General features: G+C 60.1%; 103 protein-coding genes and 3 pseudogenes. 66 read left to right on the forward strand and 40 right to left on the reverse strand.

Annotated features, from left to right (window positions below):
- On the reverse strand, positions 1-1,519 hold a 1,519-nt coding region (locus QRN11_RS12075; RefSeq protein ID WP_285251152.1), incomplete at its 3' end, for an FAD-dependent oxidoreductase.
- Between the two features lie 630 nt (positions 1,520-2,149).
- Here QRN11_RS12075 and QRN11_RS22520 point away from each other — a divergent pair.
- From QRN11_RS22520 to QRN11_RS12105, 7 genes and pseudogenes are all read left to right on the forward strand, one after another.
- Positions 2,150-2,305, forward strand: a pseudogene (locus tag QRN11_RS22520) (helix-turn-helix domain-containing protein); the annotation flags it as partial.
- 771 nt (positions 2,306-3,076) lie between these two features.
- Complete coding sequence (locus QRN11_RS12080; RefSeq protein ID WP_285251153.1) at positions 3,077-4,000, forward strand: LysR family transcriptional regulator; 924 nt, start codon at positions 3,077-3,079, stop codon at positions 3,998-4,000.
- Between the two features lie 180 nt (positions 4,001-4,180).
- Complete coding sequence (locus tag QRN11_RS12085) at positions 4,181-5,431, forward strand: MFS transporter (protein ID WP_285251154.1); 1,251 nt, start codon at positions 4,181-4,183, stop codon at positions 5,429-5,431.
- Between the two features lie 49 nt (positions 5,432-5,480).
- Complete coding sequence (locus QRN11_RS12090; RefSeq protein WP_285251155.1) at positions 5,481-7,634, forward strand: hydantoinase/oxoprolinase family protein; 2,154 nt, start codon at positions 5,481-5,483, stop codon at positions 7,632-7,634.
- Complete coding sequence (locus tag QRN11_RS12095; protein WP_285251156.1) at positions 7,635-9,902, forward strand: hydantoinase B/oxoprolinase family protein; 2,268 nt, start codon at positions 7,635-7,637, stop codon at positions 9,900-9,902.
- Between the two features lie 12 nt (positions 9,903-9,914).
- Positions 9,915-10,868: a beta-keto acid cleavage family enzyme gene (locus QRN11_RS12100; protein ID WP_285251157.1), complete on the forward strand. Its 954-nt coding sequence runs from the start codon at positions 9,915-9,917 to the stop codon at positions 10,866-10,868.
- Between the two features lie 641 nt (positions 10,869-11,509).
- Positions 11,510-12,271 carry an SDR family oxidoreductase gene (locus QRN11_RS12105; protein WP_285251158.1) on the forward strand — a complete coding sequence of 254 codons (762 nt, stop codon included), beginning with the start codon at positions 11,510-11,512 and terminating at the stop codon, positions 12,269-12,271.
- Between the two features lie 21 nt (positions 12,272-12,292).
- On the opposite strand, the gene QRN11_RS12110 is transcribed toward QRN11_RS12105, so the two are convergent.
- The 3 genes from QRN11_RS12110 to QRN11_RS12120 all read right to left on the reverse strand — a co-directional run bounded on the left by QRN11_RS12110 (position 12,293) and on the right by QRN11_RS12120 (position 16,223).
- Positions 12,293-12,913 carry an acyltransferase gene (locus tag QRN11_RS12110; protein ID WP_285251159.1) on the reverse strand — a complete coding sequence of 207 codons (621 nt, stop codon included), beginning with the start codon at positions 12,911-12,913 and terminating at the stop codon, positions 12,293-12,295.
- Between the two features lie 297 nt (positions 12,914-13,210).
- A complete protein-coding gene (locus tag QRN11_RS12115) occupies positions 13,211-14,854 on the reverse strand; it encodes a thiamine pyrophosphate-binding protein (protein WP_285251297.1) in 1,644 nt (547 codons plus the stop codon).
- A gap of 124 nt (positions 14,855-14,978) precedes the next feature.
- Complete coding sequence (locus QRN11_RS12120) at positions 14,979-16,223, reverse strand: MFS transporter (RefSeq protein ID WP_285251160.1); 1,245 nt, start codon at positions 16,221-16,223, stop codon at positions 14,979-14,981.
- A 463-nt stretch (positions 16,224-16,686) separates the two neighbouring features.
- On the opposite strand from QRN11_RS12120, the gene QRN11_RS12125 reads away from it, so the two are divergent.
- The 8 genes from QRN11_RS12125 (at position 16,687) to QRN11_RS12160 (ending at position 26,187) form a co-directional block, all read left to right on the forward strand.
- Complete coding sequence (locus tag QRN11_RS12125; protein ID WP_285251161.1) at positions 16,687-17,499, forward strand: PaaX family transcriptional regulator; 813 nt, start codon at positions 16,687-16,689, stop codon at positions 17,497-17,499.
- Between the two features lie 134 nt (positions 17,500-17,633).
- Positions 17,634-19,208: an FAD-dependent monooxygenase gene (locus QRN11_RS12130; RefSeq protein WP_285251162.1), complete on the forward strand. Its 1,575-nt coding sequence runs from the start codon at positions 17,634-17,636 to the stop codon at positions 19,206-19,208.
- Positions 19,201-21,237: an acetate--CoA ligase family protein gene (locus QRN11_RS12135; protein ID WP_285251163.1), complete on the forward strand. Its 2,037-nt coding sequence runs from the start codon at positions 19,201-19,203 to the stop codon at positions 21,235-21,237. The genes QRN11_RS12130 and QRN11_RS12135 overlap by 8 nt, the downstream gene beginning before the upstream one ends.
- On the forward strand, positions 21,234-22,904 hold the full coding sequence (locus tag QRN11_RS12140; RefSeq protein ID WP_285251164.1) for a (2,3-dihydroxybenzoyl)adenylate synthase: 1,671 nt from the start codon (positions 21,234-21,236) through the stop codon (positions 22,902-22,904). Before QRN11_RS12135 ends, QRN11_RS12140 begins: the two co-directional genes overlap by 4 nt.
- An 11-nt stretch (positions 22,905-22,915) precedes the next feature.
- On the forward strand, positions 22,916-24,040 hold the full coding sequence (locus tag QRN11_RS12145) for a cupin domain-containing protein (protein WP_285251165.1): 1,125 nt from the start codon (positions 22,916-22,918) through the stop codon (positions 24,038-24,040).
- Positions 24,037-24,873 (forward strand): fumarylacetoacetate hydrolase family protein, encoded by an 837-nt coding sequence (locus tag QRN11_RS12150; RefSeq protein WP_285251166.1) that lies wholly within the window; start codon positions 24,037-24,039, stop codon positions 24,871-24,873. The genes QRN11_RS12145 and QRN11_RS12150 overlap by 4 nt, the downstream gene beginning before the upstream one ends.
- Positions 24,873-25,628: a maleylpyruvate isomerase family mycothiol-dependent enzyme gene (locus QRN11_RS12155; protein WP_285251167.1), complete on the forward strand. Its 756-nt coding sequence runs from the start codon at positions 24,873-24,875 to the stop codon at positions 25,626-25,628. The genes QRN11_RS12150 and QRN11_RS12155 overlap by 1 nt, the downstream gene beginning before the upstream one ends.
- A 271-nt stretch (positions 25,629-25,899) precedes the next feature.
- Entirely contained in the window at positions 25,900-26,187 is a 288-nt protein-coding gene (locus QRN11_RS12160) for a hypothetical protein (protein ID WP_285251168.1), read from the forward strand.
- A gap of 671 nt (positions 26,188-26,858) precedes the next feature.
- Here QRN11_RS12160 and QRN11_RS12165 read toward each other — a convergent pair.
- Entirely contained in the window at positions 26,859-27,377 is a 519-nt protein-coding gene (locus tag QRN11_RS12165; protein ID WP_285251169.1) for a plasmid pRiA4b ORF-3 family protein, read from the reverse strand.
- Between the two features lie 223 nt (positions 27,378-27,600).
- On the opposite strand from QRN11_RS12165, the gene QRN11_RS12170 reads away from it, so the two are divergent.
- The 3 genes from QRN11_RS12170 (at position 27,601) to QRN11_RS12180 (ending at position 28,761) form a co-directional block, all read left to right on the forward strand.
- Complete coding sequence (locus tag QRN11_RS12170) at positions 27,601-27,828, forward strand: hypothetical protein (RefSeq protein WP_285251170.1); 228 nt, start codon at positions 27,601-27,603, stop codon at positions 27,826-27,828.
- Positions 27,829-27,875: 47 nt separating this feature from the next.
- Complete coding sequence (locus QRN11_RS12175) at positions 27,876-28,100, forward strand: hypothetical protein (protein ID WP_285251171.1); 225 nt, start codon at positions 27,876-27,878, stop codon at positions 28,098-28,100.
- A gap of 484 nt (positions 28,101-28,584) precedes the next feature.
- A complete protein-coding gene (locus tag QRN11_RS12180; protein ID WP_285251172.1) occupies positions 28,585-28,761 on the forward strand; it encodes a hypothetical protein in 177 nt (58 codons plus the stop codon).
- Between the two features lie 248 nt (positions 28,762-29,009).
- Here QRN11_RS12180 and QRN11_RS22630 read toward each other — a convergent pair.
- Positions 29,010-30,237: pseudogene (locus QRN11_RS22630) on the reverse strand (GAF domain-containing sensor histidine kinase).
- 1,514 nt (positions 30,238-31,751) lie between these two features.
- On the opposite strand from QRN11_RS22630, the gene QRN11_RS12190 reads away from it, so the two are divergent.
- Complete coding sequence (locus tag QRN11_RS12190) at positions 31,752-32,501, forward strand: HpcH/HpaI aldolase family protein (protein ID WP_285251173.1); 750 nt, start codon at positions 31,752-31,754, stop codon at positions 32,499-32,501.
- 145 nt (positions 32,502-32,646) lie between these two features.
- Here the strand turns inward: QRN11_RS12190 and QRN11_RS12195 are convergent, their stop codons facing one another.
- From QRN11_RS12195 to QRN11_RS12210, 4 genes are all read right to left on the reverse strand, one after another.
- Positions 32,647-33,186, reverse strand: a complete 540-nt coding sequence (locus tag QRN11_RS12195; protein WP_285251174.1) for an Lrp/AsnC family transcriptional regulator — start codon at positions 33,184-33,186, stop codon at positions 32,647-32,649.
- 674 nt (positions 33,187-33,860) lie between these two features.
- Positions 33,861-35,291, reverse strand: coding sequence for an NAD-dependent succinate-semialdehyde dehydrogenase (locus QRN11_RS12200; RefSeq protein ID WP_285251175.1), 1,431 nt, complete (start codon positions 35,289-35,291; stop codon positions 33,861-33,863).
- A gap of 27 nt (positions 35,292-35,318) precedes the next feature.
- On the reverse strand, positions 35,319-36,518 hold the full coding sequence (locus QRN11_RS12205) for an iron-containing alcohol dehydrogenase (protein ID WP_285251176.1): 1,200 nt from the start codon (positions 36,516-36,518) through the stop codon (positions 35,319-35,321).
- Positions 36,519-36,578: 60 nt separating this feature from the next.
- Positions 36,579-37,610: an Ldh family oxidoreductase gene (locus tag QRN11_RS12210; RefSeq protein WP_285251177.1), complete on the reverse strand. Its 1,032-nt coding sequence runs from the start codon at positions 37,608-37,610 to the stop codon at positions 36,579-36,581.
- Positions 37,611-37,662: 52 nt separating this feature from the next.
- Here QRN11_RS12210 and QRN11_RS12215 point away from each other — a divergent pair, with 52 nt between their 5' ends.
- Positions 37,663-38,412 (forward strand): IclR family transcriptional regulator, encoded by a 750-nt coding sequence (locus tag QRN11_RS12215; protein ID WP_285251178.1) that lies wholly within the window; start codon positions 37,663-37,665, stop codon positions 38,410-38,412.
- Between the two features lie 537 nt (positions 38,413-38,949).
- Here the strand turns inward: QRN11_RS12215 and QRN11_RS12220 are convergent.
- Positions 38,950-39,534 (reverse strand): Lrp/AsnC family transcriptional regulator, encoded by a 585-nt coding sequence (locus QRN11_RS12220; protein ID WP_285251179.1) that lies wholly within the window; start codon positions 39,532-39,534, stop codon positions 38,950-38,952.
- A 364-nt stretch (positions 39,535-39,898) separates the two neighbouring features.
- Between QRN11_RS12220 and QRN11_RS12225 the strand changes: the two genes are divergently transcribed.
- The 17 genes and pseudogenes from QRN11_RS12225 to QRN11_RS22535 form a co-directional block, all read left to right on the forward strand.
- A complete protein-coding gene (locus QRN11_RS12225; RefSeq protein ID WP_285251180.1) occupies positions 39,899-41,119 on the forward strand; it encodes an aminotransferase-like domain-containing protein in 1,221 nt (406 codons plus the stop codon).
- Positions 41,116-42,066: an acetaldehyde dehydrogenase (acetylating) gene (locus QRN11_RS12230; protein ID WP_285251181.1), complete on the forward strand. Its 951-nt coding sequence runs from the start codon at positions 41,116-41,118 to the stop codon at positions 42,064-42,066. Before QRN11_RS12225 ends, QRN11_RS12230 begins: the two co-directional genes overlap by 4 nt.
- Positions 42,063-43,079 (forward strand): 4-hydroxy-2-oxovalerate aldolase, encoded by a 1,017-nt coding sequence (gene dmpG, locus QRN11_RS12235; protein WP_285251182.1) that lies wholly within the window; start codon positions 42,063-42,065, stop codon positions 43,077-43,079. The genes QRN11_RS12230 and dmpG overlap by 4 nt, the downstream gene beginning before the upstream one ends.
- Before the next feature lie 286 nt (positions 43,080-43,365).
- Positions 43,366-44,205 (forward strand): substrate-binding periplasmic protein, encoded by an 840-nt coding sequence (locus QRN11_RS12240; protein WP_285251183.1) that lies wholly within the window; start codon positions 43,366-43,368, stop codon positions 44,203-44,205.
- Between the two features lie 17 nt (positions 44,206-44,222).
- Positions 44,223-44,987: an amino acid ABC transporter permease gene (locus QRN11_RS12245; RefSeq protein ID WP_285251184.1), complete on the forward strand. Its 765-nt coding sequence runs from the start codon at positions 44,223-44,225 to the stop codon at positions 44,985-44,987.
- 7 nt (positions 44,988-44,994) lie between these two features.
- Complete coding sequence (locus QRN11_RS12250) at positions 44,995-45,753, forward strand: amino acid ABC transporter ATP-binding protein (RefSeq protein WP_502935028.1); 759 nt, start codon at positions 44,995-44,997, stop codon at positions 45,751-45,753.
- A gap of 274 nt (positions 45,754-46,027) precedes the next feature.
- A complete protein-coding gene (locus QRN11_RS12255) occupies positions 46,028-46,234 on the forward strand; it encodes a hypothetical protein (RefSeq protein WP_285251186.1) in 207 nt (68 codons plus the stop codon).
- Positions 46,235-47,378: 1,144 nt separating this feature from the next.
- The gene (locus QRN11_RS12260; RefSeq protein WP_285251187.1) at positions 47,379-48,302 is read left to right on the forward strand and encodes an EamA family transporter; all 924 of its coding nucleotides are present in this window, start codon (positions 47,379-47,381) and stop codon (positions 48,300-48,302) included.
- A gap of 343 nt (positions 48,303-48,645) precedes the next feature.
- On the forward strand, positions 48,646-48,921 hold the full coding sequence (locus tag QRN11_RS12265; RefSeq protein WP_285251188.1) for a hypothetical protein: 276 nt from the start codon (positions 48,646-48,648) through the stop codon (positions 48,919-48,921).
- Between the two features lie 1,385 nt (positions 48,922-50,306).
- Complete coding sequence (locus tag QRN11_RS12270) at positions 50,307-51,047, forward strand: Lrp/AsnC family transcriptional regulator (protein ID WP_285251189.1); 741 nt, start codon at positions 50,307-50,309, stop codon at positions 51,045-51,047.
- A 217-nt stretch (positions 51,048-51,264) separates the two neighbouring features.
- Positions 51,265-52,254, forward strand: a complete 990-nt coding sequence (locus tag QRN11_RS12275) for an ABC transporter substrate-binding protein (RefSeq protein ID WP_285251190.1) — start codon at positions 51,265-51,267, stop codon at positions 52,252-52,254.
- Positions 52,254-53,051: an ABC transporter ATP-binding protein gene (locus QRN11_RS12280; RefSeq protein WP_285251191.1), complete on the forward strand. Its 798-nt coding sequence runs from the start codon at positions 52,254-52,256 to the stop codon at positions 53,049-53,051. Before QRN11_RS12275 ends, QRN11_RS12280 begins: the two co-directional genes overlap by 1 nt.
- Positions 53,051-53,896 carry an ABC transporter permease gene (locus QRN11_RS12285; protein WP_285251192.1) on the forward strand — a complete coding sequence of 282 codons (846 nt, stop codon included), beginning with the start codon at positions 53,051-53,053 and terminating at the stop codon, positions 53,894-53,896. The genes QRN11_RS12280 and QRN11_RS12285 overlap by 1 nt, the downstream gene beginning before the upstream one ends.
- Positions 53,897-53,922: 26 nt before the next feature.
- Positions 53,923-55,212, forward strand: coding sequence for an amidohydrolase family protein (locus QRN11_RS12290; protein WP_285251193.1), 1,290 nt, complete (start codon positions 53,923-53,925; stop codon positions 55,210-55,212).
- 432 nt (positions 55,213-55,644) lie between these two features.
- Entirely contained in the window at positions 55,645-55,860 is a 216-nt protein-coding gene (locus tag QRN11_RS12295; RefSeq protein WP_285251194.1) for a hypothetical protein, read from the forward strand.
- A 786-nt stretch (positions 55,861-56,646) separates the two neighbouring features.
- A complete protein-coding gene (locus QRN11_RS12300; protein WP_350223985.1) occupies positions 56,647-57,447 on the forward strand; it encodes an MFS transporter in 801 nt (266 codons plus the stop codon).
- A gap of 836 nt (positions 57,448-58,283) precedes the next feature.
- Positions 58,284-58,373: pseudogene (locus tag QRN11_RS22535) on the forward strand (hypothetical protein); the annotation flags it as partial.
- Positions 58,374-58,724: 351 nt separating this feature from the next.
- Here the strand turns inward: QRN11_RS22535 and QRN11_RS12305 are convergent.
- The 12 genes from QRN11_RS12305 to QRN11_RS12360 all read right to left on the reverse strand — a co-directional run bounded on the left by QRN11_RS12305 (position 58,725) and on the right by QRN11_RS12360 (position 71,101).
- Positions 58,725-59,498 (reverse strand): hypothetical protein, encoded by a 774-nt coding sequence (locus QRN11_RS12305; protein ID WP_285251196.1) that lies wholly within the window; start codon positions 59,496-59,498, stop codon positions 58,725-58,727.
- A gap of 105 nt (positions 59,499-59,603) precedes the next feature.
- Positions 59,604-60,887, reverse strand: a complete 1,284-nt coding sequence (tcmP, locus tag QRN11_RS12310; protein ID WP_350223986.1) for a three-Cys-motif partner protein TcmP — start codon at positions 60,885-60,887, stop codon at positions 59,604-59,606.
- On the reverse strand, positions 60,859-61,605 hold the full coding sequence (locus tag QRN11_RS12315) for a DUF5131 family protein (protein ID WP_285251197.1): 747 nt from the start codon (positions 61,603-61,605) through the stop codon (positions 60,859-60,861). Before QRN11_RS12315 ends, tcmP begins: the two co-directional genes overlap by 29 nt.
- 214 nt (positions 61,606-61,819) lie before the next feature.
- Positions 61,820-62,242, reverse strand: coding sequence for a DUF4913 domain-containing protein (locus QRN11_RS12320; protein WP_285251198.1), 423 nt, complete (start codon positions 62,240-62,242; stop codon positions 61,820-61,822).
- A complete protein-coding gene (locus QRN11_RS12325) occupies positions 62,235-64,007 on the reverse strand; it encodes a type IV secretory system conjugative DNA transfer family protein (RefSeq protein WP_285251199.1) in 1,773 nt (590 codons plus the stop codon). Before QRN11_RS12325 ends, QRN11_RS12320 begins: the two co-directional genes overlap by 8 nt.
- An 11-nt stretch (positions 64,008-64,018) precedes the next feature.
- A complete protein-coding gene (locus QRN11_RS12330) occupies positions 64,019-64,897 on the reverse strand; it encodes a hypothetical protein (RefSeq protein WP_285251200.1) in 879 nt (292 codons plus the stop codon).
- A gap of 140 nt (positions 64,898-65,037) precedes the next feature.
- A complete protein-coding gene (locus tag QRN11_RS12335) occupies positions 65,038-66,645 on the reverse strand; it encodes a putative type IV secretion/conjugal transfer ATPase (RefSeq protein WP_285251201.1) in 1,608 nt (535 codons plus the stop codon).
- Positions 66,645-68,156, reverse strand: a complete 1,512-nt coding sequence (locus tag QRN11_RS12340) for an SCO6880 family protein (RefSeq protein WP_285251299.1) — start codon at positions 68,154-68,156, stop codon at positions 66,645-66,647. The genes QRN11_RS12335 and QRN11_RS12340 overlap by 1 nt, the downstream gene beginning before the upstream one ends.
- 1 nt (position 68,157) lies before the next feature.
- The gene (locus tag QRN11_RS12345) at positions 68,158-69,468 is read right to left on the reverse strand and encodes a TrbL/VirB6 family protein (protein WP_502935027.1); all 1,311 of its coding nucleotides are present in this window, start codon (positions 69,466-69,468) and stop codon (positions 68,158-68,160) included.
- Positions 69,468-70,193: a DUF8175 domain-containg protein gene (locus tag QRN11_RS12350; protein WP_285251203.1), complete on the reverse strand. Its 726-nt coding sequence runs from the start codon at positions 70,191-70,193 to the stop codon at positions 69,468-69,470. Before QRN11_RS12350 ends, QRN11_RS12345 begins: the two co-directional genes overlap by 1 nt.
- 12 nt (positions 70,194-70,205) lie before the next feature.
- A complete protein-coding gene (locus QRN11_RS12355; RefSeq protein WP_009358107.1) occupies positions 70,206-70,493 on the reverse strand; it encodes a hypothetical protein in 288 nt (95 codons plus the stop codon).
- A gap of 14 nt (positions 70,494-70,507) precedes the next feature.
- On the reverse strand, positions 70,508-71,101 hold the full coding sequence (locus QRN11_RS12360; protein ID WP_285251204.1) for a DUF6668 family protein: 594 nt from the start codon (positions 71,099-71,101) through the stop codon (positions 70,508-70,510).
- Between the two features lie 167 nt (positions 71,102-71,268).
- Between QRN11_RS12360 and QRN11_RS12365 the strand changes: the two genes are divergently transcribed.
- The 7 genes from QRN11_RS12365 to QRN11_RS12395 all read left to right on the forward strand — a co-directional run bounded on the left by QRN11_RS12365 (position 71,269) and on the right by QRN11_RS12395 (position 78,666).
- Positions 71,269-71,541, forward strand: a complete 273-nt coding sequence (locus tag QRN11_RS12365) for a helix-turn-helix domain-containing protein (protein ID WP_011689726.1) — start codon at positions 71,269-71,271, stop codon at positions 71,539-71,541.
- Between the two features lie 36 nt (positions 71,542-71,577).
- Entirely contained in the window at positions 71,578-72,660 is a 1,083-nt protein-coding gene (locus QRN11_RS12370; protein ID WP_285251205.1) for a CHAP domain-containing protein, read from the forward strand.
- Entirely contained in the window at positions 72,657-73,172 is a 516-nt protein-coding gene (locus QRN11_RS12375; protein ID WP_285251206.1) for a hypothetical protein, read from the forward strand. The genes QRN11_RS12370 and QRN11_RS12375 overlap by 4 nt, the downstream gene beginning before the upstream one ends.
- Before the next feature lie 6 nt (positions 73,173-73,178).
- Complete coding sequence (locus QRN11_RS12380; RefSeq protein WP_285251207.1) at positions 73,179-74,642, forward strand: MinD/ParA family ATP-binding protein; 1,464 nt, start codon at positions 73,179-73,181, stop codon at positions 74,640-74,642.
- Between the two features lie 67 nt (positions 74,643-74,709).
- On the forward strand, positions 74,710-74,922 hold the full coding sequence (locus tag QRN11_RS12385) for a hypothetical protein (protein WP_142059631.1): 213 nt from the start codon (positions 74,710-74,712) through the stop codon (positions 74,920-74,922).
- A gap of 400 nt (positions 74,923-75,322) precedes the next feature.
- On the forward strand, positions 75,323-76,918 hold the full coding sequence (locus tag QRN11_RS12390) for a hypothetical protein (RefSeq protein WP_285251208.1): 1,596 nt from the start codon (positions 75,323-75,325) through the stop codon (positions 76,916-76,918).
- Between the two features lie 977 nt (positions 76,919-77,895).
- Positions 77,896-78,666 carry a ParA family protein gene (locus QRN11_RS12395; protein ID WP_142059561.1) on the forward strand — a complete coding sequence of 257 codons (771 nt, stop codon included), beginning with the start codon at positions 77,896-77,898 and terminating at the stop codon, positions 78,664-78,666.
- Between the two features lie 1,283 nt (positions 78,667-79,949).
- Here the strand turns inward: QRN11_RS12395 and QRN11_RS12400 are convergent.
- Both QRN11_RS12400 and QRN11_RS12405 read right to left on the reverse strand, forming a co-directional pair.
- Positions 79,950-80,096 carry a hypothetical protein gene (locus tag QRN11_RS12400; protein ID WP_285251209.1) on the reverse strand — a complete coding sequence of 49 codons (147 nt, stop codon included), beginning with the start codon at positions 80,094-80,096 and terminating at the stop codon, positions 79,950-79,952.
- 333 nt (positions 80,097-80,429) lie between these two features.
- Positions 80,430-81,851: a competence protein CoiA gene (locus QRN11_RS12405; protein WP_285251210.1), complete on the reverse strand. Its 1,422-nt coding sequence runs from the start codon at positions 81,849-81,851 to the stop codon at positions 80,430-80,432.
- A gap of 233 nt (positions 81,852-82,084) precedes the next feature.
- Between QRN11_RS12405 and QRN11_RS12410 the strand changes: the two genes are divergently transcribed.
- Positions 82,085-82,582: a hypothetical protein gene (locus QRN11_RS12410; protein ID WP_285251211.1), complete on the forward strand. Its 498-nt coding sequence runs from the start codon at positions 82,085-82,087 to the stop codon at positions 82,580-82,582.
- A 114-nt stretch (positions 82,583-82,696) separates the two neighbouring features.
- On the opposite strand, the gene QRN11_RS12415 is transcribed toward QRN11_RS12410, so the two are convergent.
- A complete protein-coding gene (locus QRN11_RS12415; protein ID WP_285251212.1) occupies positions 82,697-83,179 on the reverse strand; it encodes a DUF4145 domain-containing protein in 483 nt (160 codons plus the stop codon).
- Positions 83,180-83,438: 259 nt separating this feature from the next.
- Entirely contained in the window at positions 83,439-84,149 is a 711-nt protein-coding gene (locus QRN11_RS12420) for a hypothetical protein (protein WP_285251213.1), read from the reverse strand.
- 195 nt (positions 84,150-84,344) lie between these two features.
- On the opposite strand from QRN11_RS12420, the gene QRN11_RS12425 reads away from it, so the two are divergent.
- The 7 genes from QRN11_RS12425 to QRN11_RS12455 all read left to right on the forward strand — a co-directional run bounded on the left by QRN11_RS12425 (position 84,345) and on the right by QRN11_RS12455 (position 93,268).
- Positions 84,345-84,971 (forward strand): recombinase family protein, encoded by a 627-nt coding sequence (locus QRN11_RS12425; RefSeq protein WP_285251214.1) that lies wholly within the window; start codon positions 84,345-84,347, stop codon positions 84,969-84,971.
- Positions 84,968-85,699 (forward strand): endonuclease VII domain-containing protein, encoded by a 732-nt coding sequence (locus QRN11_RS12430; protein ID WP_285251215.1) that lies wholly within the window; start codon positions 84,968-84,970, stop codon positions 85,697-85,699. The genes QRN11_RS12425 and QRN11_RS12430 overlap by 4 nt, the downstream gene beginning before the upstream one ends.
- A 226-nt stretch (positions 85,700-85,925) precedes the next feature.
- A complete protein-coding gene (locus tag QRN11_RS12435) occupies positions 85,926-86,180 on the forward strand; it encodes an endonuclease VII domain-containing protein (RefSeq protein WP_285251216.1) in 255 nt (84 codons plus the stop codon).
- Positions 86,181-86,686: 506 nt separating this feature from the next.
- Entirely contained in the window at positions 86,687-87,697 is a 1,011-nt protein-coding gene (locus tag QRN11_RS12440; RefSeq protein ID WP_502935029.1) for a DUF8370 family protein, read from the forward strand.
- 487 nt (positions 87,698-88,184) lie between these two features.
- Positions 88,185-89,123, forward strand: a complete 939-nt coding sequence (locus QRN11_RS12445) for an AbiTii domain-containing protein (protein ID WP_285251218.1) — start codon at positions 88,185-88,187, stop codon at positions 89,121-89,123.
- Between the two features lie 78 nt (positions 89,124-89,201).
- Positions 89,202-92,075 carry a DNA methyltransferase gene (locus QRN11_RS12450; RefSeq protein WP_285251219.1) on the forward strand — a complete coding sequence of 958 codons (2,874 nt, stop codon included), beginning with the start codon at positions 89,202-89,204 and terminating at the stop codon, positions 92,073-92,075.
- Complete coding sequence (locus QRN11_RS12455) at positions 92,072-93,268, forward strand: DUF4238 domain-containing protein (RefSeq protein WP_285251220.1); 1,197 nt, start codon at positions 92,072-92,074, stop codon at positions 93,266-93,268. Before QRN11_RS12450 ends, QRN11_RS12455 begins: the two co-directional genes overlap by 4 nt.
- Before the next feature lie 71 nt (positions 93,269-93,339).
- Here the strand turns inward: QRN11_RS12455 and QRN11_RS12460 are convergent, their stop codons facing one another.
- The gene (locus tag QRN11_RS12460; protein ID WP_285251221.1) at positions 93,340-94,317 is read right to left on the reverse strand and encodes a hypothetical protein; all 978 of its coding nucleotides are present in this window, start codon (positions 94,315-94,317) and stop codon (positions 93,340-93,342) included.
- A 274-nt stretch (positions 94,318-94,591) separates the two neighbouring features.
- Here QRN11_RS12460 and QRN11_RS12465 point away from each other — a divergent pair, with 274 nt between their 5' ends.
- Positions 94,592-95,308 carry an SOS response-associated peptidase gene (locus QRN11_RS12465; RefSeq protein WP_285251222.1) on the forward strand — a complete coding sequence of 239 codons (717 nt, stop codon included), beginning with the start codon at positions 94,592-94,594 and terminating at the stop codon, positions 95,306-95,308.
- A 124-nt stretch (positions 95,309-95,432) separates the two neighbouring features.
- On the opposite strand, the gene QRN11_RS12470 is transcribed toward QRN11_RS12465, so the two are convergent.
- The 6 genes from QRN11_RS12470 to QRN11_RS12495 all read right to left on the reverse strand — a co-directional run bounded on the left by QRN11_RS12470 (position 95,433) and on the right by QRN11_RS12495 (position 98,997).
- The gene (locus tag QRN11_RS12470) at positions 95,433-95,882 is read right to left on the reverse strand and encodes a hypothetical protein (protein WP_285251223.1); all 450 of its coding nucleotides are present in this window, start codon (positions 95,880-95,882) and stop codon (positions 95,433-95,435) included.
- A gap of 519 nt (positions 95,883-96,401) precedes the next feature.
- Positions 96,402-96,800, reverse strand: a complete 399-nt coding sequence (locus QRN11_RS12475; RefSeq protein ID WP_285251224.1) for a hypothetical protein — start codon at positions 96,798-96,800, stop codon at positions 96,402-96,404.
- Positions 96,790-97,104 carry a hypothetical protein gene (locus QRN11_RS12480; RefSeq protein ID WP_285251225.1) on the reverse strand — a complete coding sequence of 105 codons (315 nt, stop codon included), beginning with the start codon at positions 97,102-97,104 and terminating at the stop codon, positions 96,790-96,792. Before QRN11_RS12480 ends, QRN11_RS12475 begins: the two co-directional genes overlap by 11 nt.
- Positions 97,085-97,417, reverse strand: a complete 333-nt coding sequence (locus QRN11_RS12485; protein WP_285251226.1) for a hypothetical protein — start codon at positions 97,415-97,417, stop codon at positions 97,085-97,087. Before QRN11_RS12485 ends, QRN11_RS12480 begins: the two co-directional genes overlap by 20 nt.
- Positions 97,418-97,629: 212 nt before the next feature.
- The gene (locus QRN11_RS12490) at positions 97,630-98,646 is read right to left on the reverse strand and encodes an ATP-dependent DNA ligase (protein ID WP_285251227.1); all 1,017 of its coding nucleotides are present in this window, start codon (positions 98,644-98,646) and stop codon (positions 97,630-97,632) included.
- Positions 98,647-98,691: 45 nt separating this feature from the next.
- Positions 98,692-98,997 (reverse strand): hypothetical protein, encoded by a 306-nt coding sequence (locus QRN11_RS12495; RefSeq protein ID WP_285251228.1) that lies wholly within the window; start codon positions 98,995-98,997, stop codon positions 98,692-98,694.
- Positions 98,998-99,536: 539 nt separating this feature from the next.
- Here QRN11_RS12495 and QRN11_RS12500 point away from each other — a divergent pair.
- The 7 genes from QRN11_RS12500 to QRN11_RS12530 all read left to right on the forward strand — a co-directional run bounded on the left by QRN11_RS12500 (position 99,537) and on the right by QRN11_RS12530 (position 106,096).
- A complete protein-coding gene (locus QRN11_RS12500) occupies positions 99,537-99,968 on the forward strand; it encodes a hypothetical protein (RefSeq protein WP_285251229.1) in 432 nt (143 codons plus the stop codon).
- 77 nt (positions 99,969-100,045) lie between these two features.
- Positions 100,046-100,396: a DUF8317 domain-containing protein gene (locus tag QRN11_RS12505; protein ID WP_285251230.1), complete on the forward strand. Its 351-nt coding sequence runs from the start codon at positions 100,046-100,048 to the stop codon at positions 100,394-100,396.
- 593 nt (positions 100,397-100,989) lie between these two features.
- Positions 100,990-102,003 carry a DUF4192 domain-containing protein gene (locus tag QRN11_RS12510; RefSeq protein ID WP_285251231.1) on the forward strand — a complete coding sequence of 338 codons (1,014 nt, stop codon included), beginning with the start codon at positions 100,990-100,992 and terminating at the stop codon, positions 102,001-102,003.
- A 200-nt stretch (positions 102,004-102,203) separates the two neighbouring features.
- On the forward strand, positions 102,204-102,356 hold the full coding sequence (locus QRN11_RS12515) for a hypothetical protein (RefSeq protein ID WP_015061970.1): 153 nt from the start codon (positions 102,204-102,206) through the stop codon (positions 102,354-102,356).
- A 515-nt stretch (positions 102,357-102,871) separates the two neighbouring features.
- The gene (locus tag QRN11_RS12520; protein WP_285251232.1) at positions 102,872-103,780 is read left to right on the forward strand and encodes a DNA-processing protein DprA; all 909 of its coding nucleotides are present in this window, start codon (positions 102,872-102,874) and stop codon (positions 103,778-103,780) included.
- Between the two features lie 187 nt (positions 103,781-103,967).
- Entirely contained in the window at positions 103,968-104,273 is a 306-nt protein-coding gene (locus tag QRN11_RS12525) for a hypothetical protein (protein WP_285251233.1), read from the forward strand.
- A 476-nt stretch (positions 104,274-104,749) separates the two neighbouring features.
- Positions 104,750-106,096, forward strand: a complete 1,347-nt coding sequence (locus QRN11_RS12530; RefSeq protein ID WP_285251234.1) for a ParB/RepB/Spo0J family partition protein — start codon at positions 104,750-104,752, stop codon at positions 106,094-106,096.
- Positions 106,097-106,430: 334 nt separating this feature from the next.
- Here the strand turns inward: QRN11_RS12530 and QRN11_RS12535 are convergent, their stop codons facing one another.
- Positions 106,431-106,658: a DUF2188 domain-containing protein gene (locus tag QRN11_RS12535; protein WP_285251235.1), complete on the reverse strand. Its 228-nt coding sequence runs from the start codon at positions 106,656-106,658 to the stop codon at positions 106,431-106,433.
- A 581-nt stretch (positions 106,659-107,239) separates the two neighbouring features.
- On the opposite strand from QRN11_RS12535, the gene QRN11_RS12540 reads away from it, so the two are divergent.
- The 3 genes from QRN11_RS12540 to QRN11_RS12550 are packed head-to-tail and all read left to right on the forward strand — an operon-like array spanning position 107,240 to position 108,391.
- The gene (locus tag QRN11_RS12540; protein ID WP_285251236.1) at positions 107,240-107,521 is read left to right on the forward strand and encodes a glutaredoxin family protein; all 282 of its coding nucleotides are present in this window, start codon (positions 107,240-107,242) and stop codon (positions 107,519-107,521) included.
- Positions 107,518-107,823, forward strand: coding sequence for a hypothetical protein (locus tag QRN11_RS12545; RefSeq protein WP_285251237.1), 306 nt, complete (start codon positions 107,518-107,520; stop codon positions 107,821-107,823). Before QRN11_RS12540 ends, QRN11_RS12545 begins: the two co-directional genes overlap by 4 nt.
- Before the next feature lie 52 nt (positions 107,824-107,875).
- Positions 107,876-108,391, forward strand: a complete 516-nt coding sequence (locus tag QRN11_RS12550; RefSeq protein WP_285251238.1) for a single-stranded DNA-binding protein — start codon at positions 107,876-107,878, stop codon at positions 108,389-108,391.
- A 110-nt stretch (positions 108,392-108,501) separates the two neighbouring features.
- Here the strand turns inward: QRN11_RS12550 and QRN11_RS12555 are convergent, their stop codons facing one another.
- The 4 genes from QRN11_RS12555 to QRN11_RS12570 all read right to left on the reverse strand — a co-directional run bounded on the left by QRN11_RS12555 (position 108,502) and on the right by QRN11_RS12570 (position 113,362).
- The gene (locus QRN11_RS12555) at positions 108,502-108,885 is read right to left on the reverse strand and encodes a hypothetical protein (RefSeq protein WP_285251239.1); all 384 of its coding nucleotides are present in this window, start codon (positions 108,883-108,885) and stop codon (positions 108,502-108,504) included.
- Positions 108,886-110,260: 1,375 nt separating this feature from the next.
- Positions 110,261-111,328, reverse strand: a complete 1,068-nt coding sequence (locus QRN11_RS12560) for a site-specific integrase (RefSeq protein WP_285251240.1) — start codon at positions 111,326-111,328, stop codon at positions 110,261-110,263.
- A gap of 629 nt (positions 111,329-111,957) precedes the next feature.
- Positions 111,958-112,260 carry a helix-turn-helix domain-containing protein gene (locus QRN11_RS12565; protein WP_285251241.1) on the reverse strand — a complete coding sequence of 101 codons (303 nt, stop codon included), beginning with the start codon at positions 112,258-112,260 and terminating at the stop codon, positions 111,958-111,960.
- A gap of 22 nt (positions 112,261-112,282) precedes the next feature.
- Positions 112,283-113,362 carry a tyrosine-type recombinase/integrase gene (locus QRN11_RS12570; RefSeq protein WP_285251300.1) on the reverse strand — a complete coding sequence of 360 codons (1,080 nt, stop codon included), beginning with the start codon at positions 113,360-113,362 and terminating at the stop codon, positions 112,283-112,285.
- A gap of 242 nt (positions 113,363-113,604) precedes the next feature.
- Between QRN11_RS12570 and QRN11_RS12575 the strand changes: the two genes are divergently transcribed.
- From QRN11_RS12575 to QRN11_RS12585, 3 genes are all read left to right on the forward strand, one after another.
- On the forward strand, positions 113,605-113,796 hold the full coding sequence (locus QRN11_RS12575) for a hypothetical protein (RefSeq protein ID WP_285251242.1): 192 nt from the start codon (positions 113,605-113,607) through the stop codon (positions 113,794-113,796).
- A gap of 297 nt (positions 113,797-114,093) precedes the next feature.
- The gene (locus QRN11_RS12580) at positions 114,094-114,546 is read left to right on the forward strand and encodes a P-loop NTPase family protein (RefSeq protein ID WP_285251243.1); all 453 of its coding nucleotides are present in this window, start codon (positions 114,094-114,096) and stop codon (positions 114,544-114,546) included.
- Between the two features lie 15 nt (positions 114,547-114,561).
- Positions 114,562-114,831 carry a ParB family protein gene (locus QRN11_RS12585; protein ID WP_285251244.1) on the forward strand — a complete coding sequence of 90 codons (270 nt, stop codon included), beginning with the start codon at positions 114,562-114,564 and terminating at the stop codon, positions 114,829-114,831.
- Between the two features lie 185 nt (positions 114,832-115,016).
- Here QRN11_RS12585 and QRN11_RS12590 read toward each other — a convergent pair whose 3' ends face one another.
- Entirely contained in the window at positions 115,017-115,325 is a 309-nt protein-coding gene (locus QRN11_RS12590) for a hypothetical protein (RefSeq protein WP_285251245.1), read from the reverse strand.
- Positions 115,326-115,343: the final 18 nt, after the last annotated feature.

Here is a 115,343-nt window from a genome sequence, read left to right on the forward strand (position 1 = left end):
CCCAGGCGCGTCCGGCAAGGCCGGTGACAAGGCTGAACTTTCCGTGGCCGGTGACGTCAAGGGTCGATGTCCGGTGGCCTTCACGGTCAACCAGCCATGCGTGCGGAATTTTCGCGCCGGGCCGGGTTGTGGGCTGGACGTAAAGCTGGGGATCCCTTTCCCATTGCTCTTCGCCTGCCTCAGGGTCAGGGATGACGGCGTCGGATTCGTAGCGCTGGTTCAGTTCAACGCCGTGGGCGTTGAACTCGTAGTTCTTCCCTTCCAGCGCTTCCTGAAGCTTCTGGCGCAGCTCAACGCCTTCGGGTGTCGGGGCGTGCAGGCGTGCCAGCCCGGCTTCAATGCTGTGTTCCTGGCCGGGGACGCGGAAGGTGTCGTTGAGGGGGCCGTAGTCCTTGCGGGACTGGTTGGCCCGGGCGACGATCTGTTTGCCGACGGGTGCGCGCTCCAGAGAATAGGAGTCGAGCAGGCTCTCCCCGGCGTAGCCCTTGATGACGTAGGCGAGTTTCCATGCCAGGTTGAACGCGTCCTGCATGCAGGTATTTGAACCCAGGCCACTGCTCGGCGGATGCCGGTGGACTGCGTCTCCTCCGCAGAATACCCGTCCGACGGAGAAGTGCTCGGCGTGCTGCTGGTTCACGTACCACGTGGACTTCGTCTGGACGTCGACTTCGAGTTCGGGGTCCCCGACCAGGGTGCGGATTTTCTCGAGGATGACGTCTTCGCTGAAATCGGGTTCGCCGTCTGCCATGTTGAATCCCCATCCGGCGATCCATTCATCCCAGGGCCGGACGGCGCGCAGCAGGCCCATTCCGATCTCACCAAAGCCGGCGACCGGGTTCATGATCCAATGCAGAATGCTGGGACGGTGCGCGACGTACTTGCTCAAGTCAGCCTTGAACAGCACATATGCGGTACCGGCACGTGCAACCTGACCATGGAACGGCAGTCCGATGTCTTCAGCAATCTGGGAACGGGCACCATCGGCGCCGATCAGGTACCGGGCCCGCAGCGTGTAGTCCTGGCCGGTGACATGGTTCCTGAAGGTGACATTGACACCGTCGGCGTCCTGAACGTGGGAGAGGTACTCCGTGTTAAAGGTGACCTGTGCACCCCGCTCCCCCGCGTTCTTGAGCAAGATCGGTTCCATCAGCGGCTGCGGAACGTCGAGCATGGTGCAAGGACTGGCCTTCAAATAGTCCCCGTACCGTTCGTCCCCGGTACCCCAGGTGCGGAGCCGGGCAATCTCCTGCCCGGCGAGGCTGGTCGTGAACAGGGTGTCCCCCATGTCCTCCCACGGCACCGCGTATTTTGCGGCTTCCTCTTCCACCCCGAGATTCCGCAGGACTTCAACAGCCCGCTGGTTGGTAATGTGCGCACGTGGCGTATTCGCGAGCCAGTTCCACCGCGAAATCATGTGTACACGAATGCCCTCGGTAGCTAGCGCCAGCGCCGCTGTGGCCCCGGTCGGTCCCGTGCCAACAATGAGCACGTCGGTATCGAATTCCAACTGAGTTTCCATCACACCTTCTAATCCAAATCTGGGAGAGCGCGGTCGTCGTGCCGCAGAAGACGATTTCCAGCGTCATCGCTGCTTCGTCCTCTTACTCGGGGTGAACATGCCTACTGGCAGCAAGCGTACTAGCATGCAAGCTCGCCTTATAGCCCTTTGCTGATTGCAAATACGAAGAGTTGAGAGGCAATTCTTATTGGCCAGAGTTTGTTTTTGGTGCTTATGCGGCAGTAGGCATTTGCAGCGCTTGGCTCACGCCCGGGGTGTATGTCACGCTTCTCGCCGGAGAGCGAAGCCTTGTGTGTTGGCGTCAGAATAGTGCGAAGTTCCGTTTTATTGGTGGTGGCTCATGATGTTCTCAGATCCCACCCTGCAGTCGCAGCTTGGCCCCCGCACAGCGACGTCAACCGAACTTACCGGCACTTACTGCGCTGTGACGGACTCCCGGTCCATGGCACTCCTCTTTCTGCACTTCATTGGAGTGGCTCTCAGCCCGGACCCGTAGACTTGGACGCCGTAGCCCTAAGAGATTCCCAGCCGCACCGGTTGACCCAGACGATCGCCGGTTGGACCTACGAGAAAAACAGACCTCGACGGAGTCACCCAGGTTTGGACCTCCGCTAGGGTTCTGAGGCCGCCTCCAAACTCCACATCCACCCCAACACGGTCAAGCAGCGGGTGGCGCGGATCTCCGACATTCTCGGTGTAGAGATCAGGGAGTTCTCCAAAGTCAGTCAGCTCACGATCGCCCTCGAATGGCGAACCGTCCTGCAGGGGCCGGTCATAGACGGCTGAAACAACCCCTGCCGACAAGCGACGGCTGCAGGGAGGGGCAAGAGCAGGTCAAGGAGCCCCAGCGTGTCTGAAGACGAGCCGAGTTAAAACCGGAGCAGGGGCGGCCGGATCGCTGGCCGCCTCTGCTGGTGCATGAGTCGGATCAGGCTTCGGCGGGCCTGTTTTGCGGCCTTCGCTACGTTTTCGCCGTTTTGGCGCTCTGTTTCTTGCGTCCCCAGCCCCGGGCAGGATTGCAACAGAGATGACAGAGATAGCTAAGACGATAAGCAGATACACGACAATGGTCGTTAGATTTGGGTCGCAGCAAACAGAGCGGCGGCAATCGTCGGAGCGAACGCGGACTCGCAGATCTGCGAGTTGACATAACCAACTGACGCTCCGGTGTAGCGGACTTCCCGTCTTTGCCGATCAGGGGCGTGCGTTCCTTTACGCAGCGTCGGCGGCCTCGACGGCGATGGGGGTTTCGGGCTGTGGGCTAACTTCAGTGCTTGAGCCAGTTCGGGGTTCCCCTCGCCCGGGTTTCTTCATCAAGTTGCGCGGATTGCCATTGAACTAGACATGATTGACGCATCTGGTTTCCATCCCATTCGATTCTCGAACCAACCTGTTCTCAAATTTTTCGTTTGCAAGAATCCTCCAGGCGCGAGCCGCCATCGCCGCCGGCGGGCGGGACGAGTGGCGCAAGGAGCTGCGTCACTAATGAGATTCTTGATATCAGAGGCAGAGCCATGCTCGGAAACTCACTACCCTCACGGACGGGGATGCTAAGGAATGAACCTGAACCGGGTGGATCTGAATCTATTGGTCGCACTGGATGCATTATTAACCGAGCAGAGCGTCACGAAGGCCGCCGAGCGCCTTCAGGTGGGCCAGTCCGCGATGAGCTCCACTCTTAATCGGTTACGCAAGATGTTCGGCGATCCGATTCTGGTCAAGAACGGCCGAAATCTCATGCCGACCCCGTTTGCCAGATCGCTGGCCGACCCCCTTAGGGAAGCACTCGGACGAGTCGAGTCACTCCTGACGACCAAGAGCGAGTTCAATCCTGCAACGGATCATCGGGACTTTTCGGTTACCTCCAACGACTATGTGGCCGCAGTCTTTCTTCGACCTCTCTTGGTGCGCTTCGCCGCAGAGGCACCCAATGTGAGGCTCCACTTCCAACCAGTTCAGGATGATTTCGCGAAACGTCTTAGGCAAGGTGAGACGGACATTCTGATCATGCCCAAGGAAGTCTTTCTGGGATATGTGGATTTTCCCAACGAGCTGTTGTTTAGTGACCGGTACGTATGCGCCGTGGATGCAGATAATCCCGAGGTCGGAACGTCGATCACGATGCAACAGTTCAGCGCGCAACCTTATCTTGCCGTCAATGTAGGACACCTGCCCACTTCAGCTGAAATGCAATTGGACGCACAGGGAGTCATTCGCAACACACAGATCACCACGCAAATGTTTATGCTGGCCCCGTTCCTGCTGCGCGAAACGCGGTTACTCACCCTGATCCAGGAGCGGCTGGGACTCGCTCTGCGGACTAACGCGAACCTCAGGCTTCTCGATCCGCCAATGCCTCTACAGCCCGTCAATATGGTCATGTTATGGGCGGAGCAACACACCGAGGATTCCGCCCACCAGTGGCTCCGTCAGCAATTGATGTCTTTGGCCCTGGAGCTATTCGCTGACACATCGATCTGATCAATACGAGGCTTCGTTAACCATTGTTTGTGGCGAATGGTCATGCGCCCTAGTCTCATTACTGAATCGTGTTGCAGGTCACGCTGCAGCGACACGGTGCTAGCACCGACGGCAGCTGGAAATGTTCTATTCGCTGCATCACGTGCGAAGGCGCAACCCATCGACTAGTTAGGACATGCAATGATGCGTGCCAATCGCTACTCAGAATTCAAAACCGGCTGGCCTGCGCTGCTGTCGGCAACGGTAGGCTCGGCCGTAGGCGTAACCGCCCTTCTGTTCTACAGCCTTGGGTCATTCACCGGTGCGCTGCAGAAAGAATTCGGCTGGAACCGCGCGGAAGTCTCATCCTCGTTCCTGTATACGACAATCGCGCTGGTGATCTTCGCCGCCCCCCTGGGCTGGCTGCTGGACCGCTTCGGTCCGCGCCGGGTCGCGATGATCTCAGTGCCCGGATTGACACTGTCCCTGATCCTGCTTGGCCAGTTCCGGGGAGAGCTCATACACTTCTACCTCCTGTTTGCCCTCGCTGGCCTTTTGGGTTTGGGAACTACGTCAATTGTTTACACCAAGGCGGTGAACTCGGCGTTTTTCACCTCACGGGGCCTGGCCCTTGGCATTACCTTGGGAGGCCTGGGCGTGGCTGCGCTGGCTCTGCCGCCTCTGGTGACTGGTGTCGTTCAGTCGTTGGGCTGGCGGGTCGGCTTCACGGCGTTGGCTGTGTTGTCGCTGCTGGTTATTCCGTTTGTCCTGTTTGGACTGAAAGGCAGTGGCCACCGCCCAGAAGCTAGTCGTGAACTGGCTGGAGTTGACCGTGCAGATGCGGTCAAGTCCCGCACTTTTTGGACGATTCTTGCCGGCTTCCTGCTTGTCGGCGGTTCCGTGCCAGCAATCATCCCTCATATGGTTCCTATGCTCACCGACTCCGGCCTTGCTCCGGCCAGCGCGGCGGGCATCGCGTCACTGATCGGTCTGGGTGTGATAGTCGGCCGCCTCGGCATCGGTTTCCTCGTTGACCGATTCTTCGCGCCGTATGTTGCGGCCCCGCTCTTTCTAACCACAGCGTTGGGATGCCTGCTCCTGATGTGGGGAGGCCCGGGGCTTGCTCCTGCAGCCGCAATCATGATCGGTGTCTCTTTTGGAGCCGAGGCCGACTTGATCGCCTTCCTCTGCGGGAATTACTTCGGACTCAAGCGCTACGGATTCATCTATGGCCTCATCTACGCGGCGTTCTCCATCGCCGTCGCTGTCGGCCCGATCTGGGCCGGTTCTTTCTTCGACCGTACTGGCAGCTACGACGGCGCCCTGATTACCGTCGCCGTGATGTTAGCAGTCGGTTCCGCAATTCTTTTGACACTTCCCAAAGTTCAGTCTTTCGCTTCCACAGCCCCTGCCGCGAGGCCCGTCACGGCAGCGGACGATCTTGCCGTCTGATTCAGACCACACCCCCACCACATGGCCGTCTGGCTAAGGAGTTCCAAAATTGAGCATCGAAACAGCGTCCCCAGTTGAGCTAGTAGGCGACGAAGACAACAACACCGACTCCCCCGATGACACGACAGGATGGGCAATTGGGACAGACGTCGGTGGGACTTTCACAGATCTGTGGCTTCGTGCCCCCAGCGGGAAGTCCTTCGTCTGTAAGTCGCCCACTACAGCCGACGTCGTAACTGGAGTCATCAACGCTGTCCGCCTGGCTGCGGGTATAGCGGGGCTCAGCACTGAGGACATGTGCCGGCGGGTCAGCCGCTTCGGACACGGAACAACGGTAGGGTTGAATGCCCTTTTGACCGGCCGTTCGGCGCGTGTCGGGCTCGTCACCACCCAAGGTTTCGGCGACGTCCTCGAAATCGGCCGACTGCGTAGGGGTACAGCGGGGCTCACAGGCTTGGGCCTCGGCGACTACTTCCTCCGCGGACGAACAGCCCCGCTCGTACCGCGAAACCTGGTCGTTGAAGTTACCGAGCGAGTGAATCCGCAAGGCGACGTCGTTACACCTCTGGATTCCAGCTCCGCCCGTCGGGCGTTGGAGACCCTTCGTGATGAAGGCGTTGAGGCCGTAGCGGTCTGCCTGCTGTGGGCCACCGAAAACGCCAGCCATGAGATAGCGGTCGCGGAATTGGTTAAGGAAATACTGCCTGACGCATTCGTCAGTGTCTCCCACGATATTGCCCCGAGCGTGGGTGAATATGCCAGGGCTTCCACTACCGCAGCCAACGCCGCCCTAGGTCCGGTAGCGGGTCACTACCTGGTCAAGCTCGAAACCGAGCTCCGCAAACTGGGCATGGAAGCCCCCATCATGATGACCACGAATGCCGGTGGCGTCGTTCCTGCAGCGACGCTGACCGCATCCCCGGTCAAGGGCCTCCTGAGCGGGCCCGCATCGTGTGTGGTCGCCGGCCAGTCACTGGGCAAGACGCTGAACCAGCCCAACGTCCTCACGCTCGATGTTGGCGGAACAAGCTTCGATGTCGGAGTCGTCGTCAACGGAGCACCATTGTTGCGTGATGAGGTCACCTTTGGCGGCGCAGACATGCGCGTCCCCAGCGTCGACATCGCCAGCATCGGCGCAGGCGGCGGCTCCATCGCAGCAGTTACCGACGGGATCCTTACCGTAGGTCCGCGAAGTGCAGGTGCCACCCCCGGCCCTGTCTGCTACGGCAAAGGTGGTACGGAACCAACGACCACTGACGCTGACCTTGTGCTGGGCGTTCTTGACGCCGCTAGTTTTGGAAGCGGTGGAATCATGCTGGACGTCGAGGCCGCCAGCCGTGCCCTGGAAGAGAAGATCGGCCGGCCCCTTGGGCTGGACGCCCAGGAATCCGCCCGCGCGGTCCGTGAACTGTTTGATTCCGCGATGGCAGACCTTCTCCGTTCCGTCACGATCGAACGCGGCCATGACCCCCGGGATTTTACACTCGTGGCCGGCGGGGGAAGCGGGCCCTCCCATGCGTGGGCCATGTGCCGGGAGCTGGGCCTCGATGGGTTCGTTGTCCCCGCAACGGCCACCGCCCAGTCAGCTTTCGGTGCCGGAACCAGCGATCTTCGAACGACCTCGTCGAGAACCAGCTACATCCGTCTCTCTCCAGGTCTGGAACCTGACGAGACCCATGCGCTGACCTTGTCAGAAGCTCTCGAGGACGCTCGTGATCGTGCCCTGGCCGCAATTCCAGACCCCCAGTCCGCAACGCTGCAATTCACTGCAGCAGTCCGTTATCGAGGTCAGGCACACCACCTGGATGTAGGCCTGGACGCAGCACCAGACGCGGCCATGGTGTCCGAATTTCTTGCGCGGTTCGAATCCGAGTATGAGCTGCTCTTCGGAAAGGGCGCCGGTTTCCGGGAAGCCGGATTCGAGATCCTCTCCGTAAGGGCCACGGCGGCCCTTGCTTCAGCGGCCCCTGGACCATCCGCCGCCGGGCAACCCTTCGAATTCCGTGGCGTCCGGAGCGTCATCTTTGATGACCCGGCTGTTCCGGACTCGACCACGGTGTACGGATGCTCCTGGCCCGCCGCGGACCAGACCGTAGCTGGTCCGTGCCTCATCCAACTTCCCGGCTGCGTAGTCGTCGTTCCACCGGGCGGCACCGCCACAACCGACGCACACGGCGCAATCCACGTAAAGGTAGGCAGCTAAATGAACACGACACTGGATGCCCAGGCCGTCACCACCGTCACTGATCCGGTCATCGCACAGGTGGTCCGCAGCCGTCTGGTCGCCATCACCGACCAGATGCGGCTCGCACTCCAGGCTGTGTCCGGAAGTCCGACGGTCACCGAGGCCAGCGACTTCTTCACCGGCCTCTACCTCCCGGACGGCTCCTTCGCCACGATGGGTCATCAGGTGACGTTTGAAGCACCGCCAGTTGGCGCCCTGATCCGGCACCTTCTCGGCTCAGGTAGGGCTTTGAGGGAAGGTGACCGCATCATCGGCAATGACCCGTTCGTCGGCGCGCTTCACCAGAACGATCTCCAGATGTGCGCACCCTTGTTCGTTGACGGCGAATTGGTCGCCTGGGCAGGCGTCATGGCACACGAAACCGACATCGGTGGCATGGACTTCGCGTCGTGGTCACCGAAAGCCAAAGAAATCTGGCAGGAAGGGCTCCGGATACCGGCCGTCAAGCTCGTGGACCGCGGTGAGCTCCGTGAAGACGTCCTCGACATGGTTCTGGAAGCAACCCGCCTGCCTGCGCAGGTTGGCCTGGATATTCGCGCTTTCATCGCCACATTGAACGTCGCCGGTGAGCGGCTGACCGAACTCTGCCGCCGGTATGGCAAGAATGTCGTGCAAACTGCCATGGCCACCATGGTCGACGACTCCGAGGCCACAATGCGCCGCCGCCTTCTGGAACTGCCCGATGGGGTCGTCCACACGCGTGACTTCCTCGAACACGACGGACACTCCAATGAGCTCTACGTTGTTGACCTGGTCCTCACCAAACAGGGCGATTCTCTGACCTTCGACTTCTCCGGGTCTTCCGGTCAAGCCGCCGGTTTTGTCAACTGCTCCCGGGCAGGGCTGGTCGGAGGCGTTGCAGGTGCCCTTATCCCCACCTTGGGTTTCGGAATCCCCTGGAACGACGGATTGCTGCGACCTACTGAGATCGTCGCGCCGGACGGACTCATCTGTACGGCACTTCCGCCGGCTCCGGTGGGCAGCGCAACTGTTGAGACTGTCTGGGTTGTCAGCAACGTGGTCTCCGCCGCCCTGAACCGTCTCCTGGCAGCCACGCCGAAGTACGCCCACCGCGCACAGGCCGTGAACAGCGGAACCATGGCTACCTTCAATCTCAGCGGACGCAACCAGTTTGGCGAGAAGTTTGGTCTTCACCTTATGGATCCCCTGGCCGGCGGTTTCGGGGCCTTCGTGGCCCACGACGGACAGGACGCCGCCGGACCGATCAACACGCCGTGCCCGTCGATTGCCGACGTGGAAGTCAACGAGCAGGGTACACCTCTGGTGTATCTCTACCGCAGGCTGGCCAGAGATACGGGCGGCGCAGGGCGCCGACGGGGCGGGCTCGGTGCTGAGGTTGCTTTGACGATTTCTGTCGACGAGGCTGAGGCGCTCGTCATGACCCATGGCGCTGAGGTGCCCAATTCTGCAGGGCTTTCGGGCGGGTTGCCCGGCGGCGTCATCCGGCAGTCCCTGGCGCAGGGCATCCTTCGTGGTTCAGGCCAGACGGCTGTTCTTGCCGGAGCACTGAACGGCATCACCGAAGATTCACCGGAGTTTACGAACCTTGGTCCCAAACCTGGAGCTTTTCCCCTCACAAAATCTGACGTGTTTGCTGTCACTTGGCAGGGCGGCGGGGGCATCGGCGATCCATTGGATCGGAGCCCCGAGGATCTCCTGGAGGACATCCGCCGTGATGTGGTTAGCCCGGGGGCGGCCCTAGATACCTACGGGGTGGTGCTGACTACTTCAGCCGCAGGGCTCGTCACGGGATGGGACGAGAAATGCACGTCGCATCGGCGCCGGGCACTTCGCGCTGCACGCCTCGGGCTGGCCCCGCAAGCAGTACCGGAGTCCTGCCGCGACCTGGATCCGACTATGCCCCCCGCCGGACTTAAGACAGGCGAGTCCTGGCTGCCCCTTTCCGACCGTCTTCGTGCCATTCACGCGACCAGCGGAAGATGGCGTGTTGAAACCGTAGATGGAGCAGTGCTTTCCGACGGTTCCACGCGTTGGCGGGAAGGCGCCCACGCCTTCGCCCTCGAACTGCCTTCCAGAGTAGGATCCACCCTTCACGAGAAACTGACAGTCACCGGCTGGGCCTGCCCGGCTACCGGTTCGCTCCTTGCAGTGGACATTCACGAGAAGGATGCAGCCCCGTTCCATGACTTGGAATTGAACGTTTCCGCAGGCAGCCGCGCCGCTGAGCTGTCCTTCCAGGCATAAGGAGAAATCATCATGGCAGACGTAACTTTTGCACAGACTAAACCGCGCAAAGTCATCCTTACCATCGCGCCGACGGGAGGAATGGCCACCAAGGACGAAAACCCCAATCTTCCCGTGGACCCGCAGGAAATCGCAGACGATATCGCTGCGTGCGTGGAGGCTGGAGCCAGCGTTGCCGCCATCCATGCCCGTCGCCCGGGTGACTTCGAAGCCACCTGCGATCCCGAGGTCTACGCCCGAATCAACGAACTGACCCGCAACAACTCAGACGTCGTCATCAATAACTCCACCGGTGGCGGTGTCACCGGGGACATGGTCAAGGTGTACGACACAGGCGAACTCCGCATCGACTTCACGGAGCGCATGAAGGGCCTCGAAGCTCCATTAGTGGAAATGGCAACGTTCGATGCCGAAACATTCGTCATCAACGGCCGCGGTCGTGAACTCCTCTGCAAAACATCCCCGGCTGAGTGCGACGAGATGGCCGCCCGTATGGCCGAACTCGGAATCAAACCTGAATGGGAGGTCATGAGCCCAGCCCACATCCTGCAGGACTGCAAACGGCTCATCGACTCAGGCTTTGACACACAGCCGTACTGGATCAACGTCGTTCTCGGCCTGGACCGTCCATTCCAAGGAGCAATGCCCTACACCCCGCGTGCGCTCCACCAGATGGTTGAAGAACTACCTGCCGGCACCGAACTCTGCGTCTCAGCCATCGGAGCGGCACAGCTGCCGGCCATCGCCCACGCCGTCCTGCTGGGCGGCCATGTCCGGGTCGGGCTGGAAGACAACCTCTACTACAAGCGAGGCGAACTGGCCTCCAATGTACAGTTGGTTGAGCGCGCAGTACGGATCATCCGCGAACTCGGCTGCGAACCCGCAACCCCGGCAGAAGCGCGGGACATTCTGGGACTTCGCCAGCTGAGCTCCGCCTCACGCCCAACCGTCAAAGTTGACGCCTGACCGACAAGCGCCTCTTAACCGGGAGCACTGACAGATGAGGTTGTCCCTTATTTAGGAAAACCTGACGCATAAGAGGCGGCCCCGACGATAGCGGCTACGGCCACAAATCAGCGTGATGGGTATCCAGTGAGGGCGCCCGAACGGGCGGCCTCGTCCATCGGCGGACCGCCAGAAAGTGTGCACCGCCCAGCATCGTTAATCTTCAACCACTACTCAAGACTGGCGCGTGCGGGTTAATCGGACACGGACAGGAGCTCGAATTCATCAACCAACTCCTGGTCGGCCGCTACAGCGCCGTCATAACCGAGGCAGGGGACGCCATGCAGGACTTCGGGCATCGATCACGACCTGGCGTTACGGGCGCTCTCATCCGGGTGGGGCAACAGCACCCCTTCTACAGCGGAACTTCGCGCTCGAGACTAGGGGTATCTTCAAGGGCACGGGAGACACAATCGGTGCCTTCATTTGCAAGGAATAAGGATCTGGCCACCTACGTTGAGTCCCATGGTCTCAACCACCCCGTAACCGTGTGTTAAGTCTTCGATGCGGCGGGGCGTACTGGCCATAACTTGTGGCGCTTTCCCAGACAACCCCTGGCTAGTTTAATCGTTCCACAGAAGCCATGAAAGGAATTGATGTCCATGACCCTCAAGGTACTCATCACTGCGGGTGCCGGAGGCATAGGCCGCGCGATCACCCGGGCGTACATCGAAAAAGGTGCCGCCGTCCATGTTGTCGATATCAGCGCGGCCGCCGTCGAATCTCTCAAGTTCGAGTTTCCCGAGGTCACTGCGTCTATCGCCAATATTAGCCAGGCCGAGGATGTGGCTCGCGTCTTCGACGACGTGCGCTCTGTTCTTGGGGGACTGGACGTGCTGATCAACAACGCCGGCATTGCAGGCAGCACCGAGCCAGCCGAACAATATGGGGTCGATGTCTGGGAAAGCGTGATGGCTGTTAATCTAACGGGGACGTTCCGCATCACAAGGGAGGCGATTCCGCTGCTCCGGGCGTCAGATTCGGCTTCGATCATAGTGATGAGCGCACTGGCGGGAAGGTTTGGTTACCCCAATCGCATAGCCTACTCCACGTCGAAGTGGGGGTTGATCGGATTTACCAAGACTTTGTCCATGGAGCTCGGGCCCCACGGAATCAACGTCAACGCCATCCTCCCCGGAGCGGTTGCCGGGCCGCGGTTCGATGCCGTTGTAGCTGGCCGGGCAGCGTTGTCCGGAAAGTCGGTTGAGGAGGAGCTGGACGCTGCGCTCGGACTCCAGTCCCTGAAACAGCTGGTCCATCCGGCGGATATCGCCGCTTTAGCGCTGTTCTTGACCGGCCCTCACGGCAAGGCGATCAGTGGCCAAATCCTACCTATGGACGGCGACTCCAAGTCCACCGTGTAGCGAGACGACCCGTCCGCTAGTTCAGGACTGAGCGGTTGCTCTCGTTTCATGCAGCGTCTTGGAAGTAGCTGGGGGCCTCAACAGGGTGGGACGGTTAGCCTCTTCCTGCGTTAGAGGCTCCGTTTCGGTGAGTTGTTCGGGTGAGACATGTGTAAGCCAGTGGTACGTCGCCGTTCCATCAGCCTTCCAGATCAGTTCGGCCCGGGTCAGTTCACGGACCACATTCGCCGGTGTGCCATAGGCGAGATGCCGGGCTGGTATCTCGGTGTTCGAGGTAACCAAGGATCGCGCCCCCACAAATGCCTGTTCGCCGATGACCGAGCCATCAAGGAGGACGGAGCCAATGCCGATGAGGGCGCCATCGCCCACGTGGCAGCCGTGCAGAACGGCGCCGTGCCCCACGTGCCCGTTAACGCCTAGTTCCGTTAGTTGCCCGGGAAAGGTATGTACGATACACCCGTCTTGTAGATTTGCTCCCTCTTTCATAACGAATCGCCCTAGGTCTCCCCGTAATGACGCTTGGGGGCCGACATAACACCTTGGGCCGATAATGATGTCTCCGATGAGAGTGGCGGTCGGGTGGACGAACGCCGTGGGGTGCACGACAGGTACGACATCGCCGAAGGCGTAAACGGGGTTCATGGGTGACTCCTTTAGGTGGTGCTGTCCACGCCCTGGTCGACAGGGAACTGGTGATGAGAAGTCTGAAGAGGCAAGATCGTGCAGCGGCACCTAGAACTTCAAATTCCGGCTGCGTTAAGGTCCACCGCACTGCCTTCTTGGTGAAATAGCATCCGGGCTAGGGGGAATCGCGACGACCGCGTTTTACAGTTCTCGTCCCATGGTGGGCGGCGTTCGGAATCGTCCTGTGACCGCAGCTAGGGCTTGTCGGCCCGTTCGCCGGCGGACGCCAGTTCCCGCCGGCGAACATCTTCCGCGTTAATGGCCGGCGAAGGCCTCCTCCAACCACCATGCCCCGCCGTCGCTGGAAATTTTCGCATCGATAACCAGAGGTGTGGTCCTCGGACCGTCCAACCAGGCTTGTACAGCCTTGAGATCGTCAATGCCCCGAACGGTCACACCGGTAGCACCATATCCGCGGCCGATGGCCGCAAGATCGGTGTCGGGGAAGGTGACAATGCTTAGATCTTCTTCGCGGCTGAAGTGATGTACCTCGGCTCCGTACGCGTTGTCGTTATAGATGACGATGACGAGTGGAATGCGAAGCCGTACGGCTGTCTCCAGTTCCTGGATTCCCATAAGGAAACCTCCGTCTCCGACTCCGAGAACAGGTAGCCGGTCTGGGCGCGCCACTGCTGCCCCGAGGGCAGTGCTTAGGCCTAGGCCCACGGATTGGAAGGACTGTGTGAAACAGGATCCAAAGTGGTCCGGCACACGGAAATAGGCACTTGGGTAACCGACGAAGTTCCCTGAATCGACAGCTACCGTCCGTTCCTGTGGGAGCATCTTGTCTAGCAACTTGGACAACAGTCTTGGATCTATGGTGGTTTCCGTTGAGAGGTTGTCGGTTTCCGTGTCGTTCCAGCGGGATTTCTGGGCGATTTTCTTGTCCATGTCATCTCGCCGGTACCCTTGCCGTGGTTCCTCACCCTTGAGTGCGTCCAGCGCGTCGGCAGCGGTTTCTCTCACATCACCAAGTACGGCGAGGTCGAGGGGCACAGTGGCACCGAGTGCGGCCGTTTCAGAATCGATCTGCACGACTTTGGCCCCGCCGCCGATCATTTTCCCGTGGCGCATGGTCCACATGTTCATGGAGGCTCCCCAACCGACAACCAAGTCCGCGCCCGCTATGATTTCCGCGGTAAGTGGCGATGAAAAGCCCCCTGAAATTCCCAGGTTGTAGGCGTGCCCGTGGAACAGTCCGTTGGCGACGGCTGAGGTAGCCAGAAGTGCGCCCGTATGATCGGCAAGCTGGATGAGTGTTTCCCTTGCATTGCGTGCGCCTCTGCCCGCAATGAAGACTGGACGTTCGGCCCGTGTGAGTAAGTTGACGAGCTGGAGAACAGATTGATTGTTTGCACGCGGAGAAAGCAGCTCGGGAATCGGCGGTGGCGTTGATTGTGGGTTGGCAGGAACCATCTGTGACTGCACGTCGAGCGGAAGGTTGAGCACCACGGTGCGGCGGCCCTGGACGGCCGTTCGGTAGGCCCGTACGGTGTCGGCTACGGCGCTTTGGGCGGAGTGGACACGTTCGGAAATTGCTCCAACACTTCTGATGAGTGAGTCCTGATCGATTTTGAAGTTTGATCGGACTGCTGATCCCGCACTGTCTGCGGCCAGGACGAGCAGGGGGGTACGGCTTTTTGCAGCCTCCCCGATTCCGGTTATGGCGTTGGTTAGTCCGCATCCTTGGTGGGTGGTCATGACAGCGAGTTGACCGGAGGTGCGGGCAAAGCCGTCGGCCATTGTTATCGCGCCTGCTTCATGGCGTGTGGCGATGTATGGGACCCCATGCATGCGCAGGCTATTGGTTACGTGGAAGTTTCCGCTGCCAATGACGCCAAAGATCTGCGCGACTCCTAGTTGCGCCAGGGTCCGTCCAACGAGTTCGGCGACCGTAATGGTTCCACCTTGCGCAGCCGCTGGTCCCGAGGCTTCTTGCTGAGTGGGTGCTTCAAGCACTGATTGGTTCTCTTTCACTTGGTCAAGCCTCCTGGGAGTGGTTACTTTTCCGGGGACGGGTTGACTATTTTTTAAGCGGCGTTTTGGGTCGGGGTACGGACGCAATGACGAGGGCCCCGATGATTGCGAAGGCGGCAAAGGCGTAGAAATTGATCTGGAATCCCAGCGCGATGCTTGCGATGTAACCTCCAATGAGGGGTCCGCAGATTGCTCCCAGCCGGCCGATTCCGAGCGACCACCCCAGAGCGGTAGCGGTAGCGGATTGGGGGTAGTGGGTGGCAACGAAGCCGTTGACCAGAATTTGGGTTCCCACGGAGCCCAGTCCGGCGAAGGCAACCAGTACCAACAGGACGCCGTAGGGAAGCCCCAGGCTCAGCAGGGCAATCGAGACGCAGGCAATGATGAAGGAGGCTGTGACCACCTTTTTGACGCCGATACGGTCTGCTATATAGGAGGCGCCAATGGCACCGACGATTGCCCCGGCGTTCAGGACCAACAGGAAGGTGAGGGAGCTGCCCAGCTCATATCCTGCGGAGCGCATGATCTGGGGCAGCCAAGTGTTCAAGCCGTAAACCAGCAGGAGGCCGCAGAAGCTGGCGATCGCAAAGAGGACCGTAGCCATGATCCAGCCGTGGCTGAAAAGGGTTTTCAGGGCGGCCAATTTTTGGGCAGGGGCGTCGTCGGGCGTAGCGTCAGCCTCTGTCACGATGTCGCTGTAGACCAGACCGTATGTCTCTGCTGTGGCTTTGGCCTCAGCGGTTCGGCCCTTCGACGCAAGGAACGCGACGGACTCTGGCAGCATGAAATAGACGATAGGAAGCAGAGTCACCAAAGGGAGTGCTCCCACTGCGTAGAGCCACCGGAAGTCCAGCTGTGGCAGGGCCATTATTGCAAAGATGGCCGCGATGACTCCGCCCACCGAGTAGCCGCTGTACATGACAGCATTCGCAATTTGCCGTCGAGCCTTCGGAGCGAATTCAACCGTCATGGCGACGCAGGTGGGCACAATGCCGCCGAGACCCAAGCCCGTAAGGAACCGAAACAGACCGAACATCTCCACGGAAGGAGAAAGAGCAGTCAGTAGCATGAAGACTGAGAACCATGCGATGGACAGCATCATGATTTTACGTCGCCCCAGGACATCGGTCAGAGCTCCGACAAACAGGGTTCCGACAAGCATGCCGACAAGTGCAAGGCTTCCTATGGTGCCTGCGCTGGCGGGCGTCAGCCCCCACTCCTTGTAGGCCAGCAGCGAAGGCACGGTAGACCCGTATACAACGAGATCGTAACCATCGAACACGATGGCCACGAAACAAAGGATAAGGACTGTAAGCCCTGATTTGCGACCCCGGGCGGTTTGCCCAGCGATCGGCAGGACGGAGCTGTTCGACATCGAAATTCTCTTTCTGCATGCGGGTTTGGTGTGGAAGGTCCTGACCGGGAGAACGGAAGTGAATGTCGGAGATCGAGAACCATGCTGAAAAATCGTGTGGGCCGGCAGCTGCGCGTTCCCTGGGGCCACGTCGCCCTTGAGCCGCTATCTACCTGACACAGGACCCAGTATGTGACACAATTCATCGTAACGTCAATGACTTGTTACTTCTGTCGCCAGTACGGGTTAGGCAGTGGCCGAAATGAAGCGGCCCGAGTTCGTAGGCAGGAGGCCGCTACGGCCGGCAGCGACCTGACCAAAATGGAATGAAACATTGGCAGTTATGCGTCGGGCGGCGCGGAAACTATGGAGGAACCTGATGGAATGGAAGCCTAGGGGTGTGATCCTGGATCTCTTTGGTGATTACCTCCGCTACGCCGGCGGTGAAGTGAGGCTGGCGGACTTCACGGAGCTTCTTGCCCTTTTTGATGTGGAGGCTGCGACCGTACGGGTTAACTTGTCCCGGCTGCGCAAGGAAGGGTGGTTTACCACCAGGCGCGTCGGGCGGGAAACGGTTTACTCCCTCACGCCTCACATGCTGGAGATTCTTGACGAAGGACGCGAACGCATATTTCGACGCCGCGACGAGACCTGGGAAGGCAGATGGACAATGGCCATTTACCAAGTTCCCGAGTCCGACCGGGCTTTCCGAGAACAACTGCGCAAGCAGCTCGCCTGGCATGGTTTCGGCCAATTGTCGCCATCCACCTGGCTAAGCCCCCACAACTTGATCTCCGAGGTCCGCGACATCGCCATCGAAAACCCCCGCGCAAGAGTTGACGCTCTCTGGTGCGGCACCGGAGACCCCGGCGAGGACAGGGAGCTTGCCGCTCGATGCTGGGATTTGGAGGCGCTGGGAGCAGACTATCAACGCTTCATCCAGACCTACGCGGAACTTGATAACGAGCGTTTGAATGCGGCAAAGGATGGGAGGACAGCACTCCTCGAGCGGATGCGCATCATCGGGGATTATCGCCGCTTCCTCTTCCGCGACCCTTACCTCCCCCAGGAACTGCAACCCGAAGGCTGGCCAAGCAGTGCCGCACGCAGCCTCTTCGGGGCGGTGCACCGCCAGCTTGGCCCTGCTGCCACAGCCTTCGTCTCCGACGTGATCGGTCAACCCATCGGGGAAGGCCAGGAAGTTACGGCCTGACAGAGAAGTGCCGTCGAAAACGCCACCCCGCGGGGCCAAACATGTAACAGTTGCTTGACGTTCAGCCGAAATTAGTTACATAATCTTGGTGAGAGCTTTCTCACTGGATTCCCAAACTTCTAAAGGTGGCATCGATGGCACTTCGCGTAGCCTGCATTGGCGGCGGTCCCGGCGGACTGTTCTTCTCAACCTTGTTCAAGCAGACCGTTCCGGACGCCGAGGTTGTATTGTTCGAACGCAACCAGGCCACCGATGCCTTTGGCTTCGGCGTGGTCTTCTCGGATGCGACCCTGAACCGGATCAATGACGCGGACCCTGTGGTCAGGGACGGCCTCCGCGACCACGGCACGCATTGGGACGACATCGAAGTCTGGCTCAAAGGTGAAAAAAAGTCATTCACCGGAAACGGCATGGCAGCCATCTATCGGAAGACGCTCCTGCAGCTGATGCAGGAACGCGCCGCGGAAGCCGGCGTCGAAATGCGGTTCGGACAGTACGTGCCGGACCTGTCACAGCTTGACGGCTTTAACCTGATCGTCGGGGCCGACGGCGCCAACTCATCAACCCGCGAACAGCTGGGCGAGAGCCTTGGCCACATGGCAGAAACGGCCACCGCCAAATTCATCTGGTTCGGCACCACCCACCTTTTCAAGGGCATGACCTTCCTCCACCGCAAGAGCGAATTCGGCAACTTCGCCGTCCATGGCTACCCGATCAGCGAAAACCTGAGCACCTTCATCGTTGAAACCGACGAGGCGACCTGGCGCAAGGCCGGACTCGACGAGTTCGACGTCAGCCAGCCCCCGGGACCATCCGATCTGAAGACGCAGCGGTTCCTGGAAAAGCTGTTCGCCGAGGACATCGCCGGCCAGCCGCTCGTGGCGAACAGCTCGCGCTGGGCGAACTTCCGGACCCGTCGGACCCGTTCCTGGCACAAGGGCAACGTCGTTCTGCTGGGCGACGCCGTCCACACGGCACACTTCTCCGTCGGCTCCGGCACCAAGATGGCCATGGAAGACGCCATCACGCTGGTCCGCGAAGTCGCTGCACATCAGGACGACCTCGAGACTGCGTTCACGAATTACGAAGCCGAACGCCAGCCCCAAGTCGCCAAAATCCAGAACCAGGCCCGCGGCGGACTGAGCTGGTGGGAACACTTCGGCAGGTATTACGACTCCTTCGAGCCCACCCAGTTCACCTTCCACTTCTTCTCCCGCAGCATCGACATCGACAAAATCCGCCTGCGGGATCCGGAACTCGTCAAATCCGCAGAACGGGGCTGGCTCACCCGCCACGGAAAGGCCCCGCTGGAAACTCCGTTGACTTCCGGTCCTGCCCGGTTTAACGGCCGTCTGCTGTCCCTGACCCACGAAAGCGGCAAGGTCGAGTTGAAGGACGGCGGCGCTAGCCTCGCCCTGGTGACCGACCCGGCCCAGGCCGACGCAGGCAACGGCCTGCTGCTCACGGCACCGGACCACGAAGAAGGCTTGAAGGATGCCTTCGAGCAAATCCCCGCCGAAGCAGCCGCTGTGGTGATCCAGGGCGGAAACCCGTTCACCCGGATCCTGCTTTCGGAGGAAGTGCGCCTGGGCCGCGGCCTGACAAGCGTCATTGTTGATGACCGGGGTCCGGCGTCGAACCTGACCCTGGTACTTTCCGGGCGTGCGGACGCCGTTGTTGCAGCCACCGCGGAGGCTTCCCATGCATAGTCTGTCCGCTCTCTTTGCCCCTCGCGGCATCATCGTGGTTGGGGCATCGTCCAGCCCCGAAAAGCTCGGCGCCGTCATGGCGCAATCACTGTCCAGCTACCCGGCGCCAGTGGAACTGGTCAACAGCCGCGGTGAAAACGGCATGCACACCAGCATCGCCGAGGCTGCTGCAACAATTCCCGGCGGCCCCGATCTCGCCGTGTTGTGTGTGCCTGCTTCTGCCACGGCACGGGCCCTGCGGGACAGCGCCGCGAACGGCGCCAAAGCAGCGTTGGTCTGCGCCGGCGGCTTCGCAGAAGCCGGCGGTCCAGGCATCGAATTCGCGTCCCAGGTCGAGTCCGCCGTCCGAGAAACCGGCATCAGGCTGCTGGGCCCCAACACATCCGGGTTCTTCGTTCCCCACCGCAACCTCCGCGCCAGCTTCGTCCCGGGTGTCGCTGAACTGGAGCCGGGTTCGGTAGCGGTCGTCGCAGCCAGCGGAGGAGTTAATCACGTTCTGGCATTTCATCTGCAGCGCTCCGGGGCCGGGGTCAGCCTTGCCGCCGGTATCGGAGCAGGAACTGACATTACCGCACCGGACGTGCTGGACTACCTCATCACCGATGATGAGACCAAGGCAGTAGCCCTGCATCTGGAAACTGTTTCGGACGGACCTGCCCTCATTGACGCCGTCTCACGCCTGAGCGCGGTCAAGCCCGTCGTTGCATTGGTCGTCGGCCAAAACGATGTGTCCGAATTCGCCCAATCACACACCGGCGCCCTGGCTACCTCATGGCGCACCACACGATCGGTACTCCAGCAGGCGGGTGCGGTAATCGTCGATGACGAGAACCAACTGGTCGCCGCAGTGACCGCTCTGGCCGGTCGCCGGCTGAACCCGGCCGCGGACCCCGGAGTAGGCCTCATCACCGGCCAGGCCGGCCCGGGCCTTTTGATCGCCGATGCCCTGCACAGCGCTGGTGTGAGGCTTCCGCGACTCGCGCAGAGCAGCCAGGACACCATCGGCGCGCTGCTCCCGCCGCTGACGTTCCAGGCAAATCCTGTAGACACCGGCCGACCCGGGCCCGGCTACGAGCAAATAGTCGCCGCTGTATCGCAGGACCCGGCAATCGACCTTGTGGCGCTTTACGGCCTGACCGAACCGGTGACCGACCTCCCGCTGGCCGTAGCCAATTCGGGCGCGGCGGAGACAATGCCGTTCCTCATTGGCGTGGACGGCCCCGACGGTGACCTGGAGCGAGCCCGCAAGTCTGCGCGACAGCACGAACTCCCGCTGATTACGGGCCCGACCTCGCTGGCCCACGGTATCGCCGCCCTGGTGAACGATGCCCGGGGTCAATTCCAGAAGGCCCAGGCTGCTGAGGGCGCCACAGCCTGGCCGGATGTGGAAGGTCCCTGGGATGAGAACCGCTCCAAGGAACTTCTCGGTGCACTTGGCATTTCCACACCCGAACGGCGCGTGTGCAGCACCCGTGACGCTGCCCATGCGGCGCTGGCGGAACTTGGCGGTCCCGTGGCAGTGAAGCTGCTCGACGCAACCGTCCTGCACAAAACGGAAATTGGTGGCGTACACCTTGGCGTCAAGACCGCCGAAGACATGGACCGAGCCCTGGCCGGTCTGAAAGCCGCCGGCGCCCGCGAGTTCCTGGTGGAGGCAATGGCGCCCTCCGGCGTCGACCTTGTCGTCGGCGTCCGGCGCGACCCCGTTTTCGGACCGATCGTGGTTCTGGGGCTGGGCGGCACCGCGGCCGAAGTCTTCGCGGACATCGCCATACGAACCGCGCCGCTTGCACTGCGGGCAGCCGAAAGCATGCCCGACGAGCTGCAGGCACGCGAACTCTTGCATGGCTTCCGTTCCGGTCCGGTGCTGGATACGTCTGAACTGGCCGGCCTCTTGGTCAGACTCGGTGATGCGCTCGTCTCCAACGAGGCTGTCGCTGAAATCGAAATTAATCCCCTCCGCCTGACCCACAACGGGCTCTTGGCGTTGGACGCAGTAGTTATCAATGTCGAGGAGGACATTCAATGACCAGCCACACCAGCGAAGGGACGGTCCCCTGGCCCGCGGACCTTGCTGCTGAATACCGCAGCAAGGGTTACTGGGAAGACCGTCCGCTTGGCGCCTACATCCTCGATACAGCCGACCGGCTGCCGGACAAGGTTGCCGTAGTCGACGGTGACGTCCGGCTCACCTACGCGGAGCTGGCAGACCGGATGGATGCCGCCGCTGAACGGCTGCTGCAGCTGGGCCTCCGTCCGGATGACCGCATCATGGTCCAGCTGCCTAACGGCTGGCAGTTCACCGTGCTCACCCTGGCGTGCTTCAGGGCTGGAATCATTCCCGTTATGGCCCTGCCCGCACACCGGAAGTACGAATTGTCCTTCCTCACGGAGCTCTCCGAATCACGCGCCATCGCAGTACCGGACATGATTAAGGACTTCGACCACCAGGGCTTGGCGGAAGAACTTTCCGAAAGCGTCACGTCGCTTGAATACATCCTCGTCGCAGGCGCGGCGAACCCGCTCAATGCTTCACTCGAAGCCATCCTTGCGCCGGGACCTGACCCGGACGCTGCCCGTGCCAGGCTGGACGCTGCGGCTCCATCCCCCGATTCACCGGCTTTGTTCCTGCTCTCGGGCGGTACCACCGGCCTGCCCAAACTGATCACCAGAACCCACAGCGACTACGCCTACAACATCAAAGCCACATCAATTCCAACGGGGGTAACCGAGGACACGGTCTATCTCGGGACGCTTCCCGCCAGCCACAACTTCCCACTGGCCTGCCCCGGAATCCTCGGTATCCTCTTCGCCGGCGGCCGGATCATCATGTTGCCGAGCCCTGAGCCCCGGAAGGCCTTTGCCGCCATAGAACGGGAAGGTGTCACGCTCTCCACCGCTGTGCCGGCAGTGGCGCAGCGCTGGATCGAACACCAGGAGGAAGTGGGAGGCAACCAGCTCGCGAGCCTGGAGGTCATCCAGGTCGGCGGCTCCCGGCTCCCGGATGAGATCGCCTACAAGGTCAGGCCCGTGCTGGGCGCCACCTTGCAGCAGGTCTTCGGCATGGCCGAAGGACTGATCAACACCACCCGTCTGGACGATCCCGAAGACGTCATTTGCAGGACCCAGGGGCGCCCGGTATCCGAGGCGGACGAAGTCCGGATCGTTGATGAAGCAGGCAATGACCTGCCCGATGGAGTTGCCGGTGCCATCCTGACCCGCGGCCCCTACACTCCTCGCGGCTATTACCGGGCACCGGAGGCCAACGCCCGCGCTTTCACCCCTGATGGCTGGTACGCCAGCGGGGACATCGTCGAACGCCGCCCGGACGGCAACCTCATTGTCCAAGGACGGGACAAAGACATGATCAACCGCGGCGGAGAAAAAATCTCCGCCGAGGAAATTGAAAGCCTGGTGTACCGGATCGAGGACGTCACCATGGCGGCCGCCATCGCCATGCCGGATCCGGTGCTGGGCGAAAAACTCTGCCTCTACATCACCATCAAACCAGGAACAGAAGTAACCCTGGAACAGATCCAGGACCTGCTTCGCCGGACCGGAGTGGCAGCATTCAAGATCCCCGAGTACCTCGTGGTAGTTGACGAGCTGCCCACCACAAAAGTCGGAAAGATCAACAAAAAGGACCTTCGCGCCGACATCGTCGAGCGCCTGGCTTCCAGCTCCCCCGCGAAGTAGAGAGGAAGACGATGATGGAAAACATTACGCATGAGTCTGTTGCGGCCGGGGTGGTCGTCCCCGAGCCGACACCGGAGGAGGCTGCCCAGCTTGAACAGCTCTACCGCGACTTCGACAAGGAGAACCTGATTCCGCTGTGGACGGAGATCGGGGACCTGATGCCGATGGTCCCGAGCCCCAAGGCAGTCCCGCACGTGTGGCGCTGGAACGACCTGTACCCGTTGGCTGCGCGCGCCGGGGACTTGGTGCCGGTGGGCCGCGGCGGGGAACGGCGGGCCATTGCCCTGGCCAACCCGGGCCTGGCCGGCACTCCGTATGCGACCCCCACTTTGTGGGCGGCCATCCAGTACCTGGGCGGCCGGGAAACAGCACCCGAGCACCGGCACTCGCAGAACGCGTTCCGGTTCGTGGTGGAGGGCGAAGGTGTGTGGACCGTGGTGAACGGGGACCCGGTGCGGATGTCCCGCGGTGACTTCCTGCTAACCCCGGGCTGGAACTTCCACGGCCACCACAACGACACCGACGAGCCGATGGCCTGGATCGACGGCTTGGACATCCCGTTTGTGCACTACGCCGACGCAGGGTTCTTCGAGTTCGGCACTGAACGCGTCACCGACGAAGCGACCCCTGACATCTCCCGTTCCGAGCGGCTCTGGGCCCATCCCGGCCTGCGCCCGCTCTCCAGCCTGGATGACACCACCAACTCCCCGATCGCCGCCTACCGCTGGAAGTACACCGATGCTGCACTGCGTGAACAGCTGCTCCTGGAGGACGAGGGCCACCCCGCCACAGTGTCGCAGGGCCACGCCGCGGTCCGGTTCACCAACCCCACCACCGGCGGGGACGTGATGCCTACCATCCGGGCCGAGTTCCACCGCCTCCGCGCCGGCGCCGCCACGGACCCCGTCCGCGAGGTGGGCTCCAGCGTGTGGCAGGTCTTTGAAGGCACCGGCTCGGTGGTCCTGAACGGCGAAACCAAGCAGCTGGCCAAGGGCGACCTGTTCGTCGTTCCCTCCTGGGCCGGCTGGTCGCTGCAGGCCGAGACCGAGTTTGATCTTTTCCGGTTCAGCGACGCCCCGATTTTCGAGCGCCTGAGCTTCAACCGCACCTACATTGAAGGACGCACCAAGTCATGAAACTCCTCACCCTCCGCCTCGCCAACGGCAGCGAAACGCGCACGACGGCGGTGCGCCAGGACGGCGATACCCTCACCGAGATCCCCGGATTCGCTGACGTCGGCGCCCTGCTGCAGGACCCGAACTGGGAAGCCACCGCTGCGGCGGCCAGCGGCGCAAGGCACGCGCTCGACGGCGCCGACCTTGCCGCCGTCGTGCCTTCCCCCGGGAAGATCATCTGCGTGGGGCACAACTACCGCAACCACATCAAAGAAATGGGCCGGGAAGTCCCCGAGCACCCCACCCTATTCGCGAAGTACGCCGAATCCCTGATCGGGCCCAACGATGATCTGGCCCTGCCGCAGGAATCCGACGCGGTGGATTGGGAAGCCGAACTCGCCGTGGTCATCGGCAAGCAGGGCCGCCGCATCGCCGAAGCCGACGCCGCGGACCACATCGCCGGCTACGCCGTCCTGAACGACGTATCCATGCGTGATTACCAGTTCCGCACCATCCAGTGGCTGCAGGGCAAAACCTGGGAGAAGTCCACCCCGTTCGGCCCCGCCCTGGTCACCAAGGATGAATTTAGTGCAGGGCCGCTGATGACCTCGGCGGTAGACGGGGACGTCCAGCAGTCCACCCCCACCTCCGACCTGGTGTTCACCCCCGAGTTCCTCGTCTCCTACATCTCCACCATCATCACGCTGAACCCCGGCGATGTGATCGCCACCGGCACCCCCGGCGGCGTCGGCCACGCCCAGGACCCCAAGCGCTACCTGCAGGAGGGCCAAGTCCTGGTCACCACCATCGAAGGACTCGGCCAGCTGACCAACCGCGTGGTCAAGGAAGCCTGATGGTCGACCGCCACGACCAAGCCACCGACCCGCGCCTGCAGGAACAACTCCTGCAGGCGCGGCGGGGCACCGCGTTCTTCGCCCGCAAGCTGAACGAGCTTTCGGACGCGGAGCTCGACGGCGGCAGCCTCCTTCCCGGCTGGACCCGCCGGCACGTTGTGGCACACGTGGGGTACAACGCCCGGGCCATTGCCCGGCTGATCGAATGGGCCGCTACCGGCATCGAAACGCCGATGTACTCCTCACCTGAGGCGCGGAACCACGAGATCGAGTTCGGGGCCACCCTCTCCCCCATCGCCCTGCGGCACCTCTTCGACCACTCCGCCGTGCACCTGAACGTCGAATGGCGCGACCTCCCGGACCCGGCATGGCAGCACGAAGTCCGCACCGCGCAGGGAAGGATTGTTCCCGCCGAGGAAACCATCTGGATGCGCACCCGCGAAGTCTGGCTCCACGCCGTCGACCTGAACAACGGGGCATCCTTCAACGACATCCCCGCAACCATCCTCGAGCGCCTCCTCCAGGACATCACCGGCGCATGGAAAACCCGCGGCACCGACACCGGCATCTTCGTGGAGGTCTCGGGCCAGTCGCAAGCCATGGCGTTCGGGGACGTCGGTGCAGTAGACGCAACGGTCATCGCTGGCACTTTGCCCGCCATCGTTGAATGGGCAACAGGCAGAGGCGCCGGCGGCGTGGCGGCGGAAGGTCCTGCCGCCGACGATGCGGCTCCTGCTGCCCCGAAGTGGATCTAGGCCAGAAAGGGCTTTTGCGCATGACGAGAATAATGATCTGCGGGCCTCCCGGTTCCGGAAAAGGTACGCAGGGCGGAGCGGGATCTTGGAGCGGCTTGGCGGAGGCCCCAGGACTCAACTTCATATGCCTATGCAGGGAGCATCAGGTCCACAGTCGGGTGGAAGGTTCCGCTTTACGGCCCCGAGAGAGTTGCAAGCAGGTCGTATCTGGCAGGAAACCACAATTGCAATTCCGACCATGCACCCCGGTCGACCTAGTAAAGGAGGAATCATGTCCTACAAATTGCATGAACCGGAAGCCACCACTGCCTTCTCACCAACGGGCGGCGGCCTGTTCCCAAACCCGGCGCTTCCTCTTTCCCTTGAAGTCATCACGGTGGAGGAACCCCAAAGCAGAGACGAAAAGCTTAACCGTGCCATCAGCAAGCTCATACCCGCTGCTCTTGAGCGTAGGCAAGGAATCCTGGTCATACAACGGGCTTACGGCAAGTACACGGTTCGCGTCTGCCATGAAGTGCCATGCGGCACAACTCAAGAGTCCCGCGAGCTGGTCATGTGAAGGTGGACTAGAGCACTCGACAACTTGTTGCGCGCCGCCCATAAAGCCTCAAGGACACTTTCCGTCCTGAACACTGCTCGCAGAATACATTGTCTTGAACCACCTACCTTCGTGAGTAGGAGGTTGCCTTGTCTTTATGAACTACACTCCAACCTGACGGCGGGGCGCCTGACGTGGGAAGACTCGTCCGTCGGTGGAGCTCCGGTCTGGTTCTCAGACACCTGACGAACCGCAGGAGGTGACATCGCCCGCCACTTCGCTAAGCGACTCCATCAAGACCCGATTCTTCGGACTATTTGATAGTTCTCGGGCTACCGCAGCTCGGTTTCCTGCCCCTCCAACTGTCAGAGTGGGACCTGAGAACATCATGAGCCCCCGTCAACAATGCGGAATTTCGCGCTATTCTGACGCCAGACCGGCGCCCGCAAGTTGCCCGGTCTCCCCCGCCACCCTGCCAAGGCTGCTTTAGGGCGAGGCGACCTCCGAGAAACTCTAACGGCAAGGCGTGCGGGGATCCCTCACACGGCGCCTGCTTCCTAGCATTACCCGATAGCTACTTGACCGAACATCCGTTATCGGCCTTTGAAAATCAGCGGGGGAGTGCCTTCAAAAGGGGCTGTTTTCCGGCATTTTTTATTACGTTCGCTCCCTGCTCCCCTGATTCCGGAAAGTCAGATTTCATCCAGTGCTCGGTTCACGGAGGGAAAGTCCACAAAGGCTGGGTCAAATCGTTCGGCAGAGCCGGTTATGTCGGCCACCCATCCGGAGCATTCGTCGTGGCCGGGATGCGCCAGGTCGGCCAAGGCATCCATGATCTCCTCATAGCCGGCGAAACCGCCTGAGTCTTCGAGTGGGCCGCGCCGGGCACCATCGATCAGCCGGGCCGGGGGACTGTCCTCGTCCGCGGCCCGGCGGGAAACCAGCTCGAGCCGGTGAAGCCAGCTGTCACCAAAGTCGTACTCGTAGAACGCTTCGCCCGATCCCAGGGCCAGCAGCTGGTCCAGGGAGCACTCCTCCTCAGGCCTGTCGCCCGGTTCTTCACACTGCTGCGCTGGCAGCCACTGCGGGACTTCCGGAAATTCTCCGTCGACCGGCCGCAGCGGAGCGAACGGGTCGGTTACCACAAACCTGTGCAGGTGCGCGTCCTCCCAGGTGAATGCTGCCTGCAGGACCTGATGTACCTGGCTCAAAACCACGAGCCCCGGAGTTCGAATCGACGCCAAATCTCAGGCTCGCTGTCGACCAGCTCCACGCGAACCTCCAGGACCGAGTCCTGTCTCCCTCCGGTCGCGGTTTCGAATCTATTCACCCCACCATTTTTACGGGCCCCCTCCCCTGCTACTAAAGACGAGGCGAGGGTTGCATGATGACGCAATGCTGACTTGAGTTCTCGACTTGTGCCACAATGAGTAAATGAGTAATGATTCCCAGTCGCCATCCGCGATTCGAAGGCAGCCCCCCTCCGTCGAGGCGACGCCGGGGGAAAACCTTGAGGGTGAGGCGCCCGCGGAAGAAATGCGGCGCGTGAACTTTGAGGTACCCAGGAGCAAAAGCGTCAAGCTCAAGATCCTTGCCGCCCGGCGGGGCCAGAGTATTAGGGAGTTCCTGACGGAATACATCGACTCCTTTCCGGACGAGTAAGACTCGCGGCGTAGTGAGCACCAGTGCAACTTAGCGAAGGAGCAACCATGACAACCAACAACCCGACAATTTTCGTCAACGTGGATGAAGAGTACCCCGTCTTCAGGATGGTCGAGGAACGGGAATCGTACCCGGCCGCCGTAGCAATCGAAGCCGACCCGGAAACGGTAGAGCGGTGGCAGAAGGTCATCGACGCCTACGAAGACGTTCGAGCCGAGATTGCTGCGAAGGTCACGGCCGCTACCGGCACAACCTACCCAGAGCTTCTCTAACTAGGGAGCAGTTTTCGGGTCCTGGGTCACCCGCAGCTTGATGCCTTGATGTTGCAAACCCTCACGCCAAAAGCCTAAGCATCAAAAGCGGAAGCCACCGACCGGTATGACGGTTAGCGTTGCATGCGAAGGCCGATCGTCCTGTTCCCAGCCAACTTCAAGGTTCAACCTGCAGGATGTGGGATGGAACTTCGGCCAACGCTATTTGGCCGGAGTTTCGCCATTTCCGGCACCTGCCGTAAGACGCGTAGCGTTCGGTGCGACGCCGTTCTACGAACGCTCTCCTTCCCGGGTCCGCGCAGAACTACGCGCGCTCCCCCCGGCCGGAGTCGTCAAGCTAGCTTGACGTCATGAACGATGACGCGGAGTCGGTCGAGCAAGCCCTCAGTGGCGGAGATGTCCACGAGCCGCTCCAAGTGTTGGAAGACTTCAACCGCGGCGAGACCTGGCGGGAAGTTTCTGCCACCGGCGGTGACCAGCCCGGGTGGCTGCGGCGCAGTTCCTGGCTGAGGTACGGGAAGTCGCAGCGCTGGAGGCGCTGCGTGCAAACGCGAAGGCTGTCGAGCTGCTCACGGCCAGGCGCTGGTACGTCATCAAATCCGCACGCGAGGCCGGTGCGACGTGGGTCCAGATCGGCGAAGCTCTGGGGATCATGAAATAAGCCGCTCACGACTTCTACCGGCGCAAGATCGAAGAGCAGGAAAAGTACCTGCCGGACCTTCATGACGTTGCAGCAGCCCGTGCAGTCCTGGAGGAAGCGAAGGAAGAGAAACGGATTTGAGGGAGGACCGAAAGGGGCGCTGAGTGCACGTGCCTATGAGCCGCTTTCAACCACTCCCCTACTCGGCCAGCTTTGCAGAATCGCAATTATCGGCTCTTCAGTGGTTGGACAATGGATCGACTTGCCGCTTAGCCGGCAGGGAAGCTGACCGCTACGGTCGCCCCGCCCCCACGAGTTTCTGCAAGGGTGAGCTCGCCGCCGTGAGCTTTGGCAATGCTGCTGCACGTGGCAAGCCCCAGACCTGTGCCGGTGCCGTCGCCGTCCCGATTGAGCCGCACGAGGGGCTCGAGGACTTTGGCTCGGTCCTTGGGGGCGATGCCCTTGCCATTGTCCGCCACAAAAACAGTGGCTCCATGGTAGTTGGAGACTCCCCCGATACTGATGTGAAGGTCCCGGTCCCGGGCTGCGGTAGTTCATCGCATTGGAAAGCAGGTTCTGCAATAACGTCCGCAGTTGGCCCCGGTCGGCGTAGACCATCAGGTCCTGAACGTCCACCATGCTCTGCTCCGCGATGCCAAGGTCCAGCATCACTTCGATGGCCACCGTCCGGAGCGTCACGTGCTCGGGCTGGATGGAGCCACCGACACGAGAGTAGCTCAGGACGTCTTCGAGCATCCCGAGCACGCGTCGCCCGGACGCATCGATCTTTTCCAGGTCGGCGGCGGCGCCGGGGACCGCGCGGATACCGGGATCGTCCTGCAGCATTTCCAGGTAGCCCAGCATGGTGGTCAGCGGGTTGCGCAGGTCATGACTGACTCGGCCGCCGAACCCAGCGAGCCGGGAGTTGCTCTCCTCCAGCTCAGCGTATGCCCGGTCGAGCTGGGCCGTCCGGTGCTGTAGCTCCAACAACTCCACAACCTGCCTGGCCAGGACCTCCAACATATCCACCTGCGCCGGTGTTAACTCCTGGGCAGCCTCGGAAAAGACGCACAAGGTGCCCGGCACGAACCCGGGCGAGGTTGCCAACGGAACCGAGGCGTAGAAACGCACCCTGCCGATCTCCCCGGTCATAAAAGGACTGTCCGCAAAACGGGCATCCCGGGACGCATCCGGCACTACCGTCTTCTCACGGGACAGGAAGACCTTGGCGCACATCGAATCCTCACGGGAGCACACTCCGGGGTCCACACCCCAGGCCCCGATCTGGTGCTGGTGCCCGGCACTGATGACGTTCACGACGCCACAGGGAGCATCACACAACTGGGTGGCCAACCGGACGAGATTCTGGAGTGCATTCATCACGGCCGCATTGGGCAGCAATGGTGAGTCAAGGGACGGATCGAGCCCGTACTCCAGCAATTCCAAGTCACGACTGATGTCGTTGCTGAAAGCGAATCGTCCTGCTGCCCCTGCCATAAAAGAACCCCCGACCCGTTCCGATACTCCTCGCGATCATATCCGCACCCGTAAGGCTGGCGTCCGAAGTGAGACAGTAGTCGGAAGCGGAAGATAACCAACCCGAACGAGATCAGGAAGCGGAGCGCACACCGAGCCGTACTACCTTACAGAATCATCATTATCGGCCAGTCCCGAGCCCGCTACCAAGCCAGTGTCGCTACTACAACGGGGTCGCCAGCGAATTGCCAGTTAATAGACTGTCCTTCCGCTGCCGGCATAATCTGCCCTTCATGCACGGTTGCGCAAATTTGGGGGTCAGTCGGTGATTGCCAACTGCCGGATTTCGGGCAGTGTGTTCCCGTTGGCGCCACAACGAATGGCACTGGCGATCGGCGATACAGGCGCCTGGGCTTCATTGAGTAGGTCTCCGCTTCATATTAAGGTGCACGGTGTGATGGGTCCTTTTGGAAAGAAGGCAAAAGCTTTGGCGAGGCGGGTAGCACTATCAACAAGCTGTTGTTCCGGCAGGCCAGCAAGGTCAAGGCCCTGCTGAGCGCCTTGACTAATTAGGATGCCGTCGACGGGGCACTGCCCCCGGCGCTGCTCATCCTCGCGGTTAGTTGCTGCCTGATACCGCATTCGCCGTTCTCCACGGCAGCAGTTCGCTAATGACATTCCGTATCTCACGGGTAGGGAACAATCAGCTATACAACCGCGAACAAGATTCAGGCTGGCCCTGGAACCAAGCTTGACGGGTGAACGCCGCTCATCCTTCACGAAAGCTAGCCAGATCAAGACAATAGCCTTTCTAAATTAGGGTATCCCTTCGCTTCTGCCTAATATTATGATGGTCAAGTGGTCGGGCGGTCAATGTTAAAAGGGCTTGGATGTCTTATGCCTGCGATCGCACGGTTTTTTGGGCGGGCGGCGTGGGCGTCCTCGCCGGGAACATGCGACCGAAAGTCTGGTCTCGTAACGTCCCTTCAGGCGCTGATCGAGCGGGTCTTCGCGGGGCGGTCGTGGAGGTGTGCCCGGGGCAACTCCCCTTGCCTCGGCAATAAGAGAGGCACGATCGCCCCAGCCTTAGGCCACCCGCGGCGAACACGCCCTCAACTCTCGGCCCGAGGTGCTGGTTGGCTGCGGCTCCTCGGGATTTCGCGCCGCGGGCGGGGGTGCCGGGTGGACAAATGGAACCACGCGGGATCCAAAGTACGGTCCGGCTTCTTCTAAATAGCTTTTTTGCAAAAGGACTTTATGAATGTAAGCTCCAAGGGAGCTGTAGCAGAGTATTCAGAAGATTCGCGAACACTCCTTTGCAGCGCCGGGACTGCAATTCGACCCTTGCTTAATCGAGGTCCGTCAACAAGGCGAGCCCGATTCGACGGTTGCCGCACATCCGGTTCAAGATCCCCTTAGGATCTCCTCGCAAGAAGAAAGCATTTTTCGGTCAAGGACGCGTCTGCGAGCCCTCCTCCCCAGGAAAGACATGGAGCGCACGCCACTGCACTTTCAATTTAGGAGGATTTCTCAGCATGAACAACTTTCTCAAGGCTGAAATGGAACCGGCCCTTGGCGGCTGGATCATGTCCTCTGACCCCGACTCCGCTCGCTATATGATTGATGCCGGCTATAAGTGGCTGGGGATCGACGAGCAACATGGCAATGCGGACCGTGCTGCCATACTGTCGATGCTGGACCAGGCCCGCGCCGTAAAGGTTCCGGCCTATATACGGGTGGCCCACAACAGGCCCGAACTAATTGGGGCGGCATTGGATGGCGGGGCGGCAGGGGTCATCGTGCCGCAAATAGAGTCTGCCTTGCAGGCTCGAGAAGCAGCAAGTGCCTGTAGGTACCCTCCACGGGGCTCCCGAAGCTGGGGTCCCCGGCACGTTCCATATGGAGGCCTAAAGGACGAGATGTACCGGACGAACGAATCGGTCAACTGCATCGTGATGATCGAATCCGTGGCGGGTCTAAATGCTGTTTCTGAGATAGCCGAAGTGGATGGCATCGACGGCATCTTTGTCGGAACCATGGACCTGTCCATCGATGCAGGCACGACAGTAACTGAGATACTTGATGACACTGGCGAAGGGTCAGCGCTCACGAAGGCACGCACTGCCGCTAGCGATGCAGGAATCGTTCTTGGAGGGTTTGGGGGGTCCGCCACTAATGCGCGCAAGCTTGTCGGAAGAGGTTTTCAACTGGTAGCTGTCACAACAGATACAGCACTGCTCGCCGCGGCGGTCCAATCTGCCCTAAAAGATGCGTCCCACTCCTAAACCTATCTCCGATGCCGAGAAGGCGCGTATAGGGCATCGTATGGGAATCAGTTGCGACAATCTGGCTCAGTCGGCTTCTGTCGCATCCCCAAACGGCCTGGCCGGTACCCCGCCCCTTGAGAATTGGATTCACTTCTTCACTTGGCTATTCGAGTCTTGGACGAAGATGCTCAATCATTTTAACCATTGAATCCTGCGGTTCGATCCTTATCAGAGCTATAGACGTCTCCGTGCGAAGTACTCCGTCGATATCCCAAATGTGTTCCGCAAGAAGAGCGCGCAAATCCTCGAAGCCACGGGCTCGTATCTTAACGATTAAGTCTGTTGCGCCCGTGAGGCTTGTAATCTCCTCGACGCCGCGGACCTGATCCAAATATCCGATTACCGCGTTTATCTCCTGACCAGCAGCGGCAACAATAGTCAGGTAGGCAACAGTTGAATAGCCGATCGCATCCCAATCAATATTGACCTGGAAGCCACGAATAACGCCCCGGGACTTCAATCGTGCTATCCGGTCAGCTACCGATGGAGCCGAGAGGCCCAGTGTTGCCGCCAGTGCGCGCTGGGGAATTCTTGCATCCTTAGCCAGTTCCGTCAGCAACGTAATATCGATGTCATCGAGTTCCACAGCCGGGCTGGGTGTTCTTATGCGCTCCTTCAGGTTACGCATTGGCGAGCGTTGCATTTAGCTTCCTTCCGACCACGAGACACCTTAGATTGTCTACCGTCAACCCCGTCAACGATACACAATGTTAGGCTGCGTCGGTCAGTTACCGAATAAAAATAGGCTCGCCTCCTCCCAATTTTTAGAAGTAGTCCCCAGCTAGACGGCTAAGATCTGCTCACCGCCTCCATGTAGGCGGCAGCGCCCAAGGTTCGGGGGACTGGACCCAAAACGGCACGTCTGAATCCCCGGCTCTTCTTGGCATTCATCCGCGGGGCCTCGGCGACCGGGAATCCGTGGGTAACCATGGTGCCGGTAGGCAACTACCGTCCTTGAACGGGCTCAAACTTAGCCTCGAACGCAGACGGAGCCGGCAGGGCACCGGGAAAATCGCCCGAAACCCTAAATTGCGGGAGCTTTTAAAAACGCACCTGGAGCAAGCTCGAGCCCCCACCAAACTAGCAACTGTCTACGCGCTGAATTGCCCGGACAACCGGAGATGCACGTCGTGCTGGTGACCCTGTATCTGGCCGTGTACGGGAGCCTGAATCTCGGCGTGTATCTGGGGACCTGACGGGACTATGACCGGGCGTTCGGGTTTTCGAAAGTTGCGTCCCTTGGACTGGCAGCCTTTTGAGCCCAGGGGACGGGCATAGTGCTACCCGTCCCCTGACCTTTAGTTTTTCCTGGTCTATCTAGTCAACGTTGAGGGCGATGTACTTCTCTTCGAGAAATTCTAGAATTCCCTCGGAGCTTCCCTCGCGACCGAGCCCGCTTTGCTTCATTCCGCCGAATGGTGCGGCCGGGTCACTCAGAACTCCTCGGTTCACGGCCACCATGCCGGCATCAAGTTTGAGGGAAGTGCGACGCGCTTCTGCATCCGGGCCAAAAACGTACGCCATCAGACCGAATTCTGTGTCGTTGGCCATGCGTATGGCTTCATTGACGTCCTCATAGGCTGTGACGGCAGTCACGGGGCCGAAGATTTCAGTCCGATTTATTGTGCTCCCGTGCTGTACATCTACAAGGAGTGTCGGCTGGTAGTAGGCGCCCCCGCCAATGCTGTTGCCACCAAGTTCTACACTGGCACCTTCATCCTGCGCAGTCTGGACGAGCGCGGCGACTTTGTCCCGTTCGGCCACCGAAACCAGCGCACCCAGGGTGTTCGAACGATCGAGGCCTGGTCCCACTTGAAAGTCGGCTAGGGCTGACTTCATCCGGGCTACAAAATCTCCATGCAAGCTGCTGTGCACATAAAAACGATTTGCCGCCGTACATGCCGATCCGCCATTGCGCATTTTCGCGAGGATTGATCCCTTGATTGTCAGATCGATGTCAGCGCCGGGAAGAACAATTACTGGAGCGTTCCCGCCTAGTTCCATGGAGGCACTCACCACCGTTTCTGCTGCCCCGCGAAGAAGCTCCCGGCCCACCTCTGTCGAACCTGTGAAGGACACTTTTCGGACGGCGTGATGGTCCAGCATTTTCTTGATGAGCGGACCAGTGGGTATGGGCGTTACCAAGTTGACGACGCCGTTGGGTACCCCCGCCCGCTGCAAAACATCGACCACGTACGCAGCTGTCAGAGGGGTTTCACGGGCCGGCTTGAGGATGGTTGTACATCCGGCGGCTAGAGCTGGTGCGAGTTTGCGCGTTGCCATTGCGGCGGGAAAATTCCATGGAGTAATTAGAAGTGATACTCCAATCGGCTGGCGGGTAACCACTATGTTCTTATCCCCTGACGGAGAAAGCCTGTACTCGCCAGGGATCCGTACAGCCTCTTCTGCAAACCACCGGAAGAACTCCTTGGCATAGTCTGCTTCGGCAAGAGCATCAGGGAAAGCCTTTCCATTTTCCCGGACCATGATCTCCGCGAAACGCTCGCGTTCCTCGGTCAGAATTTCATATGCGCGTCGCAGGATTTCCGATCGACGGCGGGGGGAAGTAGCGCCCCATTCTTCCTGCGCGCCTTCAGCGGCTGCGACTGCGGCAAGACAATCAGACTCAGTGGCCGCCGCGAATAGGGCGATTTCGCTCCCGTCAGATGGATCGATAACAGGGAAGCGTCGGCCTTCGCTGCCCGGGCGCCACTCCCCGCCGATGTACAAATCTGTGAAGTAAGTCAATTTCAGTTCCTTTGTCTAATGTTGGTGTTAGCTCAGCTGATTCCGGTCGCCTTCGAAGGCTGCCTCAAGAATCCTTTGAAGGAATTCGACATCCGCTGGTACGGGCGCAATCGAAACGAGGCGCTTTACGCTCGCGGCCAGCTCCGCGATCCTTGGCAGGTCCTCCCGGGCGATTCCGATTTCCCTGAGGGATTTGGGCAACCCGATCTGCAGACAGATGCGCTCAACTGCGTCGATGGCTGCAGCCGCACGGTCTTCTGCGCTGCCCGAGCATCCTGTGCCCAACGCATCCCCAATGGTTGAGAGTTCGCTGGGGATTCCAGGTGCACACGCCTGGAGGACGAAGGGAAGCATCATGCCGGTCCCGAGTCCGTGCGGCGTTTTGGTCAAAGCCCCTATGGGATACTGCAGAGCATGGGACAAGTGCGTGCCCGTGGCGCCGAAGGCCATTCCCGCTAGCAGGCTTCCATATGCCATGTCAGCCCGCGCCAGGTCATCTCCCGGGGTGGTGACGGCAGTTACCAACGACCCGCCGATCTTCCGCACTGCTTCCAGAGAGTATGGTGACGACAGTAGGTTACGGCCCACAAAAACGGGCAGGGTCTTTGACCAATCATGTACAAAGGGTGCGGCCGTGTAGGACTCTATCGCGTGCACCAACGCGTCCACACCCGAATGAGCAGTGACGGAGGCCGGCGCCCCGAAGGTCAGTTGTGGGTCAACAATCGCGGCTGACGGAACCAGATGGGGACTTGAAATCCCCACCTTGAGCTCTCGTTCCGGGTCCGAGATGACGGCAACAGGTGTAACTTCTGAACCTGTTCCGGCCGTTGTAGGTACCGCCACCAGCGGCAACACGGGCCCTGGAACCGCGTTTTCGCCATAGTAGTTGCTAAGCGGCCCGGGGTAGGACAGAAGCAACGCCACAAGTTTAGAGGCGTCGAGGGCGCTTCCACCGCCGTAGCCGAGGATAACGTCCGGCTCGAATTCGGCCGCGGTTCGAGCCGCCGCCGTCAGGGTGTCAACAGGAAGCTCAGGCTGGATGTCCGTGTATACGCGAGTTGCCGTTCCGCCGGCAGTTATCGCTGCCTTTACTTCCTGGAAAGCGTCCGTAGTAGCCAGAAACGGGTCGACCACGATGAAGACTCGTTGACCGAACTCTTTCAAAGTCTCAGCGATTGCCGCACTGGCCCCATTGCCGAAGAGCACGTTTCCGGGCAGCCGCATCGTTCCGATGGTGTTTTGCATTTTGGTCCTTTTCTATTCTCGGCTTGGATGAACCAAGCTTCAGTCCTGACAGGCGGCCTGAATCGTTGCCCAAAGTGCCCCATCTACCGGGACGCCGGCTTCCAGACGCTCGGTTCGTGTCCGACGGGCTCTGTCCCCCGGGATGCTGACCACGCCGGAATCGACGCCGCTGCCACGGATTTGCTCAAAATAGCGGGCAAGAGCCTGAGCAGACTCGTCGGCTCTCAAAACGTCAGTTGAGATCACAAGGAACAAATCACCCTTGGTTGTGGGCTGAGTTGCGTCCAAGGTTCCGGTTACTTCCGTTCCGAACGCTGTTCTGGTGAGCAGCCCTACAATGGCTTCCACGGCAATCCCAAGGGCATAACCTTTCGCCCCACCAAACGGCGAGATGGCACCTTCGGAGGCAGCGGCTGCATCCGTTGTTGGACGACCGTTCCGGTCCACGGCCCAACCGTGCGGTATTTCCAGTCCTTTTGCTTTGTAGTCCAGGATCTTGCCCATGGACACAGCCGCCGTCGACATGTCCAAAATCAGGGGAGTGTCTCCGGAGGGGACGCCGATGCCTATGGGATTCGTGCCAACTAGAGCCCCTGCCCCACCCCACGGATGGACCAACCCTTCGCTGGTAGTCATAACCATGCTCACAAAGCCAGCACTTGCCATCCGCTCTACGTAGGGCGCCAGCATCCCGATGTGATGACTGCGCCGGATGGCGGCAAGGGCGACCCCTGTGCTGGCAGCGCGAGGTAGAAGCTCGTCTATCGCTGCATGCGCCGAAACAGGACCGAACCCCAGATTTCCATCCACATCGAGCACGGATTCCGAGACCCAGGTTGTGTCCGGGGACGCTCCGGAGACAATGAGGCCAGCGTGAAGGCGGTCACAGAGCACCGGTACCCGCCGGATTCCATGGGAAGCATGCCCCCTAAGCTCAGCGTCGACGAGCTGGTTGGCTTGAACCTGAGCATCGCTTACTGTCGCTCCAGCCTTAACGAGCGCGTTAGTTACTGTCAGCCGCAATTCTTCGGCGCCCAGTAATTTATAGCTGTCCCTTGTTGGTGTTTGCATACTTTCTCCTCTTTCTTCACTTGATTATGGACACCCGATATAGTGCTTACTCATGCAGCGTCCCACTGAGCAGGACACCGAAACATCGCTGGGAAAGGCACTTGCCATTTTGGAGGCCTTCTCATTCGAACGTCCCGAGATGAGCGTTAGAGAACTTGCCCAACAATCGGGAGTATCCCGATCCACAACGCACCGCCTCGTCCTTGAGCTGCTGGATTGGGGAGCCCTCGAGAGGGGACCAGGTGGTGTGCGGTTAGGCGTAAGACTGTTCGAGCTCGGCACGTTGGCTCCGACCCATGCCACCCTGAGAGAGGCCGCCTCGCCTTTCCTGCACACGCTCAATGAGGTGACACGATTGACTGCCAATTTCGCCGTCCGTGAAGGCAACGCAATCGTCTACCTGGAGAAGATCGGCTCGCGGACACTCAAAGTTCCCCACTCACGAATGGGAGGTAGGGGATCGCTTCACGCGACGGCACTGGGTAAGGCGATTCTGGCATTCAGTGGCCCTGTGTCTCTCGAGGAACTTCTTTCCGAACCACTCCAGCCCCTGACACCCCATACGATGACAAGTCGTGCGGAACTGAATGCCGAAACACGCAAAGTCAGAAAAACCAGTGTGGCGTATGACTTGGAGGAATCACGGGAGGGCTTGTTTTGCGTAGCCTCGCCTGTCTTTGACTCACGGGGCTTGATTACAGCAGCCGTGTCTGTGACGGGAGCGACGGGACAAAGCCAGGCTGAACATTTCGCTCCTACAGTCCATGCCATCGCCCTCGGAATCACCCGCGCCTTGCGGTGATGGGAGAGTTGGAAAAACTCCCGGGACGGACCGCTGAGCGTGTACCTGGTTAGGCATCCTAAATTTAGGGGACTGCCACTTGCCGTACTGGCGTGGCTCACACCCTTTTCGCCGTACTCCTGAGATGGAGGTATGGTCGGCAAAAGGACGCCTCGTCCACCAACCTCAATAGGGTTCAAAATTTGAGGAATGTCCGAGATGTTACCTAGGGAAAGACTGACAATCTCAAATCCTTTTTCTTGACAATAAGGACTTGGATCCTCGAAGTAAGTTGTTGTCCGACCTGAAAAGGGCGGCATCTACTGGGCACGAAGTTCGCGGGACTCCCGCTGGCGAAGGTGCTTGATCCAAGAACGGGACGAGATATCGTTCTTCAACGGCGATCCGGTGAGGCGCAACCGGCTGTTTAGTACCTTGGGATAGGTCGAGGGTCTTCACGCGTGTGTCGTGGAATGTCTTTGCGGAAATGTGAAGCTTTCCGGTATACGGAGAGCCGCCGGTCAAACCAAGAATCCTCTGTGGTAGCGATCAGACGGCTCACTCGCCTGATTCGGATCTCTCCTGCAGCTCGCGTCGAACCTCGTCAAGCAGTCGCCGGTTAGGGTCCAGTCCCGGCGGCTGGCCCATGCTGATCATTGTCACTGTGGTGTCGATCCCCTCCATCTGCCAGATGCTGTCCATCAGGATCTCGCGAAGATGGATGTTGTCCCGGACTCGCATGCGCACAAGCAGGTCGAACCCGCCTGTGACGAGCGTGACCTCTTCGACTCCTCGGCTCGCTGCGAGGCAACTCATGATCGGTCCGCGATCGATCTTCATCGAGAGCTTGACGGAGATATAAACCACGGTGACTAACCCGAGAGCATCCCAGTTGACAACGGCCGAGTAGCCGGCAAGGACCCCTTTCTGCGCCAATCGAGAGAGGCGATCGGCTACTGCGGGTGCAGACATGCCTAGGCGTTCGGCCAGCTTCTTCTGGGGCAGACGACCATCGGCAGTGAGGAGCTCAAGGATCTCCAGGTCGACCTGATCGATCTGTACGCGGGCAGAGGGAGTTGAGAGATTGGTGCCGATGTTCCGGAACGTCCCGCGCGGGTGCAAGTCATCGAGGCCGTTGCTCATATGGTCCATTCTTGTCCTCCACGAACGACTTTTCGGCCAGGGCGGCCGAAACAGGACTCTACGCTAGATCACTGCATGGCGCCCAGCAATCGGCGAGACAGCACAGCGGGGTTCCTATTTATCAGGCAGTGCCCGATCATTGACTTATAAAATGTAAGCGAAAAATTCATTGACCCTATAAAAATAAGGTTGTAGGCTGCGTGTGAGCAGAGCTTGAGGGAGACCCGAGGCTTGCTCCGCAGCGGGAGCGTCAGGAAGTTTCCGCGTGATCTTTTCGTCCCGACCGCTATCTGGTATCAACCGAGGGCGACGCAATGAGGCATACGCAAGCGACGGCATCGCCGTTCGAGAGAGGAGCCGCGCTTTGAACTACAACCTGGCCGCACGAATGGAACGCGTCAAACCTTCAGCAATACGCGATCTGTTGCGATATGCAAATGACCCCGACATCGTTTCCTTCGGTGGCGGATACCCGGATCCGACGACTTTTCCAATCCATGAGATTGGCGCGATCTATGCAGATCTCGCCGTTCCGGGCAACGCGGGTGCCTTCCAGTACACGGTCTCCGATGGGCTGCCGAAGCTGCGCGGACAGATTGCTGCTCGGATGGCTGCGGACGGCACCCCGACCAACATGGAAGAAGTGCTCGTCCTTCAGGGCGCTCAACAAGGCCTCGACCTCGTGGCAAAACTGCTCCTGGACGACGGCGATGTGGTCATTACTGAGAACCCGACGTTCCTTGGCGCAATGATCGCTTTCGCGCCTATGAAGCCCACGTACGCCGCGGTGGACATGGATGAGGACGGCATGTGCACGGACGCCCTCGATGCGATGCTCACCGCGAACCCCCGCGCTAAGTTCATCTACACCGTGCCGGACTTTCACAACCCCACCGGTATCACCATGACGCTCGAGCGGCGTCGCCGACTGCTCGAAGTCGCACAGAAGCATGACGTGATCGTAGTTGAGGACTCGCCTTACCGGGACCTACGCTATGAGGGCGACGCGGTGCCCACTATCAAAAGCATGGATACGGACGGCCGCGTCATCTATCTCGGCAGCTTCTCCAAGATTCTCACACCAGGGCTGCGTCTGGGCTGGGCGGCGGCCACTCCAGAGCTCATCCAGAACCTCGGACTTCTCAAGCTGGCAGCAGACACTCAGACCAGCACCATCAACATGGCGGTGGCGTCCGAGTTCCTCGATCGCTACGACCTCGATGCGCACGTGGCACGTGTGAACGTTCAGTACAGCGCCAAGCGGGATCTGTTGCTCAACGTCTTCGACTCGGCAATGCCTCCAGGCGTCACCTACACCCGGCCTTCCGGGGGATTGTTCACGTGGCTGACGCTGCCCGAGGGTTTTGATGCGGCTCGCTTCCTGCTGGAGGAGGCGATCCCTCACGGTCGGGTGGCCTACGTTCCGGGCGGGCCGTTCTACCCGGACCGTGCCGAGCCGAACCACGCACGTCTTAGTTTCTCAAGCCTCGAGCGCGACGAGATGGTCGATGCGGCCAATCGGCTCGGTGCTTTGATCACATCCGCGGTCGACTCCGGCCGCTTCACGAAAGGAAAAGCTGCGTGAGTACGCACAAAGTCGCCATACTCGGCTCCGGCAACATCGGTTCCGACCTCATGATCAAACTGCTCGGCGGAGGCGGGTCGTTGGAACTCATCGCCTTGGTCGGCGTCGACCCGGCCTCGGATGGCTTGGCGCGGGCGCGAAACCTGGGAGTGACCGCCATTGATACCGGAGTGGCAGGACTAATCGCCATGAACGGCTTTGATGAGATCGAGTTCGTCTTCGATGCCACCTCAGCTAAGGCGCACGCTGAGAACGCGACGGCACTTGCTGAATCCGGAATCACAATGATTGACCTCACTCCGGCTGCCATCGGCCCGTTCGTCGTGCCCCCCGTCAATCTCCAGGAGCACCTAGGCGCCAAGAACGTCAACATGGTCACCTGCGGAGGTCAAGCCACGGTTCCCGTCGTCGCCGCAATCAGCTCGGTCACCACGGTGTACTACGCCGAGATTGTCGCTTCGATTTCTTCTCGTTCAGCTGGACCTGGTACCCGCGCGAATATCGACGAGTTCACGGAGACCACTGCGCGCGCTCTCAGGGATGTCGGCGGAGCCGGGCGGAGCAAGGCGATCATTGTCCTGAATCCGGCCAAGCCGCCAGTGCTGATGCGCGACACCGTCCTGGCGCTGGTCGCTCCCGGTCACGAAGCGGAGATTACCGCCGCTGTCGAACGTATGGTCGAAACTGTGGCTGCATACGTCCCAGGCTACCGCCTGAAGCAGTCTGTTCAGTTCGAGCGGATCGAGGACGTCAGTGAACTAGAAACCCTCGCTCCCGATCTGCCCGCGGCCCTCGTCCGGGTCTCGGTCTATCTCGAGGTCGAAGGCGCCGCTGACTATTTACCGGCATTCGCCGGCAACCTCGACATCATGACATCTGCTGCCGTGCAGGTTGCAGAAGAGCTAGCGCGCGTCGCGGACGCGCAGAAGGAGGTCACGGCGCGATGACCCGTGTCTACATCCAGGACGTATCTTTGCGTGACGGCATGCACGCGCTTCGCCATCGACTCCCGGTCGAGAAGGTCGCGGCGATCGCCGCAGCACTCGATGAAGCAGGCGTCGATGCCATCGAAGTTGGTCACGGGGACGGTATTGGCGGATCCAGCCTCACCTATGGAGTCAGCGGCTCGACCGATCGGGCATGGATCGAAGCCGCGGCATCGGTCGTGAAGCGGGCGCGCCTCACCACTGTCGTGATGCCCGGCATCGGCCGGATCGACGACATTAACGCCGCGCGCGACTGCGGCATTACTTCGATCCGGGTATCGGTGCTGGGTTCCGAGGGGGACGTTGCGATCCAGCACCTTGAGCACGCCCGCCGGCTCGGCCTCGACACCTCAGGCTTCCTTATGATGTCCCACGCCATCGACCCGGAGCAGCTCGGGCAGAATGCCAAAATCATGGAAGCCGCGGGCGCCGAGTGCATCTTCATCGCCGACTCCTGTGGACGTCTCACTCCGAGAGATGTGACCGCCCGCGTCGATGCTCTGCGGCAGGCACTTCGTCCGGAGACTCAAATCGGAATTCACGCGCACGAGAATCTTTCCCTGTCGGTGGCGAACTCCTTGGCTGCTGTCGACGCAGGCGCATACCGCGTAGATGCTGCGCTTGCCGGACACGGGGCGGGGGCCGGGAACGCGCCGATCGAACCCTTCGTCGCCGTGGCTAACCTCTATGGGTACGAGCATGGCGCCGACCTGTTCAAGCTGCAGGATGCAGCCGATGACCTGGTGCGCCCGCTTCAGACGGTCCCGCTCCAGGTGAATCGAGAAACATCAACGTTGGGCTATGCAGGTGTGTACTCCAGTTTCCTGCGTCATGCCGAAGCGGCGGCTTCCCGCTATGGGCTCGACACCCGAGATGTCATCGTCGCGCTCGGTGAGCGCGGCCTGGTAGGAGGACAGGAGGACATGATCGTCGATGTCGCGCTTGACCTGGTCAAGGTGCGACAGCCGGCCTGAATTCTGCCGTAATCCAGTGGAAGAGCGCCGTCGGCACCCAAAAAGAGGTCTCACTGAGACCAACTGCGACCCGACACCGGCTACCTAGTTGATCTACTAAAGTTCAACGGAATACCTTGATTGCCTTGTATTCTAAGAGTATGATCCATCAAGGCCTTTATTTAATAAAGAAAAACCTTCATTTACCCATTGTCTTGAAGCTTCCCCGGCTTCGGCGCATAAAAACCTGGCGAGACACATTTACATCTTGATCCGTATCTCGCGAGGGTCACTCAGAGGAGAAGAAATGAACTCGCACAAGAAACTGGGCCGTTTGGGAGCCTTGGCCGCACTCGCAAGCGCTGCCTTAATGCTTGCTGGTTGCTCGGGTGGGACAGGAGCCGCTGCAGGTGAAGCGGCCTCCAACGATTTCGGGCTAAAGAACCCCGGCACCATCAGCGTTGGCATCAATGGTGACGCCAAGCCCTTCACCTATAACGAAGGCGGCAAGCCCAACGGTTTCGACATCGATCTGCTCGACTACGTCGCCAAGGATCTTGGACTGCAGGTCACATACACCTCCGTCGAGTTCGCGAACCTGCTCCCGGCAGTCTCCAGTGGGCAGTACGATCTTGGCGCTGGATCGATCTCGGTTACCGAAGAGAGGCGCAAGAGGGTGGACTTCACCGACGGCTATTTCCTGCCGGTGTACTCCATCGTCACCAAGGAAGGTGCCGGCATCACGGACGCTGCAGGTCTCAAGGGCAAGCGTGTCGGATTCACCCAGGGCTCTTGGATGGATGCCTACGCGACGAAGAACTACACCGAGTCGGAGTTGGTCCGCTTCACCGACAACACCCTTGCTATGACGGGGTTCCGCAACAACGCAGTTGACGCTGTGCTCATCGATCTCCCCCTGGCGCAGGAATTCATGGAGAATAACCCGAAGGACGGGCTGACCGTGGCATTCGAGATCGCCGCGGAGGACGCTCCAGCCGCTTTTGCGCTCCCGAAGGACCGCACTGCGCTGCAAAAAGCCATCAATGAGAGCATTGCCAAATCGGTAGAAGACGGAAAGTATCAGGAGATCTTCAAGAAGTATTTCCCGGACCAAGAAGTGGCTGACATTTCGGGTCTCAAGGGCTAAGCGCTCTGGTTCTCAAGATGAACATCTTTGACAACTTCTTCAACTTTGAGGTCATGCTCAAAGCGCTCCCCGAAGTTCTGACATACGGCTTCCTGAACACGCTTTTGCTGTCGCTGTTCGCCATGATGATCGGGCTGGTGGTCGGGCTGCTCCTGGCAATCCTTGGCGTGAGCCAGAACTCGTTCCTGCGAGCGATCGCGCGGGTGTACACGGATTTGTTCCGAGGGCTGCCTGCAATCCTCACGATCCTCGTGGTCGGTTCCATCCTCGCTCAGCCCCTGTCGGGGCTCACTAAGGGCAACCCCTACGTGCTGGCGATCATCGCACTCGGACTTATCGTCGGCGCATACATCGGCGAGATCTTCCGGGGGGCCATCCAGTCGGTCGATCCAGGGCAGATGGAGGCTAGCCGTGCCTTGGGTGTCTCATACGGCACGTCGATGCGCCGGGTCATCGTACCCCAAGCTGTCCGGACGGTCTTGCCGTCACTGATGAACCAGCTCATCGCCGTCATCAAGGACAGCTCACTCGTGTACGTGCTTGGTCTCACCGCCGGTCAGCGAGAACTGTTTCGCATCGGCCAGGATGCATCGATCACCAATGGGAACCTGTCGCCTCTCGTCCTCGCAGGCGTGTCCTACCTCTTGATCACGGTCCCGCTCACGCATCTCGTAAACGTCGTGGACAAGCGCATGCGCAAGGGGAAAAACGTCAAGGCGGTAATCGATCCAGAACAGGATCTCATGACCGGAACGATCAAGGTTCAAGAGCGAGGTGTATGAAATGACGATGGCATCAGGCGTCGAAACATCGCATAAAGTCCGTCCGGTGGTGCTCAAGTTGAAGGGCTTGCAGAAGTGTTTCGGGGAGCACAACGTCCTCCGAGGCATAGATTTGGAGATCCGGAAGGGTGAGACTGTGTGTGTCATCGGTCCCTCCGGTAGTGGGAAGTCCACTGTCCTGCGCAGCATGAATCGCCTCGAAGAACCGACCGGCGGATCTATCCTTCTGAATGGAGAAGACACGGCAGCAATGTCGGTCGATGTTCTGAGGCAGAAGGTTGGCATGGTGTTCCAGCACTTCAATCTCTTCCCCCATATGACTGTCGAGGGGAACATCATGATGCCCCTCTGCGAGGTAAGAAAGCTCGGGAAAGAAGAGGCTCGGCAGATCGCACTCGCACGGCTTGAAGATGTCGGACTCAAGGAGAAGGCGCCGTTTAATCCTGCGAGCCTGTCCGGAGGACAGAAACAGCGAGTGGCTATCGCACGGGCTCTGGCGATGGAGCCCGCTCTGATGCTTTTTGACGAGGCAACCAGCGCTCTGGATCCTGAGCTCGTGAAGGGTGTGCTCGGCTTGATGCAGCGACTTGCTCAGTCGGGAATGACGATGGTGGTCGTGACTCACGAGATGGAGTTCGCTCGGAACGTTGCCGATCGCGTCGTCTTCATGGACAAAGGAATGATCGTCGAGAGCGGCACCCCCCAAGAGGTCTTCGAGCACCCGAAGACCGAGCGTCTTCAAACGTTCCTCAGCCAGGTTCTGTAATGCCACGACGGCCGGGGCACTGCGTGGTTTCCCCGTTCTGACGCAGTGCCCCGGCCGTTCTCACCTGTCCATCAATTCATGCACCTGCTCGGCCATGAGTGACATGGTCGTCGGCGCTGTCCCCCCGATGCTGACCTGTATTCCAAGGTGCGTGCTGGTGCTGGGATGCCAAGCGGAAACAAGTCACGAATTTTCGATATCTGCTGCCCCCCATTGCTTCCGGGAGGGCGAACGATGATGCGGTCCGCATGGGCTTCAAGAGCAAGGAACCTAAATGGACATTGAAAACTGGGAAAACTTGCAAGGGCAGCAAGTCCTCATCCGAAAAAATGGAAAACTGGTCCGTAACGGCCTGGTTGAAGAAGTGGCACCCGGTGGGGACGCCCTATGGATCGAAAATTACGGTGCAGATCTTCGTCAGCTTTTTCTAAAAGAGGAAGGGTACTCGGTTGAGCTAAGCCCGCCTCTTAAAGGCATGTAAGCTTCGCCGTTCAGTAGCGGCGACGCAACGATTCGCGAAATCTTTGTTAATACCCAGCGCCTGGCGGCGATTGGACGGATGCTGTTCGAGCAGGCCGACTCACCAGGCCCCGCTGACGGACATCCACCCCCCGCACCTGGTTAGGAGCGAACGGATCAGGACACCATTCCTATTTCCTGTGCCTCTCCGGACCACTTTAGACAGAACCTGAAGCTTGGGATCCTGGTTAGGCCGCTCAGCTCAACGCCTGGTGGTTGGCAGCCCTCTCGGGCCTGAGTAGGGGACGGGTGAGCACTGGCAGAAAAAGCGCCAGAGTGCAACCCCCTAGAACAAGGTCGGGACCGGGAACCCTAATTACATCCCCGGCCATGCCCACCTCTTTTGTTCACCAGCACCAGCACGAAAGGCCTACGAACCGTCGTTCGGGGTTTTCTAAGCGCAGCGGAATTATCCGCCCCGGTAGTACGGGCCGTGTGCGCTGCATTGTGGATGCCACACCTGCTGGGAACCGGCTGTATCCAAATGCAGCCAAACATTGATACTCGTGCCAGAAAGGGCTAAAGCTCCATGGAAAGCACCACCGTCAACACGGCTTTGAGATTTCAGCAATGCTCCCAAGCGCATCTGCCGTCACGAGAAAGGCGATGATGCCCTTCCCATCAAGGGAGCGGTGGCACTCCGGCGCAGACGAGTACAGTGTGGTCCTTCTGGGTGTGATGTATCCGATTGCAGTCCCGAAACGCAACCAGCGCCCACAACAAAACCGGCCGCCCGTACCACAAGATAGCCTCATCAACTGGAGGAGCACAGACCTCGTCTTTTACGACCCCATCCTTGCCGGTGACATCCCGAAGCCGGATCAAAGCGGGACTTCTCAGCCAGACGCTGAACGTACTCGGACATCGAAACGACAAAAGAAGCTCTTTGGCAACGGACATCTGAGCCGCACGGCTTCTATTGAAGCCGTAGCTCGCGATCTGGTGTTCCTTTCCCTGGGATCAAGGACCAAAGCCGCACCTCTCAACATGGCGCCATCAACTCTCGGAGAGCACACTGCTCAGACCTTGACCCCTTCACCCATTCCTCGAGCCGAACTTTGCGGATCAGCCGATAAACACTGTCAAGAGACCCTTAAGAGGTTTCGATGAGTTCTCGGCTAAACTACTCCGACAGCCGTGGGTGGAGCACCTCTATTCCGGCTCCGGTGCTAATGATCACCGCCGTACTATCCGTTCAGTTCGGCGCAGCCCTGGCCCAGACCCAGTTCGAAGTCGTGGGTGCCACCGGCGCAACGTTTCTACGGTTGATCTTCGCCGCAATCATCCTGCTGGTCACCGCCCGACCAAAGGTCAGGGGATGGAAGCTGGAGCAGTGGGCAGCGGCAACAGTGCTGGGCGTCGCCCTGGCTGGAACGAATACCCTGTTCTATTTGGCCATCGGTGAGATTCCGATAGGTGTCGCCGTGACCCTCGAATTTACCGGGCCCCTTGTGCTTGCCCTTGTGCAGACCCGGCGCCTTACCGACGCCGCATGGGCGCTGTTGGCGTTCGCCGGCGTCGTTCTCCTGGGGTATGACGGCGGCAGCGTCCTCTCGCTAGCCGGTACACTTTTCGCACTCGGCGCGGGTGCGTTTTGGGCTGTCTATATCCTGGCCAGTGCACGCGTCGGCCAGATGGTGCCTGGCGTCCAAGGTCTGGCAGTATCAATGGCCATAGGCGCGGTCATCGCGTTGCCTTTTGGTGCAATGGCCGCCACAAGCGGAGCGGTCGTCTCGCCGCCAGTGCTAACTGTGTTTGTGGGTGTGGCGTTGCTGGCCGGCGTGCTTCCCTATGCGCTGGAGATGCTGGCGCTGCGGCGGCTGTCCACCCGAGTCTTCGGTGTCCTGTCCGCCCTGGGCCCGGCTGTAGCTGCCCTCGCTGGCTTGCTGGTGTTGGGCCAAGTACTTGGTCTCCGCGAGATCATTGCACTGGTTTTGGTCACCGCCGCCTCAGTCGGTGTCACGGTCGGCATACGACAACCGCGTGTCGACAATTCAGCCTCCTTCCCCCGCCGCGAGCAAATGGATTAAACGTGTGCCTGCCCCAGCTGCTCACCCAGTCGGCGCAGCAGCGCCTGACAAGATCGGCGACTTGGGCACCGCTACCTATGCGGCACAGAGTTGAGCCTATTGGGCAGCACCGATGGGTTATCGGGATGAGTCTGCGTAACGCACACACCCCAATCTGACTCTCCTCGACCTGACCTTGAATTTTTGTACGACAGGCCCCGGGAGCCAACCACATATGTAGTCGGATGGGAGCTTCCGCTTTACCAGACGAGAGAACTGCAAGCGGTACGTGTGACCCGGCAGGAAACCACATAAACGGCAATTCCGACCGTACACGCCGGTCGACCTAGTAAACGGAGGACTTGTGTCCTACAACTTGCATGAACCGGCAGCCAACGCTGCCTTCTCGCTGACAAGCGGCGGCCTCTTCTCAAACCCGGCGCTTCCTCTTTCCCTTGAAGTCATCGCTTTAGAGGATTCCCAAAGCAGGGACGAGAAGCTAAACCGTGCCATCAGCAGGCTCATACCCGCCGCTCTTGAACACAGGCAGGGCATCCTGGTCATACAACACAATTACGGCAAGTACACCGTTCGCGTCGACCACGAAGTGCCATGCGGCACAACTCGGGAGTCCCGCTAATAGATCGCGCAAAGGTGAACTAGAGGACATCACAACTTGGGTGTGCGCCATCAATATAGCCTCGAGGACAAAGTTCCTCTGAGTGCCAGCTGCGGCTGAACGCATTCCCTTGAACCATCTACCTGTGTGAGTGGGAGTTGTCTCTTCTATATGAGTTACACCCCACCTGACGTCTGCTCGCCTGACGTGGGAAGACTGCCTGTAGGTGGAGCTCCGGTCTGGTTCTCAGACACCTGATGAACCCCAGGAGGTGACATCCTCCGCCCCTTCGCTAAGCGACTTCCATCAAGACCCGATTCTCCGGACTATTTTGATAGTGCTCGGGCTACCGCAGCCCGGTTTCCTGTCCCTTCAACTGTCAGGGTGGGATCTGAGAACATCATGAGCCACCGTCAACAATGGGGAATTCCGCGCTATTCTGACGCCAAACCCGCGCCCGAAAGTTGCCCGCGCTCCCCTCCCCTTGTCCAACGCCGCTCTAGGGCGAGGCGACCTCCGAGATACTTCAACGGGCAAGGCGTGCGGGGAACCCTGACCCGGCTCCTGCTTCCTGGCATTACCCGAAAGCTACTTGAGCGAATATCCATTATCGGCGCTGAAAAATTGGTTTGGCGACGGCCACAAGAGACTCCGCCCGGGCGGCTGCATCTTACCGAGCACATGGATGTGCTTGATTTGGCAGTGTCAAGATTACGGCTGTCGTTAGCGGTGATCGCGATTGCTTGCTCCTCACGCGCTGTGCGGCAGTCCAGCGCTTCGAGAGTAAGAGCTTGAAGCGGTGCCCCTCAAAGTGGCCAGGGCTACTAAAGGGCCCCGGAGCACTGTTCAGTTATGTGGGCGGATTCTTACTACCGGCATTCCCGTCCGCCCCAGGGAGCGGGCGCTGATGGGCCCCTTGTCCCAGTGTGTTTGACCGGCCCCTATGTAGAGTCTTTTCAGCGAACGAACCAAGGGACTGTCCTCCTATATCCGGAATGGGGCTTAGCTAGCCATCTTGCGCGCAACAACGCAGGCGGAGTTTGAGACAATCAACCACGGGGCTTGGCCACGTGAAAAACTTCAAGCTAGCGAAGCGAGTGAACGTGGCAGTGCTGGGCTAGGGAACTCGCGAGTGCAAGCAGCGTAAGGGGAAAATAATCGATAAGACCGATGAACTAGATGCGGCAATTGCCAAGTGTCTACAGGTGAACGGCAGAGCCAGTTGGTCGCTTATTGGCTGTCTCTTAGACGTCCCCGAACGGACGGTTGGCCGGCGTGGTCAGCAACTCCTTGAGTCCGGTCGGGTGCGCGTCGCAGCGTACCTAAATGAAGCTCAAGTGCATGCAGTAAGTCCGCTTCTTTTGCGACTTGAGGTGGAGCCCGGATCGACCCGAACCGTCGGTCGGGTGTTGGCACAACGCAATGATGCCTACACTGTCACAGCATTTCCGACTACGAACCATGTCGAGGCATTGCTGCTACCAGCCGAACATTCGGCTGTTGATGTGATTGCCGAGGAAGAGCTCCCGAGAATGGGCGACGTGAGGTCGAGTGAGATAACTCTTATCACGCAAACTTATCGCGTGGGCAGCGAATGGCATGGAGGGGCGCTGCCGCCAGCCTTGGTCGCACGCCTTAGGGAGGACATAAGCCGTGACGATGGAAATGAAAGCAATTCGATCGAGTTGACTGCCATTGACCGTAGCATTGCAGCGGCGCTAGAGAGCGATGGGCGGGCTACGGTCAGACAGGTTGCGCTCTCGGCCGATGTTACGAGCCAGTTCGTCGGCCGACGTATGCGGTTGCTCTTCCAAAGCGGGCTTCTGCAGATGCGTACGGAGGTGTCATCGGACCTGTCCGGACTTCGACTAGAGGCTCATATCCGATTGGCCGTGGAGGCAAGCCGCGTGGAGGCTGTCGGTCGCCATCTGGCTGCTGATCCTGCCGTAATGTATTGCGTCGCCACGACTGGGCGTTACCCGCTGGAGTTCATCGTAAGGCTACCTCATCTCGACTGCCTACAGCCTTGGCTGAACCGCACCTTCACGGACCTTCCAGGCGTCTACGTTACGGAAAGCCTCACCGAACCTCGACTGATCAGGAGGGCAAATATTCTGTTTGACAACGAGTTGTCAGGTAAAACGTAATATTGTCCCGTTTTTGGCGGATATGAAACTTATCTTATTGCGATGTGTCTGATCCGCTGCCATGATGGTGATGTGCGAGCTGCAGCGCCGCGTTCGCACTCATCAAGGAGGATGCATAATGCTTTTACGATCGTTCCGCCTGAGGCGGATAACAACGTTACTTCTGCTAGTAGGTGCCGCATCGGCACTGCCGGCTTGTACAGGCCCTCAGGATGACTTGCTCAAAGTCCGCTTTGGCCTTCCCTCGACTATGGGTGCCAATAATGCTCCGCTGGCCGTTGCTGACGCAATGGGATATTTCAAAGCGGAGGGACTTGACGTCGAGATAGTTAACACGACTGCCGCCTCGGAAGGCCAGGCTCTCCTCACCGGGAAGGTGGATATTGAAAGCGCAACTCCCGGCCCAGTACTTCAGATGCAGACCGAAGGCCAAGATTTTGTCATGGTCTATAACTACCTACGTGCCCCAACCGGAAGCATAGCTGTACTTGAAGACAGTGCTGTCCAGAAACTCGAAGATTTTAGGGATGCGACGATCGGGGCCGATGCACTTGGAAGCGGCAACATTCTCCTAACTAACGGTATCCTCGCCAGCGCCGGACTCAGGCCGGATGCCGATTTCCAGCACCTCGCAGTCGGAGTTGGTGCGCAGGCAATTCACGCGCTCGAGTCTGGTCGGGTGGATGCATTGGAACTTTGGGACACAGAGTACGCAGCGATTGAGGCTAACGGAACCGAACTGCGTACGTTTAGTAGTGACTCCGCCAAGAAGTTGTTCTCGACAACCTACATGACGAGCGCAAAGTACGCGGAAGGCTCGGGCGAAGCCATCGCGGGTTTCGGACGGGCAATGGCCAAGAGTTCCCTCTTTACGGCTACGAACCCCGAAGCAGCGCTGCGGCTGATGTATGCAAGCTACCCAGAAACCCGTGTCGCCGGAGTGTCCGAAGGTGAGCAACTCCGTACCGACATGACGGCGCTAGAGGCGCGGCTTGCTGTCCTAACCGAAGGAGACCCTGCCTCCCGCAAGACATGGGGTGAGTACGATGAGGCTGGTGTTTCTGAATGGATCCGCTTCGCATCCTCAGCGGGCATCATCGACCGGGAACTCGAACCCGAAAAGGTCTTCACCAATAAGTTCTCCGAGGAATACAACGACTTTGACACCGAAGCGGTAGTGCGCGAGGCCGAGGCTTGGAAGCCGTGATGAGTACGAGCCAGGAGATTCTCATCAAGCCCGATGCTGCAATAGTTATTGATGGCGTGTCCAAGACGTACCACAGTCGCTCATCCCACGTCACCGCACTGAAAGACATATCCCTGTCGGTTAAGCGGGGAGGCTTTGTCGCCATCGTTGGTCCCAGCGGTTGTGGGAAGACAACGCTCTTGCGGATGATGGCCGGCCTTGAGGCTCGATCCGAGGGCCGCATTAGCCTGAACGGTGAAGCCGTGCACGGGCCTAGCTCGAAATTCGGCATGGTATTCCAACGTCCGGTCCTGCTGGAGTGGCGGACGATACGTCGGAACGTTCTTCTTCCGGTAGAACTTAAGGGAAAACCTACCCCCGCTGACCATAAGAATATCGATCGGCTGCTCTCTTTGGTGGGGCTTTCAGATTTCGGGGAGCGCTATCCGCGAGAGTTATCCGGCGGCATGCAGCAGCGAGCAGCCATTTGTCGGGCGCTGATAGACGACCCTGAAGTTATTCTCCTGGATGAGCCGTTTGGTGCGCTCGACGCGATGACCAGGGAACATCTCAACTTGGAGTTTAATGCACTCTGGCGTTCTACGGGAAAAACAGTTGTCATGATCACGCATGACATTCCGGAAGCGGTTTTTCTAGCAGAGCGCGTGGTTGTGATGAGTGCCCGGCCCGGGCGGATTGTTGAAATAGTGAACGTGCCCTTTGGTCCTTTACGTGACGAATCGGTGCTTGCGGACCCGGTCTTCGGCGCCCTTGCCGCTCACATCAGAGCACTACTCGAGACGGAAGAGGCGGAATAGTGCTTCTCAAGACCAAAGCTAACGAAACCGCCGATGTTATGCATCCAAAACCTGCGCGACGAGTGCGCACGCACATCGGTCGAATCGTCTACCCTTCTGCATTCCTCTTATTTACGCTAGCTATGTGGGAAGTTGTTCCAACTCTGCTTGCTGTTCCAACAATTTACTTCCCATCACTAACTAAGGTGCTCGCCGCACTCTTGGATCCGGCCGCGCTACCGCTCTACCTTTCAAATGGTTGGGTAACGCTATCGGAAGCCCTGTTAGGACTATCTATCGGTGCGACGAGCGGTTTTGTCATCGGAATCATTTTGGCGGAAGTAGACATACTTAGAAGAACATTTTATCCCTACATTGTGGCCTTCGAGTCGATTCCCAAAGTGGCCATTGCGCCGCTGCTCCTGATTTGGTTCGGATTTGGAATTGAGTCAAAAATCGTTGTCGTTGCCCTGCTGACGTTCTTCCCGCTGATGATCAACACGATGTCAGGCTTCAAGAACGTCGACCGGAATCAAATCGAGATGATGCGGGTATATGGCGCCACCGGCCCTCAGATTCGATGGAAGCTCGTCTTGCCCTCCGCGCTTCCCCAAATACTCACGGGTTTTGAGGTCGCCGTTGTCCTCTCCACGCTCGGGGCTATCGTCGCCGAATTCGTTGGAGGTCAGAACGGGTTAGGCGTGTTGATAATCCAGGCGCAGTTTCAGATGAATACCCCCGCTGTGTTCGCACTGCTGCTAATACTTGGAGCAATAGGTGTGACTCTCAACCTCCTCGTCCGTACGTTGCGCCGACGGCTAATCCATTGGATAGATGCCGAACAAGACGCTTACACGGTCCCGTAAAACGAATTTTTAGAACGGAATTGATTGTGACTTACTTTGATCATGAAGCGCCCCTGATTTGCATCCGAGGTGCCGAGGTTTATGCCCCCGAGCCGCTCGGACAGCGTGATGTGCTCGTGGAGCACGGCCGGATCGCTGCTATCGGTGACACCCTCGAGCTAGACGGCCGGACGGCCACTGAGATCGACGGACGTGGCATGGTTGTGGTACCAGGTTTCATCGACTCTCATCTGCACATAACAGGTGGCGGTAGCATTGGTGCGGGCCCGATATCGAGGGAGCCGGAGTTCGGCTTTGGCGAGATTGTATCGTCAGGCGTGACCACGGCGATCGCTTGTCAAGGAGCCGACTACATGTCTCGTTCATACGAGGCATTACTTCAAAAGGCGCGCGGGCTGACGGCTGAAGGACTGAGCACCTTCCTTTGGAATAATGGCTTCAACAACCCTCCGACCGCGTTAACAGGCAACATCGCCAGAGACTTGTTCCTGGTTCCCGAGATCATCGGCAGCAAAATAGCTATAGGTGACTTCCTCGCGCCTCCGTGGACACCTGATGAGCTGCACAGATTGCTATGGCAAGTACTCTCTGGTGCTCAGATGTCTGGCAAAATCGGTGCGGTCCACGTGCACGCGGGCGTCTTGCCCGGCGGGCTCTCAGTCGTATCCGAAGTTATTGCCCGATACGATTTTAGGGGTGTAGACGAAACCTCCCGTCACGGTGCCTCCAGATCTGTTGGTGGCCACTTTCAAATAACACACTGCAACTGGAACGAGGACCTCCTCAACCAGACAATCGAACTCTGCGGTACGGGGGCTTATGCCGACGTCACAGCAGGAATGCCTGATGCTAGCGGTTTCGGGTCTGAACTGGATCCTGCTACATCCGTCATGAAAATCCTCGCTGGCGGGATATCAGAACGACAAATCACGGTCAGTTCCGATGCAGGCGGAAATGAGGCGTACCTAGATGAGTACCGGCGTGTGCAAACGCTCGTCAGGCTTGTCCCTCCCAGAATCCATGAAGTGTTTACGAACTTGATTAATATGCATGGACTTCCAATCGAGCTGGCCGTGCGCATGACCTCGACCAACGTGGCTGAACTCCAGGAATGGCCATACAAGGGGCGTATCTTCAAGGGAGCTGACGCGGATCTGCTACTGCTCGATGCCAAGTCACTAGTCATCGACTCCGTCATCGCATCGGGACGTCTCGTCGTCCACGATGGCAAAGTAATCGCGCCTGGTATCACGAGTGGAAGGGCCGAGATCTACCAACGGCCAGCGCCAAATCTGGCACCCCTTCTTGCGCCATAATCACCTTAAAAAGATCGCAGAAGATGGTCAACTGCCTGGCCCGGGCGGCCAGTTCCACCTGCTCAACTTCAACCTCCCGGTTTTCCGAGTGAGACCTAATCGCCGTCAGACCCCTGGCATGTCATAGATACGACTAATGGTTCAAAATGCGGCCGATTCCCGTGTCCTTTAAAGCATGGTTGCATCGGGCCCCCGGCTTTTGGGTTCCATTCGGAACGCCGAGTTGGAGATGGGGCAGAATTTACTACTGGGAAGCTGGTGGTCGAACCGCCGCTTTCAAGATGGGTAGCACAATCCAATGGAGCACATGCTTATCGAGTCAGTGAGCAGTGCCTTGAAACCTCCTGAAAGCCCTAGGTCTGAGGTCCCGGATTGAGTTCCGGTGACTCATCGAATGACCGCTCAGTGTCAGCCATATGTAAGAGAGATTCGATGGAAATTCCCAAAGGTGTCGTTGACCAGAAGAGGTGGGACCAAGTGTCATCGGGTGACACCGTAGAAGTTTGCCTGGACGGCATTCCTATTGAACGAGGAGATGTGGAATTAGCTTCCGAAAATGGGGATGTCGTCTGGGTCGTCGTGAGTTTGGGAGAACGCAGACTTTTTCATAAGGATGATGGGTTAGAACTGTTCTGTACCAGCAAATGAATTCACTCGGCTGGATGCCTTCGTGAACGTCGAGGTTAGGCTCTCGAGCCAATGGCTGCCAACTGGGGGGTAAGCCTATTAGGGATGACAGTTGCCCTAGGCGAATCTTCTGGATTTTATGGCGAAGTTGGCTCCCCAAACCCTCCACTGCCTAGTTTTATAGATGGAGATTTGGCTCTACGAGACCACGCCCGATGATTCTTCCCTGCACTGACGTACGACCCTGGCTACTTGTGAGGCTTCGAAAGCGCCGTACTGAGGGGTAGTGTCTCGGCTGATGGGCGTGATACTACCCCTCAGGATTCACATTGAAAAGTCCACGAAATACGCCCGAAGCAGCAGTTTGAGAACCAATAACAGCTCTTATCCGCTTGTTGCTCCGATCTGTCCACTATGATCCTGCAGTGCCACTTCGGGTCGCCACACGCAAGCAACTAAATCGATGCGGGGCCCAGCCACGCCACGCAGCCAACCAGTCGGCATTGGTGTTTACCAGGAGATGAAATGAACGACACAAAACTACGGGAACCGCTCAGAGTTATAGCTTCTGACGCAGAGGCCCTCGAACGCGAACTCACGGAGGCCCTTGCCCTCGCTCAAGAAAGAGCCATGACCGCTCGTTGTTGCGGAATTCTCGTTACTCATGAAGCACCAGGCCAATTCACCGTTAGCATCAGTGACGCCGTTCCATACGGCATAACCCAGCAGCGGGTGACATGGTAGAGAGGCAACTCATAGTTCGGACCCTTCCACCTCCTGGGCCGGCAACGATTATGGGAGGATCTGTTGGCCCCGCTCTCCAGCTTTCTCTGCAGCGCACTCCTGGGAGCGGCAGGGATGGGAGCATTCGGGTGGCGCTTTCCCTTCATCCTGGGCGGACTGCTCGGCTTCGTTGTGATGTGGCTCCGGCGCACACTTCCCGAAACTCTGCATGCAGACGCAAAACCGGGTTCGACGTCGACTGATGCTGACCCCACAGGTTCTCCGGGCGTGTGGCATGGACTGCGCAAGTACTGGCTCATCATCCTCGCGATGATCTTTATCGTCGGCGCGGTCCAGGCCTACAACTATTCCTGGACCGCAGGTCTGCCTAGCTTGGCCACCGGCACATTCAAGGAAGACCCCACCGCTGTCTTCGCCATCACAACAGGACTCAGCGTCATTCTCACCATCGGCGCTCTAATCCTTAGCCGCTTTCTCGACAAATGGGCCCTGTCACGATGGTTCATTCTGGCACGTCTCGCAGCGATCCCCTGCGTTTTCATCACCCTGTTCTACACGTCGCCCGGCATCGGTGCCTTCGCAGGAGTCATGTTCGGTGGCGCAATCGTGCTCCTGTTCAACCTCACCTCGTTCAACGTGGTCGCAAGTTCACTGCTTCCCCAATTCTGCAGGGCTACGGGGGCTGGGCTTGGGTTCGGAGTGCGTGCAGCCCTTTTCGGGGGCACCTCGTCCTTCGTGCTGGTATGGCTCCAGCAGCAGGGGCTTCGTGGACTATTCCCTGTCTACGTCGCCGCCCTCTGCGCGATAAGCGTGGCGCTGTATGTCCTCGCTAAACAGCGCAATGGAGTCTTTCTCGGGAAGTAGACAAAGGACTCAGCTGCCGCAACAGCTTCTCTCGTACTGAGGTCCGATCTCCTGCAGGTCCCGCCGGGGGATCTCAGCACAGAACTCAGATCCATGCTTTTCCCTCTATTCATTCCAAGAAACACGAACCCGTTTAACTGCCCAGGCAACCACCGACAGTCGGGGAACTTTAAGAAGGGGGCCGCTCCCCCTTAGACGATACCGAGGCCCATGCTTCCGGGCCTCGGTACGTTTACCGGCTCCTCCGGTCTCAACCACGCCCCGTGCATCCCATGTTTCCTTGAAACAACCATGCCTCCGAACTCCCGAGGCCACATCAGCACGTACTAAGCCGCCAGGCCAAGACCACGCCGAGCGATGCAGCTGGGCCCTGGGAACCACCCGTGATACTTCGAATCGCATCAACACATTCAGACAAGGAAAAAAGATGAATATACCGTCCTCAGGACCGATACAGATACAGGTCCCCAGCAGAAGGCAGCTCTCCGATGCTCTGAATCACGCCGTTGAATTTCTCAAACCTGCTGCAATGACCAGACGCGTGGGTATCAGAGTGACAAGGAGATCAATAGGCCTGTACACGGCAGGCCTCTGCGAATCGGTACCTTACGGAACCACATACGAGGAGTGGAAGTAGGCCTTAATCCCGACGTAGCGAGGCAGCGGGTCGCCGCTTTTGATAGCACTGAGAAGCCGGGCGAAATTCCCAGTTCTTACCGCACAAATGAAAGACATCCGATCCAGTACGTGCAAACCGTCCAGAGCGCGCGCTCACAACGTCAAATACATTGCCCCGTCAGGGGTGTAGCGAAACTGACCGATGTTTCTAAAAGCTAGGGATAAGCCCGGCTGGCACTCACCGGCTGCTCCGTACACTCGCAAACCGCGGTTACCCAACCACTCGGCAACCGAAGCTATGCTCTTGACCTTGGCCTCATCGGACGTAGAGAGGCTGCAATCGGTATCAAAGCGGCCGCGCGGCCAACGCTAGCTACAACCGTCCAAGCCTGGGCGAGACCGCAAGCTTGGCGATCCTCGACGGGCACTGCATTTCGTCTGCTCCCCCCGTAGCCACAGCCAACCCGGCACCGCCGGTGAGAGCATACCTCACCCGCGCCGGGCGTGCAGTTGCGTACACCCAAACCTGACGTCAAGGACTTGCGCAACTGCCGTCAGATTAAGGTCCATTAGCTCTTTTGCTGACAATGGTCAGAGGGACTCTGAGATGCCAACCTGACACTTTCAGAAGACACCAGGGCAGAATCTCCCTCCGTAGCTCAGCCGGATGGATCGGGCTTCTTGGCCGGGAACCAAGGAAAGCGGATACCAGTGGCGAGTCCAGCGAGCGAGTCCTGCCATACAAGGTTCAAGCCACTGCAGACAACATCCAATGAGCGTTTGGTGACTGTCTCAGCCATGGATTTACCGAGATCCGAGAACCACCTCTCCCCATGGGAGAGACTACTGGAGGCACTCCACAGGACCAGTGCATCTTGTTTTGATCGGCCGTCTTCGCCATAGTAGTCGTCCACCTTCTCACCAAGGTGGTTGACAAGTTGTGTTTCGGTAGGGGATCTGACGGGCGAGATCCCAGCCCTCTGCAGCTCTTCTTCTATCTTCCTCCGAGCCTCTTCGAATCGGTCTGCGACTTTCAAGAGGCCGGGCTCATGTGATGCTTCGCCAGCAGCTTGCAATGCTGCACGGCCTCGCCGCCGGTCCGCCATTACTGTGCAAGCGGCTCGGGCTACCCGCTCCTCGGGTTCAAAGGAGGAGAGAATCCACAACGCCCTGGCTGTACAGAGGAGCGCTGATCGAAGTGCAACAAGGTGCAGCCCAAGGTGGACTGCTGGCGCGGCCCCGGACATGTCGGCTGCGACCCTAAGATTCTTTACCCCGGTCGACCATTGCGTGCGAACGATATCGTATGTTCGAAAACTCACAAGGGCTGCATCCCTGCCGAAGAGACTGTCAGATGGAAGGTCGGCAGGTTCCCTGAGAAACTCCGCGCTAATTTCAAAGACTGCGCTTACGCGGTCATATACATCCGTCACTTCAGAACATCCGTCCCGTCAGGGGGCAGCGGGCGCCGTGCGAGAGAGGCGGCTCTGTAGAGGTCACTACGTGGAAACACCGGCGGCGGAGGTAAACGGTCCCTTCTATACATCTGCGAACTTCAGGGTGGTAGGTGCTGGCTCGGCAGGTTCTATTGGATGCCTAAAAATGTCCTTGACTCCAACTGGGGAATTTCGAACTACCCCCCTCTTCAATAAATCCTTCCATGCGGCGCGAAGATGCTTTCCACGTGCCACACCAACATGTTCCCCGAACACTTCGTTGTACCTCATCAAGACCTTGAAAGATCGTCCTTCTGACAGCAAGGCTTCCAGATTGAGGGTGATGTCCTGGACCCAGGCTTTCTCCAGTTCTGCTTCCGCACGTTTAAAGTCCTCCACCCAGGCATCACCAAAAGCGAACAGGCTGTCTTGTGCGTCCAGACGGGCAAGGTACTCTCGCCATTTTCCCAAAGCCAATGACGTGCTCTCGCCGAAAAGTACCAAACCATCTGGATGACGAGATGCAAAAATTAGATAGTAAAGCGGCATATGGCCGGGCTTCCGTCTAACATCAATAGTCCAAACGCCAGCACCTCCGGCAGCGGCGCTCATGCGGGAAGCGTAACCAGCGACTACGGCCGCTTCTGCTGCAGCCTTATCAGGCAAAGCATCCAGCCAAACTTGACGCCACCACGCCCCGCCGCAGACCTCATCCATACGAGTGAGTGTTCTCTCTACCCGGTTGGGGCTCGACAGGTGACCGGCCACTCTGCGCAGAGTCGTTGCAGAAAAGTTGAGAAGCACTTCTGTTGCAGGAGCCCCTAAACCCCCAGGGCGTTCAAAAAGCGGGGACATTTGCTCGAAGGGAATGAGCAGTCCGCAGGGATCCAAGTAAAAAAGCGTTGGAAAGTCGCGTGTTCGATCGAGGATTTTGGGAAGGGCCGATGCTGCTGCCTCGGCGAAAACTTCCACAGGCAAACCCTCAGATTCGCTGGCAACGGTTTCTGCCAAACGCTGCACGGTAGGCCCATCCTGCTCGACAAAGAAGCAGTGCAGTGTACGGCCACTCCCGATCGATCGGGATTCATTCCCTTTGCGAAGAACTAGGGAGCCTGAACCCTCTTGCCCGTCCAGATATCGGCCGGGCCCCGCGTATCCATCAACGAATGCGATGGCCCCACCCGAAGATGTTGATCCAGTCTTGCCAATGAATGGAGGTAGATACGTTTCCAGGACAGCATGCTTCAGTACGGCCGGGGATTGCTTAGCCGTGTGAAAAACGACCGATTCCATTAGGTTGGCTTCGAGATTGGACTCCGCGTTCTTATCGGTCACACTATTCCCCCATTTATGTTGATCACGCCACTTCTCTCTCAGGCATCTCATCCCATGTACGGCCGTCCAGGGATCTACCCAACGTCTTAGGCGTCCGGCCACCCCACTGCTTGAAAAAGAAAGGAGTTTCACGCGCCAGACAAATATCTCGTATCTCCCGCGCCCATTCCAGTCGCATCGGCCGAGCATTGATACCCGACTCCCCACCCGCTATTACCCAATCGATGCTGGTGAGATCTAGGCCAGCAAGAGAACCAAGTAGGGGTTCACAGGATAGGAATCGGACTGCGGACGGAACATCGCGGAGGTGATCTACGCGGGCCAACTGTGAACCGTCTTCAACGGAGACGCCCATCCAAAGATTGCTGGGCCAATCCAACGAATCGGCCATGCGACGCATTCTTAAACTGCGCTTAGTTAGAACCTGATACGTGTGCTGAGGAGTATCTCGCATCACGTCGAAAACATCCTTAACGAAGGATCGGGGTACCCGTGCGTGAAATAAGTCAGACATGGAGTTAACGAAAATCACCCTCGGGGACCGCCACTTCCGTGGGATGTCAAGGGAGTCGGGATGGAGAGTAAGTCCGAAGCCAGGGCCAGACGTACGCGGGTCTCCGTCGGCTTGGTACTTGTGATTCCCCATTGCCTTGAGTCGCTTAGAAAGAGTAAGCGCATAGCAGTTTTCACAGCCAGACGACACCTTGTCACACCCAGTTACTGGGTTCCAAGTTGATTCCGTCCATTCGATCCCACTGCGGTCAGCCATGAAAGGAGCCTACCCCTGGGACGAAGGGCCAAAGAATTGCAGCACTCCGAGCCGCTGCCCACAGCCGGGGACAATCCTGATGGGTTATCCACCGCTACTGCTGCTGAGGGAGCTTTCCCGATGGCTCCCGGTTTACAGCCGTGGATAACCCGGATTGACCCCAACTATGTACAGCCTGCGCGGTCACCTTTGAGCGTTGGCTGACAGCAGTGGTTTAGAACAACCCTGGAGGCGGTTCTTCGCAGGGTAGAGGGCCGAGTTTGGAGCGGTGGCCGTCGTCGGGGGTGCAGCCCTTGAACGGCCCATCTGTTGCGAGCAGGACGGACATGTGGTGGTCTGCGTGGTCGCGCCACCACACGCTCATCCCTGTGGTGCCATCCAGGCGCAGGAATTCCCAGGCGCGCCAGAGCGCTTCGAGGCGGCTGATCGCTTCGGCGTGTTTCCACCATTGCGGGCACCAGGTCACCCCGCCCTGCACGTTGAGCTGCCGGCGGTAGCTGGTGGCCAGCTTGTTGCTGACGAATTCAGCCACGTTCGGGTAGAACAGCTGCGGGGCGTCCGAGTCCTTCTCGGCCGGCTGCGTGGCTGCTGCAGTGTCCTCCAGCTCGTCGTCCCACTCCCCCAGGCCTTCACTCATTAGCGGCACCCGCGGCTATCCACCGGTTCCCGGCAGTTGCGGCCGTGGGCTTGTTCGCGGGGTCGTGTGCGGCGATGGAGGCCCGCACCGCATCAGCCTGAGGACCGCTCATCCAAGGCACGGTCTCCAGCAGTGCAGCTGGGGCGCCGGAGGCGAACATGATGGCGCGGCCGCGCGGGAACGCGGCCAGGTCGGACACGTCAAGGGTGCGTTCTTTGCGGTCGTCGTCGTGGCTGTAGGAGGTGCCTTGTTTGGAGCGGCTTCTGGTCATGTTGGAATACCGGTATTCGCCAACGAGCTGGGCGAGTTCGTTCAGGAACTCGGCCTCGGCGACACCGCCGCCGTAGACCTTGATGTTGGAGGCGGACCAGAGCTTGCGCATGCCCTCGCGGCCCCACACTTCCACGCCCTGGGACCAGGACTGGAGGATGGTCATCAGGACGATGCCCCGGGAGCCGTAGTGGCTGTACAGGTTCGGCAGTTCGCGCCAGCGGCAGACGTTGGCTGCCTCGTCCAGAACACCGACCATGGGTGTGGCCAGCCGTCCTCCGGGTGAGTGGACGGCGAGTTCTTCGGCAGCCTCGACCGTGGCCACGGTCAGCGCCGTGACCAGCGGCCCGGCGGTGCCTTTGCCTTCCTTGGACAGGCTGTACAGCGTGCCCTTGGAGCGGACGAATGCTGCCGGGTCGAACTGGGGACGACGATCGTCGTCGCCTTGAGGCGTCACCCAGCGTGCCACTTGGCGGTTGGTGAGGCAGGACGCCATCTGCAGCGCTGTGCCGTACACGCCGCCGCGTTGCTTTTCGGGTGCGTTGATGACGCCGCCGACGGCGTTTGAGGTCTGGGTGAAGCCGTGGGCTTTGAGGATGTCCACCGCTTCGTCGTCAGCGGGGCGGGTCAGCCAGGTGTGGACCTGCGTGATCGGGCGGCTGTCGAGGGCGGCGGCAAGCAGGAGCCCGGCGAGGAGATCCTGGCCGGCTGGGTCGAAGTAGGCGTCCGTTTTGGCGTCCGGGCCGCGGGAACCGGCGGCGAAGTGGTCGGCAAGGCGTGCCGCTTTCACTTCATCAGTGACGTAGGACAGGGGGTTCCACCACCAAGAAGGTTCCTCGAGTGCGATGGACTGCGGATCGAAGACCCACACCGGGCCCTCAGCTGCGCGGACGTCGCGTGTTCCGTCCACGATGTCCCGCTTGTTCGAGGTCACCAAAGCTGCTCCCGGGGCGGCAAGGATCGCAGGGATCGCCCGGGATGTCGTCTTGCCCGTTCGGGGTCCCCAGATATCGATGTGCATGTCTTCCCAGGATCCGTAGACCATTTGTCCGCCCAGGACGGTCTTACCGACCGGGACGCCGGGAGAGCCTTTCACGCCGAGGCGTTCGGCCGTGGCCGTGGCTCCGCGCAGGCTCAGCGCGCGCAGGTCGCGGCCCTTGGCCATGTGCTGGGCGGCGGCGTCCACGCGCGACCGCTTCGACCGTTTCCGCAGCACTGCACGAACCACCAGAACGGCCACGACGACAATGAGGACCCCGAAACCGATCAGTACCCACGTGGCCGCCGCCGGCCACGTGACCTTCTGGGAGATCAGGCCGAAGACAAGTTCAAACGGGTTCGCCGGCAGTGCCTGGCCGTCACCAGACAGGATCGACCCCATATGCACGGCGCCGGCGACCGAGCCGACACCGAGCACTACGACCGTAATGAAGATCCATAGCAGTAACGTCTCACCGTCGAGTTGTGAGCGTTTCCTGTTATTGGGTGAACCCACGGCTCTTCTCCTTATCGTTGAATGCTGCGGCGCCGGAATGGAAGCGGCTGCCCCAGCTGTTTATAGATCCAACTGCCAACAAGGGGGACTAAGCCGGCCAGAACGCCGATTAGGAAGGTCTGGTTGCTTTGTTGCTCCTGCCTGCCTAGGACGACTGTTGACCCGTGCGCCGAAAAGGATCCGTTGCCTGCTTTGCTCCAGTGCAAGGCATCGGAGTCTTGGGGTTGAGGTGAAACAATTTCAATTTTTTCGTCAGAGGTTAGCGGACGGTAAGTAACGTCTAGCGCCGTCACATCCGGATGAAATAGCTGTGTGGGGCCTATGTTGTTCTCTTCAGGTGACAGCGATTCCGGTTCTCCGTAACCCGTGCCCACTTGGGGAAGGTGAAAAGCTGTCCTGGAGAAGCCGGACGATGACCAGCCGTCAGTGGACTGCGCCGTCAGAGTAAAACGCATAGGGTTACCGGTGCCGTTCAGGGTTGCAGAGACCACTTGGTATCGCTCCGCTCGGAAAGGATTCAAAGTCTCGCTGTCGGTGCACGTGGGAGAGATACCTTCGGGCTCATAGATATCAGCTTCTAAACTGCAATTCCCAATAGGGGGAACCACGCGCTGGTTAGGGCGTCGGAAGCCTTCACCTTGGAAGGCAATGCTGACCCCAACAGAGTCGCCCTGATAGCTCGCATCTACGGTCAGTAGGAACAAGACCATGTTGAACTTCTCGCCGGAACGGGTGACGGTCTCGCTGAAATCAATACTCGCCTGCAGGGGTACCCCAGGTCTATCCGTGAAGATCAGTATCTTTTGGTCAGTTGCTGGTTGGTCAGGTGAAGCGGATATAGAGGTGAACCAAGTGAACAATCCCAGGAAGGCTAAACCAGACAAGGTCACGCTTGCTGTAACACGTGCCCACAGCGGGGCCGCTGGATGTGCGGTCTTGGGTGGAGGATCGACTTCGATTTGAACGACAAGGGCCCGATCCTTGTTAAGAGCCCTGCTTTTCCTAATTACAGGGCTCCTGCGGCGAAGTTTCATGGCTTCCCTTGATCGTGCCAGCGCTTGTTCGTGTCGTGCAGTGATTCCTCGACCCTGGTCAGTTTGAGTGCGACCGGAATGCCGGGGCGGCCGCCGACTTTGAAGAGGAATTTGCCCAGGCCCGGGCGGACGCGTTTGCGGGATCCGCCGGCGTCGGTCCATGACCCGGGGTCGGCCCATGAGATGAGGCGGGCTTGCTCGGCGCGGGAGAGGGTGACGGCTTTGTTGAGTTTTTCCATTTCGGCTCCGGGGAGTGCGCCGCAGACGACCATGCCGGAGCGTTCGACGAATCCGCGGGCTTTCATCCGTTCGGATTCGGTGGGCAGGGCTTCGAGGTCGCTCATGGTGTGCGTGATCATGGCTTGCCCAACACCTTCGGTACGGTTCAGCCGGGTGAGCGAGTCGACCCGGTCTACCATGCCTTCACCGGAGCGAAGGGCCCGCCACAGTTCGTCCATGACGACGAAGTAGTTCCGGCGCGGTTCCAGGCCGGCGTCGGCCAGGGTGTGGGCCACCTGGACGGTGGCGAACCCGGTTGACCAGCAGGCCAGCAGGCAGGCCGCTTGGATGTCCCTCTGCGTGTCGGAGATCCCTGACAGGTCGAAGACCACGGGTTTGGTCAGGTCCATCGGCTGATCGGTGGGCTGGGAGAACATGTCCGAGAACCGGCCCGAGCCGTCGAGGGAGTACAGCGACTGGCGCAGTTGGTCGGTCGCGTCGAGGTAACGGCTCATATCGCCGCGGTCCAAGGCAATGGCCCGCAGCTCGTCGGGTGCGTCTTTGATGACCTCGATCAGATCCCCGATCAGGGGAACGCGGTCCAAGCGCTCGTCCAGGATGTGCAGTGCCCGGTCAATCAGGGATTCCTCGTGCGCGCTGGGCTTGGCGTTCCGCACGATGGTGATCAGCGCCGTAATCATGTTCAGGCGCCGGTTGTGGGAGTCGGCCATCAGCTGTTCGGCCAGCTTCTCCGCCTTCACCGCTGCAGCGAGCAGGGGCGCGGCCGCGGACGGGTCGCCATCTGGATCATTCAGGGTCCGGTTTGCTTTGGCCCGGTGTTCCTCGGCCGAGGCGAGCAGCCTGACGGCGGCTCCCGTGGCTTCGCCGGGGTCCAGGACGTTCAAGTGGCCGCGTCCGGGACCCAGGCTGATGACCTGCCCGCCAAGGGCTTCGATCAGGTCAACGTAATCCGGCTTCAGGTCACCAAGGATCAACGGGTTGATGCCACGGCCTGCCAGGCCCAGGACGATGTGCCGGACCAGGGTGGACTTGCCGTAGTGCGGCAGGCCGAGGACAAACATGGAGGGGTTGTTGATCATTCCGTGCATAAACCAGCTGATCGGATCGGCGCCGAAGGGCGCTCCGGTGTCGGTGTGAACGCCGATCGGCACTCCCAGGATCGGGGTGCCGGAGCCGCCCACGAACGGCCAGAGACCGCAGACCTGGACCGAGGTTCCGCGCCATTCCTCGGCTGCGGTGACGTAGACAGCTTCGCCCTGTCCGCGGCCGCGCCAGCCCCGCAGACCCGGGCGGCGGGCTGCCCCGGCCGCGAGCTTCGTGGCCGGGGCATGTGTGCGCTGGTGCTTCGTCTTGCTGCCGAACATCACATGGCCTCGCGGATCTCTTCGGGAACCTTCAAGTGCTTGGGCAGGACCAGCCCCAGCGGCAGGGACGCGGCAAAGGCAGAATCCTGCGAGCCGTAAGCGCGCCGCAACAGCAGACGTGCCGACGGGCCGAGGTTGCCTTCCACAACGGCCACGGCGTCCTCAAGGTCACGGGCGGACAGCACCGTGGCCGTGACCACCATGCCGAAGTTGACCAGCCCGGCACCCTTGGCTTCCTCCGCTGCGGTGGCCTGCGCCGCGCGCGCATCGACCAGGGCGCGGGCGGTGGGCCGGTTGGTCGAGGAGGCCCGGGTCAATGCGCTTGTTTGGTCCGACTCCACGATGGCGGCCGCGCGGCCGGCTTCGATCGGCCGGTACAGCAAGGTGACGCGCTTGCGGTCGATCTCCCCGTGCGGTGCCACCAGGCGGGCCAGCGCTGATGCCAGAATGTGGCCGCGGGGTGCGCCCGTCATTGACCAGGACACAGAGTGCCCGGAATCGTGGCGGTAGCCGTCCCAGTCGGCTTGATGGGCGGACGGTCCGACGTCGCCCCAGTCCAAATCAACGGGTGTGCCCTGATAGTGGGCTTCATCAATGAGCCGGGCCGCTGCAGGGTCGTACGCGACGCGAACGACCTCACACAGTTCCTGAGCGTTCAACGGCGCGCACGCGCCGGCGCCGGTGGATTCCAGACGCTCGGTCAGGCTGGGAAGCCGTGACGCGAGATCCCTAGCGATCTCTTCTGCCGTGCGTCGCTTGCCGCCGGCCCGGGCAGCGGCGCTGAACGTCAGCGCGACCCAGGCACGGATCGTGGCCGATCCCTGCGGATAGGTCTCCAAGGCCTCCCGGAGCATGGCCTTGGCAATGGCCGGGGCATCGTCATGGATGTTCGATTCAACTTCCCGGCGCAGCCGCGCCCCGGAATCGGGTGCGGTTTCGACCGTGACGGATGCAGCCACGACAGCTGGCTCATTCGACAACGAGGCCAGCCAGCCGCCCCAGTTAGCCACCCAGGCATCGACCTGTTCAGGATCTACCAAGGACGCCCCGTCAGGCTGGGTGCCGAAGACAACGGTGTAGTGCGCGGTGGAAGGAAGGTGGATCAGCGCGAACGGACGGCCGTAGGAGTCCGTGAACTCGTACAGTTTGGAACCGGCAGAGATCCCCGGCAGCTGGAACTCGCCCCAAGGCGTCAGTCCCAACGGACCGGAGCGGTAGATGTTGGCCTTCTTGCGCCGTGCTGAGCGGAACGCCAGCCGGGCGAAAACCCGCTCCCCTACGGACTTGTTGTGCTTGTCGGTCACCGAGACGACGGCCAGCGCCAGCCCAAGAATGAACAGAGCAACGAGCCCGGCGAACCAGCCGCCGACAAAGAGACAGATCACCGTGATGATGAGGCCAACAAACAAACCGGCTGTTGCCAGTCCACCAAGGGTGCCGATGCCCGCTTTGCGCGGACGCCGCCAGTTGCCGTAGGTCGGTTCCCTGTATGTGTTCTCGATCGCTGCCATCTCAGGCACCCCCCGTGGATTCTTCGCTCATGTCTTTGATGGCACCGGAAGCGGCCTGGCCTGCTTCAACGCCCTTTTGTGCTGCCAGTACGGCGACACCGCCCGCGCCCGCTCCCGCGGCCGCAGCGCCACCGCTGGCCGCTGCTCCGCTGCCTGCAGCAGCACTTCCGGTACCGGTAGATGCTGCCGCGCCAGTGGCTCCGGCGCTCCGGGTACCTGTCTTCCCCGCTGTGCCGGACGTTCCTGCCGCTCCCTGGCTGCCAGTGCCCGAGGGACCCTGGGATCCAGGGCTTTGGCTCGAGGTGCTGCTGGTTGTGGTCGAGCCGGTGGATGATCCGCCGCCGCGTCCGGCGCTGCCCATGCTGATTGCGCCGGAAGCCAGTGCGCCGACCGTCCCTGCTGCCAGACCGCCACCGCCGCCGGCAACAGCACCAACCATCGGGGTGACGAACCGCATGAGGGCCGGCATGGCGAACAAAGCAATGATCATCAAAGCCAGCCCGGTGACCGTTGCCAGGAGCGCGGAGCCGAAGTCCTTGCCATCACCAACGTTCCCGAAGATCTTGCTGCCACTGAGCTGGAAGGCCGTCGCGTAGATAATGGCGGCCGCGGGCTTGTAGAGAATGAAAGCGATCAACCAAGCTGTGCACTTCTGGAACCAACCCCTGCCCGCCTCGGTGTTGCTGAAAGCTGCAGCCGTAGGGAAGATCCCCGTCAGAACCACGAGAAGGCCGCCACGAACGATCATGAGCACGATCTGCATTACGGAGGCCAGAATCGCAATCAGCCCCAGGAGAATGATCATGATCGACCCGATCGGGCTGGTCGCCGAAAGCGCCAACAGTGCCGTGATGTTCTCGTTGAACGAGGTCCCATTCGTGGAATTAGTGATGATCCAAGCAGAGAACTGATCCGCCGTGACCGTCAGCAGTCCCACTGCTGCCACACCGGCGCCGGAGACGACGATCAGGGTCGCCAGCGAACGCACCAGATCCCGCAAGGGTGCACCCCTGCGCTCAATCGTCATCTTGGCTGCACCCACGAGGACAGACATCACAGCCAGGGAAGCCGTCCAGAAGTAGAGACTGTTCTGCAGGAACAACACCGGGTCACTCGCGGTAGACCCTCCCGGGGCCGCGGTGAGAGCGGGAGTTCCCACGTTCACCCAAAATGTCCCGAGTGTTTGGACTGTTTGTCCAACGGCATCGGCAATAGCTTTCGCCATGTTCTTGACGGCATCATTGGCGACGTCCTCTAAGGCCGCGCCTGCATGGCAACCGATGCTGAAGGCGTCCCATCCTTCGCAGGCCATCAGACACCAGACCAGGGAATGTACCCGGACAAGTCACTTATCTGTCCTCCGCCCGTGCTGCCGGTTGCGGGAACAACAACCTTCCAGTCGCCGCTGTGCCACTGGAGCGGAACAGGAACGGAAACCAGCGCACCGTTGCTGCCCTTTGCAGCAATGACGATCACGGCTCGATCGGGGTCATACGAGCGGATCTGGAAGCCGGCGATCTGCGCTGTCACAGCTGATGTCGTTTGCGGCTCAGGCTGATTCAGCAGTGCATCGCGTTCGGGTCCAGGGACTGCTAGCTCCTCATAAACCAGCCGAGCCTTCCCCGTGGCGGACAGTACGGCGACGTTCGACGCGGCGTACAGGGCTCCCATGGGTGAGTGTGCGAAGCAGGAGCGGAGGCCGTTGGCTTCGGTCTTGCCGGGGCCGAACTGCGTGGGCGATGTTGGTGCGGCGATCTTGCCGACCAATTCCCACTTGGTGTCGGCGGGTGTAGTGGCCGGCTTGGCCTGGTCACCGGATGGCAGGCCGCACACGCTGGCCGCCGACGTCGCGGTAGGTTGGCCGCTGCTGGCGCTCGTGCTGGTGGTGCTCGGTTCAGGGGACGCCGTTCCGCCGCCTCTGGGCACCAGGGCCAGGATTACCCCGAGCGCGACAATGATCGCCACGACAACGGCCGAGATGATGAACTTAGGTTTGGTCAGCGGATTCTGGTCTTCGTTCACTGTCGGTTCAGTCACGGCTGAAGCTCCTTAGACCAGGGCGCCTACGACGCCGCCTGCGGAGGCTGCCAGGATGCACCCGCCGAGGACCCATGCCAGACGGCCGGCATGCTCGCCGCCCTCTCCGCGTCGGTTATTGATCATCATCGTTCCGGCTGTGATCAGGATGCCCGCCACGGCCAGGCCGAAGACGATCCATGCGACCCATTTGAGGATCGTCAACAAACCTTCAGAGCCGGGAGGTGCCTCACCTGTGCCCGGGTTCGGTATCTCGGTGATGGCAAAGCTTGACCATTCCATGGCCTTGGAGAACAACATTCAGCTTCTACTTTCTATTTGGCCGGGAGTCCGGCGGTGGCTGTAACTGCGATGTGGACCTGTTCAAGGGTGATGCGGGCTTCTTTGGAAAGTTCCTCGGCGGCGACGTCATGGCCGTAACGCCATGCGTCCACCCACGGGAAATGCCACATGTGGGGCACTCCCCCGCCGACGACGCGAGCGAAGTCGCGGATCTCTTTGGGGAGCCGTCCGGGAGCGTCAGCCATGACCACGAGGCCGGCGACGTGGATCCCGGGAAGAGAACCGGAAGCCCATTCAGTTGCAGCCAGCCGTGCTGCACGAAGGCTAGGGACATTGGACTTGGCAACCAGGACGATCACGGATCCGGCTGCCGTCAAAGGCCACTGATGCTCGGCGGCTTTGGTTCTCTTGTCCAGGCGTGCAAGCGACGTTTCGCCCGCGCCGCCGTGGACGCCAAGCCACCAAAAGCTCGGTTCCTTCCCCGCAACGTTCCTTCGGGGAAGCCGGTCCGCCTGGTCCGGCTGAGGAACGCTCAGCTGTGGCCTCGTCGCCCCCGTAGGGATGAAAGGCGGCTCTTCCGGGATGGCCGGAACGGGTTCGTCGATAGCTTCTGCGCCGAGCGTCACCCAGCGATTCTTTGAGACCGGCATTTCACATCCCCTACTAATGTCCGCAAAGATCGTATCGGTACCATCCGACACGAAAGGCCAAAAGTGACCGCAAACAACAGGTTTAGTACCTTTCAGTCACTTCTAGTACATCACAGTACCAATTTGTGGTCTACGATGGCTCTATGCGGTGGGACGGACTGAGCGTGGACCCCAAGTACCTGGAAGCACTCTTCGCCAAGTACCCGGAGCGTCTTACGCCTCAGGACCTCGAAGAGATCTTCGGGTTGTCCCGAAACACCGTCTACCGCTGGCTCCAAACCGGAGTGATTCCTGCTTACCAAGTCGAGAAGACATGGTTGATCGCCAGAGATCAAGTCAAGGACTGGGTCTGGGAGAACCGGAACACGCTCAGGAAGGGCCAGACACCAGAAGTGAACGACGAGGACCAGCCCTAGGGCGAAGCAGCCGACGAGCAGATGTGAGGGGGACACATGCAATCACGAACGAGCGCGCCCGCGCTGGTCGCCGGCGCCGTCCTCGCGCCCGTCGGCTTGGTACTGTCCATCATCCTGTTCGGCGGGAGCTCCCAGGCCGCGGCCGACGTCTGCTCACCGACCGGATCCAGCGTCAGCGTTGACGCAAGCCAGCTGCCCAAAGTCGCTGTCGCCGGCTACGAGGGCGAACAGCTCAAGAACGCGGCCCTGATCATCAACGCAGGCAAAGCCCTTGGACTGTCTGCCCGGGGGCAGACGATCGGCGTCATGACGGCCATGGGCGAATCCGGGCTCCGGGTTCTGGACTACGGCGACGGCCCGGGCCCTGACTCCCGGGGACTGTTCCAGCAGCGCGACAACGGCGCATGGGGGACCTACCCGGACCGGATGAACCCAACGGCTTCAGCCACGAACTTCTTCACCGCCCTGCAGAAGGTCAGCGGGTGGGAACAGCTCGAACCCACCACGGCCGCGCACAGGGTCCAGCGCAACGCCGACCCGTTCCACTACCAGCCCTACTGGGCGGCCGCCGTCGAGGTCGTCGCCGCCCTGGCCGACGTGCAGATCACCGATGCCGGCGGGGAAAGCTCCTGCGGGATCCCCGGCCAATCCGGTAAAGACGATGACCTGCCGTGGCGCACGGCCAAGATCTACGAGCCATCCCCGCTGGGCATGTACAACCGCGAGTGCGTCGACTTCGCCCTCTGGCGCATCAACCAGCAACTGGGCAGCACCACCACCCCCTACAAGGTCCTGAACGGCACCTTCCGGCCTGACGGTGCCGTGCTCGGCTCTGCCCTTACCTGGAAAGACGGCTGGGACACCAAGGGCTGGCCCACCGGTGGAACACCACGGGTCGGCGCGGTCGTCTGGTACTCCCCCGGCACCGGGGGCGCCGACGGCACCTACGGCCACGTCGCCATCGTCAAAGCCGTCAACGGTGACGGCAGCTTCCTCGAAGAGGGCTACAACGGCAACCCCGCCCCGAACGACCACACCTACTACACCCGCACCGTAGAGAACAGCACTCCCAGCGCCTTTCTCTACCTGCCCGGCAGCGACTCACCGGAGGAACCATGAAACGCGCCCTGACAGCCCTCGCGGCCCTGCTCGTGTGCACGGCCTGCGCGCCGCTATCCAGCTCAACACCCGCAGAACCGTCGCGCAGCACTTCCGCCGCCAGCCCAGCCACGCTCAGCGCAGGCGGTAAGCCCCAAGCTCCCGGCGGCACAGCACCGGCCACCCTAGGTGTTGCCTGGGACGAGGCAAGCAAAACAGCCGCGCTGGAAACGGCGACCAAGGCCATGACGCTGTACGCCCGTCCCACGGTCACGGACAAACAATGGATCCAGGAGCTCGGGCAGCTGCTGACCGCCCAAGCAACCGCTGATTACCAATACGTTGACCCGGCCAACATCCCGGTCACCAGGCTCACCGGAACGGGCCAGCTCAGGATCGATGAGAACAACGGTTTCGGCTGCCATGTCGTCTTTCCCACCGATGCCGGCGACTACGACGTGCAACTGCTCCGCAGCGCAGCCGACAAGCCTTGGCAGGTCAACCGTTTCACGCCCCCGAACGGCACAAAGTAAGGACAGATGATGGAAACTCAAGCGCTCGACTTCCCCAAGATCAACGCCGTTCTGCGGACTAACGGAACCGGCGAAGTCACCATCAACGGAACCTCCCACGCGATCGAGGCCGCCGACGAAGCCGCCGTCCTTAGCGATGCATTACGGATCATCACCGAAACCGCGGCTCAGCTCGGCCGACCCGTCCGCGTCAGCACCACTGACCCGGACGGGCACGGCCTCATCATCGTCTCCCCCGAGGGCGTCGTCAGCGAGGCCGCTCCGATCAAGCCCACCCCGAAGTGGGAGCAGGACCGTCTGCCCGTTACGGCATCCCCTTCACTGGAGACGGCCAAGGCCGCGACCACGGCCGCGCCTGCACCTACGCCTGTTTCGGTCCCTGACGCCTCTCCGTCCGAGGAGGCGCCGGCAGAAGCTGGCGACGCTGCGGCGGTGACCTTCGGTGCGGCCGTTACAGCCGCGCCCGCCGGGGCGCGCGCACGGGCTGCCACAGCAGCCGCTGTGGAGCCTGCCATCCGGCGCAGCCTCAAAGACACGTCGTTCCTCATCAGCGCGCCCGTGCTCCAGCCGGCCACGCGCGGCTGGCGCGGCGTCCTCAGCCGCCTCGGCCTCCGCATGGACCCCTCCCCTGAAGAGCTGGCCGAACGCGAAGACATCCGCACAGTGAGCCAGCACTGGCCCGGCCCCCGCACCGTAGCTGTCGTCAACCGCAAGGGCGGAGCGAACAAGACCCCCACCGTCGTGATGCTCAGCGCGATCCTGGCCCGCTACAGCGGCGCGGCCACCGTCGCCTGGGACAACAACGAATCACAGGGCACTCTTGGCTGGCGCACCGAAAAGGGCGGCCATAACAACAGCGTCCTGGATCTCATCGACTCATCCCAGGCTCTGCTCTCCCCCAGCGCCCAAGCAGCCGAGATCGCCCAGTTCGTCCACCACCAGACCTCGGACAAGTTCGACGTCCTGCGCTCGGACGAGAACGAGGAGGGTGACCACGAGGTGACCGCAGAGGAGGTGGACATCGCCCACCAGGTACTCACCCGCTACTACCGCCTGATCGTCATGGACTCCGGAAATACCGCCCGCGCCGCGAATTGGCGGCGAATGATCCACCACACCAATCAGCTCGTGGTCCCCGTGACAGCCATCGAAGACCGCGCCGAGGCCGCGCGCCTGACTCTCCAAACGCTGGAATCCCGTGGCGGCCACGATGCCGAGCTGGCCCGCAACGCCGTCGTCATCGTGTCCGAGTCCACCGATGCCAAGCGCAGCATGAGCGGCGATGCGCTCAAGCGCGCGAAGGATGAGGCCAGGCGGATCGCTGACGGCTTCGCCCCGCATGTACGCGCCGTAGTCCGGATCCCCTACGACCCCGCCCTGGTCAACGGCCCCATCCGCTACGACGCCCTCCAACCCGCTACCCAACGCGCGTGGCTCGCCGCGGCCGCAGCTGTGGCAAAAGGTTTCTAAGAAAGTGCGACACGCCGAAAGATTGCGGTACCGGTACCGAGGCTCATGGATGGGCAAGGATGAGACCATGAGTCAGCCATATGCAACCCCGAAGCTCGACGGCCAGCGCGTCGCTTTGCGCGGCCGCGTATTGCCCGACCAGCACGCTCGCGCGAGTACGCAAGCGGCACGCCACGGCCTATCGCTGAGCGAGTACCTTGGCGCGCTCATCGACCGCGACAGCGGGCTTCCCAACAAGATAGACCAACCGCAGGAGGCGCTGATCCCCAGGGCGTCTTAAATTACTGAAGGCCCGCACTAGGCGGGCCTCCGTAAACATATGTAGTTCAGATCAATGATCTTGGCGGGTCGCGATCTGAACTTTTATCCAACACCCACCCAGTGGGTGGATCTTGTCATATCCATCCCCGAGAGGAAGGCTACTGCAATCCATGGTACCGGAACCGGTATTGACGTCAACGCATGCCCTTGTGAGTGTCGCTCAACGTCCAAAACCAGAAGATGCATGGGGTCTTGCTCCGCTGATAGCTGGCGCGCCTTCGTACCGATTGGGGCGCTGGATTGGGCAGAGGTTTCAATATCCTCGGCCAAAGAATGCGCCGAAGATCACTCGTTCTTTGCCGAGACATCCTGCTGCTGTAATGGTGCACGGCACGGACGGCCGAGTCTCTACGCTGTGCTTGGACTTTGACACCTCGAAGGCATTGAAAGGCGTGGTGGACTCAGACGCGGTCCGGGTGGGCCGTTTGTTGTCGGCGTGCGGCATGAGGTTCGTGGAGGATTTCTCCCCCAGCGGTGGACGCCACCTGTACGTGCCGCTGCCCGACCGGATGGACGCAGCCGAGGCCCGGGAACTAGTCGAAGCGCTAGCCCTGATGGCCACCAGTCTCGACCCGAGCCCCCACCAGAACATCACCGACGGGTGCATCCGTGTCCCAGGAACGCCCCACAAGTCCGGTGGCCACCAAACCCTCATCACTCCTCTGTCCCAGGCATACGACATCCTGCGGCGCCGCAACCCAGCCTCTGCGCTGATGGAGCTTCGGTCCGCACTGGCTCCGGAGCTAACCCGGAAGCGCGCACTCAAAGCCCGCGCAGCCAAGACGGTTGCCGGACAGCGAACCGGGATTCTGCCGGCTCTACCGCTAAACGCTGGTAGTGAAGCGCCGCTGCGCAAGGTCGCCCGAACTGGCCTGTACGACACGGCCAGGTACAAGGGCCCATCCGAGGCTCGCATGGCTGTGCTGAACCACTTCAGCGCCTGCGGCTGGTCCCTACAAGACATCGAGAACGAACTCACCGGCCAGTTCCCCGGGCTGGCCGCCCTCTACGGAACCCCCCAACGCCAGACACGACTCCTGCCCTATGAGTGGACCAAAGCCCAGTCCCTCACCTCCAGCCAAGCCGTGCAGAAACGACTCCCCCGTAAACACAGGAAAAAGAGTGCCCCTATTAACAACACAAGCCCAACTTTAACCACCGGGGGGGCAGAGAAACCTAGCAGCGTTGGAGTGCAGCAGCTCGTAAATGATCTGGAAAATGTACTCTACGCAGTCCTCGATCACAGACTGCAAGCCAGAGGCCGGCAAGGCCTCAGCCTCCGTCTGCTCATTCGTGGACTACTGGGCTACATGAGGGCCAAGGAAACTAATGTTCTTGATGTTGGATGTCGAACTCTTGCTGTGGCGATGGGAAAACACCACGTCACCATTGCGAGGCTCCTACCCGTTCTGGTTGCTGCCTCCGATGGAATCCTGACCAAAATCATGGATGCACGCCACAAAGCCGCCGACGTCTATCTCATCCAACTCCCCGAGCAGTACCAGCAACTGGCTCGCGAACTAGCCTGGCGAAAAGGAAAAATTCATGCCATCCGGCCTGTTTTTCGAGCCCTCGGGGATGCAACAGCGCTGGTGTACGAAGCCATCGAACGTGGACGCCACTCCCCCACGACTGCGGACCTCGTGCGGGCCAGCGGTGTCAGCCGGAATGCATGCTCGGCCGCGCTGGCAGAGATGGAAGCCCTAGGTATGGTCGAACGCCAGGGACAAACGTGGAAGATCACCACAGTCAACTTACGCATGCTCGCGGCACGACTCGGCGTCATGGATGACTACCTTGATCAGATTAGCCGTAACCGCAATGAACGTGCTGCCTGGCACGCCTACCTAGACCGGTTTCTTACCCCCAAGGTCGAAGAGAGTGACCTGTTTGATCCAGAACGGGATGAGTACTGGCTACCACCCGATGATGCGGCAGTTTGGCATGCAGCTTGAGGCCGAGTGACAGGAAAGAATTAGGAATGCATTCCGGTGCCGGCCTGCAAGCAGGTTGAGGAGGATCTTTTCGATCTCGATCGTAAACCTTGCTGACTGCCACCCGCCGAGGGCTCTGCCTTATGGACAGTGGGCGAAGACTCTCTTAGTTCTCGCCGCCTGCCGTGAACCCGAGGTCGAGCAAGGAGTATGTGGAGAAATCAATCTTGACGTATTTATTCGTGTTCAGGGCCGGTGAGTCTAGAGCGGCCCCAGATCAAACGAGTCGGCCCAATAGGGACTCTATGAAGACGTCATCACCACGCCACTTCCCCTTGAGCCTCGGTGTCGCAGAGTACCGGGGTATGCCCTCAGCCTTCTTCAGGCTAGCGGCCTATAAAATAAATCCAGACATATTTCACCTTCGGATACGGTCGCGGCCGTTAAAGGTGCGTCCATACAGTGCCTGGAAGGCCCTGCACTCCCAGTGTTTTTGGCGAGCCTATCGGTGCCCATGCGACGCCAGAGGTAGTTCTCCGTCCCTTCCGGAGCTAGGCACTCGATCTCGGAAACCCACCACCTCCCTCTCTGTAGTTCCGCTTTCATAGGCGACGCGCGGAGATAAATACGTCATGACGTAAAGAAAGATAGATAGATGGATAGATGGATAGCCCGATGTCCAGTGCGCTTCGGGACCGATGGCACTCGATGGACCTTCTCTGGTGAGCATGCCGGGGTGCCACATGTGACGTCAGAGGTAGTCTTCGTTCCTCCCGGCTAGGATTCGATATCGAAACCACCCCTATCTCGGCGACACGCCGAGATAAATACGTCATGACGTAAAGATAGATGGATAGATTGATCATCGAACGTTCCTGTGGGGTGGTGCGGGTGCGCTTACCGCCAGATGGTAATAAATACGTCATGACGTAAAGATAGATTGATTGACGAATTGATAGACGGATAGACATATTTATTGATTGTGATTGAGGTGACTTGTGAAAGTAACTGCGATAGGGAACCGAAAAGGCGGAGTTGGTAAGACCTCTGTGACACTGGGTCTTGCCACTGGTCTGAAGTTGATCGGCAAGAAAGTGCTTGTGATTGACCTGGATCCTCAGGCTAATGTCACCGAAGCACTTGAAGGCTCCGGTGAGTTCGACGTTTTCGACGTGTTGTATGGGGGAGAAGCCGGCACTTTGGGGCAGGCCATCACCGAGACCTCTTGGCCTGGCATCGATCTCATCCCGAGCTCCGAATCGCTTGCGCGGCTGGAATCGGAAAGCCTCATGACACCAGAGTTGCGGCTAAAGACCGCCGCCTGGGGCGCTGAGGAATTGATGGCATACGATCACATTCTTCTGGATCTTCCGCCCGCGTTGGGTCGTCTTACGCTCAATGGCCTTATTTGGGCTGATCGAGTCCTTGCCATAACGGAGCCTGCAGCCTTCTCGGTCAAAGGCGTCACCGAATTCCTGGAGACAGTGAAGAAAGTGCAGTCGTTACCGCACCTGAATCCGGCACTTGAGTTCCTAGGAATCATCATCAACAAGACCAGTTCGCCCCTGACAGGAGAGCATGCCTTCCAAATCGGCGAACTGGAGGCTGCCTATGGCCAAGATGTAAGGAGTCCTCACCTTCCGCTCAGGACTGCTATGCAGGACTCTGTCAGCTCGAGAGCGCCTCTTACAAAGCTCAACAGCAGGGGAGCTGTAATCATGACCGAAAAGTTCGTCGAGCATGCTCGCTTTATCGATGGAGTCAACTGATGCCAGTAGAGAGAAAATCAGCAATCCGCAAAGCGCCCGCTGCCGACGTAGTCGATGTTCTGACTTCCCGAAGCGACAGTAGACAAGCGCTGTCTACGGAACCTTCGCATGCACAGTCACCTGACTCGCTAGAGGCTGCTCCTCGAACATCGTCAAACAGGCGGCCCGGGCCGGGCCGTCCTCGAAGTAAACGTCGGATGGAACCCTTCTCCTCAAAGATCGAAATCGAACTCAGAGACGAGATGGATGACTATGTGGCTGAGCACGGACTTTCGATCATCGACTTCCTGGATGAGGCAGTCAGGGACCGCCTCAAAAAATAATTATGTCTTGACGTAATTATTAGCCATAGCTGGCGCGTTCGTGGGTAGTCAATAACGACCATTTCTGACCCGCCTATTAGCCCCGTTAGAAGTCGCTTGGCGCTCTTTTTGTTCGAGCATGTGTTGACGGCCGGCCAGTAGGGGAGTGGCAATAAGGTGCGTTTTTGACTTGGTTATCCCTGTTTCCTTACCAGCGGATTCCGACACTATCCAAGTGGAACAGGGGAGGAATCCTGTCGCCGGCGACTGTAGCGGGTTGTATAGTCGGGCCGGACAAGCGACCGGCATACGGGAGGGACGTTCGTGGAAGGTCTTAGTCAATACGATGCTGTCTTTGCCGAGGCTGTCTTTACATTCATCGAGGTGTGCAGGCAACGCCGTTATGCTCCAGAGCCCATCCTCCGTGCTGACTTCAGCACGGTCCCTGGCGTCTATACCGGAGAGGTCGGGCTCGGGTGGGCTATCCGGCTCCAAGGGAGCGAGGAGCTTCTCGCCGTCGGGGAGGACGGCAAAATGCACAAAGCCACTCGGACGTGGAGACTGCGCAATAAGCCCTCATGGCTGCAGTGCATGGCGAGAACTTCTTTCCTGGTCGCCGTCACCGAAATTCATATTGATACGACCCAGCAACTCCACCAGGAAATCGTATACAGCCTTCTGCAGTACCTGGAGGCAAGAGAAGAGCAAGACAAGGGTCGCCCAGAGTCTGCCGTTGCTCCTGTGAGCTGTAGTTAGCACCCTGCTCTAGTTGGTAAGTGACGTGTGCCGCTGAGTCTAGGGCTTTGTTGCCCTGATGGACAATGGCGAAAGCCCGTCGAATGGGGGATCGACGGGCTTTCTGCAGTGACGATATAAGGCGATTGTTTTGCCATCAAATGGAGAACCCAATCCTTGGAGACCTGGAAGCGGTTCGGTCCCACATCGGCAAACCCTCAGACCCAAGTCGCGTTCTCGACCTCATCAAACGGCACCCAAAACATAAAGGCCGCGCTGAGGAACGGGCCGATCAGCAAGAGATGAGGGAAAGCGTAATTGCTTGGTGGGAGCATGGATTTGCCGGATGATGTGCAGCGGCAGGTGTTCCTTGTCCTTGTTGGGGAGGTCCATACGTCTTCTCCTGGAGCATTTGCCGTTGGGGGTGGGGCTGGCTCCCGGTCTCAGCACGTCTGGAGTCAGCCCCGCTTACCCGTCACGGGTGCCTACTCCACATGCTTGCCTGCTCAACGTGGGCCTGACGGGCAGAACATGGCCGACACCATCAGCCCGGCTTTTGAAGAGGAGTGCTCATTTAGCACTCATCGTGACGGGGCCGGACGCAGTCCCGCCCCCTCTCCTACCGGCGGGGTGGTGAATTCGCTCCTCGGGGGCCGGGGCTCGATCGAGGGGTACGTCAAACGACTGTTTCTGGGCTCGCTCCTAGGTTTGGTGTGGAATGACCAATCAATTGCCCCGATAAGGCGCGGCAGTTCCCATAAACTTTCGCCTGGCCTCGGCGACGCCGTCGGCGGAGTGGATCTCGGCCCATGACTTCTTTCGGTCCATTTGCAGCTCTTCCGGGACCGTGGGCCGCGGGTACCGCGGTCTTTCCTTTGGCACAACGACAGGTGACCGCTGCTTTTGCGGCTTGCCCTTCCTCGGATCATTTCGGCCCTCCGGCTTCGTCGGCCCGGTTGTAGTGGTCTGTTTCTTCAGCAGAGGAGCGCTGATCAAGGACCACTTTTCTGGCCTAAGGCAGGAGATGAACATCTGGCCGATCAGCGCATCGCATTCCGGGCAAACGAAAGCGCTATATTCAGCAGCTTTCTTTTTGCTGCGGCGGAGCTTGATGTTGGCCTTCTGCACGTCAGCTCGGACTGCGTTCATCCAGATGTCTAGCACTGCATGGACGGCCGCATCGCTTTCGTATCGTTTCATACCGACCTCACGTTTGATGTCCAGAGTAGGGATCGACAGGTACTGTCGGCCAGACGTGGAAGGCTCTGCATCCCAGAGGAGCATAGGGTGCTCGCACCTCCAGCATTGGGACAGGGATGCCCAGATGAAGGGCCCATCGTCGGTGAGGACGGTATGCGCACCGAAAGCCCTTTCGGGCGCAGCGCTATCCTGGTTCATCTCCTCGATGCGCTCATCAATGGCCTGCTGGCGGCGTCTGGCCTCATCCCGGAGTCGGGCATCGCTCTCTGCTCTTTTCTTGTATCGCGCAGCCTGGTCGTCGGGGCTACCGTGGTTCCAGCCGTGGCCCCGCTGCAGCAGATTGTCCACGAAGGTGCCGAGGGTATCTTCCTCCCGGAAATCACAAGTAACATCCAGCTCCATCAACGTGCCTGTTGTGGCCGGAATTTTCGAGCTCTTCCCGAACCCTGTTACGACGAATGGGACGCGGATCAGGTTGTCCTCCAGCCGGCGGGGCACGATCCATACGGGGAAGAGGCCATCACTGAAGTAGCGCTGGCTCCTATGCTGATATTTTGCTGGGCTTTGCGATGAGAGTTGAACCTCAAAGGCTACCCGGCGCCGGAAGTCATCCGACTCTGCCAGAACATCAATGATCCATTCCCTGGAAGCATGCGGATGCTCCACGATCGCGTGCCAACCCTCCACGGCGTTTATCCGGTCCCGCAGCGCTTCTTTCATGGCGAGATGCTGTGGTGACTCCCCGCCGTGGTCCACCTTGCATTCCCTGACACTGAGGTGCGCGAAATACTGGGTCATCTCCCCGCGGGGTTTTGCTATGGCCCGGATGCCGCAGCCTGGCAATATCAGCCGCTTCCGCTTTTCGGAATTCTGCAGCTCCAGCCAGGACGCTCTTGACAGCGTCGTGGCATCGATACGCTGGCCGTCGAGCATGGCAACAAGCAGCATGGTCCCCCTTAGTTGCAGCTCCTCTGGTGCTGGAAGTGATTTCACCACACAGGCCCCCCTGCACGGCAACAGACATCAATAGCGAGGTCTGAAAGTCTCACGAACTCTAGCGCTTGCAGGGGTCGGCAACCCTGCGGACCCTCAAAGAGAGGTTGTAACCCACCTTGACATTGGCGATCATTTCGGCGAAGCTCGTAACGCAACTGAGGTTACAACCTACCTGGGAGGAAAGCATGATCATTCCGATTACCGTCCACGTCCCTGAGCGCCTGGTCGAAGACTTTTACATCCGTTTCGGAGAGTTCATCGCCGACGTCCCTGATCCCGACGCGCCCACAATCCTCCCATCGGGGGCGGTCCCCTCCTGGGTGCAAGCGGATGATGCTCAAGCAATCGCCGATTCCCTGTGGGATGCGATTTCACTGCCGGGGAAGTCAGTTCTTCGTTTCATGGCACGAGCAACCGGAGACGATACGAGGCACTTCCCTCCAAGAGAAATCGCCGATGGAATTGGTCACCCGAAAGGGACTGCAGGGGTGGCTGGCCTCTTCGGTGGAGTGGGGAAAGCGATTCGCCGCGCGGGCCTTCCCGTGTACACCACCGCCAAGGGAACTCCTTGGCACTACATCTGGGGTTGGGACGGTGAGCGCTACTCCATGACCCCTGAGGTCGCCCGCCTCTTGCGCAAGGCCGCCCAACCCGGAGCTCGTTCCGCTGCGCAGGAGGGGTAGTTGCTGCCTTAGGACCGCGTTCGGCTGCTAAGGCGGCGATATCGCGGATCAGTCGCTAGACCTCATGCTCTCGGCCCTGGGAGGCTGAGTTTGTTGTCCAGGGTACGAATTGAATCAATCCTGAAGTAAACCCTGATCGCGGAGGAGTTGAGCCGGCATTTCGTACTCATGCCGGATTAGGTGCCGTACGAATTTGCCCAGGCCCGTCGCTTCTTCTGCGGTCACGTCGTCATAGTCTTCCGGGTGAGCGCCTTCGTTCCCTAGCTGGTTGAGGTGGTCGGCCCACTCCCAGAGGGAACGATGAAGATCACCGTCATTCTTCATGTGCTTAAGGGCAGATTTCAGATGCCTCTCTCCCTTGGCCCTTTCACTGCCCTTGTCTTTGACAAACAGGTGCAGCGCCGAGCGAAACATAACCGCTGCCGCGCGATTCGCTCCCACCGCGAGGGACCGCATCCCTTCGTCGTATGCCGAGGCCACGCCATCATTGACCTGGGAATCCAAGATGCCGGCCCCAGGCACCGGCCACCACATCAAGCCTTCCCCACCGTTCGCAGTTACAACGGCAGTGCCTTTCTTGCAGCCTTGGCAGGTCAAGGCCGTAAGGCTACGGTCGGGAAAGCTCCCACCGGCGCCGGTGATCCATGAAAGGGCTGTTTGCCCACCCACCGTGAAGCTCGAGATCCTCCCGCACCATGGACAAGGACCCGTTGGGTCGGAAGGCGTCGGAAGCGAGTCAGGATTTTCGGGCATGCAGCAATTTTGGCAGATGGGCAGAGAATACGTTCGACGAAACGGCGATTCCGCGCAACGCTCGGTCGCCCCGCCACTTCCCGATCGCACGGAACCAACCCCGTCAAATACGACCGCTATTTGAAGAACGCTCCACCTCGAACGTGAGGGCGAGCATGGTGGCGTACTTCTCCACGATCTCTACATCCTTCGACGACAGAGTGTGCGTCTCAGAAGTTTGAAGAGTCAGTATTCCCGATGTGGATCCCAGCATGGATACTGGCGCGGAGATGAAGGACCTCGCTTGCCCTGTCGCGCTTAGCATGGCATGACTGGACGATTTCATGGCTTCTACTAGCTGCGGCGGCGGAGCTGTCAGTTTTCCTATTGCTACGGATATCTTCCCTGGTGACGTTGTCTCGTGAATCAGATGGAGCGTAGCCACAGAGCCTTCCCATTCGTCATATTCCCGTGCCAAGGCTCTAACGAGGTGGCGCCGGCACATACTAAGCGTCGCCTGGCGTGAGGTCGCAGCTGACATCTGCCCTACGGACGTGAGCGCCTGTTGGGCCAGGGCGAGGTCCAAGGCACGCGCATCGGGACCCTTGCGAGCACTGAGAATCTTCTCCCACCAATCCTTTCCAATCTGCAGCGCAATCGAGACAATCAGTGCTCCAGCCGCCCACGCGAACCAGACTTGATCAGCCTTGGCAAAAAACAAAAGTACTGTTGCCAGTGCCGGCGCGACGTAAGACGCCACCTTCGCGATGGTTGCGTATAGGCGCAATCGCCTGGATCGGCTCGTTGGTAGTTGGGTTGTTCCGCCATTGGTCATGACCTGAGCCTAATTAGACGAGGCCGATGGGTGTCAGGTCCTCGGATGAGGTATTGGTGTGTGTGGTCAAAAACGACCGTTTTTGACGTGCTACTCGGCGAGCCTCCGCAAACCCCCGAAGTGCCCTTCTATTGTTGGTCAGAACTTGTTACCGAAATGAAAACCAGTCAAAACGGTTGACGGAGGGTTTTTGACATGTCTGGGAATGCGATTGGCTACGCGAGGGTCAGCACGCGAGGGCAATCTCTGGATTCCCAGGTTGACGCACTTGTAGCGGCGGGCGCGGTGCGCGTCTTTCAGGAGTACGCCTCCGGGGCCACGCAGGCGAGGGCCCGGTGGAAGGAGTGCCTGGACTACCTGCAGCCCGGTAACGTGCTCTTGGTCGCCGATCTGACCAGACTCGGCCGGAGCACTGCTGACCTGGCTGACATCGTGACTGTCCTCGGGCAGCGGGGGATAGGGTTCCGTTCCCTGGCCGAGCCGTGGCTGGACACAACGAGCGCCCACGGCAAACTCATCTTCGATATGTTCGCCTCCCTCGCGGAGTACGAGCGGTCAAGGCTTTCGGAGAGAACAAAGGCAGGCCTGACCGCGGCCAAGGCCCGCGGCCGTCTCGGTGGCCGGCCGCGCGTTATTACGGCAGGGAAGATGGAAACGGCTCTGCAGCTGCGCAAGGAAGGGAAGACCCTGAAAGAGACTGCCGAACGCATCAGCGTTAGCGTTTCATCGCTGACAAGGGCGCTTAGTGCAACCGCGGCCGCCGGTAGCGCCACGTCCAGATCGAGGGCGGCACCTAAAGTGAGCTCGAGGAGCAGCTTTTGAGAAAGCGTGTAGAGGTCGTAGACGGCATGAAAACGTGCAGCAAGTGCAACCGGTTGCTGCCGATCAGCGAGTTTCACGTGCACTCTCAAACCTCCAGCGGTCTGGCAAGTGCCTGCAAGTCGTGCAGTTCCGCGGCCTTTAAGGCGACCTATGTACCCACCGTCCGGACCACCGCAATCCTGGTCGTCGACGGGAAGAAGCTCTGCACGGGGTGCGACAAGGTGTTGCCCGTCAGCGAGTTCGGGAAGGACAAGTCGACGAAGACCGGACTCGCCCACAGGTGCAAAAAGTGCGCGGCGGCGAAGCAGAGAGCGAAGCGCGATGCGGACAAGGCAAAAGACCCAGAGAGCTATCTGGCGGTTCAACGGGAGCTTCAGCGAGCTTGGCGCGACAGCGCCCCACCTGAGGTCAGGAAGGCCCGCGGACGAGTAGGACTGCTGAAGGGAAAGGGCGTCACCACCGAGTGGTACGAGGTAACCCTCGCGGAGCAGGGCGGGGTATGCGCAATCTGTAAACGGCCCGAGTCGAAGCTGAGCTCAGGAGGAGGCATCAAGATGCTCGCGGTGGACCACGACCATGCAACCGGTCTGCCAAGAGGGCTTCTGTGCCAGCAGTGCAACATCGGCTTGGGTGCCCTTCGTGACGATCCCGTCCTTCTCAAAAAAGCGGTCACCTACCTGACTGATCGACCATGGGAGGTGCAGGGTGCGGGCATCGCAGATAGTTGATGGCAAGAAACAGTGCAGGATATGCAAGCAGTGGCTGCCTGTCGACCAGTTCTATAAGAACTCGCGTGCTGCCACGGGGCTCGATAGCGCGTGCAAGGGATGTCTGCTCCTAGTGCAGCGGGCACGTGTCATTACTCCGGAGAAAAATGCCGAGTACCAACGAAGGTACAAAAAGCGATTTCCAGAAAAAGTCGCGTTGTCTAAGCGCCGGCGCCACATTTGGGACATGTACCGGGTAACCCTCGAGTGGTACGACATGATGTTGGAGCTGCAGGGCGGAGTATGCGCGATCTGCGGTGAACCCGAAACGGTGATGCGTTTCGGGAAGCTCAAGATCTTGGCGGTGGATCACGATCATTCAACCGGTACGCCGCGAGGTCTCCTGTGCCAGGGGTGCAATCAGGGGATCGGCCACTTCGGGGAGGACGTGGCCCTGATGGAATCTGCCGTGGACTACCTCGACAAGCACCAGGCTCCGTGACGCCACTCCGGCCGATAAGGGCGAGAGCGAGGGGCCCCGCCAGGCGTGCCTGGCGCTGACGCCGCGCGCCTTGCGTTCGGTGGCTTACTGAACCTCTGGAAGGTGTCCCAGCGTGCAGCCATGAGCCGGGCGGACTTGACGCCCAAGCGGTCTCCCGCGGGGGATGACGCGAGACAAAGTATGGCTAGAACTACATCAATGTAACTATGCTTCCGTTATCAAAAGGCGCTGTAAGGCGATTTGAGGGCCCGACGCGCACCGCGCGGTACATGTTTTGCCCGCGTTCCGGGTAAGCCCTGGAAGGGGCCGTGGAAGGCTGCTGAGAGGGTGCTGCGACGATGTCGTGCACAAGGGCCGAAAAGGTGTGCTAAAGTTAATAGCAAGGCCAGTTTTAGGGAACGCAAGAATGCCCTGCTGGTTACCTCCAAAGGTGGAGGAGTCCAAGCAGGGCTAGGTTCTATATCGTTGGTCAGGCGATAGATCTAGCTTACTCGGACTTGGCCGTTGTGTCTAATTTTGGGACACGGGGGCTGCCCGTTCTCTGGCGCCGTCAGGAGCGAAAAAGTTCAAACCCCCGGTTAGAAAGCCGGAGTGAGCAGATCATCATGACCTTCCTTTCAGATATTTACGCCCTCCCCACGAACGTCCCGTTTTTGGACGTTGACGTGGATAACGACAACCTTTTGTTCGCAGATGGCAGCGCCATCCGCAACGCCGCCGGCCCCTACGGGGTGCGGGCCCAAGCCCAGTTGACAGGTTTCTTCACCGGCCTGATCCAGCTCCGCCAAAGCCCGTCACTTGCTGACAGGACCCGAGGGCTTTCCATCCTTCAGCGAATGAGTGAACCCGGGGAGACCCGGTTGGGCTACTCCGCAAAGGGAACGAACGGCAAGGGATTCGGAAACGGACTTGGCAGCGTACTTTGGACCGCACTTGGGAACCGCCTTTGCCAGGAACAAGCGCTGACCCGGATCGAACACCTCCCGCTGTTCCTGGACGGCGTTGACCGGGACCTTATGTCCGACATGATTACGCGTGTGGCCATGGACATCTTGGTTGACTTCACGCATGACATGATGCGCCAATATCCCGCCCTGGCCGCCACCACCACCACGCAGAACTTGATGGTGTGGGATCCCCAGAAATTCGACTGGGTCTCCAAGAGCTGCCAGCTGCCATTCGTCGGCGGGAAACAGCTGGTCCTTATTCCCCGGAGCTGGGTGACGTGGCAGCCGCTGATGCATCCCAATCCGTTCTACAACCGCTACACGACTCAGGCGGTTCAGGACGAGCAGACCAGCATCACCCCGGACGGGAAAATCGATAAGCCATACAAATGGCAAATCAAGGCCGATCACCCGAAGATCAAGCAGTTCAACTCCGAACGAACCCTGAAGGACATGTCCGTGAGCAATCACGTACAGGAATACCAGCAGGAAGTCGACCAGGCGTATGTCCCGCTTGATGCAGACGAGGCCCGCAGCCGCATTTTGAAGGGTCTGCCGAAGGCCAGCTAGGCCAGCCCCTTGCAAAGCTGGGCAGGTCCCCCCAGGAGGACCTGCCCAGCCCTTCGGGGCCAAGGCCCTCCTGTTATCGCGAAGCGCGGATGGCGATCCTTTACAGGGCACCGGTTCTTCATCTTGGCTGGTTAGAGCGGCCGACCGTAGGGATAGTCCACCCATACCCCGGTGCCTTCTTCTGGGCATGTCAGGTCGGCGCCCTTTCGCGTGGACCAGTAGTCCGGGGGAAGCGGGCTCCCTGGAGAACGGCGTTCAAATCGACGCCGTGCTCCTCGCGTCCGTCGGCGAATGAAGCTGTCCACTCTTGTTCACAGGGCCCAGCTTGGCACAGCAAACACCTGCTGCGGCTAGCGACTAGCTTCGATCCATGGTCATCTGGCTCAACAACTGGGGAGGGCGATCGCGCACCTGTGCGGCGGTTGATGTCGCAGACAGCCGGTAGATTCGCTTGGTATTTACTGGGCTTCTTTTTGAAGGATTTCAATTGACCAAGACTCTTCTCGGCTCCTTAAGGGAGCAAATTGTGGACGAATCAGAACCTTTAGCTGGGCTCCTGCGCAAGTGTCTGCTGCTCGGTGCCGAAACCGGTTCCGAGTCTTTGAGGCAATGGGCAAGATACGAGCTCTCCGGATATGACGACGACGCTGAAGTCCCCAGCTATCGGGTACTGCCCTCTCCACCGATAACCGTTAGCTCAATAAGTGGGAATACCTGGGCCACAGGTCAGACATTCAATCGGCTCCAATTGCCCGTAGAGGCCCAGAAGGGCGTGCCGGAGTCATTTACGCTTCGTCAGCCCATCGAAGAGCTGGAAAGTCTCGCCGGGGGCTCGTCGATCTCCTTTTCCAGCACGGGCCTGGCCTACGCTCAGACTATTTGGAACGGCCAGCTTGGCCCATTCCAGCAGATCATGAGCATGTCTTACTCGCTTCCCGGCTCTGTGCTTACGGGGGTTCTAGGTCAGATCAGAACCCAGCTCGTCGATGTCGTTGCCGACCTGACTGCAGATACTCCACTGACCGAGTTACCGAGAAAACAAGCTGTGGACGCAGCTGTAGGTCAGCACATCGGGACGCAGTACAACACCACGATTCAGACCGCCAGCGGTCCTACTGCCATTGGTTCGAAGGCAAAAGCCAATGTAGAGGGGTTGAGTGTCGAAGACGCCATCAGGCTGCTTGACGCTGCTCAGTCCGCGGCAAAGGGCGTGGGTGACGATGAGAACCGATCTGCTCTGATTGCGGCAGTCGAGGAACTTCGGGTAGCAACCCAGCAGGAAACGCCGAGTACCGGAGACGTGGTTAAGAAAGCAGGCAAGCTAAACGCAATCGCCGAACGAATCGGTGTTCCAGCCGTTAGCGCAGCCGTCAGTGGCGCGGTAGAAACCATCACTACGCTCGCGCTCTCCGGCGCCTTCGGGTGATCACCGGGAAAATGAAGAATCCCCACCCGGCGCTGGTTGAATGCCTGTTCGTTCCAAGAGCGGGACTGGCATACAGTCATGGAATTGACTTACGGGGGAAGGAATCTAGTGGCGTTACCGCACGCACCGTCGAAGAAGCCATTGAGCTTGCGAGAAATGCAGAACCGAGCACGGAAGTTTGTAGCGGACTGGCAGGGCGAAACGCGAGAGAACGCGGAGGCTCAGTCCTGGTGGAATGACTTCTTTGACATTTTTGGTGTAGCTCGGCGGGAAGTAGCCTCCTACGAGCGGTGGGCGAAACGGGCATCAACCGGGCGCCAAGGGCGCATTGATGTTTTCATGCCTGGAGTCATGATTGCTGAGCACAAATCGCTGGGCAAGGATGAAGGGCGTGGGGTTTCTCAAGCGGAGGATTACCTGCGTGGAGGGGACATCGGCCACCACGAGTACCCTCGTTTTCTCGTCTCTTGTGATTTCGACAGAATCACCTTGGATGACCTGGAATCCGATGACCCATCGTTCTCCTTCCGACTGAAAGACCTCCCGAAATACGTTCAGCGTTTCGCCTTCCTGGGCGGTTACACGCCGCCCCGGCGCCGCCAAGGCGAGGGGGAGGCTGTATCTGTGAAGGCCGCTCGGTCTATGTCGGCGCTTTATGAAGTACTTCTCGGTGACGTTGACACGGACGAGGACTCACACCAATCCGAGCAGGCCGCGATCTTTATGACGCGGATACTTTTTCTTCTCTACGGGGACGATGCTGTCGGCCTATGGGAACCGGGCTCATTTGAGGCTTACCTTAAGAATTCCACCAGCCCCGACGGAGCCGACGTCGGACCATCCATCGCTTATCTGTTCCAAATACTGGATACACCGCCGGCACGACGCTCTGCCACGCTGTCACCGCTGCTGTCAGTCTTCCCATACGTCAACGGAGGACTTTTTGCTGACAGGGTTGATATCCCGGACTTCACGGCGGAAATGCGCCAGGCTCTTTTGTCGGCCTGCGAGCTGGACTGGGCCGGCATCTCCCCGGCCATCTTCGGCTCTCTATTCCAAGGACTTACTTCCCGGGAGGAACGCAGGGCACACGGTGAGCACTACACCACCGAAACCAACATACTGAAGGTTTTGCGGCCTCTCTTCCTAGACGAGTTCGAAGAGCGCCTCCAGCTAGCGTGGACATCACCAGGAGAGCTACGGAAGCTGCGCACTGAGCTCGGTGGCTACCGCTATTTGGACCCCGCGTGCGGCTGTGGAAACTTTCTCATCGTCGCCTACAGAGAAATGGCAGACATCGAGTACCGGATCCTTGCCAGAACCCGAGAGCTTTCCGGACAAATGGATTACGCTCTCGACCCGACCTGGGGCCTGCAAGTAACACCAGATCACTTCGGCGGAATCGAGATCAACTGGTGGCCGGCAAAGATAGCGGAAACCGCTATGTTCCTGACCCAGCACCGCGTCACCCAGCGGCTAGGCGAGATAGGTGAGCCGCCGTCGATTCTGCCAATTCGCGAAGCCGCTTCCATCGTCCATGCCAACGCCTTGGGGGTGGATTGGAGTGATGCCACGCAGCCCGGCCCTCGTGCCACCTATGTGTTCGGCAACCCTCCTTTTATCGGGCAATACTCGAAGTCTTCGCAGCAGACCGAAGACATGAAGCGAGCCTGGGGAGCGGACTACGACGGCTACCTGGATTACGTAACCGCCTGGCACGCAAAAGCTCTCAGTTTCCTCAAAGGCGCCCCTGGCGGCAGATTTGGGTTTGTCACAACCAACTCCATTACGCAGGGGCAGCCTGTCCCAGCCCTTTTTAGGCCGATCCTTCGGGACGGTTGGAGGATCCGCTTTGCCCACCGGACATTCGCGTGGACGTCGGAAGCAACCGGAAAAGCAGCTGTTCACTGCGTTATTGTCGGGTTCGACCAGGACCCCTCCGTCAAAGCCCGACTGTGGGAATACGAGACGCCAAAGTCAGAACCCCTTGAAGTAGACTCCCGCGCTATAAACCCCTACCTCGTGGACGCCCCGCTGGTTCTTGTTGAGAAGCGCAGCAAACCTTTATCCGCTCACCTTCCTCCAGTTGTCTACGGCTCTAAACCGACTGACGGCGGATACCTCCTCAGCGAAGGTGAGGAAGCTCGAAGCTTGAGAAATGATGCAGTGGCCGGCAAGTACATGCGGCCATTTGTTGGTGCCCGTGAGCTGATCAACGGCGGGGACCGCTGGTGCCTCTGGCTGGAGGCAGTTTTAGCGCAGGATTTGAGAGGCTCAGAGGTTCTGAAGGAGCGGGTAGAAAACGTAAGGCGGTTCCGACTTGAAAGCCCCAAGGCCGCAACAAAAGCACTCGCCTCCACACCAGCCGTTTTTGCTGAGCGCCGCCAACCTTCGGTTCCGTATCTATGTATTCCGTCCGTTGTGAGCGAGCAGCGGCCGTATCTGACCTGTGGTCGTTTTGACCCGGACGTCGTAACGAGCAATCTAGCTTTCACCGCGCCGGATATAGATGGGTTCCTCTTCGGCGTTATATCTTCGGCCATGTTCATGACCTGGCAAAAGACGGTGGGAGGCCGGTTGAAGTCCGACCTCCGATTCTCAAACACCATTGTGTGGAACAATTTTCCTCTGTCTGAGATCACCGAGCTGCAACGCTCGCGCGTTATCGAAGCAGGAAAAAATGTGCTTCAAGCCCGTGAGAAACATCCCGGTCTTACCCTTGCGGATCTGTATCACCCGCTGGCGATGCCGCAGGACCTGGTCACAGCACACAAGGCTCTGGACCGCGCTATTGACGCCGTCTTCGGTTTCCGAAAAGCCCCTACGCTTCTTGAGAGGCAGGAGCGGCTCTTTGACCGCTACGCCCAGCTCACAGCTGGCTCGTCCGGGTCCAGTCTTGGCATTGTGAGCGATGCGCACTCAGCCGGAGCCGATGCAGAGACTCAAGCGTGATCACTGGAAGCAACCGCGGAGCGGACATAGAGTTCACGCCTGCCTTAGCGGAACTCCTAGACCGTGCTCGGAATGAGAAAGAAACAAACACCACGGCTGCAGACGTAGCCGAGCTGCGTGACCACCCGGACATCCTTGCTCTGATGACGCGTGCCCGACAAAACGAGAAGAATCCACCACGAAAACACCATGTCGTTCCGGCCTCATACCTGCGGCGCTGGACAAATGACCGCCAAATAAGAGTCACGGAAATCGACGAAGGCAGGACGTACATTACGACCGCCGAGAAAGCAGCACGACGGACTGATTACTACAGCCTCGCCTCGGACGATCTGGAACCTGATGAGCTTCCACCGCTGCTTGCCGAGACAATGTTGTCGGATATCGAAAGCCTTGGAAAAGTTGCGATCGACTCCCTTTTAAGCGCGGGGGTTGAAGAGCTGTCCCACGAAAACCGCAGCAACCTGGCCATCTTCCTAGGCTTTCAATACGTGCGCGGCGAGAGCACGCGGACGATGATCAGAAAGATCGCCAACGATGCCTTCAAGCTCGAGTATGGCCAGCTCAAAGAACCCGGCATCCGTCGAACTCTTAAGGAGCGCGGTCTTCCCGTCACATCGGAGAGCATCGAATCAGTTGCCACATTCATCCGAGACCTGAACGACGGCATCCTTACAGTCGGCCCTCAAAAAGCAGCCGAGGTCATCCAGGCATTCCAAGCTGCCACAAAAATTGCTGAGCACCTTTTCGAAAGATCTTGGGCGGTTTTTAGGACCCCAGCAATACTCCTGACCTGTGATGAACCAGTGGTGCCGATCGGTCGCTCAGGCCAAAATCGGGGCGAACGTACAGGTTTAGCCGGCGCCCGAGTAGTCGTGTTCCCACTTGCTCCGGACAACCTCCTTGTGATGTTTCAGCATCGGCCCTCAGCCCACGCCCTCGTTCCACTGACGCTGAGTGAAATTGTCGAAATTAACCACGAAGTCCTGGCAAATACCGCACGTTGGGCATTTGAAAGACCCAAGCGCCGGACATCAATCGCGCTTCGCGTACCTTCACTACCGTCGGCGACCGAAGTCGTGGAGCACCGAGTGGCCGGCAAAGCTAACACTTCGATAATCAGGCTGTTCCGGCAGTCACGGTGGGCTGGTGATCCACATCCGCCGGAGTGGCCTTTGCCGCGATGGCCATAGGAGACTGTCTGGGGCCGGCCAAGTAGCCTGGGTCCCGCTATCTGCGAGTAGCTCTCCAATTTTGGTCCCGGTTAGGCGCCGGCAGGGCGCGCTGCAGTTTTCCCTTCTGTCAGCAGGACAGCAAAATCCGCTCGTAAGCGCGGGAGCGCCACATCTGCGTCCTCTTGAAGGAGGTCATCGAGATTCCAGATAGCGAAGTAGGGCTGCCTGGGGAGCAGGATGCCTACCCGACGGATGCCTAACGAATCGTCCAGATCAAGGAGTGCGTAGCCAAGGAGCTGGAACAGCGTATCCCTGAGCCAGGGGCTGGTGATTTCCTCTCTCGTCTTCAACTCGACAAGCATGTCCCCCACAGCCCAGTCAGCGTCTGCACCTCCTACTGCCACACTTCCGAGGAAACGCGGGTTGGGCACGTAGTCGACGCCTCCCTCGATGCCGCGGTTCCACTCATCCAGGAGTGGCGTGACAGCCCTCCTCATGAGAGCAATGTCCAAGAGCAACGAGTCCTCGATGTTCATCATCAGATCGACGGCGGTTTTCGCCCGTTTGACCCTTCGCCCGAGGGCCCCCGTGAGTGCCTCGTGCGGCCCTGTCCGTGCAATACTCTCGCACCATGCCAAGGGAATCGAGGCCCTGTCCAGGCTCAATGGGTCCCGGTCCTTCTCCTTCCAAGTGAGATACGCGAAGCCCAAAGCCATCTCCAGCACCTTGTGAATGTGCTTTCCTCTGTGGACGATAGCAGTGTCCGCGGCAAGGATGTCGAGTCCTCTTTGAGCCACCGTCTCCACGAAGTCAAAGCCCGGCATGTCCATTCGGATGCGGTAGTCCAGAGCCGTGCCTGCAACGGTTGCGTGGCTCTGACGGTCCTTTACAGTTTCGGGGATGGGCAGCTGCGCCTTGAGCGTAATGAGTTCGTCGAAGCCGAACGACGAGGCAATCTCCTGGCCGCGGCGACCACGGGTTCCAGCTAACGCGAGCTGCGGGGCGCTCTCATAGACGAATTGCCGGATCGGCGATTCCTTACTGCTGAGATGACGCGTGAGGGACATGGGTGTGACCCTACCTTGGACGTACGACAGCCAGAGACGTTACTAGCGGCGTCGCTGGAAAGCGGAATACCGCTTCATATCGGCAAAAGTCGAAGGGCCGGCACGTAGACCGTGACTACGTAAGGGCGTGGAAGCAGGCTAGGAATCGAGTGTTCGCTGCCGTGGCGGCCGCGGATTCATCCTGTGGGAAAGGGTGGCACCGTGGTGCTGAGGCGCGGATTGTGATCGGGCATTTCCCGGCGCACCTCCTGGCAGGCAGGGCAGAATGGGGATCATGTGCGGCAGATATGTGATGTCCAAGGCCACTGGGGACCTTCTGAGCCACTTTGAGGCCAAAGAGGTCGAGGGGAGCCCTCCACCGCCGAGCTGGAACGTGGCGCCAACCCAGAGCGTGCCGATCGTGGCCGAGCGGCTGGATGAGGGCACGGTTGACCGTCATCTGCTTATTGCTCGCTGGGGTCTGGTCCCGTCCTGGGCGAAGGACATCAAGATCGGCTCCAAGCTGATTAACGCCCGCAGTGAAAGCATCCTAGAGAAGCCGTCGTTCCGGAAGGCTGCTGTGAAGCGGCGTGCGATCGTCCCCGCCGAGGGCTATTACGAGTGGCAGAAGACCGAGGACGGGAAGAAGATCCCGAACTACCTGTTCTCCGAGAAGGAGCCCTTACTGGGCTTCGCTGGCCTGTACGAGTGGTGGGCGGACCCATCTCTGCCGGAGGACGATCCGGAAAGGTGGCTGCTCAGCTGCACAGTGCTCACCACAACCACACAGGACGCGCTGGGCCACGTCCATGATCGTTCCCCGGTAATTATTCCGAGTGACCGGTTCGCGGAATGGTTGGACCCGGACCTGACCGACAAGGACGGCATCCAGCACCTGCTGGACTCCTTGCCGGAACCGACCCTGACACCTCGGATTGTCAGCCCTCGGGTCAACAGTGTGCGCAACAACGGGCCGGAGCTCATTGAGCCCGCTGAGCCCGTGGAGAAATAGACTCAGCGCCCAGCTGGAGACACTCCAAGGGCGGGAACAAAGTTGATGGGCTGCTAATTGACGGCGAATCGTGGAGACATCGAAAGATAAGGCATGGCGTACCGTCTAACCACACTCAGTTCAATCAGAAATGCCAGGCACGTGTGAACCACCGCGCACCTCGGGACGAACTCCGTGAATTGGAGTCCGGCATCTTCTGCAATGCCTCCTCGTAGAACGCTAGACGGGTCGCAGACCTTGCGTATCGCCTTTGGGTGAGAACGACTTGAAACGTCAGGTACAGGCCGGAAATGAGCATAAGTTTGCCTACTGCAACGGAGACAGCCATCGTCCACTGTTTGTCTCCTTGAAGTGAAAGTGCCGTCAACAGGGGAAGAGAGGCGACAACCGCTGCAAAATAGATGCCGGCCATTGGCCCAAGTCCACCTCCAGCGAGGAGCGAAGCTTCATGCCTTAGTGTTCGCAAGACTTGAAAACGCTGTTCCTTCGGAAGCCGGAGGAAAGCTTCAATGTCATCTTCCTTGACCGTCGCATCCTCAACTAAATGGTTTTCGGAAAGCGTTCGAGTTCCCATTTGATGAGACTATCTTCCCTTGTCCCGTCCTTCCCAAGGCGCCTGACGCTCTCTTGCACGTGCAGTGAAGTTTATGAACGTGCCCTGATTGATTCTGAGATATGGTGACCAAGAACCCGAGGGAATGAAGGACTGGTCCCCATGTAAAACGTTGTCAACGTGTACGAACCTGTTTCATCAAAGTCTAAGCGGGCATCAAAATGCGTCTTTCCGGAATTGGAAGGAAACGTCACGTGGACGCTTAGGCCGGACACGGAAGCCATCGCGCTTCCTCCAACGAAGAGCACGGACTCGTTCACAATGCTTTCGAATTCCTGCTCTGATAATTGTCCCAAAACACACCTTCGCTCGGCCGCTACAACCACTCGTCCGTCATACTATGCCCATATCGGTGATAGGACTTGCTGGGATTTCACCTCGGCTTGTGCGTTCGGGGCCTCGTACGTCGGGCCTTCGGCTTCGACATACCTGAGCTGCCCGCCGCCGGCCTCTACGGTCAGAGTTACCCTTCCCCATATTTTAGGCAACTGCCCTGGCCAAGGTGCTTTCCAGTGCTGCCGTCAGCGCTGTCTGGTGTTGTTCCTGGCGTCGGTCCACGGGGCGTGCTCCATCCAACGCGTGGCAGGGGTTCATCATCCAGAGGGCGAAGTAGTTGTGGGGGATCCGCAGCAGCATCGCTCGATGGAACAGGCCTGTGATCACCGGGTTCAGTGACATGTCTGGCTGGAACTGGAATCCAGGACAAAAAGTGCCCTCGTCGATGAAGACACGAACGAGTTGACGCAGGGCACGTTCCGGATCCGGGGAGCCGGCTTCGAGCCGTTCCCGGACCTGGTCCAAGGCTGGCAGCCCGAACTCATCGCGGATAGCATCCCAGAGCTGCGGCGGAATGGGGGAGCGGTACAGATCAGCCGGCATCGGTGATGGAGTCCAACAGCCATTGGGTCGAGGCGGGTTCACGGCGCAGCAGGAAGGTCCGCCGTGCCGAGGTGGAAGAGAGCTTGACCTGCACACGCCAGAACTCGACGTCAACGATGTTCCCGATACCGACAGGTGCGCTTGTACGGGTTTGCCACCAGGAGTCCCGCTCGAACCAGTGCACCGGTTCTTCGGTGATCACCCACAGCCGCCCGTCATGCCGGACGGCCAGGGGTCGGCCGGTGGGGCTAAACCGCACATCGACCGGGACCTTCAGGGATGTTTCATTCGCTGTTGTTGTCACGTTTTACGCGCTCTCCTAGGTTCCTGTTGCTTGTTCCGGTGCGGCGGGTGACCGCGGACGCCCAGACCCATGTGCGGTAGGTCAGGGGTCCGTCCTGCCACCTGACCTCGACGGCCTTCGCCGTCCAGGCGAACACCTCGCCCTCAACGAGCTCGGCGCAGTTCGGGAACCGCAGCCAGGCCATGACCGGGATTCCCGGATAGACGTTGTGGACCGGGAAGTGTTTGAAATCAAGCTCTTCCAAGGTGAGCCCGAATGGTTGCGCACGCTTGGAGTACCGCGCGTGCAGCGCCTTGGTCTGCTCAGGACCCATTACCACGCTTACTAGAATATATGTTCGAACAACACCGGAAAATTTTTGCGGCATCCACTGGGTGCCGCTTCCATCAACTTTGGGGCGGGGGTACGACAAAAGGCCTCGCACCCGGATACCCGGAGCGGGTTATGCCCATTGTGGGCAGGTGGAGACCGGAGGATGAATCTCGAAGCTGTCCACACTGGGTATAACCCGCCGCAGCGCCGTCGTCAGCGGTGCCTGTTGTTCAGTTCAGGGGGAACCTTGACCTCTGCGGGGTCCAGCTCCGGCCTGACTCGCTTCCAAGTGACGGGGTGCCGAAAGGACGTGCCGGACCAGGCGACGTCGGCTGAGACCTCGACCACGACTGGCTCGATAAGTGTCAGCCGCACGGGACCTTTGTCCTTGCTGAATCTGTTCAGGGAGGACTCGCTGATCTCTTCGGGCCACGGATGCCCGGGCCCGGCCGGGTGGAGGTGCCGGCCCAGTTCACGCCCGGCCTTCGTGGACAGGACGGTTGAGCGGCCGACAATCTTCAGTTCGCCGCCCATGGGCAGGCCGGCGATGATGGCCTGTGGTTGGGCCACGGACCCGATCACGGCCGCGCACACCACGTCCCAAAAATCCTTGTGCTTGAGCTTCAGCCAGATCCTGGCGGCCTCATAGGGCTGGGAGCCTTTGAACACGAGACCTTCGATTCCTGTCGCGGGCAGATCCCGCAGCCAGGTCTTCGCCAGGTCCATGTCCCTGGTGATGGGGGAGAGGTGCAATGGTGCGGCCCAGTCCCGGGCGAGCACCTCGAGCAGCTCCCGGCGCCCGCTGAACGGCACACCCCGGGTGTCCTGCCCTGCAACGGCCAGCACATCGAAGGCCACGAACGAAGCGGGCAGCTCATTGGCCACGGCCGGAAGCGCGGCCCTGGAGGTGACCATGCGCTGCTGCAGCGCATCGAAATCCAGCCGGTCCCGGTTCCAAATGACGGTTTCACCGTCCAGGACCACCCCGGGAGGCACCTGCTCTGCGAGAGCGGCGGCCGCGTCCGGCAGGATTCGGGTAAGTTCCTTGCCCTGTCTTGACCACAGCGTCACCTTGCCGCCGTCATTGAAGGCGGTAGTGCGGTAACCGTCCCATTTGGGTTCGGCCCATAGGCCGCCGGGCAGTGCGTTGGGGCCGGGGAAGGCTTTGACGAGTTTCGCCAGGGCAACCGCGACCGGTGGGTGCAGTGCCGGCGGAAGTGACTCGGCCATGGGCCCAGCCTAAAGGAGAAGCCAGCACGAACGTCGTGCTGGCTTTTACTTTGCGGTAGGACCTTCCGTAGCAGTGTCCTCCGCGTCGACGCGGCGGAGTAATGCCGCCACGCTCCGCACAGCTGCCGGATCTTCCTGCCAGGGCTTCCCGCCCCGGGAGCAGGCATGAAAACCGGTGGCAGCTGATTCTTTCGCCGCCTCGGCGAGTTCGGCCCACGCCGCTTTCAGATCTGCCACGTGCTCAGGAGTCAACGGCTCCTGGTCCTTCGGCTCAATGGCCGCTGCGAAGGCGGGGCGATCAGCAGCCGTTGCCGGCTTGCGCCGACGGGCGAACCAGCTCCACAGACCCATCGGCTTTCCCTTCTTATCAAAACTCCAATGACCGTCCAGGGCAAAGCAGAGGGCCGCAACCGGTGGGAATGGGCCCTCTGCCCTGGGGTGTAAACATCCTGCTGCTTACGCCTTCGAGCATGCCATACCGGTAAGTGATGGTGCATGCTCGCAGGGCTCGCACCTGTTTGGGCGTCCGCTGGCGCGGCCGGCTGCTGGGGCCAGGTGGCGCCGTCGCAGAGCTCCGGACCTCCTGGCCCTGTGTTGTCTGCGACGCTTTTTGGCTGCTGTCCTGACGGATTGTACGTGTCCGCTCCGGCCGGTCTAGCCCCTCCTTCGTCGGGGCCTGCGGTGCAGGAAATGTCCCTGCGGCGCTCCTTCGTCGCTGATTTCCTCCGGGAATTTCCCGCTCCTTGCCCTGCCGGGTAGACAGGCCTCCGTCGGCCACAGCTCCGCAAGCTTCGCCAGCAGCCAAAAATCAACGGGGGGAGAGGGGACGTTGGCCGGTCACCTTGGCCGCCCCGCCCGCCACCCTTTCGGCAAAAAAGGAGCATCACCACATGAACGCAGTCACTAAGAGGACCGTGACCACCGTCGACACCGGCGAAACGGTCCACGATGTGCCCGTGCTTGTCGATTACCACGTGAACGACGGTTACGACTGGATGGACGTCATCAGTGAACACGGCTGGGTCGTGATCCCCAGCTGGGGTTGTGACGGCTGGGACTTGGGCCAGTGGCCGTACGTCATGGTCGCCGGGATCCGTACCGCCGATGAGATCGGGAACCTGTTCGGCATGGCCACCTACTGTGAAGGCGACGTGCGAACGACCTTCTATCGGACCAAGGCGAGGTTTTGGACCGCGATAAGTGAGCAGGCGTTCTTCCACTGGAAGAACGGGCAGGCCCACGGCCCGGCAGACCTGCCGGAGGCCGCCGCCGAACTACCCAGCCGGTACCGGATGCCCTGCACCCTCGCGGACGTGGCCTAACCAGCACTGACAACCGCTGTACTGCCCGGCTGGAGCCGGGCAGTACAGCCGCCAAACGACTTCAAAGGAGCCAGTACATGAGCAACGACACCACCGCCCCCAAGGGCATCACGGCCCTGATCTACCGCGACGCCCTGGGGACGGACTTCTCTAACCGGGGCATCTCCGCCCGCGTCATGGAAGTAACCGTCATTGGCGAGGGCATCGACCCGGTTTTCGAGGCCACCGAGCAACGGCCCGCCGTCCGGCTCGTCAAAAACGAGCACTTACACCGCGAGACCGTGGTTCACGCGGAGCCGGTCGCCCCGACAGGGGAACGTGCACCCTGGTACATGTTCGGCGGCACGTTCATCTTCAGCAGTGACGCCAGGTTCCGCCGCGCAGCCGGACACTACGGAGCCGTCCCGCTCCACGACCGCCGCGAATAGGGCCGAGGGTGGCCGGTCTTTCGGGGCCGGTCACCGCGGGCGGTTCGCCGTCGTGGCCGGCTTGCGCTGGTGGTTGGCCGCGGCGGACCGCCCATCCCGCAATAACCAGGTGCCGGGCGGCGGCCGCCGGCGGCAAGCCAGGGTTTGGCGGTGTCGTGGTTGTCCAATGGCCGGGGTGGAAGGCAGGCTCGCGGGGCTCGCCCTGGTTTCCGCTGCGCTGCAACCAGTTGAAGGGCGTCCGCTGGCGCGGCCGGCTGTGGGGGCCAGGGCCGGCTCCGCAGGGCTCCGCCGTCCCTGGCCCCTTTGTGTCTGCGACGTTTTGGCTGCTGTCCTGACGGATTGTACGTGCCCGTTCCGGCCCCTCTAGCCCCTCCTGCGTCGGGGCCTGCGCCCCGCAAAAGTCTTCTCCGGCGCTCCTTCGTCGCTTATTTCCTCCGAAGATTTTCCGGGTCTTGCCCTGCGGGTAGACGGGCCTGCACGGGCACAGCTCCGCAAGCTTCGCCAGCAGCCAAAACAACGGGGGGAGAGGGGAGCTGGCCGGTCACCTGAGCCGCCCCACCCACCAACCCTTTCGGCAAAAAAGGAGCAACACCATGAACGACTTCATCAAATTCACCGGCCCGGCCGATGTCCTGGCCTTCATTCCGCACACGCTGGGACAGACTCCCACGGAATCCTTTGTCGCCCTGACCATGCAGGGCAACAAGATCGGCGCGACCCTGCGCGTGGATGCCCCGTTCGGGCCGGATCCCGTTGGTTACGCCCAAACCATCGTCAGCTACCTGACCGCTGACGAGGCGGCCACCGGCAGCCTGCTGGTCATCTACACCGACGAGAGCACCACCGACGGCAGCAGCCCCTACGCCGGGCACGTGCAGGCGCTGCGCACCGAACTGGAAACCGCCGGAATGCCCCTGCAGGACGCATGGCTGGTGACCTCTGAATTGTGGCGGAACTACCACTGCACGGACACCGGCTGCTGCCCCGACCAGCCGCTGGATGCGATCACCACCAGCAACGGCAACGCCGCCCTGATCTACCGGGGGAGCGTCGTGACCGGCTTCATCGCACCGGCACCCTTCATCGGAGACGAGGGGGCCCGCGAGGCTATCACCGCGCACAAGCCTGACGGCTGGCCGGAAGACCTCGAAGCAAGTCGTGCTGCCTGGGCCAGGGTGCTGAAGGATCCCAATAGCCTGACGACCGAGACCGCGTACCAGCTGGCAGGAGCGTTGCAGCACCCGACCATCCGGGACTACATGATGGGCGACATCGTCCCGCACGCGCCCGAGCAGTTCACCTCCGTCATGCTTGGTGTGTTTCTCGCCCGCCCGGACTGGGCCCGCGTGGACAGGGCGCAGGAAGTCGCGTTCGAGTTGATGAAGGCCACCCCGGAAGGGCAGCGTGCCCCCATGTTGTGCCTGATCGGCTGGCTGGAATGGCTCAAAGGACAGTCCAGTTTCGCTGCCCGGTACTTCAAGCTCGCGCTGGAGGACACCGGCGGATACCGGTTGGCCGAACTGCTGGGCGAACTGGTCAACCGCGGCCTGCTGGCAGACTGCAGCCGGGACCCGAAAAAGGCCTATGACCGCCGCCTGAAGCGCTAGCTTCGACAGGGCCGGACTCCACCACTGAGGGGGTCCGGCCCTCCCCTCGCGGGATCTTCGCCAGGTGTGCGGCGGCCTCCCCCGCTTCGCTCCGCCGGCCGCGTCACGCTGCGCGGGCGCCGCGACTTCCAGCCAGCGCGCAGGAACTGCCGATACTGTGAAAGGACACCGCCGTCCCGTACAGCCAAGGAGTCCCGAGCGTGGCAGATCAATTCCGCATGACCGAAGACGATACCGTTGCCCCGGACGCGAGCCCCCTTGAAGACATCCTGGAACTGAGCTTGCTCACCGCAGGCCCAGCCACCGGCCCGGTAGACCGGCCCCGGAAAGACCACCGACACTACGAGCTGTAACCGTAAGCAGCACTGACGCTGCACCACAGATTTCCTTTTGCCGAGGGAAATACAGGAAGGCCGGCACGGACAGTGCCGGCCTTCCTTCATGCGCGCAGGCATGTAGCTGTGGACCGGGGGAGTGGGCGTTCGCCGGGGCTCACACCGATAAGGGCGTCCGCTGGCGCGGCCGGCTGTGGGGTCCAGGGCCGGCTCCGCAGGGCTCCGCCGTCCCTGGCCCTTTTGTGTCTGCGACGTTTTGGCTGCTGTCCTGACGGATTGTACGTGTCCGTTCCGGCCCCTCTAGCCCCTCCTGCGTCGGGGCCTGCGCCCCGCAAAAGTCTTCTCCGGCGCTCCTTCGTCGCTTATTTCCTCCGAAGATTTTCCGGGTCTTGCCCTGCGGGTAGACGGGCCTGCACGGGCACAGCTCCGCAAGCTTCGCCAGCAGCCAAAACAACGGGGGGAGAGGGGACGCTGGCCGGTCACCTGAGCCGCCCCACCCACCAACCCTTTCGGCAAAAAGGAGCAACACCAACATGAACGACCGTATTGCACGCGCAGCCCTTACCCGCCTGTTCGAACCACACGACACCGTTGGGCGGACCCTTGTGGGCAGGCTCGGCGCGTACGCCGCGCTGCGGCTCGCCACTGGCGCCCAACCTGCCCGCACCCTTCCGGACGTGACAGCCGAGGAACTGGTCGAAGCGCTGAAGCGCTGGGCACCCCGCGTGCCGGAGCTGGACCCGGAAAGGGACCTGGCCACCATCGAATGCCTGGGCGGCGGTTTCCTGATCCCCGGCGATGAGCACTGGCCCGCAGGCTTGGACGACCTCCCGGACGCGCCCTTCGGCCTCTGGTACCGGGGCACCATCGGTAACGGAATCCCCGACCCGTCCAACTGTGCGGCACTGGCCGGATCCCGGGACTGCACGAGCTACGGCGCGGCCGTCACCGGAGACCTCGCCTACAGCCTGGCCCAGCGCGGAATCTGCGTCATCGCCGGACTCGGCTACGGCATCGACGCCCACGCCCACCGCGAAGCACTGGCTGGAAGCACCGGCAACGGCCCGGCCACCATCGCCGTCCTGGCCGGGGGACTTGACCGGGACTACCCGTCCGGAAACGCGGACCTCGCGGCCGCGATTCGTGCCAACGGCCTGACAGTCTCGGAGTTACCTCCAGGATCGGCACCTACTAGGCATCGTTTTCTTCTCAGAAATCGCATCATTGCAGCCCTTGCCGGGGTCACTTGCGTGGTCGAGGCCCGATGGCGCTCCGGGGCGCTGAACACCGCCCATCACGCCGAAACCATTGCCCGGCATGTTGCGGCCGTCCCGGGCAGTGTCCACAGCGCCAACTCCGCAGGATGCCACCGGCTCCTGAAGGAAGGCGGCGCGGTGCTGGTTACCGACGCTGCAGAACTCACCGAACTGCTCGCCGGCTAAAAACGCAAGGTGGCCGGTCCTTCCGGGGGCCGGTCACCGCTGGCGGTCCGCCGCACGGGGCTGGCGTTGATGGTGGTTGCTGGCGACGGACCGCCACACCGCCGCAGGAGCGAAGCAGATGTTTTGCATTCGCGGCCGGAAGGATGTCGGCGGCCGCAGATACGATTCACAGAGACTAGAAGGAAGAATGAGCCTGATGTATACAGCGGAAGAAAGAGTAGATCGTTTGACCGAAGAAGAGAGGTACAGGAAAGCGCGCCGCCTTGCATGGCTAGGGGTCGTATACCTCTTCCTGGCAGCCCTACTGGCACCGCTTCACTACGCCCCGGCAGTGGGTATTGGCGGCGCAGGCATCCTCAACCTCGGAACAGCTCTACTTGCCAGCAACCAACGGAAAACCGGAGCCCGCGTCCTCTTGGTCGTCGGTGCAGCCACAGTAGTTACCGGGATAATTCTGACCATCACGGAACTGGTCCGCTTCTTCCAACGCTAGAAGTAAGACAACCTGTGGGACGTCCATAAGAACCTGAATGAGGAGGACCGGCACCGCCTGGTGCCGGTCCTCCCGCATCTCCAAACAAATGCTCGCAGGGCTCGCCCTAAGAGCGGGCGTCCGCTGGCGCGGTCGGCTGTGGGGTCCAGTGCCGGCTCCGCAGGGCTCCGCCGTCCCTGGCCCTGTGTTGTCTGCGACGCTTTTTGGCTGCTGTCCTGACGGATTGTACGTGTCCGCTCCGGCCGGTCTAGCCCCTCCTTCGTCGGGGCCTGCGGTTCAGGAAATGTCCCTGCGGCGCTCCTTCGTCGCTGATTTCCTCCGGGAATTTCCCGCCCCTTGCCCTTACGGGTAGACAGGCCTCCGTCGGCCACAGCTCCGCAAGCTTCGCCAGCAGCCAAAACAACGGGGGAGAGGGGAAGCTGGCCGGTCACCGTAGGTCGCCCGAAACCCCCACGTCTCTGCAAGGACAAAAAACCATGTACGCAACACCCACGCTCGAAATGCTCGACCCGGCAACCCTGACCGTCGATATCAACGTCCGCAAGGACGCCGCCCTGACTCCCGATTTCATCGCCAGCATCAAGGAACACGGTGTGATGGAACCCGTGATCGCCCACCGCAAGGACGACGGAACCGTGCACGTCCTGATGGGCCAGCGCCGCACCCGCGCCGCAGTCGAAGCCGCGCGTCCCCTGATCCCGGTCATGATCATCGACAGCCCGGAAGAGGCCGAGCGCATCGTCACTCAGGTGGTGGAGAACATCCAGCGCGCCGAACTGACCGAAGCCGACGAAGCCGACGCCTACCACCAGCTGTCCCTGATCGGCGTCTCGGCCGCCGCGATCGCCAAGAAGACCGGGCGCACCAAAACCTCCGTCGAGTCCGCCCTCAAAGCCAAGGCCACCGAGACCGGAGCCGCCGCGCTGGGCAAGGGCTACACGGTCGAAGAAGCCCTGATTCTGGCCGAATTTGAGTCAGACGAGGAAGCGACCGCTGAGCTGGAATCGGTCATCATGGACGAACCCGACATGCTCCTGCACGTCACCCAGCAGCTGCGTGACAAGCGCGACCGCGCCGCCGCGCTGGCCGCGCTCACCGCCGAGCTGGAAGCGGCCGGAACGATTGTTGTCCCGGAATGTGGGTACGGGGAGGACAGCGAAACACTTCGAGTCACATCCCTGAAAAGGGCAGACGGGGAACCAGCAACTGACGAGGACGGAAACGCCGTCTTCATCGAGACGGACTATCGCGGCGAGCACTCCGCCGTCGCCGTTGTTACCGGCTGGAAAGACCTCGGCTTCACCCTCCGCTACTACAGCGGCTACGGCACGTCATTGGCCCCGAAAGGGCCGATGACCGAGGAACAGAAGGCCGAACGGAAGACCCTGATCGAAAACAATAAACTGATGCAGTCCGCAACTGTGGTCAGGCGTGGATGGGTCAAAAACTTGCTGGCAAAGAAGCAGGCCCCCAAGGGCTGGCAGTACTTCACCGTCCACGCGATCACCCATCACCCCGAAACGGCCAGCGGCTACGAGGGCAAGGTGGCCGCCGAAATGGTTGGGGCGAAGGTCGAAGAATCCAATCAGTGGGCATGGAACCCGCTCAGGGACCACGTCGCCAAGACCACCGCACGGCCGGAGTTCTCCCTGATCGCGCTGATCTGCGCAGGGTACGAAAAGACCATCCAAAAAGACTCGTGGCGCTCACCCAGCCAAACCCATCGGGACTACCTGAACCAGCTGGTCCTCTGGGGATACACGGCAAGCGAGGTCGAAAAAATCATCATCGACAGCGGACAAAAGGCTGAGACAGCCGAATAGGCCACGGCTCTTGTGCCGGGCGGCGGATACCGAACCCCGCCCGGCACAGGCTCCCAGCCCAATCACCGCAGGAGGGCCAGGAACCTTCCAGAAGTCGGGCGGTCCGCCGCCCAGGGCGAACCACATGACCCGCTCACCAGCGGCGGACCGCCGTCCTGCGCCAGGAACCAGGAACATAGAACAGGTGCCGCGCTCCAGCAATGAGGCTGGAAAAGAACGCGGCCATCACGTCAGCTAGACTGACCCATAGATTTCTTGCAGAGAAACCCGAAAGGAGCCGGCACATGCCGGCTCCTTTCCGGGTTAACGGGGGGATCCGGAGCCCTGTGTCGATTCAGCCCGGGACGTTCCGAGGATCATTGCCGTAGCTGTTCTTCGAGCCGATTTGGCCGTCCTGGTTCTTGATGACGTGCTCGACCTTGTCCGCTTTTGCAGTATCCCGGCCGACAGCTGCCGCTTCATCCTTCGTGCCGTAGCCGGCGCCGAACGCGCGATCAGCGCCCTCGCGCTTGTTCTTCCACGAACCGTCTTCGTAGTACGTCTCAATGTCACCCTGAGCCATTGCGCGCTCCCTCTGCCGATCCGGATAATTGACACCTTTGCGCCCGTAGGCGGGTAGAGAAAAGCCCCGCAGCACGAGTCGTAAAGCGGGGCCTCCCTGGCAACCACTCCGCCTGATGGGGGACAGGCGGAGAAGCTGACACCAAACCTAATAGCAAGCATGCTTACTTTTCAAGTTGGGCAGCAATCGGCGGTTCCGTTTCCCATGGTCTGTAAGACTCGCGTCGCCGGCCCACACACGCCGCTGCAGATGGCTTTCCTCCAGCAGGGACGACACTCATTCCCGCAGCCAGGTCAGGTGGGGGCCTAGCGTCACCGAGAATGGGCAGGGACTTCTCAGGCGCATGGGGGCTGTCGCTTTGGCGAACCCTCGGGGATGACCACAGTAGCCGGCGGCGGAAATCACCATCCCTACCCGTGGTGCAGTAAGGAGGAATCGCACCTTTTGCAGAAAAACTCGTTCAAAAAAGCCTAGAATTAGCGGTGAAACCACTATTCATTCACGTGAATGATTGCTAGAATTGAGGTAGCAAGTCAGCCAGACGAACGAAACTAATTTTGATACGAAACCAGGTGCTGAAAATGACTGCTTCACCTACCGATTACACGGTTTACACCAAGCCCGACTGCCGAAACTGCGACAAGACGAAGGAATACTTCGACTCCAAGGGCATCACTTACACGGCCGTTGACATCACTGAAGTTCCGGCTGCGCTGGAGTACATCACCGAAGAACTGGGATTCTCCCAGGCTCCGGTCGTCCTGAACAACTCCGATGACCAGGACCGCTGGTGCGGCCTGCGCCGGGACAAGCTCGTCACCGCCTCCATCAACCACCATGCCCGGAAAGGGGCCACCGCATGAGCATCCAGGACACCACCATCACCGCCATCCTCGACCGGCACCACGCCCCCGAAGAGTTCCGGCACGATCCCGAGCTGAACGCCGCCGCCTACGCCCTGGCCTTCCTGGACGAACCCGCCGGCGGAGCGGAGGAACGCTTCTACAACTCCGACACCACCTTGCCCGGAGACACCCCGGATGCGCCTCCGTATCAAGCCGGCAACCGGGGACTGCTCACCGAGATCTACCGCTCACGAATCTCCCTCCGGCTAGAGGAACTGTACGACGCAGACCTCGAAACCTGGGACGCGACAGCACCGTAACCATCCAGCACCAACACCGCCATACGAAACCAAAGAGAACAGGAACGAAACCATGTCAGGCGAAACCACCATCACCGTGATCGGCAACCTCACCAACGACCCCGAACTGCGCTTCACTCCCTCGGGATCCGCGGTCGCGAACTTCACGATTGCCTCGACGCCGCGCGTCCTCGATCAGGCCTCTGGTGAGTGGAAGGACGGCGAAACTCTTTTCCTCCGGTCTACGGTCTGGCGGGAAGCGGCCGAGTACGTTGCAGCTTCGTTGACTAAGGGCAGCCGCGTGGTGGCCAGCGGCCGGTTGAAGCCGCGCACGTACGAGACGAAGGCGGGGGAGAAGCGCACCGTAATCGAGTTCGAGGTTGACGAGATCGGGCTGTCGCTTCGGTATGCGGCGGTCCCTCGTGGGTTCGGGAAAGCTGAAGGGTCAAGCCGCGCGAACTCACGCCCAAAGGAATCTTCTGGGGCTGGGAAGTCCGTGGGTTCTGAACGTGGTCAAGATGTCAGCGAGGCTTTCCCTGAAAATGACCCTTGGTTCACCTCTCAGGGTCAAACGCGCACCCTGAACTGAAAGAAGAATTGGCTGCTCGGGGCCTCACCTTGTGACGACCCATAAGGCCATCCCGGCCAGGAATGCGAAGAAGGAGGGGATCGATGGCTTCGATCCCCTCCTTCACTCGATCACAGCGATTCTGATTCGTGCTGTCGCCCAAGAAACAGGTCAGCAAGTACGCCTGCAAGAGCAGCAAGGGTGAAAGGTGAGACGCCACCGTAAACCGCGCTGATGGAGAAGAGATTAGGCATTGTCGATTGAGCTGGCATGTACGCAGCTCCGGCTGCGAGGATGCCCACGATGAGGATCCCGAGAACGGTAATACGCACAGCTCGTAACGTGGCCAACCTTCTGTATGCTGCGATGGCTGCAAGCCCTACAAGGAGCAGTGCCGCCTGCAGCTCCCACGGGTAGCGCTTGTCGATGGCGATCCCCGGCTTGCCGCTGAGGTCAATAAGGTACCCGTTGATGGCCCCATCAATCTGGGCCGACAGATAGCCGATAACCAGCACGGTGACTGCGGTTAGGAGCGCAGCGACAATTACCTGGCTTGCCCCAAGTTTCGTCTGTGTGTCAGCTCTCGGCGTCATGGCTACCTTCCGGCTACGTGAAGTTTTTGGAACTTGAAGGTGACAGGGCTGCTACTTCTCTTTAGCTCTGCTTTATCTGGGAGTCGATCGCTTCCTGTCTGCACTATGAGATGCGTTGTTGCACGACCCTTCAAAGTTGCTTCCGCCGTAGGTGTGAGAGCTTTCAACGGAGCCGCATCCACGCCCAGCGGAAGTAGATAAGTCACTGTACTCCCCGAGGTCGCGAGGCGGGTTCCTTGGAGTCCAACGCTCACTCCGTCCTGGGCAAACTTTTCTTTTCGGGCGCATGAGGTTCCAGTAATTTGCAGCTCGTCACTCATTTGGCTGATGATGCAAACCTCTTCGCCCGTGCTGTTCAAGGCAACTATGAACTTCCCCTGTGAGTTCTCCCCCAAGAGCCGCACAGTGGAAGGATCCAACTTATCCACCAAGCTCCTGTGCAAGCTGGTGCTAACCGCCCGATCAATATCAGTCTGCGGCTGGGCCAGCGCCGGAACCAATGCTGCGTTGTCAAGGTTGGCGATGGGTTGTGCTAATGACGGAGAAACTCCTAGTAGAAGTGCAGCTAGTGGAAGTGTTCCCGCAATTACAATTGTTGATAGACGCCTCATTGATCCGGTCCCCTTATGCATACTTACGGAAAACATTTATCAGTCCCTAAACTGGTTGCAGAGTAGCTGCGGCTGTCCAGGGTTGTCGTAATTGGAGTTCCACCAGCATTGACTGTATGCCGGATAGTAAGCGAGGTGATTGAGCTGGGACCAAGTGTCGGAGCCGGCTGAAGCGCTAGCGATCCAGTACCCGGTGTTCGAGTCAAACGTGGCTACATACGAAGTGTTCGCCGATCCCCAAGCGCTACCGGTTCCTACTCTTGACGATCCGCCGTAGGTCGTTCCCATGGCGCTGGTCCAGTACTGATTCGCATAGCTGTAGCCGCTGAAATACCGGTAGGAGTAGTAGGCCTGAGCGGCAGGTGATACGACCATTAGAAATAATGCAGTAAGTGCCGTAATTGCAGAGAACTTCGCAACTTTTTGGCGTTTTATCAATTCGTCCTCCCCCAAGGATGAAAAATCTCGGCATCGAGATGGGAGGAGTCTATGACATGAAAATATTCTGTGACAAGAGCTGTCAAGTATTTTCGCCTAGGTCAGCTAGTGCAACCTGGAATATGAGTAGCGGCTGGCACGAGTTACCCGCACGTCGACGTTCGACCAAGTGCTAACCCGGCAGGTGGGAAGGGTCAGTAGCAGGCTCTCGCTGATATGGAGTGCTGACAGGAGGGATCAACGGAACCTCACGCATTCGTTGTGGCATATCGGGTGGCTCCCGCGATGCTCAGTCCGAACATGTCGCAGATTCGGCGGAGGTCGCCCTTACTGGATTGCAGTTCGTGGAGGATCCGGTCTTCGCGGGCTTGTTGAACGGTCATGCCCATCGACGTGGTGATCCACTGGGAGCCGACGGGGGAGGTATCGAGCGCGTTGCGTCTACTGATGAATACATGAGGGTTTCTCGTTACTGGCCAGCGCTGTTCGCGGTAGGACAGCCAGGCAGCCAAGCGGTCCCTGACTGGCTGCGGGAGTGGGATGACGCGGTTATCCAGGTGGAGGCGCCCGTCGTGGATGTCGGTCAGTCGCAGCTTGCGAAGTTGGCCGGATCTCAGCCCGTGGAAGGCTACTATCGCGGTGAGTGCGGCCCGTGCCGGGTCCTCTGAGTTGAACGCGTCGCGGAGCACGGCGGAGGCAAGAGGCATGGGTTGGCGCGTCTCATGTGTGCCGGTTCGTATAGGGCTGATCGGGTTGAAAAAGGTGATGCGGTGGCCTTTGAGGACCCGGAACAGACAGCGCAGGCCCTGGCCCATTCTTGCGCGCGGATTGCCGGAAGCGGGAAGGACATTTTTGACGTCCTCCGTTGTGATCTCCCGGAGGGTGGTGTGGCCGCCTGCAGCCCAGGCGCGCAGAGCCGGCAGAGACCAACGCAGGTACAGGCGTGTGGTTTGTTCCGACCGGGGCTTGCTGCGGGGCGGAATGCTGCTGCCGTTGCTCATGATCGCGTACCACCGGCTGAGCTCGTTCCGCATTTGTTCGGGCAGGTCAGCGACGGCGGTGCTGAACCACTTATCGACGGCGGGTTCGCGGTCGTCTTCTAGCAGGCCTGCTGCGGCGCACACTTCCAATAACCGCAAGGTGTTGATTCCGATTTGCTGCAGATTGAGAATGTCGGTTGCGCGTAGCGGCGCACCCGGAGTGTCTTGGAGCCCGAGAGCAATGGTCAGTCCGCGGCGGGCGCTTTTGATTGCCGTCAGACTCCATCCGTATGTGTTGGCGTGGTCGATGAGGAATTTATCAAGAAAGGTCGCCATTGCCGGTTCGCCTGGAGCAGGGAATCCGTAGGTTCGTCCGCTGGTGAGATCTCGGGTTGCGGTGAACAGCACGAGTTGGCGGTGGTCCACAGCTGTGAAAGTCGGCGCCGGGACGGTACTGGGCGGCTTCGGGCGGTGTCGGCGGGTGCCGCGGTGTTGCCCGACGCTCGCATGACGGAGGTTGGCTATGGACAGCTGCTGGCCGAAGCGGTTGGCCGCCAGAAGGTCTTTGCCGCTGCTCTTGCCCCCGGCGGTGATGAACTGGCTCCAGCAGAGCCGGCACCCTTGCTCATCGTTGACGGAGGCGACTATGGAGCAGGCTCTGCAGGTTCCTACCGCGTACTTTCTTCGCCAGAACCGGCAAGCCTCGCAGAGCCACTGGTTAGTCCGGCCCACGCCCCAGGCATGGCAGTCCCTGCACGCGGACACAGGATCAGGTGCGCTGCGATGGCAGCGGTCGCAAAGTCCTGCGGAGTAATAGCCTTCGGAGCGTCCGCAACGCCGGCACGGCGGCGGCACGACCGACCCTCCGGGCATGCAGTCGTAGCAGAACTTGGTGCGGCGGGGATGGCTCCACGCGACCGGCTGCAAGCCACACGTGGTGCATAGGCGCGGGGGATTAGTTCCCCTCACGCCGGAGGCTTGGTCCGGTTGCGCCCGAGCCGGGGAATGATCGTCGACGCGGCTCCGGCTGATGAGGCTTCGGCCAACTTCGGACGGGCGGCGGCGACCTTCTCAGGTTCGCAGATCAGCAGATCCGTTGGTGAGCAATTGAGAACGGTGCAGATTACATCGAGGTCTTCGAGCCGGATCGTGGTCGGTGTTCCGGTCCAGAGTCCTGACATTTTGCCAGTGCTGATGTCGAGCCCGGCATCGGCAAGCCGACGACGTAGCTCTGTCGATTTCCAGATCCCGCGCTCAGCGGCGACCATCCGTAGGTTCCAACGCATCCTGTCACTCTCCTGTCAGCCGGGCAGCCACGCGTTCGTTTGCGACCGCCCAGGCATGGTCGACGTGGTTCGCATGGACGTGGATATATCGGGTTGTGGTCGACAGCCATTCATGTCCGAGCAGCTCTTGGACCGCTTTCAGATCTAAGCCCCGAGCATAGAGGGAAGACGCGCAGTAGTGGCGGAGTCCATGTGGACTCAGCCGTCCCTTCCAGGAGGGCAACCAACGTTCGACCGCCTCGGCCAGCCCGTCTCGCAGGGCATCATCACCGGCCCTGGCACGGCCTCCGGTATGCCGGTCGTGCCGCTCACTTGGAAACAGGGGCGCGTCGGGATTCAGATAGTCATCGCCGAATTGGTGGCGCACGTCCGTCAGCCACCAGTCCATCAACCTGTCGACGGAGTTGATCGCAGGGACAAGGCGTGGTTTCGGGCCGCGGCCGCGGCTGCCTTTCCCAAACCTGACGTGGAGCTTGCCGTGCTCTCCAAGGTCGGGGCGCCAGTCCTTAATATCCAGCATCACCGTCTCGTTGATACGCAGTCCTGCGCGGCGCCACAACGAGGCAGCCAGGTAATCGCGGGCCGCGGGCAAGTACTTGCGCGCATCGGGTAAGGCGTCACGCCAGTGCGTGAAGAGGGCCTCAACTTCCGGGTCTGTTGGCGGGACTCGGATAGCGGGCGACGCGGAGCTGGAAGGACGATTGAACTCGTCAATTGGTTGTGTGACTACGTAACCGGTTAGGGCATGGATATCTGCCTGATATCTCGCGATCAGGAAGTCGAAGAATCTGGCCAGCGTACCGGCCTTGTTTTCACGCGTTGCCCGGGCTTGTTGCCGTTCGTGCCGCAGATGCGTCAGGAACCGGTCGGCATCAGACGGCGAAGCCGTCCACAGTGGCCGTTCCAGGAAGCGGGCAAACTCGAAGATGATGGAGCGCTCGGTCCTGACAAATTGGTCCGTGACGCCGGCGCCAATTTGGGCCAGCGCAAATTGATCTGCAAGTTCCTGCTCAAAGTCCTCCTCGTCCTGGGAAGAGCGCAGAGCGCGGCTGAATCCGATAGATCGGACGGCAGCAAGCACCATCACGTAGCTTTGGGTTCAGCAATATTTTGCACTCATCATGAATATCACGGAAACTTCAGGAATCATGAAAAAGTGTCAAATATCCATATCGGGTGCGAAAGGGGGATCGTGGCCAGTATCCGTGCAGAACATGGCCTCCTGGTCTTCTGGACGAACTTACGGGATTCGGGACAGCTCAGGCCGTTGGCTCGCCCGCGAAGCGGCCGGTCCAGGATCAACCCCCGGTCCAGGATGCAGCGCCGGTGCAGGACGCGGCGCCGGCACGGGAAGCAGCGCCGGTCGGTGAGGGCCCTCGTATCGGTTGGCGGGACCGGGTCAAGGCGTTGAGCGAAACCGGCGACGACGGTTACGCAGACGATGACCCCTGGTTCGGAAAGAACGCCGCGGGGGCCGGGTACGCCCAGACGTCCCACTCCGCCGAACCGACGTTCTAAAGCGCTACACCCTGTCGGGGTCAGCAGATACGCTGACCCCGACAGGCTTCACTCTTACCCTTCAATGACTGGATCCCGAATGGCCGAGAACTTGCCTACCTTGAAGAAATGCGCGCCCGCGCTTTCGCGCTCCTGGGGGACGCAGAAGACGAGCTCCGCTCCGACTGGCAACCCGGGACCGGACCGACCGCGTAACAAAGCCGCGCTGCCAGTGAAGCCAAGCAAGCCATCGCCCACGCCAAAGCCGCCCTCCACCGCCCCGGCCGCTGACAGACTTTCGAGCAAAGGACACAACAAATGACGCATGCGGATGACATTCGCGCCTGGGCCAGGGGCTCCTACATGATCGAGGCGGCTACCGAGCTGCTGCTTCGCGCTTTCGGCGGTCGTTATGCCGCCCCCGGCAACCCATGGGTGCACACCAGTGAGGACCCGGAGGGACCTCACCAGGTGCGTGCGTGGATCGATTTTGAGTCGATCCCGGAAGAGGTAGGGGTGCTCTCCGGCGGTGAGCGCCGGTTCCTGATGATCGCAGCGTCTATCGCGGAGAATATTCCGGTGGGTTTGGGCGAGGTTCTGCCGGGTCTGGACCGGGAGAACCTGGACCTGGTGCTGGCTGCGATCGCTCATGCCGGCGGCAGCCACCAGCACTCGGATATCCGTGAAAGGCCGGACGGTTCCATGTCGCTGCGCCCAGCCTATTTGGACAGTCTGCATCCCTGGCCCAAGGCCTTGCGCGCGGTGAAGTAAGAGCGGCCGGCAGCGATGGCAGAGAAGCCGCGGAAGGTCGGCCCTTTCACGCCCTACTACACCGAGGAACAGGCGGGGCAGGTCCGTGCAGCGTTTATCGCGGCCGGGAAGGCGGAGGGGGATGCGAGCGTGTCAGACTTCATCATCCGTGCCACGATGCGTGAGGTGAAGCGGCTGCAGCGCAAGTACAACGGCGGCAAACCGTGGCCGGGAGTGAAGGCCGGCGAACTGCGCCGCGGACAGAGAACAATGGACGAGATGCAGCACCGAAACGAGGAAGCATAAACCCGTGGGCACGCGCGAGGTGCCTAAACCAATGCCCCCTTCACTGATGCGTTAGTGTGAACTACAGATTTCCTTTTGCCGAAGGACAAAAAAGGACCGGAATGTTCCGGTCCTTTTTTGTGTGCAGCGGCATTCAGGGGTCTCAGCGCTGCGGCTTTGGTTTCACCACTGCGTGGCTTTTAGAGTCACCGTTCGCTGAAGGATGTGCCGGATTCCTGGGCGGCATCCTGTTCGGATCCGGCGGAGCGCTTTGTCGTCCGCCGGCGCTTTACCGCAGATGGTTCGAGGCCAAGTTTCTTCAGTTCCTCCGTGCTCCATCCATCCCTGGTGGCCTGCACGTAGGCGCGCTTGTCATCGCGTTCGGCGGCAACAAGTTGATCCCGCAACTCGGTGATTCGCTGGCGGCTCTTTACCAGGGCTGTGACGGATTCAATGCGGGAGTCCAGCAGCGCGCGGGCTTGGTTTCGTGTCTGTTCAATGTCGAGGGTAGCCATGGGACCTAGCCTAACGAT

This window comes from Pseudarthrobacter sp. fls2-241-R2A-168, from assembly GCF_030209335.1.
In the GTDB taxonomy this organism is placed as follows: Bacteria; Actinomycetota; Actinomycetes; order Actinomycetales; family Micrococcaceae; genus Arthrobacter.

Bases quoted from the DNA above. Each gene is read 5' to 3' on its own strand.
- QRN11_RS12590 (WP_285251245.1), bottom strand. From the start codon at position 115,325: ATGGCTACCCTCGACATTGAACAGACACGAAACCAAGCCCGCGCGCTG.
- QRN11_RS12435 (WP_285251216.1), top strand. From the start codon at position 85,926: ATGTACCGGGTAACCCTCGAGTGGTACGACATGATGTTGGAGCTGCAG.
- QRN11_RS12565 (WP_285251241.1), bottom strand. From the start codon at position 112,260: ATGGTCGCCGCTGAGCGCGGGATCTGGAAATCGACAGAGCTACGTCGT.
- QRN11_RS12320 (WP_285251198.1), bottom strand. From the start codon at position 62,242: ATGAGTGAAGGCCTGGGGGAGTGGGACGACGAGCTGGAGGACACTGCA.
- QRN11_RS12215 (WP_285251178.1), top strand. From the start codon at position 37,663: ATGCAGCGTCCCACTGAGCAGGACACCGAAACATCGCTGGGAAAGGCA.
- QRN11_RS12130 (WP_285251162.1), top strand. From the start codon at position 17,634: ATGGCACTTCGCGTAGCCTGCATTGGCGGCGGTCCCGGCGGACTGTTC.
- QRN11_RS12450 (WP_285251219.1), top strand. From the start codon at position 89,202: ATGGAATTGACTTACGGGGGAAGGAATCTAGTGGCGTTACCGCACGCA.
- QRN11_RS12465 (WP_285251222.1), top strand. From the start codon at position 94,592: ATGTGCGGCAGATATGTGATGTCCAAGGCCACTGGGGACCTTCTGAGC.
- QRN11_RS12485 (WP_285251226.1), bottom strand. From the start codon at position 97,417: ATGGGTCCTGAGCAGACCAAGGCGCTGCACGCGCGGTACTCCAAGCGT.
- QRN11_RS12525 (WP_285251233.1), top strand. From the start codon at position 103,968: ATGAGCCTGATGTATACAGCGGAAGAAAGAGTAGATCGTTTGACCGAA.
- QRN11_RS12405 (WP_285251210.1), bottom strand. From the start codon at position 81,851: ATGCTGCTTGTTGCCATGCTCGACGGCCAGCGTATCGATGCCACGACG.
- QRN11_RS12280 (WP_285251191.1), top strand. From the start codon at position 52,254: ATGAGTACGAGCCAGGAGATTCTCATCAAGCCCGATGCTGCAATAGTT.
- QRN11_RS12345 (WP_502935027.1), bottom strand. From the start codon at position 69,468: ATGGCCTGCGAAGGATGGGACGCCTTCAGCATCGGTTGCCATGCAGGC.
- QRN11_RS12295 (WP_285251194.1), top strand. From the start codon at position 55,645: ATGGAAATTCCCAAAGGTGTCGTTGACCAGAAGAGGTGGGACCAAGTG.
- QRN11_RS12510 (WP_285251231.1), top strand. From the start codon at position 100,990: ATGAACGACTTCATCAAATTCACCGGCCCGGCCGATGTCCTGGCCTTC.
- QRN11_RS12530 (WP_285251234.1), top strand. From the start codon at position 104,750: ATGTACGCAACACCCACGCTCGAAATGCTCGACCCGGCAACCCTGACC.
- QRN11_RS12085 (WP_285251154.1), top strand. From the start codon at position 4,181: ATGATGCGTGCCAATCGCTACTCAGAATTCAAAACCGGCTGGCCTGCG.
- tcmP (WP_350223986.1), bottom strand. From the start codon at position 60,887: ATGAGATGCCTGAGAGAGAAGTGGCGTGATCAACATAAATGGGGGAAT.
- QRN11_RS12355 (WP_009358107.1), bottom strand. From the start codon at position 70,493: ATGTTGTTCTCCAAGGCCATGGAATGGTCAAGCTTTGCCATCACCGAG.
- QRN11_RS12375 (WP_285251206.1), top strand. From the start codon at position 72,657: ATGAAACGCGCCCTGACAGCCCTCGCGGCCCTGCTCGTGTGCACGGCC.
- dmpG (WP_285251182.1), top strand. From the start codon at position 42,063: ATGACCCGTGTCTACATCCAGGACGTATCTTTGCGTGACGGCATGCAC.
- QRN11_RS12150 (WP_285251166.1), top strand. From the start codon at position 24,037: ATGAAACTCCTCACCCTCCGCCTCGCCAACGGCAGCGAAACGCGCACG.
- QRN11_RS12170 (WP_285251170.1), top strand. From the start codon at position 27,601: ATGAGTAATGATTCCCAGTCGCCATCCGCGATTCGAAGGCAGCCCCCC.
- QRN11_RS12245 (WP_285251184.1), top strand. From the start codon at position 44,223: ATGAACATCTTTGACAACTTCTTCAACTTTGAGGTCATGCTCAAAGCG.
- QRN11_RS12155 (WP_285251167.1), top strand. From the start codon at position 24,873: ATGGTCGACCGCCACGACCAAGCCACCGACCCGCGCCTGCAGGAACAA.
- QRN11_RS12250 (WP_502935028.1), top strand. From the start codon at position 44,995: ATGGCATCAGGCGTCGAAACATCGCATAAAGTCCGTCCGGTGGTGCTC.
- QRN11_RS12080 (WP_285251153.1), top strand. From the start codon at position 3,077: ATGAACCTGAACCGGGTGGATCTGAATCTATTGGTCGCACTGGATGCA.
- QRN11_RS12475 (WP_285251224.1), bottom strand. From the start codon at position 96,800: ATGCCGGCTGATCTGTACCGCTCCCCCATTCCGCCGCAGCTCTGGGAT.
- QRN11_RS12535 (WP_285251235.1), bottom strand. From the start codon at position 106,658: ATGGCTCAGGGTGACATTGAGACGTACTACGAAGACGGTTCGTGGAAG.
- QRN11_RS12335 (WP_285251201.1), bottom strand. From the start codon at position 66,645: ATGTTCGGCAGCAAGACGAAGCACCAGCGCACACATGCCCCGGCCACG.
- QRN11_RS12260 (WP_285251187.1), top strand. From the start codon at position 47,379: ATGAGTTCTCGGCTAAACTACTCCGACAGCCGTGGGTGGAGCACCTCT.
- QRN11_RS12255 (WP_285251186.1), top strand. From the start codon at position 46,028: ATGGACATTGAAAACTGGGAAAACTTGCAAGGGCAGCAAGTCCTCATC.
- QRN11_RS12425 (WP_285251214.1), top strand. From the start codon at position 84,345: ATGTCTGGGAATGCGATTGGCTACGCGAGGGTCAGCACGCGAGGGCAA.
- QRN11_RS12135 (WP_285251163.1), top strand. From the start codon at position 19,201: ATGCATAGTCTGTCCGCTCTCTTTGCCCCTCGCGGCATCATCGTGGTT.
- QRN11_RS12190 (WP_285251173.1), top strand. From the start codon at position 31,752: ATGAACAACTTTCTCAAGGCTGAAATGGAACCGGCCCTTGGCGGCTGG.
- QRN11_RS12580 (WP_285251243.1), top strand. From the start codon at position 114,094: ATGACGCATGCGGATGACATTCGCGCCTGGGCCAGGGGCTCCTACATG.
- QRN11_RS12365 (WP_011689726.1), top strand. From the start codon at position 71,269: ATGCGGTGGGACGGACTGAGCGTGGACCCCAAGTACCTGGAAGCACTC.
- QRN11_RS12550 (WP_285251238.1), top strand. From the start codon at position 107,876: ATGTCAGGCGAAACCACCATCACCGTGATCGGCAACCTCACCAACGAC.
- QRN11_RS12095 (WP_285251156.1), top strand. From the start codon at position 7,635: ATGAACACGACACTGGATGCCCAGGCCGTCACCACCGTCACTGATCCG.
- QRN11_RS12400 (WP_285251209.1), bottom strand. From the start codon at position 80,096: ATGGACCTCCCCAACAAGGACAAGGAACACCTGCCGCTGCACATCATC.
- QRN11_RS12195 (WP_285251174.1), bottom strand. From the start codon at position 33,186: ATGCAACGCTCGCCAATGCGTAACCTGAAGGAGCGCATAAGAACACCC.
- QRN11_RS12210 (WP_285251177.1), bottom strand. From the start codon at position 37,610: ATGCAAACACCAACAAGGGACAGCTATAAATTACTGGGCGCCGAAGAA.
- QRN11_RS12585 (WP_285251244.1), top strand. From the start codon at position 114,562: ATGGCAGAGAAGCCGCGGAAGGTCGGCCCTTTCACGCCCTACTACACC.
- QRN11_RS12385 (WP_142059631.1), top strand. From the start codon at position 74,710: ATGAGTCAGCCATATGCAACCCCGAAGCTCGACGGCCAGCGCGTCGCT.
- QRN11_RS12380 (WP_285251207.1), top strand. From the start codon at position 73,179: ATGATGGAAACTCAAGCGCTCGACTTCCCCAAGATCAACGCCGTTCTG.
- QRN11_RS12105 (WP_285251158.1), top strand. From the start codon at position 11,510: ATGACCCTCAAGGTACTCATCACTGCGGGTGCCGGAGGCATAGGCCGC.
- QRN11_RS12205 (WP_285251176.1), bottom strand. From the start codon at position 36,518: ATGCGGCTGCCCGGAAACGTGCTCTTCGGCAATGGGGCCAGTGCGGCA.
- QRN11_RS12490 (WP_285251227.1), bottom strand. From the start codon at position 98,646: ATGGCCGAGTCACTTCCGCCGGCACTGCACCCACCGGTCGCGGTTGCC.
- QRN11_RS12220 (WP_285251179.1), bottom strand. From the start codon at position 39,534: ATGAGCAACGGCCTCGATGACTTGCACCCGCGCGGGACGTTCCGGAAC.
- QRN11_RS12470 (WP_285251223.1), bottom strand. From the start codon at position 95,882: ATGGGAACTCGAACGCTTTCCGAAAACCATTTAGTTGAGGATGCGACG.
- QRN11_RS12410 (WP_285251211.1), top strand. From the start codon at position 82,085: ATGATCATTCCGATTACCGTCCACGTCCCTGAGCGCCTGGTCGAAGAC.
- QRN11_RS12240 (WP_285251183.1), top strand. From the start codon at position 43,366: ATGAACTCGCACAAGAAACTGGGCCGTTTGGGAGCCTTGGCCGCACTC.
- QRN11_RS12340 (WP_285251299.1), bottom strand. From the start codon at position 68,156: ATGGCAGCGATCGAGAACACATACAGGGAACCGACCTACGGCAACTGG.
- QRN11_RS12315 (WP_285251197.1), bottom strand. From the start codon at position 61,605: ATGGCTGACCGCAGTGGGATCGAATGGACGGAATCAACTTGGAACCCA.
- QRN11_RS12175 (WP_285251171.1), top strand. From the start codon at position 27,876: ATGACAACCAACAACCCGACAATTTTCGTCAACGTGGATGAAGAGTAC.
- QRN11_RS12505 (WP_285251230.1), top strand. From the start codon at position 100,046: ATGAGCAACGACACCACCGCCCCCAAGGGCATCACGGCCCTGATCTAC.
- QRN11_RS12110 (WP_285251159.1), bottom strand. From the start codon at position 12,913: ATGAACCCCGTTTACGCCTTCGGCGATGTCGTACCTGTCGTGCACCCC.
- QRN11_RS12520 (WP_285251232.1), top strand. From the start codon at position 102,872: ATGAACGACCGTATTGCACGCGCAGCCCTTACCCGCCTGTTCGAACCA.
- QRN11_RS12560 (WP_285251240.1), bottom strand. From the start codon at position 111,328: ATGGCGACCTTTCTTGATAAATTCCTCATCGACCACGCCAACACATAC.
- QRN11_RS12160 (WP_285251168.1), top strand. From the start codon at position 25,900: ATGTCCTACAAATTGCATGAACCGGAAGCCACCACTGCCTTCTCACCA.
- QRN11_RS12140 (WP_285251164.1), top strand. From the start codon at position 21,234: ATGACCAGCCACACCAGCGAAGGGACGGTCCCCTGGCCCGCGGACCTT.
- QRN11_RS12460 (WP_285251221.1), bottom strand. From the start codon at position 94,317: ATGTCCCTCACGCGTCATCTCAGCAGTAAGGAATCGCCGATCCGGCAA.
- QRN11_RS12370 (WP_285251205.1), top strand. From the start codon at position 71,578: ATGCAATCACGAACGAGCGCGCCCGCGCTGGTCGCCGGCGCCGTCCTC.
- QRN11_RS12570 (WP_285251300.1), bottom strand. From the start codon at position 113,362: ATGGTGCTTGCTGCCGTCCGATCTATCGGATTCAGCCGCGCTCTGCGC.
- QRN11_RS12145 (WP_285251165.1), top strand. From the start codon at position 22,916: ATGATGGAAAACATTACGCATGAGTCTGTTGCGGCCGGGGTGGTCGTC.
- QRN11_RS12420 (WP_285251213.1), bottom strand. From the start codon at position 84,149: ATGACCAATGGCGGAACAACCCAACTACCAACGAGCCGATCCAGGCGA.
- QRN11_RS12540 (WP_285251236.1), top strand. From the start codon at position 107,240: ATGACTGCTTCACCTACCGATTACACGGTTTACACCAAGCCCGACTGC.
- QRN11_RS12100 (WP_285251157.1), top strand. From the start codon at position 9,915: ATGGCAGACGTAACTTTTGCACAGACTAAACCGCGCAAAGTCATCCTT.
- QRN11_RS12495 (WP_285251228.1), bottom strand. From the start codon at position 98,997: ATGGGTCTGTGGAGCTGGTTCGCCCGTCGGCGCAAGCCGGCAACGGCT.
- QRN11_RS12500 (WP_285251229.1), top strand. From the start codon at position 99,537: ATGAACGCAGTCACTAAGAGGACCGTGACCACCGTCGACACCGGCGAA.
- QRN11_RS12545 (WP_285251237.1), top strand. From the start codon at position 107,518: ATGAGCATCCAGGACACCACCATCACCGCCATCCTCGACCGGCACCAC.